The organism is Halapricum hydrolyticum, from assembly GCF_025517535.1.
Taxonomy (GTDB): domain Archaea; phylum Halobacteriota; class Halobacteria; order Halobacteriales; family Haloarculaceae; genus Halapricum; species Halapricum hydrolyticum.
In genome coordinates this window covers 56098-159260 of sequence record NZ_JAOPKC010000005.1, presented here as the reverse complement: position 1 = coordinate 159260, position 103163 = coordinate 56098, and the positions used below count along the sequence as shown (strand labels likewise).

General features: G+C 64.8%; 93 protein-coding genes. 35 read left to right on the top strand and 58 right to left on the bottom strand.

What is annotated here, in order from left to right; translation table 11 throughout:
- The first annotated feature begins 430 nt into the window (after nt 1-430).
- A complete protein-coding gene (locus tag OB916_RS07340) occupies nt 431-721 on the top strand; it encodes a hypothetical protein (RefSeq protein WP_315908646.1) in 291 nt (96 codons plus the stop codon).
- 21 nt (nt 722-742) lie between these two features.
- Here OB916_RS07340 and OB916_RS07335 read toward each other — a convergent pair whose 3' ends face one another.
- Entirely contained in the window at nt 743-1615 is an 873-nt protein-coding gene (locus OB916_RS07335; protein ID WP_315908645.1) for an NAD(+)/NADH kinase, read from the bottom strand.
- Nucleotides 1616-1734: 119 nt separating this feature from the next.
- Between OB916_RS07335 and OB916_RS07330 the strand changes: the two genes are divergently transcribed.
- Both OB916_RS07330 and OB916_RS07325 read left to right on the top strand, forming a co-directional pair.
- Nucleotides 1735-2811 carry a KaiC domain-containing protein gene (locus OB916_RS07330; protein ID WP_315908644.1) on the top strand — a complete coding sequence of 359 codons (1077 nt, stop codon included), beginning with the start codon at nt 1735-1737 and terminating at the stop codon, nt 2809-2811.
- A gap of 37 nt (nt 2812-2848) precedes the next feature.
- On the top strand, nt 2849-4882 hold the full coding sequence (locus OB916_RS07325; RefSeq protein WP_315908643.1) for a helix-hairpin-helix domain-containing protein: 2034 nt from the start codon (nt 2849-2851) through the stop codon (nt 4880-4882).
- Nucleotides 4883-4925: 43 nt separating this feature from the next.
- Here the strand turns inward: OB916_RS07325 and OB916_RS07320 are convergent, their stop codons facing one another.
- The gene (locus OB916_RS07320; RefSeq protein ID WP_315908642.1) at nt 4926-5990 is read right to left on the bottom strand and encodes a 2,3-butanediol dehydrogenase; all 1065 of its coding nucleotides are present in this window, start codon (nt 5988-5990) and stop codon (nt 4926-4928) included.
- Nucleotides 5991-6331: 341 nt separating this feature from the next.
- Entirely contained in the window at nt 6332-8551 is a 2220-nt protein-coding gene (locus OB916_RS07315; protein ID WP_390884051.1) for an ATP-dependent DNA helicase, read from the bottom strand.
- Nucleotides 8552-8674: 123 nt separating this feature from the next.
- Here OB916_RS07315 and OB916_RS07310 point away from each other — a divergent pair, with 123 nt between their 5' ends.
- On the top strand, nt 8675-9583 hold the full coding sequence (locus OB916_RS07310) for a hypothetical protein (protein ID WP_315908641.1): 909 nt from the start codon (nt 8675-8677) through the stop codon (nt 9581-9583).
- On the opposite strand, the gene OB916_RS07305 is transcribed toward OB916_RS07310, so the two are convergent.
- Complete coding sequence (locus OB916_RS07305; protein ID WP_315908640.1) at nt 9584-14833, bottom strand: LAGLIDADG family homing endonuclease; 5250 nt, start codon at nt 14831-14833, stop codon at nt 9584-9586.
- Between the two features lie 292 nt (nt 14834-15125).
- Between OB916_RS07305 and OB916_RS07300 the strand changes: the two genes are divergently transcribed.
- On the top strand, nt 15126-16112 hold the full coding sequence (locus OB916_RS07300; RefSeq protein WP_315908639.1) for a Gfo/Idh/MocA family protein: 987 nt from the start codon (nt 15126-15128) through the stop codon (nt 16110-16112).
- A 444-nt stretch (nt 16113-16556) separates the two neighbouring features.
- On the opposite strand, the gene OB916_RS07295 is transcribed toward OB916_RS07300, so the two are convergent.
- The 6 genes from OB916_RS07295 to OB916_RS07270 all read right to left on the bottom strand — a co-directional run bounded on the left by OB916_RS07295 (nt 16557) and on the right by OB916_RS07270 (nt 23617).
- A complete protein-coding gene (locus OB916_RS07295; protein ID WP_315908638.1) occupies nt 16557-16979 on the bottom strand; it encodes a hypothetical protein in 423 nt (140 codons plus the stop codon).
- A gap of 127 nt (nt 16980-17106) precedes the next feature.
- The gene (locus OB916_RS07290; RefSeq protein WP_315908637.1) at nt 17107-18027 is read right to left on the bottom strand and encodes a carbohydrate ABC transporter permease; all 921 of its coding nucleotides are present in this window, start codon (nt 18025-18027) and stop codon (nt 17107-17109) included.
- Between the two features lies 1 nt (nt 18028).
- Complete coding sequence (locus OB916_RS07285) at nt 18029-18988, bottom strand: carbohydrate ABC transporter permease (RefSeq protein WP_315908636.1); 960 nt, start codon at nt 18986-18988, stop codon at nt 18029-18031.
- Nucleotides 18989-19026: 38 nt separating this feature from the next.
- Entirely contained in the window at nt 19027-20286 is a 1260-nt protein-coding gene (locus tag OB916_RS07280) for an ABC transporter substrate-binding protein (RefSeq protein WP_315908635.1), read from the bottom strand.
- A gap of 239 nt (nt 20287-20525) precedes the next feature.
- The gene (locus OB916_RS07275; protein WP_315908634.1) at nt 20526-21686 is read right to left on the bottom strand and encodes an ABC transporter ATP-binding protein; all 1161 of its coding nucleotides are present in this window, start codon (nt 21684-21686) and stop codon (nt 20526-20528) included.
- Nucleotides 21687-21739: 53 nt separating this feature from the next.
- Complete coding sequence (locus OB916_RS07270; RefSeq protein ID WP_315908633.1) at nt 21740-23617, bottom strand: HAMP domain-containing protein; 1878 nt, start codon at nt 23615-23617, stop codon at nt 21740-21742.
- Between the two features lie 754 nt (nt 23618-24371).
- Between OB916_RS07270 and OB916_RS07265 the strand changes: the two genes are divergently transcribed.
- Nucleotides 24372-25124 carry an IclR family transcriptional regulator gene (locus OB916_RS07265; protein ID WP_315908632.1) on the top strand — a complete coding sequence of 251 codons (753 nt, stop codon included), beginning with the start codon at nt 24372-24374 and terminating at the stop codon, nt 25122-25124.
- Between the two features lie 115 nt (nt 25125-25239).
- Here the strand turns inward: OB916_RS07265 and OB916_RS07260 are convergent, their stop codons facing one another.
- The 6 genes from OB916_RS07260 to OB916_RS07235 all read right to left on the bottom strand — a co-directional run bounded on the left by OB916_RS07260 (nt 25240) and on the right by OB916_RS07235 (nt 32095).
- Nucleotides 25240-26430, bottom strand: a complete 1191-nt coding sequence (locus tag OB916_RS07260) for an RNA-guided endonuclease InsQ/TnpB family protein (RefSeq protein WP_315908631.1) — start codon at nt 26428-26430, stop codon at nt 25240-25242.
- A 594-nt stretch (nt 26431-27024) separates the two neighbouring features.
- The gene (hemB, locus tag OB916_RS07255; protein ID WP_315908630.1) at nt 27025-28005 is read right to left on the bottom strand and encodes a porphobilinogen synthase; all 981 of its coding nucleotides are present in this window, start codon (nt 28003-28005) and stop codon (nt 27025-27027) included.
- Between the two features lie 96 nt (nt 28006-28101).
- Nucleotides 28102-29550 (bottom strand): NAD(P)(+) transhydrogenase (Re/Si-specific) subunit beta, encoded by a 1449-nt coding sequence (locus OB916_RS07250; protein WP_315908629.1) that lies wholly within the window; start codon nt 29548-29550, stop codon nt 28102-28104.
- 1 nt (nt 29551) lies between these two features.
- Nucleotides 29552-29833: an NAD(P) transhydrogenase subunit alpha gene (locus OB916_RS07245; RefSeq protein ID WP_315908628.1), complete on the bottom strand. Its 282-nt coding sequence runs from the start codon at nt 29831-29833 to the stop codon at nt 29552-29554.
- The gene (locus tag OB916_RS07240) at nt 29830-31161 is read right to left on the bottom strand and encodes an NAD(P) transhydrogenase subunit alpha (RefSeq protein WP_315908627.1); all 1332 of its coding nucleotides are present in this window, start codon (nt 31159-31161) and stop codon (nt 29830-29832) included. The genes OB916_RS07245 and OB916_RS07240 overlap by 4 nt, the downstream gene beginning before the upstream one ends.
- A gap of 94 nt (nt 31162-31255) precedes the next feature.
- Nucleotides 31256-32095 carry a TrmB family transcriptional regulator gene (locus OB916_RS07235; RefSeq protein ID WP_315908626.1) on the bottom strand — a complete coding sequence of 280 codons (840 nt, stop codon included), beginning with the start codon at nt 32093-32095 and terminating at the stop codon, nt 31256-31258.
- A 331-nt stretch (nt 32096-32426) separates the two neighbouring features.
- Here OB916_RS07235 and serA point away from each other — a divergent pair, with 331 nt between their 5' ends.
- Complete coding sequence (gene serA, locus OB916_RS07230; RefSeq protein ID WP_315908625.1) at nt 32427-33995, top strand: phosphoglycerate dehydrogenase; 1569 nt, start codon at nt 32427-32429, stop codon at nt 33993-33995.
- A gap of 30 nt (nt 33996-34025) precedes the next feature.
- Here the strand turns inward: serA and OB916_RS07225 are convergent, their stop codons facing one another.
- From OB916_RS07225 to ahaH, 11 genes are all read right to left on the bottom strand, one after another.
- The gene (locus OB916_RS07225) at nt 34026-35048 is read right to left on the bottom strand and encodes a Brp/Blh family beta-carotene 15,15'-dioxygenase (RefSeq protein WP_315908624.1); all 1023 of its coding nucleotides are present in this window, start codon (nt 35046-35048) and stop codon (nt 34026-34028) included.
- Between the two features lie 29 nt (nt 35049-35077).
- The gene (locus OB916_RS07220; protein ID WP_315908623.1) at nt 35078-35809 is read right to left on the bottom strand and encodes a lycopene cyclase domain-containing protein; all 732 of its coding nucleotides are present in this window, start codon (nt 35807-35809) and stop codon (nt 35078-35080) included.
- 59 nt (nt 35810-35868) lie between these two features.
- On the bottom strand, nt 35869-36642 hold the full coding sequence (locus tag OB916_RS07215) for a bacteriorhodopsin (RefSeq protein ID WP_315908622.1): 774 nt from the start codon (nt 36640-36642) through the stop codon (nt 35869-35871).
- 257 nt (nt 36643-36899) lie between these two features.
- Nucleotides 36900-38306: a V-type ATP synthase subunit B gene (locus tag OB916_RS07210; RefSeq protein WP_315908621.1), complete on the bottom strand. Its 1407-nt coding sequence runs from the start codon at nt 38304-38306 to the stop codon at nt 36900-36902.
- A gap of 2 nt (nt 38307-38308) precedes the next feature.
- Nucleotides 38309-40066 carry an ATP synthase subunit A gene (locus OB916_RS07205; protein ID WP_315908620.1) on the bottom strand — a complete coding sequence of 586 codons (1758 nt, stop codon included), beginning with the start codon at nt 40064-40066 and terminating at the stop codon, nt 38309-38311.
- Nucleotides 40063-40398, bottom strand: coding sequence for a V-type ATP synthase subunit F (locus OB916_RS07200; RefSeq protein ID WP_315908619.1), 336 nt, complete (start codon nt 40396-40398; stop codon nt 40063-40065). Before OB916_RS07200 ends, OB916_RS07205 begins: the two co-directional genes overlap by 4 nt.
- Entirely contained in the window at nt 40395-41471 is a 1077-nt protein-coding gene (locus OB916_RS07195) for a V-type ATP synthase subunit C (RefSeq protein ID WP_315908618.1), read from the bottom strand. Before OB916_RS07195 ends, OB916_RS07200 begins: the two co-directional genes overlap by 4 nt.
- Entirely contained in the window at nt 41468-42052 is a 585-nt protein-coding gene (locus OB916_RS07190) for a V-type ATP synthase subunit E (protein ID WP_315908617.1), read from the bottom strand. The genes OB916_RS07195 and OB916_RS07190 overlap by 4 nt, the downstream gene beginning before the upstream one ends.
- A gap of 22 nt (nt 42053-42074) precedes the next feature.
- Entirely contained in the window at nt 42075-42347 is a 273-nt protein-coding gene (locus OB916_RS07185; RefSeq protein WP_390884053.1) for a hypothetical protein, read from the bottom strand.
- 189 nt (nt 42348-42536) lie between these two features.
- A complete protein-coding gene (locus tag OB916_RS07180) occupies nt 42537-44765 on the bottom strand; it encodes a V-type ATPase 116kDa subunit family protein (protein WP_315908615.1) in 2229 nt (742 codons plus the stop codon).
- Nucleotides 44752-45084 carry an ATP synthase archaeal subunit H gene (gene ahaH, locus OB916_RS07175; protein ID WP_315908614.1) on the bottom strand — a complete coding sequence of 111 codons (333 nt, stop codon included), beginning with the start codon at nt 45082-45084 and terminating at the stop codon, nt 44752-44754. Before ahaH ends, OB916_RS07180 begins: the two co-directional genes overlap by 14 nt.
- Nucleotides 45085-45184: 100 nt before the next feature.
- On the opposite strand from ahaH, the gene OB916_RS07170 reads away from it, so the two are divergent.
- A complete protein-coding gene (locus tag OB916_RS07170; RefSeq protein ID WP_315908613.1) occupies nt 45185-45808 on the top strand; it encodes a methyltransferase domain-containing protein in 624 nt (207 codons plus the stop codon).
- 227 nt (nt 45809-46035) lie between these two features.
- On the opposite strand, the gene OB916_RS07165 is transcribed toward OB916_RS07170, so the two are convergent.
- From OB916_RS07165 to OB916_RS07155, 3 genes are all read right to left on the bottom strand, one after another.
- The gene (locus OB916_RS07165; protein ID WP_315908612.1) at nt 46036-46218 is read right to left on the bottom strand and encodes a hypothetical protein; all 183 of its coding nucleotides are present in this window, start codon (nt 46216-46218) and stop codon (nt 46036-46038) included.
- Nucleotides 46219-46380: 162 nt separating this feature from the next.
- On the bottom strand, nt 46381-46842 hold the full coding sequence (locus OB916_RS07160; RefSeq protein WP_315908611.1) for a type IV pilin: 462 nt from the start codon (nt 46840-46842) through the stop codon (nt 46381-46383).
- A 72-nt stretch (nt 46843-46914) separates the two neighbouring features.
- Nucleotides 46915-48177 carry a DUF7096 domain-containing protein gene (locus OB916_RS07155; protein ID WP_315908610.1) on the bottom strand — a complete coding sequence of 421 codons (1263 nt, stop codon included), beginning with the start codon at nt 48175-48177 and terminating at the stop codon, nt 46915-46917.
- 230 nt (nt 48178-48407) lie between these two features.
- Between OB916_RS07155 and OB916_RS07150 the strand changes: the two genes are divergently transcribed.
- From OB916_RS07150 to OB916_RS07140, 3 genes are all read left to right on the top strand, one after another.
- Nucleotides 48408-49697, top strand: coding sequence for a DUF7345 domain-containing protein (locus tag OB916_RS07150; protein WP_315908609.1), 1290 nt, complete (start codon nt 48408-48410; stop codon nt 49695-49697).
- 90 nt (nt 49698-49787) lie between these two features.
- Nucleotides 49788-50567, top strand: coding sequence for an electron transfer flavoprotein subunit beta/FixA family protein (locus OB916_RS07145; RefSeq protein WP_315908608.1), 780 nt, complete (start codon nt 49788-49790; stop codon nt 50565-50567).
- Nucleotides 50564-51514 carry an electron transfer flavoprotein subunit alpha/FixB family protein gene (locus tag OB916_RS07140; protein WP_315908607.1) on the top strand — a complete coding sequence of 317 codons (951 nt, stop codon included), beginning with the start codon at nt 50564-50566 and terminating at the stop codon, nt 51512-51514. The genes OB916_RS07145 and OB916_RS07140 overlap by 4 nt, the downstream gene beginning before the upstream one ends.
- Before the next feature lie 8 nt (nt 51515-51522).
- Here the strand turns inward: OB916_RS07140 and OB916_RS07135 are convergent, their stop codons facing one another.
- Nucleotides 51523-52836 carry an MFS transporter gene (locus tag OB916_RS07135; protein ID WP_315908606.1) on the bottom strand — a complete coding sequence of 438 codons (1314 nt, stop codon included), beginning with the start codon at nt 52834-52836 and terminating at the stop codon, nt 51523-51525.
- Between the two features lie 95 nt (nt 52837-52931).
- Here OB916_RS07135 and OB916_RS07130 point away from each other — a divergent pair, with 95 nt between their 5' ends.
- Both OB916_RS07130 and OB916_RS07125 read left to right on the top strand, forming a co-directional pair.
- Complete coding sequence (locus tag OB916_RS07130; RefSeq protein WP_315908605.1) at nt 52932-53636, top strand: type I 3-dehydroquinate dehydratase; 705 nt, start codon at nt 52932-52934, stop codon at nt 53634-53636.
- 14 nt (nt 53637-53650) lie between these two features.
- On the top strand, nt 53651-54178 hold the full coding sequence (locus tag OB916_RS07125; RefSeq protein WP_315908604.1) for a zinc ribbon domain-containing protein: 528 nt from the start codon (nt 53651-53653) through the stop codon (nt 54176-54178).
- Here OB916_RS07125 and OB916_RS07120 read toward each other — a convergent pair.
- From OB916_RS07120 to OB916_RS07110, 3 genes are all read right to left on the bottom strand, one after another.
- Complete coding sequence (locus tag OB916_RS07120; RefSeq protein WP_390884052.1) at nt 54175-55410, bottom strand: cation:proton antiporter; 1236 nt, start codon at nt 55408-55410, stop codon at nt 54175-54177. The genes OB916_RS07125 and OB916_RS07120 overlap by 4 nt on opposite strands.
- Nucleotides 55411-55499: 89 nt before the next feature.
- The gene (locus OB916_RS07115; RefSeq protein ID WP_315908602.1) at nt 55500-55985 is read right to left on the bottom strand and encodes a cation:proton antiporter regulatory subunit; all 486 of its coding nucleotides are present in this window, start codon (nt 55983-55985) and stop codon (nt 55500-55502) included.
- A 60-nt stretch (nt 55986-56045) separates the two neighbouring features.
- Nucleotides 56046-57221 (bottom strand): 3-dehydroquinate synthase II, encoded by a 1176-nt coding sequence (locus tag OB916_RS07110; RefSeq protein ID WP_315908601.1) that lies wholly within the window; start codon nt 57219-57221, stop codon nt 56046-56048.
- A gap of 118 nt (nt 57222-57339) precedes the next feature.
- On the opposite strand from OB916_RS07110, the gene OB916_RS07105 reads away from it, so the two are divergent.
- Nucleotides 57340-58014 carry an HAD family hydrolase gene (locus OB916_RS07105; RefSeq protein WP_315908600.1) on the top strand — a complete coding sequence of 225 codons (675 nt, stop codon included), beginning with the start codon at nt 57340-57342 and terminating at the stop codon, nt 58012-58014.
- Here the strand turns inward: OB916_RS07105 and OB916_RS07100 are convergent.
- From OB916_RS07100 to OB916_RS07085, 4 genes are all read right to left on the bottom strand, one after another.
- A complete protein-coding gene (locus OB916_RS07100; RefSeq protein WP_315908599.1) occupies nt 58011-58805 on the bottom strand; it encodes a 2-amino-3,7-dideoxy-D-threo-hept-6-ulosonate synthase in 795 nt (264 codons plus the stop codon). The two genes, OB916_RS07105 and OB916_RS07100, sit on opposite strands and share 4 nt — an antisense overlap.
- Before the next feature lie 199 nt (nt 58806-59004).
- On the bottom strand, nt 59005-59151 hold the full coding sequence (locus OB916_RS07095) for a hypothetical protein (RefSeq protein WP_315908598.1): 147 nt from the start codon (nt 59149-59151) through the stop codon (nt 59005-59007).
- Between the two features lie 83 nt (nt 59152-59234).
- The gene (locus OB916_RS07090) at nt 59235-59924 is read right to left on the bottom strand and encodes a helix-turn-helix domain-containing protein (RefSeq protein WP_315908597.1); all 690 of its coding nucleotides are present in this window, start codon (nt 59922-59924) and stop codon (nt 59235-59237) included.
- A 138-nt stretch (nt 59925-60062) separates the two neighbouring features.
- Nucleotides 60063-61898 carry a sensor histidine kinase gene (locus OB916_RS07085; protein ID WP_315908596.1) on the bottom strand — a complete coding sequence of 612 codons (1836 nt, stop codon included), beginning with the start codon at nt 61896-61898 and terminating at the stop codon, nt 60063-60065.
- 149 nt (nt 61899-62047) lie between these two features.
- Here OB916_RS07085 and OB916_RS07080 point away from each other — a divergent pair, with 149 nt between their 5' ends.
- From OB916_RS07080 to OB916_RS07065, 4 genes are read left to right on the top strand one after another with little or no spacing between them, the layout of a single operon-like run.
- Nucleotides 62048-63352: a UbiD family decarboxylase gene (locus tag OB916_RS07080; RefSeq protein ID WP_315908595.1), complete on the top strand. Its 1305-nt coding sequence runs from the start codon at nt 62048-62050 to the stop codon at nt 63350-63352.
- Between the two features lie 20 nt (nt 63353-63372).
- Nucleotides 63373-64554, top strand: coding sequence for an aconitase X catalytic domain-containing protein (locus OB916_RS07075; RefSeq protein WP_315908594.1), 1182 nt, complete (start codon nt 63373-63375; stop codon nt 64552-64554).
- Nucleotides 64551-64955: a DUF126 domain-containing protein gene (locus OB916_RS07070; RefSeq protein ID WP_315908593.1), complete on the top strand. Its 405-nt coding sequence runs from the start codon at nt 64551-64553 to the stop codon at nt 64953-64955. Before OB916_RS07075 ends, OB916_RS07070 begins: the two co-directional genes overlap by 4 nt.
- A 5-nt stretch (nt 64956-64960) precedes the next feature.
- Complete coding sequence (locus tag OB916_RS07065; RefSeq protein WP_315908592.1) at nt 64961-65527, top strand: UbiX family flavin prenyltransferase; 567 nt, start codon at nt 64961-64963, stop codon at nt 65525-65527.
- A gap of 18 nt (nt 65528-65545) precedes the next feature.
- Here the strand turns inward: OB916_RS07065 and OB916_RS07060 are convergent, their stop codons facing one another.
- Nucleotides 65546-66475 (bottom strand): alpha/beta hydrolase, encoded by a 930-nt coding sequence (locus tag OB916_RS07060; RefSeq protein WP_315908591.1) that lies wholly within the window; start codon nt 66473-66475, stop codon nt 65546-65548.
- 105 nt (nt 66476-66580) lie between these two features.
- Between OB916_RS07060 and leuS the strand changes: the two genes are divergently transcribed.
- Nucleotides 66581-69544: a leucine--tRNA ligase gene (leuS, locus tag OB916_RS07055; protein WP_315908590.1), complete on the top strand. Its 2964-nt coding sequence runs from the start codon at nt 66581-66583 to the stop codon at nt 69542-69544.
- 82 nt (nt 69545-69626) lie between these two features.
- Nucleotides 69627-69854 (top strand): DUF7535 family protein, encoded by a 228-nt coding sequence (locus tag OB916_RS07050; RefSeq protein WP_315908589.1) that lies wholly within the window; start codon nt 69627-69629, stop codon nt 69852-69854.
- On the opposite strand, the gene OB916_RS07045 is transcribed toward OB916_RS07050, so the two are convergent.
- From OB916_RS07045 to OB916_RS07025, 5 genes are all read right to left on the bottom strand, one after another.
- Nucleotides 69851-70846, bottom strand: a complete 996-nt coding sequence (locus OB916_RS07045) for an ornithine cyclodeaminase family protein (RefSeq protein WP_315908588.1) — start codon at nt 70844-70846, stop codon at nt 69851-69853. The two genes, OB916_RS07050 and OB916_RS07045, sit on opposite strands and share 4 nt — an antisense overlap.
- 47 nt (nt 70847-70893) lie before the next feature.
- A complete protein-coding gene (locus OB916_RS07040) occupies nt 70894-71994 on the bottom strand; it encodes an NADH:flavin oxidoreductase/NADH oxidase (protein WP_315908587.1) in 1101 nt (366 codons plus the stop codon).
- 62 nt (nt 71995-72056) lie between these two features.
- Nucleotides 72057-72953 carry a bisanhydrobacterioruberin hydratase gene (cruF, locus tag OB916_RS07035; RefSeq protein ID WP_315908586.1) on the bottom strand — a complete coding sequence of 299 codons (897 nt, stop codon included), beginning with the start codon at nt 72951-72953 and terminating at the stop codon, nt 72057-72059.
- The gene (locus tag OB916_RS07030; RefSeq protein ID WP_315908585.1) at nt 72946-73830 is read right to left on the bottom strand and encodes a prenyltransferase; all 885 of its coding nucleotides are present in this window, start codon (nt 73828-73830) and stop codon (nt 72946-72948) included. The genes cruF and OB916_RS07030 overlap by 8 nt, the downstream gene beginning before the upstream one ends.
- 17 nt (nt 73831-73847) lie before the next feature.
- On the bottom strand, nt 73848-75410 hold the full coding sequence (locus OB916_RS07025; RefSeq protein ID WP_315908584.1) for a phytoene desaturase family protein: 1563 nt from the start codon (nt 75408-75410) through the stop codon (nt 73848-73850).
- 249 nt (nt 75411-75659) lie between these two features.
- Between OB916_RS07025 and OB916_RS07020 the strand changes: the two genes are divergently transcribed.
- Complete coding sequence (locus OB916_RS07020) at nt 75660-76520, top strand: ZIP family metal transporter (RefSeq protein ID WP_315908583.1); 861 nt, start codon at nt 75660-75662, stop codon at nt 76518-76520.
- 21 nt (nt 76521-76541) lie between these two features.
- Here the strand turns inward: OB916_RS07020 and OB916_RS07015 are convergent, their stop codons facing one another.
- On the bottom strand, nt 76542-77225 hold the full coding sequence (locus OB916_RS07015; RefSeq protein ID WP_315908582.1) for a hypothetical protein: 684 nt from the start codon (nt 77223-77225) through the stop codon (nt 76542-76544).
- 118 nt (nt 77226-77343) lie between these two features.
- On the opposite strand from OB916_RS07015, the gene OB916_RS07010 reads away from it, so the two are divergent.
- From OB916_RS07010 to OB916_RS07000, 3 genes are all read left to right on the top strand, one after another.
- Nucleotides 77344-79518, top strand: a complete 2175-nt coding sequence (locus OB916_RS07010; protein ID WP_315908581.1) for an alpha-amylase family glycosyl hydrolase — start codon at nt 77344-77346, stop codon at nt 79516-79518.
- A gap of 88 nt (nt 79519-79606) precedes the next feature.
- On the top strand, nt 79607-79822 hold the full coding sequence (locus OB916_RS07005; protein WP_315908580.1) for a DUF7120 family protein: 216 nt from the start codon (nt 79607-79609) through the stop codon (nt 79820-79822).
- 113 nt (nt 79823-79935) lie between these two features.
- A complete protein-coding gene (locus tag OB916_RS07000; protein WP_315908579.1) occupies nt 79936-80214 on the top strand; it encodes a UPF0058 family protein in 279 nt (92 codons plus the stop codon).
- Here the strand turns inward: OB916_RS07000 and OB916_RS06995 are convergent.
- Nucleotides 80211-80981: an enoyl-CoA hydratase/isomerase family protein gene (locus tag OB916_RS06995; protein WP_315908578.1), complete on the bottom strand. Its 771-nt coding sequence runs from the start codon at nt 80979-80981 to the stop codon at nt 80211-80213. The genes OB916_RS07000 and OB916_RS06995 overlap by 4 nt on opposite strands.
- A 158-nt stretch (nt 80982-81139) precedes the next feature.
- On the opposite strand from OB916_RS06995, the gene OB916_RS06990 reads away from it, so the two are divergent.
- The 4 genes from OB916_RS06990 (at nt 81140) to OB916_RS06975 (ending at nt 83734) form a co-directional block, all read left to right on the top strand.
- Complete coding sequence (locus OB916_RS06990) at nt 81140-82546, top strand: cryptochrome/photolyase family protein (protein ID WP_315908577.1); 1407 nt, start codon at nt 81140-81142, stop codon at nt 82544-82546.
- Nucleotides 82547-82706: 160 nt separating this feature from the next.
- On the top strand, nt 82707-82832 hold the full coding sequence (locus OB916_RS06985; RefSeq protein ID WP_315908576.1) for a hypothetical protein: 126 nt from the start codon (nt 82707-82709) through the stop codon (nt 82830-82832).
- Nucleotides 82833-83522 carry a hypothetical protein gene (locus OB916_RS06980; protein WP_315908575.1) on the top strand — a complete coding sequence of 230 codons (690 nt, stop codon included), beginning with the start codon at nt 82833-82835 and terminating at the stop codon, nt 83520-83522. It abuts the gene before it with no gap.
- Nucleotides 83519-83734: a hypothetical protein gene (locus tag OB916_RS06975; protein WP_315908574.1), complete on the top strand. Its 216-nt coding sequence runs from the start codon at nt 83519-83521 to the stop codon at nt 83732-83734. The genes OB916_RS06980 and OB916_RS06975 overlap by 4 nt, the downstream gene beginning before the upstream one ends.
- Nucleotides 83735-83982: 248 nt before the next feature.
- Here OB916_RS06975 and OB916_RS06970 read toward each other — a convergent pair whose 3' ends face one another.
- The 8 genes from OB916_RS06970 to OB916_RS06935 form a co-directional block, all read right to left on the bottom strand.
- A complete protein-coding gene (locus OB916_RS06970; RefSeq protein WP_315908573.1) occupies nt 83983-84438 on the bottom strand; it encodes a DUF7313 family protein in 456 nt (151 codons plus the stop codon).
- A 26-nt stretch (nt 84439-84464) separates the two neighbouring features.
- Nucleotides 84465-85238 (bottom strand): NAD(+)/NADH kinase, encoded by a 774-nt coding sequence (locus OB916_RS06965; protein ID WP_315908572.1) that lies wholly within the window; start codon nt 85236-85238, stop codon nt 84465-84467.
- Between the two features lie 84 nt (nt 85239-85322).
- The gene (gene menE / locus OB916_RS06960) at nt 85323-86819 is read right to left on the bottom strand and encodes an o-succinylbenzoate--CoA ligase (protein WP_315908571.1); all 1497 of its coding nucleotides are present in this window, start codon (nt 86817-86819) and stop codon (nt 85323-85325) included.
- A complete protein-coding gene (locus OB916_RS06955; RefSeq protein WP_315908570.1) occupies nt 86812-87870 on the bottom strand; it encodes a mandelate racemase/muconate lactonizing enzyme family protein in 1059 nt (352 codons plus the stop codon). Before OB916_RS06955 ends, menE begins: the two co-directional genes overlap by 8 nt.
- On the bottom strand, nt 87867-88808 hold the full coding sequence (locus OB916_RS06950) for a 1,4-dihydroxy-2-naphthoate polyprenyltransferase (protein WP_315908569.1): 942 nt from the start codon (nt 88806-88808) through the stop codon (nt 87867-87869). Before OB916_RS06950 ends, OB916_RS06955 begins: the two co-directional genes overlap by 4 nt.
- 123 nt (nt 88809-88931) lie before the next feature.
- A complete protein-coding gene (locus tag OB916_RS06945) occupies nt 88932-89513 on the bottom strand; it encodes a VIT1/CCC1 transporter family protein (RefSeq protein ID WP_315908568.1) in 582 nt (193 codons plus the stop codon).
- A 3-nt stretch (nt 89514-89516) separates the two neighbouring features.
- The gene (locus OB916_RS06940; protein WP_315908567.1) at nt 89517-89804 is read right to left on the bottom strand and encodes a DUF211 domain-containing protein; all 288 of its coding nucleotides are present in this window, start codon (nt 89802-89804) and stop codon (nt 89517-89519) included.
- 242 nt (nt 89805-90046) lie between these two features.
- Nucleotides 90047-90997: a 1,4-dihydroxy-2-naphthoyl-CoA synthase gene (locus OB916_RS06935; protein WP_315908566.1), complete on the bottom strand. Its 951-nt coding sequence runs from the start codon at nt 90995-90997 to the stop codon at nt 90047-90049.
- Nucleotides 90998-91090: 93 nt separating this feature from the next.
- Here OB916_RS06935 and OB916_RS06930 point away from each other — a divergent pair, with 93 nt between their 5' ends.
- Entirely contained in the window at nt 91091-92083 is a 993-nt protein-coding gene (locus tag OB916_RS06930) for a DnaJ domain-containing protein (RefSeq protein WP_315908565.1), read from the top strand.
- 6 nt (nt 92084-92089) lie between these two features.
- Here OB916_RS06930 and menD read toward each other — a convergent pair whose 3' ends face one another.
- Both menD and OB916_RS06920 read right to left on the bottom strand, forming a co-directional pair.
- Nucleotides 92090-93868: a 2-succinyl-5-enolpyruvyl-6-hydroxy-3-cyclohexene-1-carboxylic-acid synthase gene (gene menD, locus OB916_RS06925; RefSeq protein WP_315908564.1), complete on the bottom strand. Its 1779-nt coding sequence runs from the start codon at nt 93866-93868 to the stop codon at nt 92090-92092.
- 25 nt (nt 93869-93893) lie between these two features.
- A complete protein-coding gene (locus OB916_RS06920) occupies nt 93894-95216 on the bottom strand; it encodes an isochorismate synthase (RefSeq protein WP_315908563.1) in 1323 nt (440 codons plus the stop codon).
- A gap of 105 nt (nt 95217-95321) precedes the next feature.
- Here OB916_RS06920 and OB916_RS06915 point away from each other — a divergent pair, with 105 nt between their 5' ends.
- Nucleotides 95322-96536 (top strand): potassium channel family protein, encoded by a 1215-nt coding sequence (locus OB916_RS06915; protein WP_315908562.1) that lies wholly within the window; start codon nt 95322-95324, stop codon nt 96534-96536.
- A gap of 16 nt (nt 96537-96552) precedes the next feature.
- On the opposite strand, the gene OB916_RS06910 is transcribed toward OB916_RS06915, so the two are convergent.
- Nucleotides 96553-96810, bottom strand: coding sequence for a DUF7536 family protein (locus OB916_RS06910; RefSeq protein ID WP_315908561.1), 258 nt, complete (start codon nt 96808-96810; stop codon nt 96553-96555).
- A gap of 153 nt (nt 96811-96963) precedes the next feature.
- Here OB916_RS06910 and OB916_RS06905 point away from each other — a divergent pair, with 153 nt between their 5' ends.
- From OB916_RS06905 to OB916_RS06890, 4 genes are all read left to right on the top strand, one after another.
- Nucleotides 96964-97920 (top strand): succinylglutamate desuccinylase/aspartoacylase family protein, encoded by a 957-nt coding sequence (locus OB916_RS06905; protein ID WP_315908560.1) that lies wholly within the window; start codon nt 96964-96966, stop codon nt 97918-97920.
- An 87-nt stretch (nt 97921-98007) separates the two neighbouring features.
- Complete coding sequence (arcS, locus tag OB916_RS06900; protein ID WP_315908559.1) at nt 98008-99756, top strand: archaeosine synthase subunit alpha; 1749 nt, start codon at nt 98008-98010, stop codon at nt 99754-99756.
- A gap of 9 nt (nt 99757-99765) precedes the next feature.
- Nucleotides 99766-100143: a VanZ family protein gene (locus tag OB916_RS06895; protein ID WP_315908558.1), complete on the top strand. Its 378-nt coding sequence runs from the start codon at nt 99766-99768 to the stop codon at nt 100141-100143.
- Nucleotides 100144-100195: 52 nt separating this feature from the next.
- Nucleotides 100196-101293 (top strand): archaeosine biosynthesis radical SAM protein RaSEA, encoded by a 1098-nt coding sequence (locus tag OB916_RS06890; RefSeq protein ID WP_315908557.1) that lies wholly within the window; start codon nt 100196-100198, stop codon nt 101291-101293.
- A 43-nt stretch (nt 101294-101336) separates the two neighbouring features.
- Here OB916_RS06890 and OB916_RS06885 read toward each other — a convergent pair whose 3' ends face one another.
- Nucleotides 101337-101822, bottom strand: a complete 486-nt coding sequence (locus OB916_RS06885; protein WP_315908556.1) for an Lrp/AsnC family transcriptional regulator — start codon at nt 101820-101822, stop codon at nt 101337-101339.
- Nucleotides 101823-102010: 188 nt separating this feature from the next.
- Here OB916_RS06885 and OB916_RS06880 point away from each other — a divergent pair, with 188 nt between their 5' ends.
- Nucleotides 102011-102943 carry a DMT family transporter gene (locus OB916_RS06880; protein WP_315908555.1) on the top strand — a complete coding sequence of 311 codons (933 nt, stop codon included), beginning with the start codon at nt 102011-102013 and terminating at the stop codon, nt 102941-102943.
- Nucleotides 102944-103163 lie beyond the last annotated feature (220 nt).

Below are 103163 nucleotides of genomic sequence, written 5' to 3'. Positions count from 1 at the left end.
TTGTCGAACACGCGCGTGCACGACAGAAAGTCCGTAATCGGCATCATCTGTCCTTGCTACCGCCTACGTCACGCTCCTACTTCAACGTGCAAAGCTGAGTACAGAAGTAGTCGACAGATCACCGACCACATTGCTCCGATATCCCCGATTTTCACACCTATAACCGCAATAGTGGAATTTGTACGCAGTGCGTTGAGTTATATCAGTCACAGATAGACACCCATGACCATACCTACCAGATACGTTTTGTATAGTGGAGGTCCAGGACCCTATACATATATCTAAAACTATATTATGTAGAACCCCTCGGTTTTTGTATTATTTAATCCAGTCGAGTTGGAGGTGAGCAGGCGCCATCCTGTCTGACATACTGCGATAGTCTCCGGTAGCGGAAGGTTAAATACCGAAACGCGGCCACTGGAAGCCAGGAATGGCAACGCCAGTACCGCTCCAGGCGATCGACAGCTTTCTGCTGAAATATAACGTCGGAGACGCGCTCCTGCTGGTTTTCGGCCTCGCACTCGTTGCCGCGCTGGTCGTCCGCTCGCGGAAGGTGCTGGCGCTACAGTCGGGATTGTTCGGCATCATCTTCGTTGCGACACCGGCGTCAGTGCTCGTCGCAGCCGAAAACAGCCTGCTGAGCGAACCCCTCGCGTACAAATCATTCGGGCTCGTGCTCGTGTTCGCCGCCCCGCTGCTTTACATGACCGCCCGGAAGTGACAATACCTACGTTCTACCGATTCACTCGAGTTTGCCGAGCGCTGCGAAGAAGTCAAGCGGTGGACCAGCGACGCGGACGCTCTCGTCGGCGAGTCCGAGCGTGACCCGTGATGGGGTTTCGATGTCTTCCGAGACGCGCCCGTCGGTGACGACGGTCGCGCCGTCGTCGCCTTCGACGTGGATCGTGATCTCGCTGTCTTCCTCGACGACGAGCGGCGGCATCTCGAGTTCCGCGGCCATCTCGGTGACGACCAGGGCGTCGACGTTCGGATGGACGAGCGGCCCGGCTTCGCTGAGATTGTACGCGGTGCTTCCGGTCGGTGTCGCAACGAGGACGCCGTCTGCGTGACCGCTGGTGTAGAGCGAGCCATCGATGCGGACAGTGACGCCGATCCCATTGCCGTGGCCGCGCTGTGGCCCCTGGATGACGACCTCGTTGAGCGATGGCGGGAGCGTCCAGTCCTCGCCGCTGGCCTGCACGCGGGATATCTCTCTGGTCGGCGTCTCTCCGTCCTCGCGGAGATCGTCGACGACGTCGTGGATCGTTTCGATGGCGTCATCGGGCGCGATCGCGTTCAGAAAGCCCACTTCGCCGAGGTTGACGCCCATGATCGGCGTGTCGCCGACGCCGCGGGCCGCATAGAGGAACGTCCCATCGCCCCCGATACTCACGACCAGATCGCACGTGTCGAGTTCTTCGATCGCGATTGCGTCGGGTTCGAACCGCTCGTTACCACTCGGTCCGTAGCCGCGGCCCCGCTGTTCGGAGAGTGCCTCCGCCGTCACCGAGTCGACCAGCACCGCCACGTCGTCGTCGAGGAAGCTACGACCGATAGCTTCGACAAGCGATTGTGCACGTGGATTCCCTTTCTGACCGACGATCCCGAGTTGCATACCAGCGGAAGTTGACAGCCCCGACCAATAAAGCCACGCGAACCGCGCCCGTCGCACGGATAACTTTAATTCGGCGAGGCATAATAGAGGGGTATGGCCAACGGCCGTGGTGTCCGTGGATGAGCGACGACGACTGGTTCGAGAGCGCGTTCGATGACGAGGAAGATACCGCCGAAGGTGCGTTCGAGAGCGAAGAAGAGACCACCGGAAGTGCGTTCGAGAGCGAAGAAGATGCTGCGTTCGATGATGAGAGCGCCGACACGGACGCCCAAGGCCGTGCAGGCGCGACCGCGGCCAGCAGCGCGGACGCATTCGCCGATAGCGACACGGACGGGACGGGGGATCGAGAACCGTTCGAAAGCGACAGCGACCCGTTCGTGTCCGAGGAATCCGATCCGGACGGGTCGCTGTTCGACGACGATTTCGCGAGTGCGATGCGCAGCGCCGGTCCAGGGGACGAAAGCGGCACCGAGGACTTCGAAAACGAAGAATTCGAGTCGGAGCTACCCCGAATCGACCTGGGGATTTCAGGTCTCGACGACATGATCCAGGGCGGTGTCCCGGAACGGCACCTGATGGTCACGATCGGGGCTCCCGGAACCGGGAAAACGACGTTCGGACTGCAGTTTCTCTATCACGGACTCCAGCAGGGGGACAACGCCGTGTTCATCACGCTCGAGCAGAGCCGGCAGGCGATTCTCGATACCGCAAACGAGCGGGGTTGGGAGTTCGATCGCTACGAACGCGAGGACGACCTGGCGATCGTCGACCTCGATCCGGTCGAAATGGCAAACAGCCTGGACAACATCCGCGGAGAACTCCCGCAACTGATCCGGGAGTTCGACGCCGAGCGACTCGTGTTAGACTCGGTGTCGCTACTGGAGATGATGTACGACGACCAGGCCAAGCGTCGGACGGAAGTGTTCGATTTCACTCGCTCGCTCAAGCAGGCCGGCGTCACGACGATGCTCACCAGCGAGGCCAGTGAGGACAACCCCTACGCCTCCCGGCACGGGATCATCGAGTATCTGACTGACGCCGTGTTCGTCCTCCAGTACGTGCGGGGAGACACACAGGAGACGCGCCTGGCGGTCGAGATCCAGAAGATCCGCAACGCCAACCACTCCCGTGCGACCAAACCCTACAATATCACGCTTGATGGTATCGACGTCTACCAGCAAGCCAGTATTTTCTAGAAACTTGTTTGGCGGGGGAGTGCGTACGGCGGCGACAATGGAACTGGAGTCGGTTCCCGGCGTTGGCGCCAAGACAGCCGAGGCGCTCGCGAGTCTCGAGGACGCCGAACGAGCACTGGCGGAGGGCGACGTGACGACGCTCGCCCGCGCACCGGGAATCAGCGAGAGCCGGGCAGCCAGGATCGCCCGCGCCGCGATACGGACACGACACGACGATCACGGCGACTTCCTCGCGACCGACCGCACGCACGAAATCTACCGCGAGACGCTCGGACTCCTGCAAGAACGGACCGTCACGGACGACGCCGCGGCTCGCCTGCGGACGCTCTATCCCAGTGCCGCCACGAGTCGCATCCGGGAAGTCCGGGCGTTCACCCGTGAGGCGCTGTCACGGGAGCCCGATCCAGCCGTCCTCGAAGCACTCGAAGGCGTCAAACCGCTCGAGACGCCAGACGACGTCCGCGTTCGCGACCGGTGTCTCGTGACCGGCGACGCCGAGCGCTACGCCGAAGCCCGCGACGCGATCCCGGAAGTCAGCATCGAAGTCGTCGACGACGCCCGCCAGCTCGCCGAACTCGCCCGTAGTTACGCGACGGTTATCGTCCTCGCCGAGGCGTTCGCCGGCGTCGACGTCGAGGGTGACGTCCGGGTGCAGCCGGACGCACTCGATCAGCCCGCGGAGGTCGTCCCGGAACGGACACTGTCGTTTTTCGCCACGAACCGCGAGCCGCTGCAGGCCGCGATCGCTGTCCACCGGGCCGCGGATCTGGAGTCGCCCTGTGACCTGGACGCGCTCGAATCGGCGCTTGCGATGCTCGACAAGGACGGGACGCCCCGCGGTGACGACGAACTCGACCGGCTCGCGACCGCCGTCGACGACCTCGACGCGGCCGTTGCGACTGCCGAGTCAGTCGCGAACGATCACCTGCGGGAAGCGATCGAAGAACGCGACGTGACCATCGAGGGCACGGACCTGCTCTCGCTGGTCGAACGCGGCGCGGGCGTCGATTCGCTGCTTTCGCGGGAGTTGGCCGACGAGTACGACGCGGCAGTCGCAGCCGCTCGCGACCACCTGGTCGACGCCCTGGGGCTGGAAGACACCGAAGCCATCGCCCGACGGGCGTTCCCCGACGAGCCGACCTATCCGGTCGAGCACACCGAATCGGTCGTCGCTCGTCTGCGCGAGGAGCTGACGACCGCCCGCGACCGGCGTGCGACCCGCCTCAAGCGGGACCTCGCGGGCGACCTGGCTGACCTCAGGCCGGCCGCCCGCGATCTGGTCAACGCTGCGCTCGAACTCGACGTGGAACTCGCCGTCGCCCGGTTCGCAGAGGACTTCGATTGCACCCTGCCCGTGATCGACTCGCTGGGAGCGCCCGAGAACGGGTCCCCTCCGCCGGAGCCAGACGCCATGGTCGGAGGGGGTATCGCGATCGAGGGCGGCCGATCGCCGCTTCTGGACGTGCCATTCGAGGGGGTCGAGCCGGTCGACTATTACGTCTCCGGGGTTGCCCTGCTCTCGGGTGTCAACAGCGGCGGCAAGACCTCGACGCTCGACCTCATCGCGCTGGTCGTCGTGCTAGCCCACATGGGACTGCCCGTGCCGGCCGACGCCGCGCGCGTCCAGCGGATCGACGAACTCCACTACTATGCAAAGACTCAAGGGACACTGGATGCCGGTGCCTTCGAGTCGACGCTGCGGGAATTCGGCGACCTGGTGACCGGCGTCGCCGAGGATCGCGAGACGCTCGTCCTCGTCGACGAACTGGAGAGCATCACCGAACCCGGCGCGAGCGCGAACATCATGGCCGGGATCCTCGAAGCGCTTTCGGCGCGGGGCGCGACTGCCGTGTTCGTCTCCCACCTGGCTGGCGAGATCCGGGACGTCGCGAGCATCGACATCGCCGTCGACGGGATCGAAGCGGTCGGGCTGGAAGACGGCGAGCTTATCGTCGACCGTTCGCCGGTGAAGGGCACACTCGCCCGATCGACCCCCGAGTTGATCGTCGAGAAGCTGGCCGCGGACGGCGACGGCTTTTACGAACGGTTGCTGGAGAAGTTCGAGCAGTGAATGCCGTAGAGAAACGGGCCGACCGTCGACGGACGGCGACTGACTATGGCTTCACGAGGATCTTCACTTGGTCGCTGTCGGGATCGATGAGACGCTCGAAGCCCTCATCGGTGATGTCGTCGAGCTCGATCCGGTCAGTGATGAGCGGATCGGGGTCGAACCGGCCGTCCTCGAGCATGTCGATGACCATGCCGAACTCCTCGGCCGAGCGGGGCCCGCCCTGATAGGCGATCGAGCCGACGATCGAGCGCTCGGGGATGACAAGGTCGTTCGGCTGGGTCTCGACGCCCTCCTCGAAGATGCTGACTTCCGCGACGCGCCCGCCGGGGCGCGTGCTGTTTATCGCCTGGTTGTACGTCGCCTCGACGCCGGCGACGTCAAAGGCGATGTCCACGCCTTCGCCGGTCTCGGCGCGGATCGCTTCGAGAGCGTCTTCCTCGGTCGGGTCGATCAGCACGTCCGCGCCGCACGCCTCGGCACGCTCGCGTCGCCGGTCGCGCGGCTCCGAGACGATGATCGGCCCGGCACCGGCGGCTCGCAGAGCCTGAATCTGGCAGAGCCCGATCGGGCCGCTCCCGAACACAGCGACAGAGTCGCCAGGCGAGACGTCGGCGACGCGTGCAGCGTGCAGCGCGACCGCCAGCGGTTCGACGAGTGCGCCGTGTTCGACCGGCATGTCCCCGAGCGGAACGGCCTGCTCGGCGTCGACGACGACGTTCTCGGCGAACCCGCCGTTCGAGGCAAGCCCGGTGAACCCGAGCGACTCACAGCGGTGATACTCGCCGGCCTCACAGCGAGGGCACTCTCCACAGTAGATGATCGGGTTAACTGCGACGGCGTCTCCCTCCGAGAGGTCGGTGACCTCCGATCCGACCTCCGAGATCGTGCCGCTGAACTCGTGGCCCATCGTGAGCGGTGCCTGTGCGCCCGAGACGGGGTGCGGTGCGTCACCAGGAACGAAGATCGGTCCGGCGGTGTACTCGTGGAGATCCGACCCACAGATCCCGCAGGCTTCGACGTCGATCCGAACTTCCTCCGGACCGACTGCGTCCGGTTCGACGTCTTCGACGCGGATGTCCTCCTGACCGTAATATCTGGCTGCGTCCATGCACACTGAGATCGAACTCGCACCGGTATAACCGGACGAGTGTTTCCCAGGACGCGAATCTCCCGCAGGTATTTTAAGGTAGTTCGGGCCGATATAGGAAATAGTCTGATTTATCGCCAGGAATCTGTTGTCGTCCTCGCTGTTCGCGGGTCGCTCCGCTCCCCGCTCGCCTATGTCGAGGTTCTTTGCTTCGCTCAGAACCTCGCTGTTCGCGGGCCGCTCCGCTCCCCGCTCGCCTATGTCGAGGTTCTTTGCTTCGCTCAGAACCTCGCTGTTCGCGGGTCGCTCCGCTCCCCGCTCGCTTATGTCGAGGCTCTTCGCTCCGCTCAGAGCCTCGCTACTCACGGCTTTGGCGGATCCCCATCGTAGGCGTCCAGGTCGTTGTAGAAGTTCAACAGCCCGAACTTCAGCTTCTCGGGGTCGACGTCGATCATCTCCGCGCGCTCTTCGGGCGGAAAGGTCCCGCGAACGGCGTACTCGCGCATCTCGATCTCTGCGTCGCGGGTGTAGCGCCTGTCGACGAGGATCCGCGCCCCGAAATCGGTCGGCGATCGCACGACCCGCCCCAGCGCCTGGCGGGTCTTCCGAACGGTCGGGATCTCGACGGCGTACCGCCAGCCCGCGCCCTCGTCGGCGTCGGGCCCCTCGCCGCCGAAGGCCACCTGGTAGGCGTCCTGAACAGCGTCCATCCGGTCGTCCAGGTGCGGATACGGTACGCCGACGACCACGACCGTCCGGGCGTCGTCGCCGTCGTAGCTGACGCCCTCGGTGAGCGTCCCCCACAGCGAGGAAAAAAGCACGCCGTTCTCGCCATCGGTGAACTCCTCGCGCAACTCGTTGGCCGGCGTGGCCGGTTCGTCGAGATACCGCTTCGCGTCGGTGTCGACCCGGTGGTAGTACCGTTCGGCCTCGGCGTAACTCGGGAAGAAGGCAAGCGTGTTCCCCGGCGTGAAGCGGATCACGTCCTCCAGGACCTGTGTGACAGCGTCCTGCGTAGCCGGGTCGTCGCGCTCGCTGGCGAACAGCGCAGGCGCTTGCACGGCGTAGGTCCGGCGACGCTCCTCGGGGAACTGCGCGCCGTAGGCCATCGTCTCCGGGTCGGTCAGTCCGAGCACGTCCTCGGTCACCTCGAAGGGTCGCAGCGTCGCACTCATCAGTACCGCCGCGTGCAGATCACCGAACAGCGACCGAGTGACGCGCTCGGGGATACACGTGTACAACTCGGCGCGACCGTAGATCTCCCCGGCGGAACCGTCACCGAGACCGTCCTGTCCGTCGTCAGCCTTCTTACGAACGCTTATAACTGGATACATCCCCTGGCTGTCGCTGTCGTCGAACCACGCTTCGAGGAACGTCGCCGCCTGCAGAGTCTGACACTCCTTTCGAACGGTGGTCTCGCCGTCCTTGTAGGCCTCCTCATAGCGCTGGTCGAGTTCCTGTCCGAGTTCAAGTGCCCGTTCCAGTTCTTCCCGGTAGCCGGGACCGGTATACGCCCGGAGGAACGACAGCGTCAGATCGTCCTTGCGGTCCTCGTTGGCGATCGGCAGATCTGTCCACTGGTCGTCGACTTCCGCTTCCCGAACCGTACCGGGACCCATCGTCTCCCCGTAGGTCGTTTCGAGGGCGTCTCGATAGGTCCTGATGACGTTCCGAGCGGCCTCGACGCGCGGGTCGTCGGTCTCTTCGAGTTCGTCGAGCGCCTGCCCGAGCGTGTTCTCGGTGAGTGTCCGGCGGGCGTGCTCGCGCGCGGCGTCCTCGACGTTGTGTGCCTCGTCGAAGACCGCGATGACGTCCTCGGGGTCGCGACCCAGCCACCGGAAGAACTGCTCGCGGATCATCGGATCCAGCAGGTGGTGGTAGTTCGCTACTACCAGATCGACCCCGTCCATGCCCTCCTTGAGGAGTTCGTACCCGCACAGTCCCTGCCGGTCGGCGTACGCGTAGATGTCGTCGGGCGTGCGGACATCGTCGTACAGCCAGGCGTAGAACTCGTCAGTGTCGGCGGTCAGGTTCCGGTAATAGTGCTCGCAGGTCGCCTGATCCTCGAACTCGGAGAGGTCGTCCTCGATCGCATCGAGATCGTTCATGACGGCCGAACGTGCCTCGGCAGCCTCGCTCTCGCCGGCCTGGCTGGCGTCCAGCAGTTCCCGCTGACGCCGTTCTAGCTCGGCCCGTTCCCGTTCGAGTTCGACCTGCTCGCGGGTCGTGTCCCGCAGGGCCTGACACTCCTCGTAGCCGACGTCGATGTGACACATCGAGGCCTTGCCGCGGAAGACGAGCGCCCGGAGGTCTTCCGTCTGTGCGATGGCACTGGCCTCTTCAATGAACTGCCGTGTCTGCTGGTGAACGTTCGTCGTGATGACGACGGTCTTGTCCGTCTCACGGCCGTACTCCAGTGCCGGCGTCAGCGACGCCAGTGTCTTGCCCGTCCCGCAGGCCCCCTCGAAGAGCACGTCTCGACCGTCCCCGAGCGCGTCGTAAATCCGCCCCATCGCTTCCCGCTGGTGGTCGTAGGGCTGCTCGTAGGGGAAAAACCGGAGGTACGACGGCTCTGTTGCCACACCGGTAGGTTCGCAACTCGCAGGCAAAAACGTTCGCCCACCGGGGCGAAAGTGATCGTCAACGGGAGCGATCACGTTCGACACGGGTTAGTTTGATGTCGATGGGAGCAGATCCTCCCGACAATGCAACGACGAACGTCCGTCGGCGGCGCGGTTGCACTCACGGGGTCGGTGCTCGTGCTCGTCCAGCTCGTCCAGGGAATCCAGCAGCTAGAGGGATTCGAGGGACAGACGAGCGCCGTCGTCTTCGCCGTCGAGACGGTACCGTTCCTGCTCGTCGCTGGCGCACTGGTCTACATCGGCTACTGGTTGACCGGGCAGTCGAAATACGAACAGGACCTCTCCCGGATCGTCGTCTGGGGCGTCGGGAGCACGCTGCTGTTCGCGTCGGTCTCGGCGCTCATCATCTTCAGCCAGCAGGCCAAGCCAGGGGTGGATATCCTTGAGGCGCCCGTCATCGCGATCAATCACGTTACCGTCGGCGCCGTTGTCGGCGCCCTCGTCGGGTTGTACGACGCGCAGGGACAGGCACACCAGCGCGCACTCGCTGCCGAGCGCGACCGCACCGAGCAGTTCGCGAAGAAAGCAATGGACATTAACACCTATGGCCGTGAACTCACCCGTAGCGACTCCGTCGACGCCGTGAGCGCGCTGTGTATCCAGGCGCTCCAAGGGTTTCTCGGGCTGACCGGGACGGCGTTCCTCATCGTCGGCGACGACGACTATCAGATCGTGGATAGTACGGTCGTCGACGTTCCCGACCGAGCGCTTGTCGAACTGGCCCGGCGGTCGCGCGACCAGGAGCCGACCACCGTCGTGGGCCACGAGTCGCTTCCGGTGCCGCTCGACGAGCGAGCGGACAGCGCAATCACCCTGCGGATCACCGACCTCGACGGCGCTTCGGCCGTGTTGCTGGCGCTGACTGACGATCCCGACGGTTTCAACGACGAGGACGTCCAGCTACTGGAGCTGTTGCTCGCGCACGCCGCAACGGCCCTCAATCACGTCTCGACGGCCGATTTCGACCGCTGATCACGTCGTCCGGAGGTTCCCGTGTGTCGGCTCGTAGATCTCGCCTTGCTGTTTGAGCTTCTCGATCTCGTGTTCGGCCTTCGACTCGTCGATCCCGACTTCCTCGGCGCGTTCGACCACGACGTCGACGGGCGCACCATCGTCGTACTCGTTCTGGATGTCCGCGATGATCCCCCTGATGTTCTGGATCCGGTCGCGCTGGCTCTTCGATGTCCCCGTCTCGACCACGTCAGCGTCGAGTTCGCCGGTCTCGGGATCGACGCCGATGTCCTGTAGCGACGACCGGACGATCTCGATGACTCGCTCGGCGTCGCGTTGCTCGACAGTGTCCGAGAGACGAACTCGGGCAGAGGATTCCGCCAGCCGGATGAGCGCCTCGATCTTCCGGGCGGTGACGGGGACTGCGGCGTCCTCGTCCTGGCCCTTCGAGCGCAGGTCGACGTAGAACGACTCGATCTCGTCTTTGGCCTCCTCGGTCATCGTCGGGAAACAGTTGCGCTTGGCGTAGGCGATGTACTTCCGCAAGAGCTCGGGATCGATCGTCGGATCGACCTCTTCGGTGACGGTCTCGACTTCCTCCTGTGAGAAGTCCGGCGTCGCGTTCTCCTGACGGTGAGTATGCAACTCACCCGCGTAGTTGGTCGTCAGGATGTGCTGGGCCAGCTTTCGATCCTTCTCCTCGTCGGGCTTGTCCGTGACCGTGAAGATCAGATCGAACCGCGAAATGAGGGCGGGCTCCAGGTCGATCTGCTCGCCGATCGGCTCGTACTGGTCGAACCGCCCGTACTTGGGGTTTGCCGCCCCGAGCAACGAACAGCGACTTTTCAGTGTAGCGTTAATTCCAGCCTTCGAGACGCTGATCGAGTTGTGCAGGACAACCCCCTGACTGACGAACGTGTTCGTCGGTTCGACAGTCACGTCGTAGACCCAATCAGTCGCATACTTGCCGTCATTGGGCACTGTCTCGATGTCCGTGACCTCGTAATACCGAAGCTCACACTTCTCTTCGAGGCTGTCGATACGGTGCTGGGATTCCTGGAGAGCGTCTTCGATCGCTCTCTCGGCACGGATCGCAAGTTCGTCACGACGCTGCTGATCGTAGCCGCCGTCTTCGGCGTAGTGGATCGCACTCGTCGTCTCGCCATCCAGACGGTCGGCGAGTTGTCGGCCCGACCAACCCACAGCAGTCCTGAGTTCTCCGAGCGTCTCGGCGTCTGCGATCGCTTCGCTCACTGTCACGACTCGCTCCCGCAACGTCGCGAGTTCTTCCTCGACGGTCTCGATCTGGACACCATACGCTTCGTCCAGATTCGGCCGATATCGGCCGGTCAATGACAGTCCCAGCAGTTTCCGAAGCGATCGTAGCTCCTCGGCCGCAGTCGGCGGCAACACGTCGTGGTGGCGTGCCGTCTCCTCGCTCCGCTCGGCGAACGCGACGGCCTCCTCGTAGCGGTCGTCCGCTGGTTCGACGACGCGTTCAACGAACCGCGCGGTCGAGTCACCCATCACGTAGACCTTCCAGGCGTCCTCCGCGCTGTCGTGATGGATGCGAGAGCCGACACCGATCTTCGAAAGCGCGTCGGCATAATCCTCGGCGAGTCCCTCAGACGCGGTCGAGAACGACATCGCCTCGCTCTCGACCCCACCGTCCCCCGCGAACGCACCGACGAGGAATCGCCGGATCGCTTCCTCTGACGCCCCGAGGACAGCCGACGGGATCCGCTTGTCACGTGCTGTGTGCATCACTTCGGGGAAGTTGCGTTCGAACCAGCGGTAGAGTTTCGTCGAGATCCACCGCTTGGTCACGGTTCCCGCCTCGTTCGTCGTATCGGTGCTCTCCATCCCGAACACGCCGTCCATGAGCCTGCCCATCCGGGCGAGGAGGCGCTCGTCCTGATTCGAGAAGCCGATCTCGTGGGCCGACCCGGCATAACTGTGACCCTCAGCCGTCAGCAAGCCCAGAATCTCGGCCAGATCGAGAGACAATTCCTCGGGCAGCGAGACGTCTTTCTCCGTGCCGACGTGCGCTTCGTCGTCAAGTTCGACTGTCGTGCTGCTGTTGGGGAGCTTCCGTGGTGCGGGGACGTACGCCCCTTCCTCGATGTCCTCGGCTGCCACCGTCCGAATATCGCCGCCGACGTCGGCGAACATCGGGTGTTCGGGCGTCACGATCACGTCACGGCCGTTCGAGAAGGTGACCCGAACGAATTCTTCGGGTGCCTCGTGGCGGCTCACGCGATCGATCGAGGTCTTGCGAACGTCGTTGTCGTCCAGATCGACCGTGTGGACGCCGGCGTCATCGGCCGGGAGTATCTCGCAGTCGACGCCGTCGACGACGTCCCCGGGGTTGTCGTCCATCCGCTCGTCGACGAATTCCCCGATCTCGACCCGTCGGCCGTCAGCGAGCAGTATCTCCGAATTCGGGTGGTAGGATTGTTGCTCGAGTGCTTCGTGCATTGCCGATCGATCGTCCGCGGCCATCTTGTCGAGTTCGTCGACTGCCGCGATCCCTTGATCGGCGAGAACGAGCGCACCAGCCTCTAACGTCCACTGCTGGCCGTCTCCGAAGTCGTCTCTAACAGCCGCAGCGGTGAGCCCTGCAGCACTGCTACCTTTGCCCGACGTATAGACAGATCTCGGGGCGATATTTTGGATATATGATAGCATCTGAGAGTTGTGAGAAATGATCCCGTTCGAGATGTAGCTGTGCGTTCCCTCGACTTCGAGATCGTATACCCAGTCGTCGTTGGGTTCGAGGCGCTCGATTGACTCGATTTTGTCCCACGAAATATCCGACTGAACAAGCGTCCGGAGGCGAAGTACGTCGTCAGTCACCGCCAGAGCGTCGTCAATTCGTCTGATTACTGTCTCTTTTGCGCTCTCGACGCGTCCGCCGTCCGGCACAACCCCGTTGCGTTCGTAATAGCTCACAGCAGTCTGCTCTACGTCCATCGAATCAGCCAGTTGCTGTTGTGACAGTCCCAGCTCTGTTCTCACGTCTGCGATGTCAGACCAGTCACCACGCTGGACCTTCCGTTTGGTATCCTGAAGCCACAGTATCCGGTCTTCGAAGGCAGCGAGAACCGTGGATAGGCTCTTCCGACTGGGGTTTCGGTCACCTCGCTCGTAGTGCTGGTACGTGGTCCTTGGTATTCCGCAATCGGACTGTGTGAGTTCTAGCGTCTCTCGTATCTGACGGAGTTCACCTCCGATACCTGGCACGACACCCGTATTCGTATTCTCGGTCGTGTCCCCGAATATCAACGAAGCGGTGGCCTTACGCTCGGTCACGAACCCAATCTGTTGAATGTAGGTCTCGAAATCGGTTCCGCTTATCCGGAGACGGTAGCTACCGTTCTGTCGTGGTTGGATTTGGGTTTCGATACCGAAACACAGCAGCAACGTCTGGATCCCATCAAGCAATTCGCGGCTCATCGAGGCAACGACAATCTCCCGCTCCTTGGGTGACACAGTCCCCTCACTATCGACGTATGCGCGCAGGAACGAACGCTTGTTCGGGATCGATGCACGCAGCAGACAATCCGGGACACGCTGCTCTGCCGACCGTTTCAAGATCGCCGGTTCGATTTCGCGGAGGAAGCTGACGAGTTCCGTGGACGAGCAACTGACGATATCGGCATTCTCACGAGTATGGTGCGTGCGTACCGAGTACCCCAATCCGAGCGATTCGAAACAATCACTGACGTCATCTATGATCTCTTCGTCCGCGTTTGTGACAGTCACGGACCTGCCTGATTCGTCATCCACTACGTATCCCTCGGCGATGATGTAACCGAGCAGCCGAGAGAAACGTTCGGTCAATTCGGTCGGTGTCTCGAGTTTGTTCGCGTTGGGCCTCTCCACAGTCCGGTGAGTGGCTTCGAGCGTATCATCCCACTCCCCGTCCAAGCGACCAGGCACAGCGACGAAGTCACCTGCTGTCAGTTGTTCGGCTCGACGAGTGTCAAGACCGAGATCGGACTGCACGAACAGTGGATGCGATGGTGTTACTGTAACCGTGCGACCGCTCTGGGTATGGACCTCGTAGAGTGTCTCAGGCACCTCTCGTTTCCAAACTTTCGTTACGGTACCTGTGGTTATCTTCCCATCGTCACCCACCGTCTGAATCTGGAAATCTGTGGGCTGGTAGACTCCATCCTCGATTTCTACCGGGTCATCGAGGTGGGACTCGACTATATCTCCCAACTGCTGTGATGTACCGTCTGGAAGTGTTACTTTTGTGTCATATTTCTGGCACTTTCCCGTACCGGGGTCGCCGATCAGAAGCATATGCAGGTCTCCACGGATCCGAGAGCCGTCCGGGAGGTCCTTCGAGACGCCCGAGAACAGCTGGAGGATCATCGAGAGTTTCTCCTGTTCGTAGCCGTAGATCGAGGGGGCGATCGCGCCGACCATCTGCTCGTAGATGTCGGGTTCGTTCGAGAGTTCGACGATCTCCTTTTTGTCCTCGTCGGTGATGTCCATCTCCTCGAACTGCTCGTCCTCGATCTCGACGGTCATCCCGTCCATGTACGTATCGAACATGGGGGTCTTCTCGTTGCCGCTCTCGCGCTGATCGAGCTTGAGGACGCCGGTCACGCGGACGTGATCGCCCGCCGTGACGTTGCCGGTGATGTCGTCTTCGATGTTGACGTCGATCGACTGAGGCGTCTCGCCGCCACGCAGCCCCTCGGGTGATTCCTGGATCCGGAGTTTCTGGGCGTCGATGAACTCCGACTGATCGAAGTTGATCCGGAACGGACCCTGGCGTTCACAGCCCTGGCACTCGTGGGGCTCCTGGAAGTCGCCGGTCGTCTGCGGGATCCGCGTCAGCGTCCCGCAACGCTGACACTCGAAGGCCGCGTCGGTCACCTTGGGACGGACTTCCGTGGCCTTGCGGACGATCCCCTGGACGCTGATGAGCTGGCCGCGGTGGTCCGCGCGAATGTCCCGGATACCCGTCGTCTCCGGGAGATTCGTGACCCGGACGTGTGCCTGTCCCAGCTTGACGTCGACGGGGAGGTCATAGAGCCGTAGCGCTTCCTCGGCGTATTCCTGCAGCTGTTCGGGCTGGTTGCGGACGTCCTCTGCCAGATCCGGGTCGAACCGGTAGAGGTCCTGCCAGTCGACGAACAGCGACTTCTGCTCGGAGGGATACTTCTGTGCGAGTTCGCCGATCTCGTTACGGTAGTAGTTCCGGTAGAACTCCTCGAAGCGATCGATGAGTTCGGTGTTGTCCGCGGTGGCCATTCGGTCGAACCAGGGTTGGGCGTACTCACTCAAGAAGGTTGGCAAACCGCGGCGGAAGTGTGAGGGCGACAGATCGAACCACGGGAGAGCGGCTGGTCCGGATCAAGAAACGAGGGGGTGGGTGCGGTCTTTTTCCCACGGGAAGACGGTCCTGCTCGCTCGTTGCACTCGCTGTGCGGGCTGCGACTTCCCTGCTCTCGCTCGCTTCGCTCGCGAGAACCCTGTTTTTGCGCGAGCGACCACCGGGAGCGGGCAGTCCAACACTTATCACGGGCCCGGTCGAACTCCAGGTATGCGTTTTGGTGTTCTCAGTACGGCGAAGATCGCGCGCGAAGACGTGATCCCCGCAATCCAGAAGAGCGACCACGAAGTGCTCGCGATCGCGTCCCGGGACGGTGACCGGGCGGCAGGCGTCGCGGCGGAACTCGACATCCCGCGGAGCTACGGGAGTTACGAGCAGTTGCTGGCCGACGACGACCTCGACGCCGTCTACAATCCCTTGCCGAACGCCCTCCACGCGAAGTGGACCCGTAAGGCAGCCGACGCGGGGTTGCACGTCCTCTGTGAGAAGCCGCTCGCCGAAGACGCCGAGGAAGCGGCCGCACTACACGAGTACTGTGACGAACGCGGCGTGACGCTGATGGAGGCGTTCATGTACCGGTTCCATCCACGGACGGAGCGAGCCGCCGACATCGTGCGCGAAGAGTTGGAGAGCGTTCACGCCGTCGACGCGTCGTTCAAATTCGCACTCAGAGGGCGGCCGGACGACATCCGCCTCGACCCGGACCTGGCGGGCGGCAGCGTCATGGACGTCGGTTGCTACGCGATCAGTGCAGCCCGCCTGTTCCTTGGCGAACCCGACCGCGTGTACGCGCGAACGCGAGATAGCCGTGACAGCGGCGTCGACACCGACATGGCAGCTATTCTGGAGTACGACGACGGATCGACCGCCCGGGTTGCCTCGGGATTCGACACGCCGGCGGTCCAGACCTACCGCGTCGAAGCCGAGAACGGCTGGCTCGAAGTCGAGACCGCCTTCGACATCGCGCCCGGCGAGCAAGGAGAGATCGAGTACGAAATCGACGGCCGACACGCGATCGAGCGGTTCGATCCGGTCGATCAGTACACGCTCGAAGTAGAACACTTCGCCGAGAGCGTCGCCTCCGGGACTGTACCCCGCATCGACGCGGCCGAGACGGTGGCCAACATGGCCGTCATCGACGCCGTCTTCGAGAGCGCGGCGGACGGCTCTCGCGTGGACGTCGATCGACCATACTAATTCCGATATATATTCGTACCTGAGCGGAAAGTTATGTTTTCTGTAGTCCTGTCAACTGCGATCAGTCCCCTGATATCAGGTCACCAGGCGACGGTACGGGAAGACCACCACCGCACCGACGACGTGGGATTTGACTAACACGTAAAGAACGATGTTGTTCGGCGACGTTGATCCCGATGATTGGGAGAATACGGCAGTGGTGGCCGTGTACAAGCGGTACAAGTCGACTGCCCAGGGCTTGACCCGGTGAGTTCACAGACGAGACGCCACGCCTGATACTGCCGGCCACACGTACGGACGGATATCCGGCGTGCAGAAATGATGGTCCGAATATGATTCGACTTCGAATGTGCTGTCTTTCGCCAAAGTAAAAAAATATCCTTTATGCATACTAATAGTTCATGTCTCACCTGTCATTCGCGCCTGCTGCAGGTGAGTAGCCCCTCACAGCGAGAGGTCGAACCGATCGACGAGGTACGCAGTCACGCGGTCAGCGCCACCGTAGAAAGCGAGATACACGGAGAGGACGAAGACGGCGACGACGACGATCGTATCTAGAAGCGTCGTAACGATCCCGTGCCATCCAATCAGCAGACCGAGAAGCGTGTTGAGAACGACTGTCCCGACGAAAAACGGCATGAAATAGACGAGTATCACGACTAGCGGCTGGCGGTCCGCCCATCGGTCGTACGTTCGCCTGACGATGCCGTACAGTGCCAGCGCGAACACGGCAAGTAACACGGCAGTCAGTCGTACCTCCTGCTCGATAGATGCGACCGTGATCGTCGCACCGGCTGTAAACGACGTCAGAATGGCGAGACTGATCGCCCAGAGTGCTGCCCGACCACGATCGTACCACTCGCTCATGCGTCGCGAATAGACAGGGCGACGTCAAAACGTTGCCGCTCGATTGCGGTGCCTCCGGTCGTACCGACGGCTGTGGAGCGTCGAAAGCGAGAAAAACAGCGAGAGGCCCGAACGGCTCTGGAACCGATCACCCGGCCGAGAGCCCTTCGGCGAATTGCTCGGCGAACAGTACGTAGATGATGATCGTCGGTAGCGCAGCCAGGAAGGCCGCAGCCATCCGCAGCGGGAAATTGGTACCGCTGAGGTCTGCGCCGATCCCTGAGAGGATCAGCGTGATCGTCGCCGCCTGGTCGGCAGAGCTACCGATCAGCGTCAGTGAGAACAGAAACTCGTTCCAGATCTGCGTGAACTGGTAGATGAGCACGACGCCGATCATCGGCGTCGAGAGCGGCAGCACGATCCGGGTGTAGATCCGGGTCACGCTGGCACCGTCGACCTTCGCGGCCTCGATGAGCTCTTTCGAGATAGTCTTGTAGTAGCTACGGAACAGCAGGAAACAGATCGGAATGCCGTAAGCGACGTGGGTGATCGCCAGTTCGGCTAGCGTCCCCCAGCGCTGGTTTGCGGGGATCACGGTTACGTTTCCGATGGCCAGTCCTTTGGCCAGCGGGAAGATATTCGTCCAGAAGTTATCAAGCGGCACCAGGATCGCCTGGTACGGGATGAAGATCCCGAAGACGAACAGCAACACAACTAGCATCTGACGCCGCCAGTCGACGAGCGTCAGCCCGTACGCAGCCGTACTCGCGAGGAGGACGTTAACCAACGTCGCTGGGACCGCCATCGCGAAACTGTTGACGAACCCGCGGCCAAGGTTATCGAGCGCCCTGGACCAGCTATCGAGGGTGAACAGCTCCGGACCCGGCGGTAAGAGCGGTTGAGTTGCTTGTCCGGGTGGTTTAAACGACGTGACCAGTCCCGTCCAGATGGGCGAGACGAAGAAGGCCACGAAGAGCATGATCACGAGGTACAACCCCAGCCGACGGTAGTTGAACTCCGGTAGTAAGCTAGCGATGCCGTCTCGGTCCGAGGTGGTTGTTTGACTCATTTTACAGTGCCCCCTCTCTGTACTGGTAGTAGAGGTACGGTGCGATCACCAACAGCGACATCGCGAGCAGGATCGTCGCGATCGACGCCGAGTACGCCCATTTCTGGAGCTGGAACGCCTCTCGCACCATCAGTGTCGCGAGAACGTCGGTCCCTTTTGGGGGCCGATAGGTCCCGAACATGGCATACAGGAACGTGAATATCTTCAGCGCGAAGATCATCAGTACGACGGCGGCACTGACCGACGAGGACTTCAGTTGCGGAATAATCACTCGCCAGTACGTCTTGAAGATGCTGGCGCCGTCGACTCTGGCCGCTTCGAACTGATCGTTAGAGATCGACTGCAATCCCGCCAAGAAGACGACCATCGTGTAGCCGCTGAACTGCCAGATCAGGGCGAAGATGACTGCACCGAGGACCAGTGACGGATTGCCGATCCAGTTGTATGGGCCCAATCCGAACAGGCCTATGACCGTATTAACCAACCCATCGTTGTAATTGTACATCCACAGCCAGAACTGGGCCGTGACGACGAACGACAGCGCCATCGGCAGGAGATAGATCGTCTGGACCTTGCTCTTCTCGCGGATGTCACGATCTAACAGGACCGCGAGGAACAACCCCAGAACCAGCGATACCGACGTAAACGCGACCAGCAGTACGAACGTGTTGCGAGCCGTCAGGTGGACTGCTGAATCCGACAGCGCCTGCCGGTACATCTCGAGATCAAGGTTTCCGTAGTCCGGGCGCTCGAGAAAGCCTTGGTAATCCGTCAGCGATATCAAGATATTCCAGATGATGCCGCCGTAGACGGCGAGACCCATCAATAGTAGTGGGATGCCCCAGTACGGGGCAGAACGAACGAAGTCACTCTTCCAGAAGCGACGCAGACGAGCGCGCCGGTCTTCGACGGCGTGCTCACCAGTACCTGCACCAGCTACCGCATCCTGTGAACTTTCCATGGGTGAAATGAATGCTGTTCTGCTATCAGGTTAGCCCACTATCCCTGCATGGCTGCCGCGTCGAGGAGAGCCGACGCAGCCGCTTCGACGTCGTACGGGCCCATGAAGTTGTTGCCAATGGCGGACATGGCAGCGTCCATCGGCTCCGGCGCCAGGGCGAGCCCGTGTGCGATCGTCGGCGGGAACTGATCCACGCTGTTGAAGTCGTCCGCCGTCATCTCGAGGAACGGCGTCAGCCGGCTCGTGTCGACGTCGGTTCGAAGCGGGATCGCCCCCTTGCGGTTGCCGAACTCGACCTGGGCGTCCTTCGTGCCGAGGAACTCCGCCCACGTCTTCTGTTTGACCGGCGTGTCGGTGTCACGTGCGAAGGTGAACCCGTCGATGTGGAGCATGTACATGTCTTCCGTGCCGGGATAGGCCATCCAGTCCCAGTCCTCCTGGTACTCGACGCCGCTATCCTCGGCGCGGTACATGCCGTACGCCCAGTTACCCTGCTGGATACAGCCTGCGTTGCCCTTCATCATCTCACTGTTGCCCTCAGTGAAGCTGATGGTCGAGGCGTCGTCGTTGATGTAGTTCTGCAGCATCTCCTTGGTGAGTTCCAGCGCCTCGACCAGGTGATCCTCGTCGCCGTTGCCCTCGATGAAATCCGTGTACGCGTCGTAGCCGCCGTCCATACCGAGGAAGTTCTGGAAGACGAGTTGCAACGTCGGCCACGTCGACGACATCGCGTGTGTCATCGGGTCCGCGTCGGTCTCGGTCTGGATCGTGTCGAACGCATCGATCAGCGCGCTCGGACTGTCGACTGAACTCGGATCGACACCTGCCTCTTCGAAGACGTGAACGTTATAGAACAGGTTGTTCATCCGGTGGGAGACCAGCGGAATGGCCCGATACTCATCGTTGAGCCGACAGAGTTCCGCAGCCATCTCGTTCATCGTGTCGGTGTAGTCGTTGTCCTCCCAGACGTCGGTGATGTTGCGCAGGAGGCCACCGTACTGTGTCAGGTTTTCACCCGGCCACGCCTGCCAGGCAGCAGGTGGATCCCGGTTGGCGAGTCGGCGGGCGACCACCGAGTCGAGGTTGACGTTCCCCGTACCACCGATCGGACGGAAGTCCGTCTGGAGATCGGGGTATTCGTCTTTGAACATCGACGTCAGCTTGTTGATGGCGTCGGCACCGTCTCCACCCGTCCAGGCATGGAGGACTTCGAGCGGGACGTCGTTCGGCGTCCCGTCTCCATTGCCGTTGCCGTTTCCGTCGTCGTTAGCGCTGCTACAGCCAGCTAGTCCAGCCACGACGAGTCCCGCAGACGTTCCCAAAACTTTACGACGCGTGATCGGACCATGACGTGCACTACTGTCTGGTGCCATACGTCTTGGTGTTCTACGTTCTCCTATATAGTAATTGTGGTGATCTTTAATAAACGTCTGAAGTCAGACCGGCGACTACCGCGGGGAAAGAACAGTGTGATGCGGCACGGTCGCCCGAAGGTATTCGACGAGCCGGGTCGCCGAATTCCTTACAGCCGGTGGTATCAGGCCGGCTCAGCGCCTCGAAGCGGCTGGTCGCTTTCGACGTCCTGGAGACTGCGGCTGTGCAACGCGTCCCCGGTTTTCGCGTCGAAAACGTGGATCGCACTTTCAGGGAGTTCGATCCCAACAGACGTGCCTTCTTCCACCGAGCGCATACCGCCGATCGTCGCGGTCAGCTCCGATTCGGTCCGGTCCTGCCCTTCGAACGCGAGGTGGACGGTGTTCTCGTTCCCCTGGGGTTCGACGACGCCGACGAGCGCCGGGAACTCGTGCTCTCCGGTCGGACTGTCGACGATGTCGATGTCCTCCGGTCTGATACCGAGAATCAACTCGGAGTGACCCTCTAGATCGGCACGCACGTCCTCGCTGAGCGAATACTCGAAGTGCTCGCCGACGAGCGTTCCGTCTTCCAGCGTGACCGGGAGAAAGTTCATCGACGGTTCGCCGATGAAGCCGGCGACGAACTGGTTGTTCGGTCGGTGATAACACTCCAGCGGAGTCCCAACCTGCTGGAGTTCCCCGTCGTTGAGGACCGCAATGCGGTCGGACATCGTCATCGCCTCAGTCTGATCGTGGGTCACGTAGATTGTCGTCGTCCCGAGGCTCTCCTGGAGTTGCTGGAGTTCGGTCCGCATATCTGCCCGGAGCTTGGCGTCGAGATTGGCCAGGGGCTCGTCGAGCAGGAACGCCTCGGGTTCGCGAACGATCGCCCGTCCCAGCGCGACGCGCTGTTGCTGGCCGCCCGATAGTTCGCCCGGTTGCCGGTCGAGCAGGTTGTCGATGCCGAGCAGCTCGGCGGCGTCCTCGACGCGTTCGCGTATCTCGGCGTCGGAGAGCTCAGTCGACTCTTCGAGGCCGAACGACATGTTGCCACGCACCGTCATGTGGGGGTAGAGCGCGTAAGACTGGAACACCATCGCGATGTCGCGCTCCTGTGGGGTGAGATTCGTAATCGGTCGGTCGCCCAGGTGGATCGTCCCCTCCGTCGGCGTTTCGAGCCCCGCTACCATCCGGAGCGTCGTCGATTTCCCGCAGCCGGACGGGCCGACGAGTACCAGAAACTCGCCGTCTCTGATATCGAGGTTCAGGTCGTCGACCGCGACGATATCACCACTCTCGTCCTGGAACACCTTGGTCACTCCGTCGAGCGTGACATTTGCCATGCTCGATTGTGCGGTATTCTGGTACAAATAGTTTACCCAAAAGATCGGAGAGGTCAGTCGACGGTCGGTTCCTCGGCGTACAGATCGGCGTCAGTACCGGTATCGAACTCCTCAAGGGTATCTCGGAGGGGGCGGGCGTACTGTGTCAGATCACGAGCGCGGTCGGAAATCTCCGTGAGTTCGGCGGCCTGCTCCTCGGCGGCACCGGCGACGATACCCGATTCGGCGAGCGTCTCCTCACTGAGCGTCGCGATTTCGCTGATGCGGGCTGCGATTTCGTCCAGACGCTCACCATGTGCTCGGACGTCATCGTCGCCATGTTCAGCGAGGGTTTCGAAGGCTGCAGCGAGGTCGTCGATCTCGCGGGAGATCTCCTGCAGCTGTTCCTTCTGTTCGTCGGCGTCGTCAGCGATCCGCTGGACGGAATCGGCGACGTGACCGCTTGCGACCCGAACGCTATCCGAACTCGTCTGGAGGAGTTCCCCGGTGTCCTCCACTTCGACCGCGAATCGCTTGAGTTGACCGGTCGCGCGCTCTAGTTCTGCAAGCATATCGTTGAACGAGGTCGCGATCTGATCCATCGAGTCGCTCTCGCCGTCGGGCTCCAGACGCTGGGTCAGGTCGCCGTCCGCACAGCGACGCATGATCCGTGAGTACTCTTCGGCCTTCTGCTGGAGATACTCGTTCATTCGCATCGCTTCGGCGCGGGAGACCTCAGCTTCCTTGCGTGCACGCTCGGCTTCTTTGATTTGCTGCTGGAGCGAGCGACGCATGTTCTCGAACCCGTCGTACAACTCACCGATTGCGTCGATCCGGGTCGTCGTCTCGGTCGTCTCGAGGTCGCCCTCGCGCATCCTGTGGGCCCACTGCCGGAGCCGATTGATGTCGCGAGTCGTGTTGTATCCGATGGCCGTTCCAAACAGACCGACCAACAAAATCCCGCCAAACGTCGCGAGTTTCCCCCAGCGCGAAATAGCCAGCATGAAACCGAAGACGTTCGAGCGCGGTTCGTGAACGAGCACGGTCCAGTTCAGATCCACGTTCGAGACCTCGACAGGTGCATAGCCCACGGTATACTCTTCGTCCAGGATCGTCTCGTGTGGCGCCATGTCGGGGACGACGCCGGCTTTCTGGTCAGTCTCTTTCAGTTCGGATGCGAGACGGACGGGGCGCATCGCGGTTCCGTTCCCGTATTGATCGCGACCGGGAATTCGGTCGCCGTCGTTAGTCGCCTGAATGGTCCCCTCGTCGTCGACGACCATCGTGACTCGACCTTCGGTATCGGTGTCCAACGACATCGCGAGATCCGTGACGGAGTACTCCATCACGAGATATCGGTCCGGATGCCCAGTCACGGGACTCACGAACGCGACGACGGGCGTGTCGCCGATCCGGTGAACGCTCGTGACGTGGACATCCATCACGTCGATAGAGTCGAACGGTGTCTCCCCGACCCAGGCCCGTCGCGTCTGGTTGAGCTGCCTGTCGGCGATGAGCTGTGGGCTCGCGACGACCCGAGCGCCCGAATCTGACACGTTCAATAGATAGATAGCATTCACGCCGTATACGTTCCCGTCTGTCGTCGCCAGCTCACTCCGGATGTCGAATCGGGCGCCCGGCTCGGTATTGCTAAGCGCATCGTTCTTCGAGGCAAGCGTGACCGAGATCGAGTTGCGCTCGATCCAGGTTTCCAGGGTGTTTGCCTGTTGCGACGCCAGATTCTGGTACTCTTCTTCGACGTTCTGTTCTACCTGCTGTGAGACCACACCGGTCGCTGTTGCCCCCATGATCCCGATGGCAACGCCCATGATCGCCACTACAAGTGCGAATTTTAGGGTGTACCGGCGACGAACCACATCGGGGACGATCCGGCTCAATACCGACGGTTCGCCGGACTCGGTCTGATTTTTCCCGGTGTCTGGACCGCTCATTGTTCTATTCGTACATTGATAGTGGAGGTACGTGTTGGTATATGTTCTGGCTGAGAACGAATCCAGCAGGTGAGCCGCGTGGGACAGCGCTGATCGGCCAATCGTTCACTATTAGAGAACGGACGGCGAGACGATCCAGTCAGTCAGCAGCGGTATCGCGTCCCAAACCGCCGATTGCTCGCTCTGACTGCAGCCGACAGTAGCTCTCCCTCTGTTTGTCCTCAAATCGTTCACTATCCGTGAACAAAAGGACGAGTTGATGCAGTACAGCCCACAGAGACTCTCTACGGAGTCAGTCGCGAATCGGCGAACGGCTCCTTCGTCGCGGCCGGTATAAATCAATTCGCATCGGCGCCCTACTGCGAGCGGTCATACTATGGCCATGATCCCGAGAGTATAGAAGGGGCGAAACACCGAGGGAGTCGCCGAAAAGCGGTACGTGATCGACTGGGGCGTCTCGGCCGGGATCGATACCCGTTTGGCAGGTTTTCACTGCTCACGCCGTTCACTTCTCGAAAACGAGACGTACGGCACAGAGCTCGTCGCAGAGGGGACACCCACAGTTCTGTATCGCCGGCCTACAGACGGCGTTCACTAGGCCCAATCACTGTCGACGACTGATCCGCCATGACAAAAATACGATTGTAAGCTACGTATCGTAGACCGGCGATAGCCTCTGACATGCTGCCGGGTCGAGCACATCTGTTCACACAGAGCGAACGATATTTGTGCCAGCGGTGCGTTCACCCAGTTCATGGCCCGGTCAGACGGCAAGGAGATCAAGGCAACCCGGACGAGTTTCGCGGTTCTCGAAGCGGTCGCCGAGCTGGACGGAGCCGGCATCAGCGAACTCGCACGGCACCTCGATCGTTCGAAGGGTGGGATCTACAAGCACGTCCACACGCTCGCGGACCTCGGTTATCTGGTCGAACGCGACGGCGCGTACCGACTCAGTCTCGGCCTGTGGTCGCTCGGTGCGACCGTGCCGAAGCGAGCGGTACCGGATCGCGTCGAATCGATCGTCGACAATCTGGCTGCGTCGGTCGGTCACGTCGCGACACTCGTACTGTACGAGAGCGGGCGGACGATCGCCACTTATATACGACGTCCGACGAGTACCGCGAGCCAACCGTTTCGAGAAGGCGAATCGCTACCACTGCACGCGACGGCGAGCGGGAAGGCGGTCCTCGCATTCCTGCCGGACGAGGAGCGAAACGCTGTCTTCGAAGGTGAACTCGATACGTATACCGATGCGACACTCACGGACCCGGAGACGGTCAAGAGCACACTCGAAACGATCCGCCAACAGCGACTCGCTCGCGACGACGGCGAGTATCGGACTGACATTGAGTGCCTCGCCGCGCCGATCCTCGACGACTCTGGATATCCTCGGGGCGCTGTGGGCGTCAGCCGAAGTCGCGAGGAATCGGGCGATGACGAGCTCGATACCGACGCCAGCCTCCTCGTCAGCGCGTCGAAGTCGATCGAAAACGCGCTGACGGAATAGCGCACGAATCACAGAGTGTTGTCACAGATACACAGTCAACTGCCCTGCGCACGGTGGCGCGGGGCTTGTCAGTGAACTCGGCCTCTGACCCAAGTGGGTGGACTGGTGTATCCAGTCAACTCAGCGTCCTCGCTCCTGACTTCAGAGCGTATTGACTGACGCTCCTCCGACCGGACGGCTGATGGCCCCGCCGGAGATACAATTCCGCGACGTTCTTTGCGGCGTTATAATCCGCGTGATTCGACTTCCCACACGACACGCACTCGAACTGCCCGGCGTGCCGGTTGTCCTCGTGCGTGAACCCACAGTGGTTGCACCGCTTGCTCGTGTTCCGTGGACTCGTCGTGTCCACGAACAAGCCCTCGAACTCCGCTTTGTACTCCACGTAGTCCTTCAACTTGCGGAACGCCCACTCTGAATGCCACGCTGCGTCGGGCAAGTCCTCCCGAATCCCGTCTAACTCTTCGAACACGATGCCGTCGCAATCGTGGTCAAGGGCTTCCTCCACGATACCGTTCGCCACGCTGTGGAGGACGTGCTTCACGTACCGTTCCTCGCTCCCCGAGAGGGATTCGATGGTTCGGTGTGCGGATTGCGTGCCCGTCTGCTGAAGATTACCCCGTGTTTTCTCGAATTCGCGGCGGTGGTGGTTGAGTTCCGCAGCGTCGAAGAACCGCGCCGTACTCGTCACCGCAATCTGGTTGACGCCGAGGTCAACACCGAGAACCGTTCCGTTCTCAGTCACTGCCTCAGTCTCGTCTTCCTTCGGCGTGCGGTAGCCGAGGTGAATGTACCAGTCACCGTCTCTGTAGTGGAGTGTGCTTTCCGTGTACTCCCACTCGTCGCTGTCAAGATACTCGTGCTGGTAGCCGTCCTCGCCCTCTGGGAGACACAGGTCGGCGTGGACGCGACTGTGGTCTCCGAGCGTGGTGAGCGAGATCTTCTCTTGGTCGGGGAAGACGGTAAGAGTGCGTCGGTCGTACGCCATCGTCCGACTCGTGAACTGTGGGTGGCTGGCTTTCTTCCCGTTCTTGCGACGTTCGATGCAGGATTTGATTGCACCGGAGACCTCGTGGCAGGCGAGCGTGGCGTGCTGGTCCCCTAGCTTGGTGTCCTGCTTGATTCTATCTTTGGCGAGTTCGCGTACGTCTGACTTGGTGTGGCACTCGTTCCACGCGAGGCCACTAGCGAGATTGCATCCGTCGAGCCACTCTTCGATGGTATCGTGGAGGAGTTGCCCGTCCTCGCTGCTGCGGAGGGTGAGGCGGGTGATGAGCGTTCGACGGTGGTACTCGTCCGACGCCACACGTTCAATGAAGTGTTCTACACTAATGAAATCCGGGCCGGGTGTCGGCTTCAACTCCGCCCACGGTGTTGACGCAAATAGAAGATTTGCGAAAGCCGAAAACCGGAGGTTTTCGGAAGGGCGGGGAATCCGCCTTGGCTATCGTTTGAAACGTCGCTCTCGACCACATCGATGAGCGGGCGGCATAGTAAAGAAACTCATCCATAGTTCCTACCATTTTGAATGTATTTTGGCACCTAGTCATACTACACGCTATCATATATTCGATATAGGTTATTTTTATGTCATTACAAATGATTCAAATTTTAGTGGTATTAAACTCCCATACCCTCAGAAATAGTCCTGAATACCCACATAAACTAAAATATTATCTGTTCACGTGTACACTGTATAAATCCACCTACGTCACTGACAGCCAGTAATACACGATCCATCGTGTACAAGAACCCTCTGCGACATATTATACTCTATTAGACTAAAACAATAAAGAAACTATATTACGGTTTATGACTCACCCGGTTTTATCCAGGACACGTCAAAGCAGGCGAGTGCCCAACCTGCCACAGCCGGTCGCCGAGAGTGTGTTGGCCGCACTCACAGCCGGTCAGCTATGTCCTCGGCGAAATACGTCAGGATGAGATCCGCCCCGGCACGCTTGATCGAAAGTAGCGACTCGTAGGCCGTCTCCTCGAGATCGAGCCATCCCTTCTCGGCGGCGGCGTGGAGCATGGCGTACTCGCCGGAGACGTTGTAGGCCGCGACGGGATGATCGAAACGTTCGCGCACGTCGCGCACGATATCCAGGTACGGCAGCGCGGGTTTGACCATCAATACGTCCGCGCCCTGCTCGACGTCCAGTTCGACTTCGCGGATGGCCTCCCGGCTGTTAGCGGGGTCCATCTGGTAGTGGCGTCGATCCCCGAACGCGGGTGCGCCGTCGGCCGCATCCCGGAAGGGGCCGTAGAAGGCCGACTCGTACTTCGCGGCGTAGCTCATGATCGGCACGTCCGCGTGCCCTTCCTCGTCCAGCGCCTCGCGGATCGCGCCGACCATCCCGTCAGTCATCGAAGAGGGCGCGACCATGTCCGCCCCGGCCTCGGCGTGAGAGACCGCCGTCTTCGCGAGCAGTTCGAGCGTCGGGTCGTTCTCGACGGTGAGCGTCGGCTCGTCGTGGGCGTGCGGTTCGATCACGCCACAGTGACCGTGCTCGGTGTACTCACACAGGCAGACGTCGGTGATGACGTAGGCGTCGGTCTCTGTGGTAATCTGCCGGACGGCCTCCTGGACGACGCCCTCGGCGGCCCAGGCGCGCGATCCCTCTGCGTCTTTCGATTCGGGGATTCCGAACACGATGACCGCCTCGACCCCGGTCTCCCGGATCTCAGCGACGCGATCAACCGCCTCGTCGATCGGGACGCGCTCGTGGCCGGGCATCGACCCGATCGGGATTCGCTCGTCAGTCGTCGCGTCGACGAACACCGGCGCGATCAGGTCGCTGGCGGAGAGATCGGTTTCGCTGACCAGTCCCCGAATTCCGTCGCGTCGAAGGCGACGCGGACGTGCTGTGAGGTCCATGCCGTCTCTTCGGGCCGCACGTAGAAAACGTTGGCATCGCCGTACGGTCGCGAGTCCGCGGGCCGAAGCCAATCGGCGCTCCCGAAGCGGCTGTCCCTACGAGGTCGCTTCTTTGTACTCGTTGACCAGCGCCTGCATCGACTCCTTGGCGTCGCCAAAGAGCATGGACGTGTTGTCGCGGGCGAAAAGCGGGTTCGCGATCCCGGCGAAGCCGGGGCTGAGACTGCGCTTGTTGACGACGACGTGACGAGCCTCCTCAACGTTGAGGACCGGCATCCCCGAGATCGGGCTCCCGTCGTCCTCTTTTGCCCGCGGGTTGACGACGTCGTTGGCACCGGTGACGATCACCAGGTCCGTCTGAGAGAAGGTCGGGTTGACCTCTTCGAGTTCGCGCATCTTGTCGTAGGGGACGTCCGCCTCGGCGAGCAACGCGTTCATGTGTCCTGGCATCCGTCCCGCGACCGGGTGGATCCCGAACTCGACGTCAACGTCGTTGTCTTCCAGCAGTTCCACGAGTTCTGCGACGGCGTGCTGGGCCTGGGCGACGGCCATGCCGTATCCGGGGACGATGACGACCCGGTCGGCCGTCTCCATGAGCATGACGACTTCCTCGGGCGAGGTCTCGGTGATGTTGCCCTCGTAGAGGTCTTCCATCTCCTCGCCGCTGTCGTCGCCGCCGAGGCCGCCGAAGAAGACGTTCGCCAGCGAGCGGTTCATCGACTCACACATGATGATGGTCAGGATCATCCCCGCCGCGCCGACGAGCGTCCCGGCGATGATCAACACGGTGTTGTCCAGGACGAACCCGGTCGTGGCGGCCGCCAGTCCCGAGTACGAGTTCAAAAGCGAGATGACGACCGGCATGTCCGCACCGCCGATCGGAACCACGAGGAACACGCCCAACAGCAGGGCCGCCGCGACGATCACCCAGTAGACGGGCATCCACTCGGCGGTAGGGATGCCGCCGAACAGCGACGGCTGGGCGACGAGGACGACTCCAGCAGCGACGGCGGCCACGAGGAACGTAGCCTTGATCACGTGCCCGGTAGTGGTACTGACCGGCGATTCACCGACGATCCCGTGAAGCTTCCCGGCGGCGACGAAGCTCCCGGAGAAAGTCACGGAGCCGATGAGCGCAGCGATAGCCGCTGTCGCCGTCAGGCCGACGCCGAGGTCGCCGCCGCTGGCGAACGTGTCGATCAGTTCCGCGCCAGCGACGACCGCCGACGCGCCGCCACCGAACCCGTTGAACAGCCCGACCAGCTGCGGCATCTCCGTGGTCTCGACCGCGACTGCGAGATACGCCCCAATCGCACCACCGATCAGCAGCCCGGCCGCGAGGACGGCCGGCGAGAGGATCTCGAACCACAGGACCGTGACGACCACAGCGAGGAACATCCCGCCGGAGGAGATCAGGTTCCCACGCGTCGCCGTCCGCGGGTGAGTCATATCGCGCAGGCCCTGGATGAACATGATCCCGGCAACGAGGTACACGAACTGTAGCACCTGTTCGTCCAGTTGCTGGGCGAGGATTCCATCAGCCATCTCAGCGACCCCCCTGACTGAACTCGCTCAACATGAAATGACTCACGAGATACCCGCCGACGACGTTGATCGTCGCCATCACGACCGCGACGAATCCGAGCGCGGTCGCCAGCGTCGTCGACCCGGAGCCGGCGACCACGACCGAACCGAGCAAGGTGATCCCGGAGATCGCGTTCGCACCGGACATCAGCGGCGTGTGCAGGTTCGTCGGGATCTTCGTGATGATCTCGTAGCCGACGAACGCCGAGAGCACGAACAGCGTCAGGTTCCCGACGAAGCTCATGCCTCGCTCACCTCCTCGGCGTCAGTCCCGTCGCCTGAGGCCGCTTCGTCCTCGTCAGCGCCGCTGGCGTCCTCCTCGTTGGCGTCTGCCGTCTCGTCGGAGTCCCCTTCGTCAAGGTCGTCTTCATGCGGATTCCGGACCGTGCCGTCGTGGACGAGCAGCGTCGAGTTGACGATCTCGTCGCCGAAGTCGAACGCCAGTTCGCCCTCGTCGAGGAGGTTCTCCAGGAAGTTGGCGACGTTGTTGGCGTACTGTCCGCTCGCGGTGTGACTGATCTGGGAGGGCAAGTTCGTCGGCCCGTAGATCGTCACGCCGTCGTGTTCGATCGTCTCGCCCGCGACGGTCGGTTCGCAGTTGCCACCGGTCGGGGCCGACAGATCGACGACGACCGAGCCGTCGTCCATGGCTTCGATCATCTCCGTCGAGACCAGTTCCGGCGCGGGTCCCCCCGGGATCGCGGCCGTCGTGATGAGGACGTCCGACTCGGGGACGACCTCCTGCATCTGCTCGCGCTGGGCGGCGTAGAACTCCTCGTCCATCTCGCGGGCGTATCCCTCCTCGTCGCCCGACTCCTCGGTCTCGAGGTCGAGTTCGACGAACTTCGCGCCGAGGCTCTCGACGTCGCGTCTGGCCTCCAGGCGGATGTCGTAGGCCTTGACGGACGCGCCCAGGCGTTCGGCCGTCGCGATGGCCTTGAGTCCGGCGACGCCCGCCCCGATGACGAACACGTCCGCGGGACGGATCGTCCCCGCTGCGGTCATCTCCATCGGGAACATCTTCGGGAGGTCCGCTGCGGCCAGCAGACAGGCCTTGTAGCCGGCCAGGCTGGCCTGCGAGGACAGTGCGTCCATGCTCTGGGCGCGGCTGATCCTGGGAATTAGCTCCAGGGCGAACGCGCTCACGCCGCGGTCGGCAAGCGCCGCGAGCTGTTCGTCGGTAATCTCGTACGGGCCGAGCATCCCGATCACGACTTGCCCCTCGCGATACTGCTCGATGTGGGGGTCGTCGACGGCACCCAGCGCCTGCACCTGCAGTATCACCGTCGCTTCCTCGAAGACCGTCTCACGGTCGGCGACGACCGTGCACCCAACCGATTCGTACTCGCCGTCGGCCCAGCCGGCACCCTCGCCGGCACCGGACTCGACGTACACCTCGTGTCCGTCTTCGACCAACTCGGCCGCGACTGGCGGGACGAGCGCGACGCGGTCTTCCTCACCGACCTCGTTCGGTACGCCGACGATCACGACGACACCTCCCACGACGGGCGCGACGGACGTGCGTTCGTCTGCCCGTGCCCGGCGTGCAGCGTGTTGTGTGCCATTGTCCATTTCCTCTCCGAGGGTGAGGGTTACTTTTCTTACGGTATCGGACAATCACCGTCCGAAATTTGAATTCAATAATTTCACCCAGACGCGAGTAGTATCAATACGCGTCGGTACTGTCGTGCTCCCAGATCAGCTCGAACAGTCGCTCGATACCGGCGACGAAACTGCCGTTATCCGTGACGGCCGCCTGTCGCATCGACAGCGGAACGTCTTTCTCCTCGACCAGCAAGATCGCCTTTCCGGACTCGTAGTCCATGCTCGGATCGGCGACCGTCCCGCGCAGCGGGAGCTTCTCGTTGCTGAACCGCACCTCGACCCCCGGGCGGCTATCGGTCAGTTCCTGATAAATGGTGGCTTGTACCTCGCGGTTGTCCGGCGACAGGTGCGCCGGATCGAGCATCAGTACCCGGATCTCGACCCCACGGTTCAGGGCGTCCTCCAGCGCTGGCCTGATCGACTCCAGATACGCGAAGCTCTTCGTGAGAACGTGCACTTCCCGTTCGGCGTCGTGATAGAGCTGGCGCGTCTCCGTCTCGCTGGGTTCGCCGACGTCGACGACGTGAAACAGGTCCTCGGTCGGTGTGATGTCCCCGCTGGCGCGCTCGAACAGCGGGCCGAACGTCGAGACGAACTCCTCGCGGACGTCTTCGATCTCCGCGCGGAACGATTCGAAGTCCTGGCGTTCGTTCTCGACCGCGCGATCGAGGATCTCCTCGGGATGTTTGGCCTGATACTCCTTGGGCCGGCCAGGGATCACCTCGACGAACCCTCGATCGGCGAGTTCGTCGAGCACCTCGTAGATCCGGGCTCGCGGAATCCCCGTCGCCTCCGCGAGATTCGGCGCCGTCGAACGTCCGAGTGTCAGCAGTTCTCGCAGGGCCGTCGTCTCGTACTCCCGCAAGTCCAGGTGCGCGAGCAGGTCCTCGGCATCGCTCATCGTCTGCCGATGTATCTGCGAGCGAGTTAAGCGTGTGCTTCGAGTCCCGCAACACTTATAATGGCAGACGTAAATGATGTTACTAAGATCGTGAGTAACATGGACGAACCCGAGCCGCACCCCGACGATCACCTGGATGGACTCGAAGACGGCGCCGGTTGTACCGAGATCTGGGAGAAGTTGAGCGAGCAGCGCGAGTCGGCCGCCGACTAGATCTTTCGATTCCGCTCGTCGTGTCACCCTCCAGAGCCGGGAGTCCATCACTGTTGTACACGGCCAGTTCCCCGCGCGTTTCGGTACAGATAAACCGGTGGGTGGGTACCTACCGAGTATGAAGGTACTGGTCACGGATCCGATCTCCGACGCTGGCCTCGCTCGGTTGCGCGATGCCGGTTACGAGGTGGTGACCGACTACGACGTCGATACGGAGGGCGTTATCGAGCAGATAGAGGACGTCAACGGCCTGCTGGTTCGCGGGACAGAGATCACCCGCGAGGTGTTCGAGGCCGCACCGAACCTGCAGATTGTCTCGCGGGCCGGCATCGGCGTCGACAACATCGACATTCCGGCGGCGACCGACCACGGTGTCATCGTCGCCAACGCCCCGCGCGGCAACGTCCGTGCGGCCGCGGAGCTGACCATCGGGCTGGCGTTTACCGTCGCCAGCCAGGTCCCGCAAGCCCACCAGCGTCTCATCGAGGGCGAGTGGGCCAAAGACGACATCACCCGGAGCGAACTCGGCGGGATGACCGTCGGGATCGTCGGCCTGGGTCGACTCGGCCAGGAAGTCGGCTGGCGGTTCGACAACCTCGGACTCGACGTCGTCGCCTACGACCCGTACCTGGGCGAGGACCGCGCCGACCAGATGGACGTCGAGTTGCTCGAACTGGACGAACTGCTGGAGACCGTCGACCTCCTCTCGGTGCAGGCTCGCCTGACGGAGGAGACGCGCGGTCTCATCGGCGAGGCGGAGATCGAGCGATTCGAGGGCGACTTCGTCATCCACACGTCCCGCGGCGGGATCATCGACGAGCCCGCGCTCGCGGAGGCCGTCGAGTCCGGCCGGATCAAAGGCGCGGGCGTCGACGTTTACAGCGAGGAGCCGCCGGCCGATGACCACCCGTTCATGGACGTCGAGAACATCATCACGACGCCACACCTCGGTGCGAAAACGCGCAACGCCCAGGTCAACGTCGCCGTGACCGCTGCCGACCAGGTCGTCAACGCGCTGAACGGGGAACTGGTCAAAAACGCGATCAACGTCCCCTCCGTCGAAGCGACAGCCTACCCCCGCATCCGCAACTACGTCGAGGTCGCCGAGACGGCGAGTCTGGTCGCCATGCGCCTGTTCGACGGCCGGATCGAGGAGATCGAGATCACCTATGCCGGTGACATCGCCGACGAGGACCTCGACCTGGTGACTGCTGCCGTGTTCAAACCCTACGGCTGGCAGGACCAGGTCGTCAACGCCCCTGCACGCATCGCAGAACGGCGCGGCATCGACGTCACCGAGAGTCGCCGTCGCGAGACCAAAGACTTCCGGAACCTGCTTTCGGTCACCGTCGGCAACGGCGAGGAATCGTTGACGGTTTCCGGGACGCTCTACGCGGGCGAAGACCCCCGTCTCGTCGAGATCGACGGCTACCGCGTCGACGCCGAACCGTACGGCTACATGCTGCTGTCGCGAAACCGCGACGAGCCGGGCGTCATCGGCGCTATCGGTCGGATCCTCGGCGACCACGACGTCAACATCGCGAGCATGTCCAACGCCCGCGAGAGCATCGACGGAGAGGCGCTGACCGTCTACAACCTCGACGATCCCGTCGGCGACGAGGTCGTCGACGAACTGCTCGACGACGACCGGATCATCGACGTCACGCTGATCGACCTCGAACAGTAGTCGTTCCGGCAGTACCGTCGAACTGTTCTTTCAGCTTACGCCCTGTATCCGGTCGAGCGCCGTGACGACCCCGGCGTGGGGGAGCGTCAGCACGGCCAGCAACACCAGGTAGACGCCGCCGACGCCGGCGAGCGATCCCGGTTCGTTCGGTACGACCACGGCGAGTGCACCGAACAGCACGAGCGCGCCGGCAGTCATCGGGAGCGCGTCCCGACCGACGCGGGCCAGGAGCCGATCGGTCGCGCCACGAGCCAGTGCCGTCGTCGCGACGTCGTCGACGGTGATCAGGCGTGCCAGGTGCCGAAGCGAGTGCCAGACGACGAAGTAGATCCCGACCGCCAGGACCGGCGGGACAGTCAGGAAAAACACCCACAGCAGCGCCGTTTCGAGGGCATCGACCTGCCAGCCACGTCGGTCGTCGACCGCGCGGTAGCCCAGCGCCAGGGTCGCGAGCGTCAGCAGGGCAAACCCGAGGCCCAGCGCCAGACGCGTCGTCGGCTCGAAGAGCAACCCGAGCCACCCCGCGCCCCCGGCAGGATCGAACAATCCGACCACGGTCCGCGCGACCGACTCGTAGGCGTCGGGAAAGCCGATCAGCGGGACCATCATTGGGAGCCCGCCGCGGACGAGCAGGGTCAGCCAGCCGATCAGGCGATCGTCGAGGTGCGACGCGTCGGCGATCACTGCGAGGTGCGCCCGGTCGCCCTGACCCCAGTGAAACCACGTCAGCAGGACGAACCCGACGAACGACGCCGTCGGCGCGAGTAGCCACGCCAGTCCGTAGGCGCCAGCGACCGCGAGATACGCCACCGAGAAGACGGCGACCCCGCGCAACGTCACTGCCCGGTCGCGCGCACGAGGTAGCGTGAGGTGATCGAGCGCGCCGTGGGGCAATCCGAGGACGAGCACCGTCGACAGAAGGACGGCGTACTGTATCGGACGCGGAACACGGATTCCCAGGACGTGTATGGCGGCGACGGCCGCGAGGACGATCCAGACGGGTCGAAACGTCGCTGCGGCCAGTCGCCCCCGGGCGTCGTCAGTCGGCGCCACTGCTCGATCACCCCGCCGGGCGTCGTCGATCAGCGCCACCGCTCGATCACCCACGGGTAGAGCACGAGCCCCTGGACGACGAACAGCGTCGTCACCACGAAGAACGCCCCCTCCTCGATCGGGAGCCCACCGACGGTCAGACCGGTCGTGTACCGCTCCGAGAGGCTCCAGATCCCGTAGTGGATCGCGACTCGATCGGTGGCCGCGAAGTACAGCGCGGGTGCGAGCGTTCCGATCGCCGTCAGACGCCAGCGTGCAACCAGATACCGCCAGCCGACCGCCCACTGCAGCGCCAGCACGGGTGCTGCCCACGAGAGGATCGCGCCCATGTAAAACGTCGCCGGCCAAGTCAGCATCGCGAGTCCGGCGACGCCGATGCCCGCGGCCGCCACGACGCCGAGCAGGCGGTCCCGCAGCGTCATAGTGATGCGCTTTCTCGGCCACTCGAACGACTCCGAGACGAGCGCCAGCCACAGCGTCGCGACGATCGGCTGGAGCAGGACGAACAGGTACTCCTCGATCGGAGCGAGCCAGAGTCGCCCGGCGACGACGCCCTCGCCGTACCACCAGACCCCGCGATGGATCAGGTAATTGTCCCAGGGTGTGGTGTATGCGAGTGCGAGCGCGAGAATGGCGACGACCGGGACCGTCCGGACGACCGATCGCGCTGATCGCTCTCGGTTCGCGGTCACCGACGCTAACACGAACAGTGGCGGGGCGACGAATACAGCGTGAAATCCGACGTACGTGAGTGTTACCATTGGGTGGTGACCGGCGTCGATACGAACGGGGCGATGAAACGCCCGTCGACTCTATACGACTATGCGGCCGACGCTGTCGACGTGCCAGCGTCGTCGAGGACGCTGTGACTGCGCAGGAGCACGATCCCGAACCCGACCTTCGCTGTCAGGTCGAGTACCATGAACCCGGCGGTCTCGATGGGGAGTCCGACGACTGCGAGGCCCTCGGTCCCGATCAACCACCAGACCGGGTAGACGAACCACAGGCCGACGATCATGTACCGTAGGGTGTTGAACGTGCTCTTCGTGTTGCCCGACAGTTGGGCTGCCTTCTCCGAGAGGCCCCGGAACAGGTAGAAGATCAGCACCAGGAAGAAGCCGGTGCTGACGCCCCACCAGATCAGGCGGTGTGCCTCGACGCTCAGGCCGAGGGAGTCGATCGGGTTGACGGTCAGCGTCGCGACCAGCCCGGTCAGGATCATCATGACGTCCAGCCCGACCAGCGTCGCGATCGTGTTACGGTCCGCTCCCGCGAGCAACGCCAGGTCGTACAGCAACAGTGGCGTCGTCAGGATCCAGTCCGTGTATCGCGGCCAGTAGATCAACAACTCTTCTTTCCCGTCGAGGATCGCGGCGTCTTGCGGGAGGTATTCGGCGAGATCGATCACGCCGAACCCGGTCGCCATCGCCAGGTAATTGGCGAACGCGATCGCCGCGATGAACGTCGTTACGATGTAAAACTTCTGTCGCCGACTGTCTTTGACATTGTATCCCCGGGCGATGAAGTACAGCATCCCCAGGAGCATGCCTGCTGTGCCGAGCCAAAGCCATGTGACTTCGCTGCCTTGTGCCATGGTACACGAGATACTATAGGCTGGTCCGGATTATCGATACGACACAATAGTTTGGGAACCGTCACCGGCTTGCCGGTACGTGTCCGCGACGCTGGCAGACCGACGACTGTCCGGCCCCGCGACCGATCGACCGTTTCGCGACGCGACGCTCACGAAGGACACAATGTGTTGGGTGTGGTATTCGTTCGCAGATATCGGACCTACACAGTCGGCAGGCGGAGAGAAACGTCGGAAAAAGCGCGTTCAGTGCGGGACGATCAGGCTTCGACTTCGACCGACTCGTCCTCGCGGTAGTGCTCCTCGATGAGATCCTCGTCGATGCGGTTGAGTTCCTCTTTCGGGAGCATGCTGAGCAGATCCCAGCCGATCTCCAGGGTCTCTTCGATGTCGCGGTCAGTCGTGAAGCCCTGCTGGACGAACTCCGCTTCGAAGCGATCGGCGAAGTCGAGGTACTTGTTGTCACGTTCCGAGAGGGCCTCGCGACCGACGATGTTCACGAGGTCGCGCAGATCCTCACCTTCTGCGTAGGCAGCATACAGCTGGTCGGAGACGTCGGCGTGATCGGCCCGGGTCAGTCCCTCACCGATCCCGTCGTCCATCAGCCGCGAGAGGCTGGGCAACACGTTGATCGGCGGCTTGATACCCTGGCTGTTGAGGTCCGGATCGATGATGATCTGGCCCTCGGTAATGTAGCCGGTCAGGTCCGGGATCGGGTGAGTGATGTCGTCGCTCGGCATCGTCAGGATCGGGATCTGGGTGATCGACCCATCCTGACCCTTGATCCGGCCGGCCCGCTCGTACAGTTGCGCGAGGTCAGTGTACATGTACCCGGGGTAGCCACGCCGACCGGGAACTTCCTCGCGGGCAGCCCCGATCTCGCGCAGCGCCTCACAGTAGTTGGTCATGTCCGTCAGGATCGTCAGGACGTGATACCCCTTCTCGAAGGCCAGATACTCCGCGGTCGTCAGCGCCAGCCGCGGGGTAAGCGTCCGCTCGGTCGCGGGGTCGTCCGCGAGGTTCATGAAGACGACGCTGCGTTCGAGCGCGCCCGTGCGCTCGAAGTCGTCCATGAACTCGTTGGCCTCTTCGGCGGTGATCCCCATCGCGCCGAAGATCACCGCGAACTCCGACTCGCCGCCCTCTTTCTCTTCTTCGGGGACGGTCGCCTGACGGGCGATCTGCAGCGCCAGGTCGTTGTGAGGCTGTCCCGAACTGGAGAAAATCGGTAGCTTCTGGCCGCGGACGAGCGTGTTCATCCCGTCGATGGCCGAGACGCCCGTCTGGATGAACTCCGCGGGGTACTCCCGGGAGTAGGGATTGATCGCCTCGCCGACGATATCTTCGCGCTTGTCCGGTTCGATCTCCGGGCCGCCGTCGATGGGCTGGCCCGACCCGTCCAGGACGCGACCGAGCAAGTCCTCGGTCAGCTTCATCTTCATCGTCTCGCCGAGGAATCGAACGGACGACTTCCGGTCGATACCGCCCGTCCCTTCGAAGACCTGAATGGCGACGTGGTCGCTGGTCGTCTCCAGCACTTGTCCGCGACGGATCTGGCCGTCCGGCGTCTCGATCTCGACGATCTCGTTGTACCCGACCGGCTCGTCGACTTCGGCGAACACCAGCGGTCCGCTGATCTCCGTGATCGTCTTGTATTCTTTCTGCATGGTTAGTACATCTCCCGGAGTTCGCTCGCGATGTCTTCCTCGAGTTCGTCGACGAACTCGTTGTAGTCTTCCTGCACGCCGATACGGTTCAACCGTGGGAGCGACTCGATGTCGGTAATCTCTTCGACTGGTACGCCCGCATCGAGCGCGTCGAAGGCCTCGTCGTTGAACGTCTTGATCGCCCCGAGGATGCGGTAGGTCTTCTCCGGCGAGCAATAGGTGTCCACGTCGTGGAACGCGTTCTGCTGGAGCCACGCCTCACGCAGGTACCGGGCGACCTCAAGCGTGAGCTGCTGGTCCTCCGGCAGCGCGTCCTTGCCGACCAGCTGGACGATCTCCTGGAGTTCTGCTTCCTCGTCGAGCGTATCGATCGCCCACTGGCGCTGCTCGGACCAGTCCGACTCGACGTTCTCCTCGAACCACGGATCGAGCTGGTCGCGATACAGCGAGTAGGATTCGGTCCAGTTGATCGCCGGGAAGTGCCGCCGTTCCGCGAGGTCGGCGTCCAGTGCCCAGAACGTCTTGACGATCCGTAGCGTGTTCTGGGTGACTGGCTCCGAGAAGTCCCCACCGGGCGGCGAAACCGCCCCGATGACCGACACCGATCCCTCGGTGCCGTTGACGTTCTCGAAGTAGCCGGCACGCTCGTAGAACTCCGCCAGTCGCGCGGCGAGATAGGCGGGATACCCCTCTTCGCCGGGCATCTCCTCCAGTCGCGAGGAGATTTCGCGCATGGCCTCGGCCCACCGCGAGGTCGAGTCGGCCATCAGCGCGACGTTGTATCCCATGTCGCGGAAGTACTCGGCGATGGTGATCCCGGTGTACACCGACGATTCGCGGGCCGCGACAGGCATGTTCGACGTGTTGGCGATCAGCGTCGTCCGGTCCATCAGCGGGTTACCCGTCGTCGGGTCTTCCAGGTCCGGGAAGTCCTCGATGACTTCGGTCATCTCGTTACCACGCTCGCCACAGCCGACGTAGACGACGATGTCCGCGTCGGCCCACTTGGCGAGCTGGTGTTGGGTCACCGTCTTCCCGGAACCGAACGGCCCCGGAATCGCGGCCGTCCCGCCTTTCGCGATGGGAAACAGCCCGTCGAGGATCCGCTGGCCCGACACCAGCGGTTCGGTCGGCGTCTGCTTTTCGCTGGCCGGACGCTGCTGGCGGACCGGCCACTCCTGGTGCATCGTGATCTCTTCGCCGTTGTCCAGTTCGACGACCGTCTCGTCGACGGTGAAGTTCCCGGACTCGGCTTCGACGACCTCGCCGCCCTCGTAATCGGGCGGAACCATCACCTTGTGATCGATCGTCCGCGTCTCGGGGACGGTTCCCACGATGTCGCCAGGCTCGACAGTGTCGCCTTCCGCGACTTCGGGAGTGAACTCCCAGAGTTCGTCCAGGTCGATCCCCGGGGCGTCGACCCCGCGGTCGAGGAACGCGCTGTTCATCTTCTCTTCGAGGACCTGTAGCGGGCGCTGGACACCGTCGTAGATCGAATCCAGCATCCCGGGACCGAGATCAACCGTCAACGGCTGCCCGGTCGTTTCGACAGGTTCGCCCGACGACACGCCGGAGGTCTCCTCGTACACCTGGATCGTCGTCACGTCGCCTTCGATCTCGATCACTTCGCCCATCAGCCCTTCCGAACCGACGTACACCACGTCGTTCATCCGGGCGTCGAGGTCCGCCGTGACGACGGGGCCCGATACGCTCTCGATGACGCCGTCTTCACGGACGTCGGATGTCTGTCCTTGACTCATAGTTGCTGTTCGTCTTCCTCCATCAGGTCGATACCGATCGCTCGTTTGATCTGTTCGCGCAGGTTCCCGCTGTCGGTGCCGCCGCCGAGCGTCACCAACACTGGATCGACGCTCTGCTGGACCGCCTCACGGACGCCCCGAGAGAGATACTCCAGATCGTCGTCGTGCATCACGAGAATACCGACGTCGTCGCTTTCGAGCTGCTCCTTGACGGTCTCGTCTAATTCCGCACTCATCTCGTCTTCAGGGACGCTGACCGCCTTGCGAACACCTGCCAGGCGGAACCCGGTCGTGAAGTCCGGCGAGCCGACGACGGCGATTTCCTTGCTCATAACATCACCAGCTCCGTTTCGATCTCTTCGGGCGCGAGGTCGGCTTCCCGGCCCCGCGCGATCGCCCGGATATTGTCGACCTCTCGCTCCTTGGCGAGAATGTACGACAGGACCGAACATACCGACGGCGGGTAGCGGTTCGCGAGCCGGTCGGCGAACGCCAGCAGCGCGGCGTCGAGCACGTTCTCGAAGCGAACGATGTCGTCGCTTTCTTCGAGTTCGGTCAGTGCCTCGGCGAGGTCGTCGCCGTAGATGCTCTCGCGGATGTGCTCGACGAGCTGATCGCGATTACCGACGAGCTGGCGCAGCTCCTCGGCGTCGAAGAGCCGGCCGCCATCGATGAAGTACGCGGCAGGATCCATATCCGCCCCGCTGCGAGCCAGCCGAAGGGCGTTGCGGACGTTGCTGAAATCGATCTCTGCGGTGATGAACTCGATATACAGCTCCGTCGCCCTGTCTGCCTGTACGCGGGACGGCAGCCCCTCGTCGATGTCTTCGAAGAACACCCGGTCGACCGCGTTTTCCAGCGGCACGAGCAGGTTCGTCTCCTCGTAATCGTCGTACGCCTCGCGCAGGGCGTCCGCAAAGATCGTCTGCTCCAGGGTCTCGATTGCCGCTTCGACGGAGTCAGCCACCGCCAGCTGTTCGAGCAGGTCGTCGTCGAATTCGCCCGCCCGGATGTAGTCCGACCGGATCGCGTCAGCACCGGCCTCGGAGTAGATCCCGCGCAGCGCCGTCTTGACGTTCCAGGCGTCGAACTTCCGGAGGTACCGGGCGATGTAGTCGTACGCTTCCCCGGTCGCCCACCGCAGCAGGTCGTTGAAGTGTTTCGCGAGGTTGCGGTTGAGCGCGTACTCGATGAGGTCGACGCCCGAGTAGCGAGCACCGAGAGCGTTCATCTCCCGTCCGTACTCCGTCTCTTCCATGAAACGGGCGATCTCACCGGTTCCCATCCGGACGAGTTTGCGGTAGTCGTCCTCGTCGAACAACGATGCACGCCGGGCGCTGACCCGCGCAGTCACGTATTCGTAGTTGCTCGCTTCACCGGCCGGACCGCCGTACTGTGCGCTCATTGCTCCTCGAACAGTTCGTCACTGATTTCGCGAAGCGATTCCTGCCAGACGTCCTCGAGGACCGAATCGAACGTGTTGTCGATCCGAACCCTGGACGCGTCGCTCTCGACGACGACGCCGCCGAGACAGTCGGTCTCGCCGCCGTACTCGAAGCTGTCGTACTCCTCGAGGATCGACGTCAGCAGCGCCTCGTCGTCGCTACGACCGTACACTTCGGCCGTCTCGACATCCTCGAACTCCGTGATGGCCGCTTCGATCAGCTCCCGCGTCAACTCCTCGCGAGTCTCCTCGTCGAGATTGACGAGCGCGTCTTCGACGCGCTCGCGAACCTCCTCGAGGGTCTGGCGACGGGCGGCCAGCTGTTTTTGTTTCGCCTCCAGGTTCCCACTCGAGAGACGCTGCTCGCGCTCCTGTTCTATCTGCCGCTCGATCTCGCTCTCTTTTTGCCTGCGGATCTCCTCGGCCTCCTGCTCGGCCTCCTCGACGATCCTTTCGGCCCGCTGCTCGGCGTCGGAGCGAATCTCCTCCGCACGTGCGCGAGCCTGCTCTTTGATGTCTTCTGTGACGCTGTCGAGACTCATAAATGGTCAGAGGATACCGGTGTTACAGCGTGAGGAACACGACGACCAGCGCGAGAATGACGAGCGTCTCGGGAATGACCGTGAGGATCAGCCCACGACCGAACATATCGTCGTCCTCGGCGACTGCCCCCACGGCCGCGGCACCGATGCCCCGCTCCGCGTATCCCGCGCCAAATGCGGCCAGCCCGACTGCCAGTGCCGCCATCCCGAGCTGGAAGTCACCCTCCGGGATCGCCGGTGCGGCCGCTACGTTTTCTTGCAGTACGACGAACAGTGGTGCGAGTGTTTCCGGAATCATGTGTGTATATCGCTGTTCGCGTGTTTCCGAACGGTTGTTAGTCCCCCCACCGAACCTATAAAGCTTCCCAAAGCGTCCGAATATACTGGATTATCGCGATCGAACTCACCCACGGCTGGCGTGCCGTGTGGGAAAACGCGCCGCAGTAGTCCGGTCGATCGCCGTCGAAACGGCTTGCCGGCAGCGTCACTCTTCGACGGTGTAGTTTCGATCGTGTCCGAACGGGTTGTAGACTGCCCCGCCGCCCTCGTAGAACTTGCCGAAGAACTCGACGTACTCGAGACGGATCGACTGCAAGCCCGCGCTGGTGACACCCAGCAACAGGACCAGCAGGTGGCCGAGCAGGAGGATGACGATCCCGGCGAGGACTCCGAGGACGAGTGCGGCTGCACCGTCAGCGTTGACCAGGCCGGAGAAGATGATCCACTCGGTCTCCTCGGGCATTCCCTGGAAGAAGATGAAGTGGAACGCGCCGTCGTGTTTGTAGGCTCCAAACACCAGCAGGTTCACTGCCAGGGCCATGCCGGCTTTCGCCAGCAGGACCGCCGCCAGCCGAGTGTAGGAGATGACGTGGCCGAACACCTGCGTGATGCTCTCGATGATCACGATCCCGCCCTCGGCGACGACGCCGAGCACGAACCCGACCGCGAGCATCCCGAGCCCGACGAACCCGACGGTTTCGGAGAAGCCGGCGAAGCCGAGCTTGAACGCGGCCTCGCTGCCCGTGTTGAATACCTCGAACATGAAGTCGGGTTTCGGCCCGCTGATGTGCGTGCTGAACACCCACAGCCAGATCCCGACGGTCATCAGGATCCAGGGGCCGCTCTCGAGGAACGCCTCCCGGACGCCGTGGTGGAGATTATTGAAGAGATCGAACACGCGCCCCACGACGAGATGGAGCACGCCCACGATGATACTGATCAGGAGCCAGGCTTTGGCGAACCGGATGTACTCCGGCTGCAGCCCCTTGTGGATCGGCGGATGGCCGTTCCAGACGAACTCGCCGAGCTGGTGAAGCCCGAATATCTCCCCGTAGAGGATGCCGAACAGTGCGGTGAACCCGCCGGCCCACAGCGCGATGCCGCCGAGGCTGGCGATCACGTCGCTGTCGAAGCTCGTCATCAGCCAGTACCCAAGACCCATGTAGAGGAGGCCGTACCCGAGGTCTCCGATCATGAATCCGAAGAACGTCGGGAACGTCAGAAAGAGGATCACCGTCGGATCGAGTTCCGTGTACTTCGGCCGGTTGATCACTTCGACCAGAGCCTCGAACGGTTTGATCCCCTCAGGATTGTCCTGGACGGTCGGCGGACTGTCTTTTCCGAGCGGGACGTACCCGCCGTCAGCGGCCGTCCGCTCGGACTCCTCCTCGGCGCGTTCTCTTGCGACCGGGCCGTCCGTCCGATCCGGCTCGCGGCTGCCCGACGGCTCCGGAGGACCGTCGCCTGATTCGTCCTCGACGTCTTCGCTGTGCACGGGATGTCCGTTTTCGTCGTAGTCGGCCTGTTCGAGCTCTTCGACTTCGACGGTCCCGTCGGCAGCCGTTTCGACTGCGTCTCTGAGCGTGTCGACCTCGGCTGTCGGCAACCACCCTTCGGCGACGAACGCGTTGTCGGTCGTCGCGAAGGACAGCGGCGCTTCCCGTTTCTGGACGGCGATCGTTAGCTTCTCCTCGGCGGCCAGCAGGAAACCACCGACCTTCAGCTTGAGATCCTCAAGTTCGTCCTCGACGGTACTGAGTTTCGATTCGAGCTGTTGCTTGCGGTGTCGGCGATCCTTGAGATACTCCGCTGGATCGCCAGTCGCGTCCGGTATCGGGACCTCGCTGAACGTCGCGCTAACGAGCGCGTCCTCGAGGGCACCGGGGTCGTCGACATGTGCGAACACGGCGATCGCCTCGCCCTCGGCCGTGACGTCGAAGGTCTCGATCTCGCTTTCTTCCAGTGCCGCCGTCACAGTTTCGGGATCGCCTTCGCCGACGGCGACTTCGAGGCTGTCGTAGCCACCGAGCAGATCGAGGTCGATGCCGAGCTGGACGAAGAACTCGAGTTGCTCGATGTCCTCTCTGATCGACCGGAGTTCGCTCCGGGCCTCCTCGTGTCGGTCGTCCAGCGCGTTGACTTCCTGGCGGACGTCCTCGAGTTCGTCTTCGAGGTCCTCGTCGGTAACGACGTGGGTCGGACCCTCGTAGTCGTCCTCGATTCCCAGCGTGCTCTTGAGAGCCCGGACGGTCACGAGCTTCTCGGAGTACTCGTCCGCGCCTTCGAGCGGATTGCCGGGTTCGAAGCCTTCGATCTCGTTGGTGTAATCGCTGAGGTGCAGCAGATCGAGATCGTGGACGGCCTCGATCACGTCATCCATGACGCGTTTGGATCCCGTCACCGAGACCCGGCTCATCCGCTCAGGCCTGAGCATGTACCTCCTCCTCGAACAGCGACACGACGTGGTCGACGACCTCGTCGAGCCGCTGTTCGGCGCGCTCTTCGAGGCGCTCGCTCTCTTCTTCGCCTTCCTCGACGATCCGATCGCGCTCGGCCTCGATCTCCGCACGGGCCTCGGCCAGGCGCTGCTCGGCCATCTCTTCGGCCTCCTGTCTAGCCTCCTTGCGGATCTCTTCGGCGCGCTCGCGCGCCTGCTCGATCCGTTGCTCGCGCTCGGCCTCGGCGTTGGCGACGATCTCGTCCGCCTCTTCCTCGGCTGCTTTGATGTCCCTGAGAACCTGTTCCCGTGGCATTGTCTAGTCGTATGGTCGTTGTAAGACCGCCTATTTGGTAGTTGCGAAGTCCGCAGTCAAATCCGGGGGATTATGACGACCTGGTCCTAACAGATGCTCGATGGGCGTCCTCGAACACAAGGGTCGGGCACGGCTCTTCTACAAGTACCTCTCGCAGGTCTACGACCGCATCAACCCCTTCATCTGGAACGAGGAGATGCGCGACGAGGCCATCGGCTGGCTCGAACTGGACGGTGACGAGCGCGTACTGGACGTCGGCTGTGGCACCGGTTTCGCCACGGAGGGGCTGCTCCAGCACGTCGAGACCGTCTACGGGCTCGATCAGAGTCCCCACCAGCTGGAGAAAGCCTACGCGAAGTTCGGCCGCAGCGGTCCCGTCCGGTTCACCCGCGGCGATGCCGAGCGCCTGCCCTACCGGGACGACGCCTTCGACGTCGTCTGGTCGTCCGGTTCGATCGAGTACTGGCCCAACCCGGTCGACGCGCTCGAGGAATGTCGACGTGTCGTCAAACCCGGTGGGAAGGTTCTGATCGTCGGCCCCGACTACCCCACCAACACCGTCTTCCAGAAGCTCGCCGACGCGATCATGCTGTTCTACGACGAGGAAGAGGCCGACCGTATGTTCCGGGAAGCTGGCTTCGAGGAGTTCGAACACCACATTCAGCAGGCTCGACCGGGAAGCCCACGCGCGATTACGACTGTTGCGGATGTCCCCGAAGAGTAGCCTGCTGCAGCGAGCATACGCCGAGCGGAGAGAGGCGTTTCACCGCGACGACTGCAAGGAGTCGCGGCCTTTTTCGCCCACGTTTTTGCCGTGAGCGGTCGCCGACGGCGACCCGAACGGGAAAAAGGTGGTCGTCGAAATCCTTTTCAGGCTGCTGAATGATTATTCAATCAGCACCTGAGTGGGCAATGGTACTCGGACGTGCTGACAGTCGAGCGCTGGTCGGGTTACTCGCCGAGGCGGTCGACTCCGACGTCACCACTGCCGACCGCGTCACCGAGGTGCTGTGTCGGTCCGTTCCGGGGCAGTTTCCGGCTCGCCTGCTCGCCGTACTGACCGCGCAGGGGCTGCAGTCCCCTGACGAGCGGATCCGAAACGGGGTCGCCGCGCTCGAGTGTTCGGCCCTCCACCAGTACCTGCACGCGATCCCCGTGGCGGAGCGCGACCTCGTTCTCCGATGTCGTCGGCGTGCGCGACCAACGCCGTCGCGGCGACCCTCGACGCTGCCGCAAGCTCTCGCGTGCAGCAGGTACGCGCGTTCTCGCGGCTCGAACCGCCGAGCGCAGTATCAGTCAGGACGCGCTCGTTTCCAGACGCGCGGTCACGCCGCGGTCGGTCGCGACCGTCACGGCGACCGTCGAGCCGGGATCGATCAGCGGCGCGTTGGTGCTGGCGAGTTCTAGCGTCGCGGTCTCGCCGGCCGTCCACGTCTCCCCGGCGGCCGGATTGAACGGGCCGGTCGGACCACTGACGAACCCACGTGCGGCGAAAAACGGCACTGGCGGCTGGTGGGTGAGCGGCTGCCCGTCGATCTCGATTCGGACGGTCAGCGCCTCCGTCGAGAGCGTCGCTCCGCCTTCGTGAGTGACGGCGATCCGGTCGGCTCCGGCGTCGGCGCTGACCGAGAGTCGCGCCTGTGGCGTCGACTCGGCAGGCTCGGATCCGAGGACGACTGCCCCCGCCAGCCCGGCCAGGGCGACGGTCACGACCACGAGCAGCGCGACACCGACGACCGGCGTGAGCGCGCGTGTCACGCCCTCCGGTGGGCCGGTATCGTACTTGAATGTGGGGACGTATTCCTCGCGGGTCGTCGCGGCTGCGGACAGCTACCGGGAGCCTTCGCCGGGAGGAACCTCGATGGTGAACGTGGCATTGTTCGCAGTCGTGACCCGAACCGACGTCGTGCCCCGGGTGTCGAGCGTCCACAGGCGACCGTCCGGGCCGGTCGTCCCGACGGACGTGCCGTCGATCGAGACCGAGGCGTTGGCACCCCCGCCTGTCGTTCGTCTGACGATCGATACTTCGAGCGGACCGGTGTCGTGGGTCGCGTTGACTGTCAGTTCGAACTCACCGGAGCCGTTCGTATACGTTCTGGGGGGTGTCACAGTCGTGAGATCACGTATCTGCTGTTCTTTGAACACGTCAGTCGTCGACGCGTCGAGATACAGGCTCAGTTCGCCCTGCACGTGCGACACGTCGACGCTGAAAATCGACGCGTTCCGGAGCGTCTCGACCCGCGGAGGTTGTTTCTGTGACGACGGCGCCATCGCCCACGGGTACAGCACTTCAGCCCGATTGAGCGCGTCGAGGAACGTCCGAAGTTGCGGCGTCCCGTCAGGATCGAGCGCACGGGTGTCGAACCCTTCCCGGACGTATCGATCGTTGACGATGGTCGTGACGACGACACTCTCGGACCCGGTTTCGACGTAGACGAGTCGCGACGGACCGCTACCGGCGATCGCGGGCCTGAACTCGACTTCGCGAATCAATCCCCTGCTGGTGAGGACGTCCGCCTCGTAGTTGCGCAGTTGCGTTTCGTACTCGGGCGGGAGCGTGTAATCGAGCGTCGTCTCGTCGAGGGTAATAACCGACCCGGCGGTGTCCTGGACCTCCTCGGCGGTCGCGTCGACCCGGGTCAGCACCACGATGAACTCGTTCGGTCCGAGATCCCCGGCGTTGTATCGATCGATCGCGCGCTCCTGACGCTGGCGGAGCGTCGCCGTGTGGTCGTCTAACGTTTCAGTGAGTTCGCGGACCGCAGCGGTCCGCTCGGCCTCCGTGTCGGCTCTTTCAAAGCGCGTCCGGAACGATTCGAACGCGTGCTCGAGTGCGAGCCGGTCGCCGTCGATCCGGGTCGCGGCAGTCACGTCGACGGACGCCCGATAGAGACCCGTCCGCTGGAGGTCTTCGTCGGGCACCTGCAGGTAGTTCGTCGTTCCGTTCGCCTGCCCCAGAGACGCCTGCAAGGTCCGGGAATCTCCCGTGTCCGCCGCGGGCCCACTGGCGGAACCAGCGAGGCCGGCGGTGACACCGGCCAGAAGAAGCACGACGGCGAGGAGGGCTGTGCGGCCAGCAACGGGCGATGACATCTGTCTGTCGGGGCGTACGGAGGGTGTGGGCAAAAAGCCATCTACTAGCGGAGGGGTTTCGAACGGATTTCGGGAGCTGACCGGACATCGTCACAAACGGACAGCCAGCAGGGAGAGGCCCGCTCAGGAAATCAGGTATTCGCGACCTATACCGCCGGATGAACGACGCTACCCCGTAGTTTCCTGATAGAAAGGGTTTTCCGCCAGCGGGAAGCATCCCCCAGTACACAATGCCCGCGTGGTCCCGCGCTACCTTCGCCGTCGCGCTGGCTGGCGTCCTCCTCGTGGCCGGCGTGGCACCCCTGCATGCCCTCTCGACCGGGACACTGCCGGATCAGCCGTCCACAGTCGGGTCTCACTCCCACACTGTCGACGCCCGGGCATCCGTCCTCCCGGACTCGTCGTTCGAGATCGAGACGACGTATCGAATCGACGTCCAGTCTGACGGCGACGCACGGTGGACGATCAACCGGACCTTCCGCTTCGAGAACGACTCGCATCGGGAAGGGTTCGAGGCGGTCGCGGAACGGTTCATCGAGGGAGAGTACTCCGGACAGACGGTCGCCGCGTTCGAGGGAGCGAGCGAGCTCGTCGCCGAGACGACCGGCCGTCAGATGGATATCTCCGACGTGAGTCGCGATACGCGGACCGGTACTGACGGCGGCGCGCTGCTGCTGTCGTTCACGTGGACGAACTTCAGTCACGAGGAGAGCGGTCGGATCCACGTCGACGACGCCTTTCAGACGGAGCCACGCTGGTTTCCCGGCCTCTCCGAACAGGAGACGCTGATCATCACGCGCCCGCCGAGCTATCAGTTCTACAGTGCCAGCACGAACGTCCAGAACCGACAGCTCCGCTGGGAGGGTCCACACACGTTCGGCCCGAATCGTCCGTACGCCGTCTTCGATCCCATCTCGACGGCCCCACCGACGACCGAACCGGGGAACGCGACGACGCCCCTGGCCGAGCGGACGGACGGGCTGGTCGGGCTGCTCGTCGGCGTCATCGCACTGCTCAGTATCCTTGTGGTGCTCGGGTACGCGGCTCGCGTCGGGAAGTTACCCGGACAGCAGCCGACAGCCGGTTCCAGCTCGAGTGCGTCGGCAGCAGCCGGAACGTCACGAACTGACGCCACAGCTCCGACAGACGAGAGTGAAATCGGCGATCGAGCATCGGCGGTCGAAGGCGAGCGAGAAGCGACGAGCGAAGGCAGCGAAGAGACGGCCGAAAGCGGTCGTGAAGCGATGGTCGCAGGCGAGCAAGCGGCGACCGAAGGCGAGGAGACCGACGAACAGGACGAGATCGACGAGGAACTGTTGAGCGACGAAGAGCGCGTCGAGCGGTTGCTGACCGAAAACGGTGGACGGATGAAACAGGCACGCATCGTCGAGGAGACAGGCTGGTCGAGCGCAAAAGTCTCACAGCTGCTCTCCTCGATGGCCGAAGAGGGTCTGGTCGAAAAACTCCGTATCGGCCGTGAAAACCTCATCTCGTTCCCAGACGAAGAGCCCGATCAATAGCTCGTAGCCGCCGTCAGAGTCACCAGCAGCTCCGGCACCCGGGCGCACTGTCGGAAACGTTTACCCTCTTCCAGCCGTCACCCACGCCCGATGAAGATCCTCGTCACGATTACGGAGACGGAGTCGGTCGATACCGTATTCGAGATCGACGGGCTCGAGATCGACAGTCGATACCTCTCGACGGACCTCAACGAGTGGGACGCCTACGCGCTCGAAGAAGCCGTTCAGATTGCCGAAGACGGGGGCGGGGAAGTCGTCACGGCCACGATCGGTCCCGAGGGTGTCGAGGGGACGGTCAGGCAGGCACTGGCGAAAGGCGCGGATCGCGCGATCCGAGTCTGGGACGAGGAACTGGCGGCGCTGGACATCCTCGATCCCCTGACGAAAGCGACCGTTCTCGGGGCAGTCGTCGACGCGGAGCAGCCGGATCTCGTGTTCACGGGCGTCCAGTCCGGAGACGACGTCTTCGGTGCGACGCCGGTCGCGCTCGCGTCGACGCTCGGGTGGGCGTGGGGCACCGTCGTCAACGATCTCCAGATCGATGAGGTCGCACACGTCCATCGCGAACTGGAGGGGAATCTCGAAGAACTGACTGACGTCGAGCGGCCGGCCGTGCTGTCGATTCAGACCGGGATCAACCAGCCACGGCATGCCAGCCTGCGCGACATCACGCGGGCCCAGCAGGCTGAGATCGATACCCGGTCGCTCGCCGATCTGGATCTCGATGTAGACGCGATTGCGTCGCCGATCGAACAGACCGACCTCTACGAGCCGGAAAGCGAAGGGGAGGCGACGATCTACGAGGGCAGCCCCGAAGAGACGGCCACCGAACTCGCAGCCGTCATCGAGGAGACGGGGGTGATACGATGACGGTGCTGGCGATCGCCGAACACCGCCGCGGGGAGTTGCGTGAGGTGAGTCTGGAACTGCTCGCGGCAAGTCGCAAACTCGCCGACGCCACCGATGGGGGACTGCACGTCGGCGTCGTTAGCGGCGACATCGAGCGTTACACCGAACGGCTGAACCGCGAGGACGTCGACGTCGTGCACACAGTCGCCTACGGCGAGGAGTTCAACCACGACGTCTACACGCAGGCCGTCACCCAGCTCGTCGAGGCGGTGGAACCAACGGTGGTGCTCGCCCCGAACACGGTCAACGGACTGGATTACCTCCCGGCAGTCGCCGAACGGCTCGACATCCCGATCGTGACCGACGCGACTGAGCTCTCCTACGACGAGCACCTGACGGTCACGCGCGAACTGTACGGAGGGAAAGTCGAAACGACACTCGACATCGACACACAACAGGCAGCCGTGACGATCCGCCCCGGATCGTGGCCGCGAGCCGGCGGGACCGGCGACGCCGAAATATCGGCCTTCGACGCCAGGATCGACGAGTCAGCCGTCCGCTCGACGGTGACCGGATTCCAGGAGATCGGCGGCGAGGTCGACATCGCCGAGGCCGACGTGCTGGTCGCTGTCGGTCGCGGCATCGAGTCCGAAGACAACCTCGAGATCGTCCGCGACCTCGCCGATGCGCTGGACGCGACGCTCGCGGCCTCGCGGCCGGTCATCGACAACGGGTGGCTACCCGCCGATCGGCAGGTCGGCCAGAGCGGCAAGACTGTCTCCCCGGAGCTGTACATCGCCGTCGGGATCTCCGGGACGGTCCAGCACGTCTCTGGCGTGCGCGCGGAGACGTTCATCGCGATCAATGACGATCCGAACGCACCGATCTTCGAGGTCGCCGATTACGGCGTCGTCGACGATCTTTTCGAGGTCGTCCCGGCGCTGACCGAACAGCTCACGCGATCGTAGCCAGTCGATCAGGGCCGGGAGGGGCTCTCTTCTGAGAGCGAGTGACCCGAGACGATCCGCAGCGAGATCACCAGCGCCGCGCCGAGCAGCACGAGCGCGCCAGCGAGCGCGAAGGCGGCGAGATAGCCGATCGTCGCGACCCAGCCGCCGAGGATCCCGCCGACGCCGCCCGCGGCGGCCCCGAGGGCGGCGTGGATACCGAGTACCTCGCCCCGAATTCCCGGCGGTGCGAGGCGCGTCACGATCGCCGTCCCGACGACGGCCATGACGCCCCAGGTAGCGCCGACGATCAAAAGCCAGAGGCCAACGAAGCCGAATCGGAGCGAGACGGCACCGATACCGGCCGCCAGTGCGACGACCGGCAACGAGATCCCCCGAACGGCGAGCGCACCCGCCTGGAGCCGGCGGAGGTCGTATCGAGACGCGAGCCGGCCGGCGGGTCCGTACAGCGCTGCCGAACCGAGACTCGCGAGCAAGTAGAGCGCGAAGACGGTGCCAGAGCCGATTCCGGCGTCCGTGAGCGCGAGGGGAAGCGGTGCCCAGAACGCCGCCGAGCCCGACAGAAACAGACAGACGGCCACGAGGTAGGTCACCAGGGCGGGGTTGGCCCGCCCGCGGAGTTGTCCCGGGCGGAGCGCGCGCGTCGACCAGTAGATGCGATTCGGCGAAAAGACGACGGTCGTCCCCCGGATACTCCGGGAGGACGTGGCGAGTATACGACTGATCCGTCGGAGCCGGCGCGGGTTCGTGACGTGCTCGTCCGGCTTCGGAAGCGCCCAGGCTGTCCCCGCAGCACTGAACACACCGCAGGCAGCGAACGCCCAGAACAGCGTTCGAGTGGCCGTCCCGGCGCCGACGAACCGACCGACTGCAAGCGGCCAGACGGCCCCGATCAGTAGCCCGCCAGCCCACCCGTACCCCTGGAACGTGTTGAGTCGGCCGATACGCTCGGCCCAGGTAGATTCCGGCGCGGCGTCGACGACGATCATCGTCACGACTGGTGCGACTGCCGCGATGACCAGCCAGAGCACGGCGTTTGCGGCGATGACAACCGTGACCGCAGAGACAAACGGGATCACGGCGAGACACGCGGCCACGGTCGCCAGCGTCCCGATCACGAGCGGTCGACGGAACGAAACGTGATCGGCGAGTCGGCCAAAAACGATCGCACCGGGCGCGCCCGCGACCGCGGCGGCAGACGCCAGCAGGCCGAGCTGGAACGCCGACGCGCCGAGTTGGACGGCATACAGCGGCACCAGAAGCGAGGCACCGCCGAAGGCGACGGATCCGAGTCCCCACGGATACAGCCAGCGGTCGGTCATCGACTGACGCCGGTTCGTCGGCCGTCGGCATAGTTCCCCGGGTCGGAGCGTCCTCGGGACGCGGGACTTTTGGCGATCGTTCTCCAAGCGACCCCATGGACTTCGATTCGTTCGTGCTGGCGGCCTCGACGGCGGATCTCGCCGACGAGTCCGACGCACGCGAGCACGCCGACTGCCTCGAGTTCCGGATGGATCTGGCCGACGCTCCGCTCGACGCGCTGGCGAGCTACGACGGCGATCTCCCGATCCTGGCGACCAACCGGGCCGCCTGGGAGGGCGGCGAAGCGTCCGACGACCGGAATCGACTGGACGCGCTCGCAGCGGCTGTCGAACACGACGCCGTCGAGGCGGTCGACGTCGAACTCGAAACGATGCGCTCGGGGGACGGCCAGCGCGTGGTCGAGCACGCCCGCGAGCACGGTGCGGACGTGGTGGTGTCGAGCCACGACTTCGAGGACACGCCAGGCATGACCGACCTCCAGGAGACGCTTCGTGAGGCCTGTGGATACGGCGACGTCGGCAAGCTCGCCGTGACCGCACAGGCGCGTGCCGACGTACTCGACTTGCTGGTCGCGACGCGGGCCGCGACGGCCGAGGGGGACCGCGTCGCGACGATGGCGATGGGCGAGCCGGGACGGCATTCCCGGGCGGTCGCGCCGCTGTACGGCTCGCGGATCGGCTACGCGCCGGTCGATCCGGCCGAGGCGACCGCGCCGGGGCAGTACGACCTGGCGACGCTCCGGGGGCTGGTCGAGACGCTCGCCGGCGAAGGAAACAGTGTTAACACTCCTGGGCGTTGAACTACAGTGTATCCGTGGCACGATCACGAAAGCGGCCCTGGCTCGCGGCCGTCCTCTCGCTTCTGTATCCGGGGATCGGGCATCTGTATCTCCGGGAGTGGTTTCGCGCCCTGCTGTGGCTCGCGCTCGTCTTCGCGGCGTCATACGTGTTCGTCCCGGCGGACGCGACCCCGGAGACGCTGAGCGTCTCGGCGATCATAGAGGCGAGTCAGGCGGTGCCGACCTACGGGATGGTCGCGATGCTGGCGCTGACCGTCCTCTGTATGGGCGATGCGTACGTGCTGGCCCGACGACTGAACGCGAGACAGTCGCGCCGACAGCGGGCGACGGTCTCGACCGGCGACAGACAGGGAACGAGACTCCCGGAGGGCCTCGACCTGCCGGACGAATTGCAGATGGCGGGGCAGTCAGACGGCGACCAGGCGACCGAACCGGCCGAGGTGGCCGCACCGCGCCGCTGTCCGTCCTGTGGCCGCGACGTCGACGACCCGGAACTGGACTTCTGTCCGTGGTGTGCCGAACCGTTCGATCGAGAGGGTTAGGCCGTCTCGTCGGTCGCTGCGTCGGCCACGCTGAACCGCTTCTGGACTGCTGATTCGAAGGGACCGGAGTACTGCATGAGCGTCGTCCCGACGACGGCCATGACCAGCACGTATCCCACGGCGAACGCGCTGATCTGGTCGGCGACGGAGTCCGGAATCGTCCCGGCAGTGCCGCCGGCCACTGCGAGCGTAGCGATGATGAGCGAGAACTCCCCGCGCGTAGTCATCGCGAGGGCAGTCCGGGCGGAGCGACGCGGCCCAAGGTCGAACGCGCGCCCGCCCAGATAGCCACTGAGGAGTTTCGTAGGCGTCGTCGCCAGGACGGCGACCGCGATCAGACCCACAGCTCCGGCGACGGCCAGGGGATCGGTCACCAGCCCGATCCAGAAGAAAAACACCGCGGCGAAGACGTCACGGAGCGGTTCGAGCAGGTTCTCCACCTGCGAGACGTGGCCGGTCGCGGAGACGGCCATCCCGACGAAAAACGCCGCGACCGCCTCGCTGACGCCCACTGCGAGTGCCGTCCCCGCGACCAGGACGACCAGCCCGACGGCACGGAGCACTACGAACTCGTGGGTGTCGGTCGCGAACAGTCGCTCGAACGCCGGCGTCCCGAACTGGACGACGAGCACCAGCACGAGGAGAAACGCGATCGCGATCGCGATCGACTGTGCGGCCTGTCCCGGGCTGCCGCCGCCGAGCACGAGCGCGGCAGCGACGGCCAGGTAGACCGCGATCAGCAGGTCCTCGTAGACGAGCGTCCCGAGGACCGGTTCGGCCTCGTCGTTGGCGATCCAGCCCAGATCGATCAGCGACTTCGTGATGATCGCGGAGGATGAGATGTAGACGATCCCTGCGACGAGAAACGCCGGCAGGGCCGACCCGAAAAAGAGCCACCCCAGTGCGAACCCGGCGGGGAAGTTGATCAGGAAGTCGATGGTTCCGGCGGAGCCGATCTGATTGCGGCGGGCCAGCAGGCGATCGAGGTTGAACTCCAGTCCCAGGAAAAACAGCAGGAAGACAATCCCCAGCTCCGCGCCGAGTTCGACGAACTCCGACTCGGCGACGTAGAGACTCTCGAACCGGATGTCGAGCCCGGCGACTGCGCCCGGCAACTCGACTCGACCGACGACGAACTCACTCGCGACCATCCCAATCACAATGTAGAAGGGGATAACCGACTGGCCGATCCGATCGGCCACCCAGCCGGCGGCCGCGATCGAGGCGAACATCAGGCCGACTTCCAGCAGGTTAGCCACGGGAGATCACTCCTGGCTGGACGGTGGCCTAGCGATCGCGTCTGATGGAACTCCGCTCGCGTTCATTCTTCACCGGCCAGCAGCTGTTCGAAGGCGTCACATTCCTCGTTCGTGCCGGTGACGACGAGCGTGTCGCCCTCTTGGAGTTCGGTGTCCGGACCGGGGCTGTCGACCGTCTGTCCGCTACGCTCGATCGCGACGACGTTCACGCCCGTCTTGCGGCCGATGTGCGCCCCTGCGATCGTCTCGCCCGCCAGCGGCGAGCCGGGCTGGACCTCGTACCACTCCAGCAAGATCCCGCCGGGCAGGGTCGTCTGTCGCTTCTCGGCCTCGACCGGCTGGAAGTACGCCCCCTCGAGGATCGTCCCGACCGTACGTGCGAGGGCGTCAGACAGCTCGAACAGTTTCTCCGAATCCGTCTCCGCGTCCGGGCGCTTGAAGACCTCTCGCCTGCCGGTGTTGTGCGTGATGATGACGAGCTCTTCCCCGTCGAGTTCGACGACGTGCTTCTTGCCAACGCCGGGGAGGTCGCTCTCTTCGACGGTCATGGTCATACCCGAAGGCGAGACGGGATAAAAAGATCCGGTCGGCTTGTCGTCGAATCCGGCTTATTTCTCGATGATCGATTCCTCGACGGCCTCGCCGAAGTGACGAGCCGTGTCCTCGTAGTAGAGCGCGATCTCGTCGCCGACCTCGAGATCGGTCACGGCCTTGCGGCCCTCGCGGGTGCGGACCTTGATCGTCTCGGCGTTCTGCAGCAGCGTCTCGATCCGGTCGGTTTCGCCGTCCTCGCGCTGTAGCTCGGCCTGGATCCGGAACATCGGGCGTTTCTCGATTTTCGCTCGTCCCACGATCGCCTCGCGAGTGCGGCCCTCGCTGTCGACGATCTGGACCTCGTCGCCACTTTTCAGCTCCGAGAGGTACTTCGTGCCGCCGTCAGGCGTCCGGACGTAGGCGTGGACCGCGCCGGCGTTGACTCTGAAGGGTCGCGAGGCGACGTAGGGCGACTCGGCGGTCTCGGCATGAACGAAGAACAGGCCGCGAGCCATCGAGCCGATGAGCATCCCCTCGTCGTGGTCCATCAGGTTCGCAGTGTCGATGCAGACCCGGTCCGCGGAGCCGGTCTGCTCGACCGCCGTCACCTCGGCGTACTGCAACTCCAGGGACTCGCGGCCGGCCTCGTCCCGGACCTCGACGGTCTTGCGGATCTCGTCTGGGTCGTCGGTGTCCAGCAGGACGCCGTCCGCGCCGAGTTCGAGTGTCTCGTATGCCGTGCGGGCGTCTTCTGCGGTCTGGACGCCCGCGATGAGGTCGGTCTCCTCGCCGACGCGGGCGATGAGGTTCTCCAGGGGGATGATCTGCCAGTCCTCGGCGACGACGATTGTGTAGTCGGCCTCCGCGGCGACTGCTTCGGCGAAGGCCTCGTAACCCTCGTCGAAGATGCGGACGTACCCGCCGTCCGCGCCGTCCTCCGTCCGGAGTGCCGACAGATCCGCCGAACCAGAGAAGTCCGAAGGCAGGTCGACCGTGCCGTCGCCCTCGCCGTCCTTGCCGACGATCGTCGCGTCGGGGTCGGGTTCGTCGCCTTCGGCTTCCATCACGTGGACGTCGCCGTTTGCGAACGCCGCGACGTTGACCGCGCCGAGTTCGCGGACGCGGTCGACGTCGTGGCTGTCCACCAGCACCCAGTCGACGCCGGCTTCGAGACCGGCAGTGATCCGTCGCTTGCGCGCCTCCCAGTCGCCGACTTCGCTGTCGGCCTTGAGCCAGACGGTCCGTGTCATATCCCGACACTCGCGGGCGGGGCGCTTGATACTGGCGGTTGCTTTCGTGTGTGGCCCGCCCGCGTTCGATAGCCCGGACCCGGACGTTCTTGTACCGTGGGCCGCCTACGATGGGTCGATGACCCCTGACGCCGTCCTGTTCGACCTCGACAGCACGCTCTGTCGCTCAACACGGGACGACCGGCAGCTACACGCCGAGGCTTTCGCCCGGGCGGGCGTCGAGCCGTTCTGCACGCCCGAGGACGTGCGGGAAGTGGCGTCGACGATCACCGACGCCGACACCGACCACGAGTTCTTCCGGCAGGTCTTCGAGCGCGCCGCAGCGCGCGCCGGCGCGGAGCCGGTCGACGCCGAGGCGCTCGCGGGGGCGACCGTCGAGCTGCGCGATCCAACGGCCGTCGAGTGGCGACCGGGGGCGAAAGTCGCGCTGGAACGCGCCCGCGAGCGAGCGCAGGTCGGCCTCGTCACGAACGGGACACAAAAGACCCAGCGGGCGAAACTCGACACGCTCGGGATCGCCGACGCGTTCGAGACGATCGTCTACGCGCCCGATCAGACCGATCCCAAACCCAGTCCCGCACCGTTCGAGACGGCGCTCGCCGAACTCGACGTGTCAGCCGACAGTACGCTATACGTAGGCAACGACTACCGGGCCGACGTGATCGGCGCGAAGCGCGCCGGGCTGGCCGCCTGCTGGGTCCCCAGCGAGACGGATCTGGACGCGCCGGAAGACCCAGCACACGCGCCCGACTATCGGTTCGATTCGACAGAAGAACTCACAACCGTATTCTAGGCCTCGACAGCAAGCCCAGCCCGTTCCAGTGCCTCCTCAGCCGAGGCGTCGTCGTGGATCACGGCAGAGACGGCAGTGGTGATCGCTTCGGAGTCATCGTGCTGGAAGATCGACCGGCCCATCGAGACGCCCGCTGCGCCGGCGTCGACCGCTCCCCGAACCATCTCCAGCGTTTCCTCGTCGGTTCCCTTCGACCCGCCGGCGATGACGACCGGCTTCGAGGTGGCCTCGACGACGTGCTGGAAACTCTCGGCGTCGCCGCTGTAGGCGGTCTTGATCACGTCCGCACCCAGCTCTTCGGCGAGCCTGACGGCGTGGCCGAGTGCCTCGGAGTCGGACTCGTCGATCCCGGGGCCGCGGGCGTAGGCCATCGCCAGCACCGGCATGCCGTAGCGGTCGGCCTCGGTCGTGAGTTCACCCAGCTGGGTGATCTGGTCGGGTTCGTGCTCGGAGCCGACGTTGATGTGAAAAGAGACGGCGTCGCCACCGGCGCGGATGGCGTCCTCGACCGTGGCGGTGACGCGCTTGTCCTCCTCGTCGGGACCGATCGTCGTCGAGCCGTTGAGGTGGACGATGTAGCCCGCGCCGTTCTTGTGCGGATGGACCCGCGAGGCGATTCCCTTGTGCGTGAGTACCGCGTCCGCGCCGCCGGCGGTGATCCCGTCGATCGTCGATTCGATGTCGACGAGCCCCTTGACGGGGCCCATCGTGATGCCGTGATCCATGGGGACGATGAGGTGACGCCCCCCTGTTCCGATACGCTCCAGTCGTGCGGCTTTCCCGGCGTCCATTGGTATGTGAGTCTGTAGCAAGTCACGGTTAAAAGGGTTGCGAGGCGCCGCCCGCGTAGCCGACAATCGGGGTGAGATACCGACACCTCACAGCGGTTCCGCGCGGAATCCGTGCCGCTCCGGCGGTGGGTCACTGACGCCGCAGGCCGCGATACGTCGACGCGAGCAGCGGAGGCGCGTCCGGCCGAGGCTGGAGCGACTACCGATCGAGCGGGGAGAACGATATCGAGTCGAGATCGGCCCCGGTATACACGAGCCGTCGCCCGTCGATCTCCATCGTTACCCGGATCTCGGCTCTGCCGTCGACACCGGCAGCGTCTTCTGACGCAGTTTTGTGGCCTTCCATGACATTAAGTGGTAACATCCACCGGGAGAAGACAGTTGCCTCGAAATAATTCGGAGTTTATAAGGGGTGTAGCGGCAGGCAGGTTACTCGGTGGCGTTGTCGGGAACGGACGCCCCAACGAGGACTGTCTCGACGACGTGATCGAGCGCGTTTCGGAGCCGGGTCGACATCGTCGATTCCGCGACGCCGAACTGCGCGGCGAGTTCCGAGAGGTCGGCCTCGCGTGGAACCTCGAAATAGCCCGCGTCGTAGGCGACCTGCAGGACCTCGAACTCGTCGGGTTCGACCGGGACCGGGAACTCGCCGATCGGCTCACGGGCCTCGAACAGGCGGTACAGCCGGCAATCGATGTCCTGCGAGTCACAGAAGTCCATGAAATCCCGGACCGAGGCGCGGTCGGTGGTCCGGATCTGAACGCGCCAGCCGTTCGCAGTCGAGCGCAGCGTCAACAGTTCGTCCCCGAAGCTGGCGACGTGGTTGGTCATGACCGGTACCTCCGAGGCGATCGTGAGCCGGTAGGTGCGTCGCTCGTCGTAGGTGACGAATACCTCGGCGTCCTCGACGGTCGGGTCTTCCTCGACCGTGCGCTCGAAGGCCTCGAAGTCGGCTGCGGAGACCGTCACGTCGAACCACGTCGTCTCCTCGTGAGATACGGGTGGCTGTTCCGCGTGGACAGCCACGTCCAGGTCGGACGCCAGCGTCGGCCCGAGGACGACCCGTGGCGAGGTCACATCCAGTTCCACGATGATCGACTGATCGTCCACAGCCAGCATTGATCAGGCACAAGTATCGGTCTTTCGTCTATCGTCGAAACGCCTCACGAATATGTGCGCTCAAGGCGATATTTCCGAATCGCGCCGTGGGACACAGACTGTCGGCTGTGACATTTTGAAAGTCAGACAGCCGGGTCATCAGCGGTCGACGATCTCGACGCCGGTGAACTCGAATCGCGCGCCGCCCGCGTCGCTCTCGGTGACGCGAACGTCCCAGCCGTGTGCGTCCGCGATGCTGTCCACGATAGCGAGCCCGAAGCCCGTCCCGTCCGTCCGGGACGTTTCGCCGGGATCGAACACTTCTTCCCGTCGCTCGGGATCGATCCCGGGCCCGTCGTCGGCGACGTAGAACCCTTCTTCGAGGGCCCCGATGGTAATCGTCACGTCCGTTTCCGCGTGTTCCACGGCGTCGTCGGACTGCGTCCGACTGCCCGAGGGACTTCGCCTCTCGCTGTCCTGACGAGCCTGCGAGTCGGGCCTCATTGGGTCGTTCTCGACGGAGCCCCGGAGAGCCTGCGAGTCGGGCCTCATTGGGCCGTTCTCGACGGGGTCTTCGGGAACTTGCGACTGGGAGCTCGTCGTGCCGTGCTCGACGGCGTTGCGAAAGAGGTTCTCGAAGAGCTGTTCAAGCAATCGGCCCCTGTCGGCGCGGATCGTGATCCGGTCAGCGACCCGAAGCGTCGCGTCGGCGGTTTCGACGGTCTCCCAGGCGTCTTCCGTGGCCGACTCGAGTGCGACTGGTTCTGTTTCGATGGCCGCCTGATGGCGAGCCAGCGCGAGTACGTCGTCGATGATCGCCTCCATCCGCTCGTGGGCGTCGGCGATTTCGTCGAGATACTCCTCGTCGGCCACTCGCATGCGCTCGACGTATCCGTTGGCGACGTTCAGTGGGTTCCGCAGGTCGTGCGCGACGATCTCGGCGAACTCGTCTAGGCGCTCGTTCTGGCGTCGCAGCTCGCGCTGTCGGCGTCGGCGCTCGGTCACGTCCTGAATGATGAATACTCGCCCGATCGACCGACCGAGCCGATCCGACAGTGGCGACACGTCGACGCGATAGACACGGGATTCGTCGTCGGTCCCCAGTTCGATCGTCGCTTCGTTCGCTGTCGCGTCGACGTCGAAGACTTCGAAGCGCTCGCCGAGCGCGGCGTCGGCCGGCATACCGACCACTGTATCCTCGGGGCCGAGGCCGAGTATCTCGCGTGCGTAGGCGTTAATGTCGGTGATCCGATCACCCCCCTCGAGAACGACGATACCGACGTCGATCCGATCCATCACGGTCGCCCGCGCGGTCGGCACGACCTCCAGGAGTCTGAACCCGAAGATCGCGACGAACAGAGCGAGCGCCCCGACGCCGGTTCCGACGACCTGAAGCGTCGCCCGCTCGGTCAGGATCGTCCCGGCGTTGCCGGCCCACGTGACGAGCAGCGCGGCGCTTATCAGCACCGACTGTCGTCGGTGCAGCGACCGGGACCGCACCGTCCGTATCACCAGCAGCACCGACGCGACCACGAACAGCCCGTACATGTACGAGACGTGGAGACCGAACAGCGGCCCCGGAACCGCCCGAAAGTGCGAGAAGTATGCGGGTGCGCGCTCGAACGACGACCAGTACAGGCCGTGCAATTCGTTGGTCAACACGACCGGCGCCATCACGATCGGTTCGACGAACAGCAGGCCGACGGTGCGTCGCGTCGCGAGGTGTTCGTATCCCGCGAACTCGAACGTGAAGACCAGAAACCAGACGACTGCGCTTGCCGAGGCGAGAAAGCTGCACGTCTCGGCGACCAGAGACGGATAGTACGTCGTCGTCATCGCCGTCGTCAGCAGGGCGAGCACCCACGCCGCGATAGAAAACAGGAACAGTGCTATCGACCTCGCGCCCGGTTTCGGCCGCTGTCGCCACGCCGTTCGCCCGGTGACGGCCGTAACGACCGCGAGCACGAGCGTGGCAACTTCGGTCAGCGGTGCCATCGCCTGGGCGTTCCGGGCCGACCATAATAAATGTGATACGCCCGCCAGCAGGGCACACGAACGTGACACGGTCACCAGCTGGTCACACGAACGCCAGGTCCCCGTCGCGAGTCACGAACGTTTAAGGAGATATTTACCGAATCCGGAGTATGGGCCTCAGAAGCTTTCTCGACGATGTCGGCGACCGGAACGTACTGACGGAGCCGGTCGAGACGCGATTCGAACTCCCGGCGCTGGCCGTCCAGGACGAGAGTCAGCCGGTCGTCTTCGAGTCGGTCGCGGACTATCCCGACGTGCGTGCAGTCTCGAACCTGGTCTCCTCACGCGAGTTGATCGGCGAGGCGCTGGACGTCGAACCGTCGGAGATTATCGACGCCGTCAGCACCGCGATGGACGACCCGCTGCCACTGGATCGGACGGCGCCCGCGGCCTTCGAGCACGTCGCGGACGACCCCGACGTCGCCGAGCACGTCCCGATCCCGATCTACTACGACGAGCACGAACGACAGTACTTCGCCTCGACGGTCGTGATCGCGAAAGACCCCGAGACGGGCGTGCACAACCTTTCGTTCCACCGGATGATGTTCGACGAGGGCAACCGACTGGTCATGCGGCTGGTCGAGCGACACCTCCACGACATCTACACGCGCACCGACGGCGGGCTCGACGTGGCGATCGTAATGGGCGTCAACCCCGCTGTCGAGATCGCCGCTGCGACCTCGTTCTCGCCGGACATGAGCGAACTCGAACTCGCCAATCGCCTGCTCGGGGGCGAACTGACGACCACGGAGTTCCACGGGCTGACCGTCCCCAGCGAGGCCGAGCTGGTCATGCAGGCGACGATCACCGACGAGCGCGCCGAGGAAGGCCCCTTCGTCGATCTCTCCCGGACGTGGGATCGGACCCGACAACAGCCGGTCGTCGAGGTGAACGAACTCCACGCCCGACCCGATCCCCTGGCGCGGGTGATCGTCCCCGGGCGCAAGGAACACGCCCACCTCATGGGCATCCCACAGGAGCCACGGATCTACCGGATCGTCGAGAACACCGTCCCCACAGTCGAAAACGTGGTGTTGACGCCGGGCGGGTGTTCGTGGCTGCACGGCGTCGTCCAGATCGACAAGCGGACCGAGGGCGACCCCAAGAACGCCGGGATGGCCGCGCTGGCGGCCCACCCCTCGATGAAGAAGGTCACCGTCGTCGACAGTGACGTCGACCCGGCCGATCCCGACGCCGTGGAGTGGGCGACTGCCACGCGGATGCAACCCGATCGGGACATCGAGACGATCGAGAACGCCAAGGGATCGTCGCTGGATCCCTCCCAGGACTACGAGACAGGGACGCTGACCAAGTGGATCGTCGACGCGACGATCCCCGGCGATCGCGAGCGCTCCGAGTTCGATGAAGTGACCGTCCCCGGCGCGGACGAACTCGATCTCTCGGACTACCAGTAAGTCACGACACACTACTACCCATGCACCTGACAAAAGAGGAAGAACGACTGCTCGAATCGGACACGCCAGCCGTGCGCAAGGCGATGGAACTGCTGGTCGAACTCGGCGACATCTACGGGGCCGAGGAGATGGTCGAGATCGAATCCGCTCAGGCATCCGGGATCTCCTACAAGTCCATCGGCGATCCCGGCGTCGAGTTTCTGGAGGGGTTCGCCGAGGAAGGCGCGGAGGTCTCGGTGACGGCCTTCGCGAATCCGGCAGGGATGGACTTTGAGAAGTACGAAGAGATGGGCGTCAGCGAGGAGTTCGCCGAGAAACAGCGGCGGATCAGGGACGCCCTCCAGGAGATGGGCGTCACTCTATCCTTCACGTGTACGCCGTATCTCGCGGGCAACCTGCCCCATCGCGGCCAGCACGTCGCGTGGGCCGAGTCGTCGGCAGTCTCATTTGTCAACAGCGTCGTCGGCGCGAAGACCAACCGCGAGGGCGGTCCCTCGGCGCTGTCGGCCGCGATCACCGGTCGGACGCCCAAACACGGCCTCCACCTGGAGGAGAACCGCCAGCCCACCCACCGGATCGACGTCGACGTCGAACTCGACGACCAGTCGGACTTCGCCGCGCTGGGCTCGTGGGCCGGGCGGATCGTCGAGGACGGCAAGCCCTACTTCACCGGGATCGACGCGGCGACCACCGACGAACTGAAAGCGCTCGGCGCGGCGATGGCCGCCTCGGGGGCCGTCGCGCTGCACTTCGTCGAAGGGGTCACGACCGACATGGAGCCGCCGGAACACGTCGACAGCGCCACGTTCGGTGCGGGCGAGCGCAAGGCGGAGTACGCCGAGTTGAACGACGGCGAAGACCCCGAACTGGTCGTCATCGGCTGTCCGCACTGCTCGCCGGAGGAGATCGCGGACGTCGCCGAGGCCGTCGAGGGCGAGACGCTCGAAAGTGACCTGTGGGTCTGCACGAGCGGGGCGGTCAAGACCTGGGCCGACCGCAACGGCCACACCGAGACCATCGAGGCGGCCGGCGGGCAAGTGCTCGCCGACACCTGCAACGTCGTCTCGCCAATCGAGGAGATGGGCTACGAGACCAGCGCGACCGACTCCGCGAAGGCCGCCAACTACCTGCCCGGGTTCGGCGACCAGCAGGTGGTCTTCGACGACAAGCTCTCGCTCGTCGAGGAGGTGATCGAGCGATGAGCGAGTCCGATACGACAGTCGTTCAGGGCAACGCCATCACCGAGGGGATGGCCACGGGAGAGGTCCTGCGGTCGACGGAGCCGATCAGCTTCTACGGTGCGGTCGAGCCGGACACCGGCGAGTTCATCGAGGAGGGTCACCAGCTGGAAGGCGAGAACGTCGCCGGAAAGGTGCTGGTCTTCCCCCGTGGAAAGGGCTCGACGGTCGGGTCGTACGTCCTCTACGGCCTGGCCCAGAACGGCGTCGCGCCCGCGGCGATCATCAACGAAGAGACCGAGACTATCGTCGCGACGGGTGCCATCCTCGGAGAGATCCCCTGTGTCGACGACGTACCGATCGACGCACTCGAAGACGGCGAACGCGTCACGGTCGACGCCGGTGCCGGCGTCGTGCGACGGTGATCGCGATGGAGCGAGTTGTCGTCGGGATCACCGGCGCGTCGGGGATCCCCATCGCCGTCCGGACCGTCGAGGCGCTGGCCGAGCACTGCGAAGTCGTGACGGTCGTGACCGACGCCGCCAAGTCGGTGATGGCCCACGAACGCGGCGACCGCGAGGCGACGATGAAGCATCTGGAGGAGCTATCGGCGGCCGTCTACGGCGAGGACGCCGTCCATGCACCGATCGCGTCAGGTTCAGTCCGGACCGACGGGATGGTGATCGTCCCCGCGTCGATGAACACCGTCGCGGCGGTCGCGACTGGCCGCTCTGACACGCTGGTCTCGCGGGCCGCGGACGTGACGCTCAAAGAACGCCGGAAGCTCGTCGTCGTCCCGCGGGAGACGCCGCTGAGCGAACTCCACCTGGAGAACCTGCTGAAGCTCGCCCGGATGGGCGTCGACGTCGTCCCACCGGTCCTGGGGTTCTACTTCGACCCCGAGGATCCGGGGGACTTCGTCGATCACGTCGTCGGCAAGATCCTCGAACGGTTCGACATCGAGCACGATCAGTACGACGCCTGGGAACCCGAGTAGAAAAGCGGATCGTCGATCTCACGCTCCGAGGGCGTCCCGGAGATCCGCGGCGACGTCGGCAATCGCTTCGGTCGCGCGGTCGATCGCGTCGGTGCTCGCGACGAACCCGTGGATCATGTCCTCGTACTCGACGTGGCGGACGTCGACGCCGTCCTCCTGAAGGCGTTCGGCGTAGGCGACGCCCCCGTCCCGGAGCGGATCGAACCCCGCAGTGAGGACCGTCGCCGGCGCGACGCCGGAGAGGTCACAGGCGGCGATCGGGTCGGCGTAGGGGTTGTGCCGGTGGAGTTCACTCCCGTAATAGCACTCGTTGAACCACTCCAGATCGTCCTCCGAGAGGACCAGTCCGTCGTACTCGCGGACCGACTCCTGATCGCGGTCGACGCCCACGCCCGGATAGATCAGCGCCTGGTATGCTTTCTCTGGTTCACCGCGATCGCGGGCCGCCAGCGCGGCGACCGCAGCCAGGTTCCCGCCGGCGCTGTCGCCAGCCACCGCCAGCTTGCCGGTTCCACCGAGTGCCCGCGTGTGTTCGGCGGCCCATTCTGTTGCCGCGATGGCGTCCTCGGCGGCCGCAGGGAACGGATGCTCCGGTGCGAGCCGGTAGTCGACCGACACGACGACGCACCCACTCTCGCGGGTCAGGTACCGACAGAGCGCGTCGTGGCTCTCCAGGCCCCCGCTGACGAACCCGCCGCCGTGGAAAAATACGACCGTCGGAAACGGCGTCTCTCCCCCGGGGCGGTAGACCCGGATCGGGATCTCGCCGCCCGGCCCGGGGATCGTCCGGTCGACGACCTGCGCGACCGGCGGAGGATCGCGCCGCCAGGCCTCCAGACGAGAGAACACTCGAAGGAGGCGAGCGCTCCGGGTCGGGACCAGTTGCTGGACGCGCTGCTGGCGTTCGACCGCGGCCGCGGCCTGCGGGTGCAATTCATCGGTGTCCATGACGGCAGATGGAGGGTGACGACACAAAAACACACCCCACGACTTGAACGCCGACAGGAGCCACGGATGGGAGTCCTTTTAGGGAATCAGCCGGAAACGGGGGATATGACTGCTCCGCCACGTGAAACCGAGTACGAGCCGGGTGAGCTGGAACGCAAGTGGCGCACCCGCTGGGACGAACAGGGGCGCTACGAGGCCGATCCGGACGACGGCGAGGATCCGACCTTCATCACCGTCCCCTATCCCTACCCCAGCGGCGGGATGCACATCGGCCACGTCCGGACGTTCACCGTCCCCGACGTGTACGCCCGCTATCGCCGCCTGCAGGGCGACAACGTGCTGTTCCCGCTCGGCTGGCACGTCACCGGCACCCCCATCGTCGGGGCCGTCGAGCGTCTCAAAGAGGGCGAAGAGGAGCAGCTGTCGGTGCTGCAGGACACGTACAACGTCCCCAAAGACGAGCTCCAGCAGCTCGAGACGCCGATGGGCTACGCCCGGTATTTCATCGAGAACCACTACAAGCAGGGCTTCGAGCAGCTGGGACTGTCGATCGACTGGCGACGGGAGTTCACGACCAACGACGAGCGCTACTCGAAGTTCATCACCTGGCAATACGAGACCCTCCGGGAACGGGGCCTGCTGGAGAAGGGTCTGAACCCGGTCAACTACTGCACCAACGAACAGCAGCCAGTCACCACGCACGACCTGCTGGAGGGGGAAGACGCCGAGTATCAGGAATTCACGCTGGTCAAGTTCGGTGCCGAGATCGACAGCGAGGACGTCGTCGCGCCGATGGCGACGCTCCGACCCGAGACGGTCCGGGGGGTTACCAACGCCTACGTCAACCCCAACGCCGAGTACGTGCTCGCCCGGGTGGACGAGGAGACGTGGTTCGTCTCGAAGGCCGCGGCCGAGAAGTTCGACCTGCAGGCTCGCGAGGTCGAGGTACTCGAGGAGATCGACGCCGCCGACGTCATCGGCCAGACGGTCGCAAACCCCGTCACCGGCGACGAGGTCCTGATCCTGCCCGCGGACTTCGTCGACGCCGACAACGCGACCGGCGTCGTGATGTCCGTGCCGGCCCACTCCCCGGACGACTACGTCGCGCTCCAGGAAGCGAAGGCAGACGACGAGCGCATGCGCGAGTACGGGATCGACCCCGAAGACGTCGCGGCGATCGAGCCGGTCCCCATCCTGGAGATCGAGGGCTACGGCGAGATCCCCGCCCGCGACGCCGTCCAGGCGGCAGGGATCGAATCGAGCGACGACCCGCAGCTGGAGGAAGTGACGGCCGACCTCTATCAGGACGAGTTCCACAGCGGGCGGTTGCTGGACTCCTACGGCGAGTTCGCGGGCGAGGTCATCGAAGACGTCCGCGATCGGTTCCGCGATCACTACCGGGCGGAGGGGCTGTTCGACACGATGCACGAGTTCACCGAGGAGGTCGTCTGCCGGTGTGGCGGCGACGTCGAGGTCGCCCAGAAGGAGACGTGGTTCCTCCGGTACAGCGACGAGGAGTGGTCACGGAAGGCCCACGAAGCCGTCGACCAGCTGGAGGCGATCCCGGAGAACACGGCCGACCAGTACGACCACACCATCGACTGGCTCGAAGAGTGGCCCTGCATCCGCAATTACGGGCTGGGCACGCGCCTGCCGTGGGACGACGAGTTCGTCATCGAGCCCCTCTCGGACTCGACGATCTACATGTCCTACTACACGATCGCCCACCGGCTCGAGGACGTCCCGGCGGAGGAGATGGACCGGGACTTCTTCGACACGCTGTTTTACGGCCCCGACGGCGAGGACGCCCCGGAGGGCGTCGAGGTCGAGATCGACGAGCCCAGCGAGACAGCACTGGAACTGCGCGAGGAGTGGGACTACTGGTACCCCGTGGACTTCCGGTGTTCGGGCAACGACCTCATCCAGAACCACCTGACGTTCTACCTGTTCCATCACGCCGAACTGTTCGAGCGCGAGAACTGGCCCCAGGGGATCACCGTCATGGGGATGGGCCTGCTCGAAGGCAAGAAGATGTCCTCCTCGAAGGGCCACGTCGTGCTGCCGGGAGAGGCCATCAGCGAGTACGGGGCCGACACCGTTCGGTTCTTCCTGTTGAACTCCTCGGAGCCGTGGCAGGACTTCGACTGGCGGGCCGACCAGGTCGCGACGACGCGCGATCAGCTCGAGCGGTTCTGGTCGCGGGCACAGGACGTCATTCGGGACGCGCGGAGCGCATCCGAACAGTCGAGCGGCGACGAGCCCCGGGGCGAGAACACGGTGCCCGAGGGCGCGCGTGACGAACTAAAGCACATCGACCGGTGGCTGCTCTCGAAGCTGCAGGCGACGATCCGGGACGTGACCGCCTCGATGGAGCGCTTCGAGACCCGCAGTGCGTCCCAGGCCGCCTTCTACCAGTTCGACGAGCACCTGAAGTGGTACCGCCGCCGGACGGGCACCGACCGGCCGGGCGCGAAGTGGACGCTACAGGAAGTCTTGCGGACGCGCCTGCGACTGCTCGCACCGTTCGCGCCGTTCCTGACAAACGAACTCCACGAGCAACTCGAGGGCGAGGCCGTCGAGGACGCCGCCTGGCCCGAGCCCGACCCCGAGTTCGAGTCTGTCAGGACGGAACTCCAAGAGCAACTGGTCGCGGACGTGACCGACGACATCGCCGACATCGTCGACGTGACCGACACCGATCCCGAGACGATCCGGCTGTACGTCGCCGCCGACTGGAAGCGGACGGTCTTCGAGGAGGTCGTCGAGACCGGGCCCGACGTCGGCGCAGTCATGGGCAACGTCATGCAGCACGAGTCGCTGCGCGAGAAGGGTGACGCCGTCAACGACCTCGTCCAGGACCTGGTGAGCGTCGTCCGCGAACGCGACGACGAAACCCTGCAGGCCATGCTCGATATCGACGAGCGGTCGGTCTACGAGGCCGCCCAGTCGTTCCTCGCCCGCGAGTTCGACGCCGAGATCGAGCTCTATGCCGAGGACGGCGACCCCCACGACCCTGCCGGGAAGGCCAGTCAGGCCGAGCCGTTCCGACCGGCAGTCCACCTCGAGTAGGTGCGTCGATCGCCGGAGCAGTCCTTATTTTCCCAGGTGACCGAGAGCAGCCCTTATTTTCTCAGGTGACCAATAGGTACGCATGAGCGAAGACGAATCAGAGCCGAGCGAAGACAAATCAGAGCCGAGCGAAGACTCCGCTGTCGTCGAGGTGCTGCGAACGGTGACACCCGGCTACAGCAGCCACGGAGACGTCGAAATGGACGTCATCGGCTGGTCGATATTCCTCGGGCTCGTGATCTTGCTGATGCCGTTCCTGCCCCTGCTGATCGTCGTCTGGCTGATCTCGAAGGGTCTCGAGAAACTCTAGATCTCGGTCCCGACCAGATCGAACGGGGTCCCGGCGTCGGCTTCTTCGGCGTGTTCGTAGGCGACGTGCGCGGCGGCGACGTCCTGGATCGCCAGCCCGGTCGAATCGAAGATCGTCACGCCCTCCGGACCGTCCGGGTCGTCCCGGCCCGGGATGCGGCCGGCGACGATCTCGCCCAGTTCGGCGTAGATGTCCGCGTCGTCGAGAAGTCCCTCGCTCCAGGGGACGTTGATCTCTCCGGAGTGGGTGCACTGTTCGTAGTCGTCGATGACGATCGTCGCCGCCTCGAGCACGTCGTCGGCGATCTCGTGTTTCCCGGCGGCGTCGGCCCCGATCGCGTTGACGTGCGTCTCCGGGCCGACCGACTCGACGATCGGCTCTTCGACCGGCGTGGTCGTCGAGACGACGTCACAGCGCGTGGCTTCCTCGATCGTGCCGCCGCGGACGTCGAACCGGTCCGCGAAGGCCGCGACGAACTCCTCGACGGCTTCCGGGTCGGCGTCGGCGACGACCACTTCTTCGATGTCCCGGACGGTCGCGATGGCTTCCAGCTGGGTGTGGGCCTGCGTGCCAGCGCCGACCAGCCCCAGCGACGCGGCGTCCTCGCGGGCGAGTTCCCGGGTCGCGACGGCGGCCGCAGCGCCGGTCCGCAGACGGGTGATCGTCGTCCCGTCCATCAGCGCCAGCGGGAAGGCAGTCTCCGGGTCGGAGTAGACGATCGTTCCCATGACTGTCGGCAGGCCGAACTGCAGTTCGTTGTCGGGGTGAACGTTGACCCACTTGACCGCGGCGGCGTCCCACTCGCCGGCGTCGAGATAAGCGGGCATCGACCGGAAGTCACCGTTGTACTGCGGGAGGTCGATGTAGGACTTGGCCGGCATCTGGGCGTCTCCGCGGGCGTCAGCGGCGAACGCGTCCGCGACGGCCTCGACGACCTCCGCGACCCCGGTGTGCTCGGTGACGACCTCAGCGGGAAGCAAGCGCGTCTGCATACAGGCCGGTCGCCGGTTGGCCACTTAATCGTTGGCCGCGGACGGAATCAGAACCCGAACGCGCGCCGGTACTGCGGCGGTCCCTCGATCTCGTCAGTCGCCTCCAGCGCCTGGGCGGCACGGAGCGCGAAATAGGGATCCCGGAGGTGTTCGCGGCCGACGATCGCCACGTCCGCGCGTCCGTTGGCGACGACCGCCTCGGCCTGTTCGGGCGTGGTGATGCCGCCGACGGCACCGACCGCAATCGCCCGGTCGGTCTCCTCGCGGATGCGCTCGGCGTAGCGGACCTGGTAGTTCGGCCCGGTCTGTTCGGGGCTCGAATCGGGGTGGATCCCGCCGCCGCTGACGTCGATCAGATCGACGCCCAGTGCCGCGAGTCTGTCGGCAAGGCGGACCGAGTCCTCGACGGTCCAGGACTCCCGGTCGGGCAGCCAGTCGGTCGCCGAGATTCGGACGAAGACCGGTTTGTCCTCGGGCCAGACCGACCGGACGGCCTCGGTCACCTCCCGGAGGAACCGGGTCCGGCCCTCGAAACCGCCGCCGTAGGCGTCCCCGCGGGTGTTCGTGACCGGCGAGAGGAACTCGTGGATGAGATAGCCGTGGGCGGCGTGGATCTCCGCGACCTCGAAGCCGGCCGCGAGTGCCCGTTCTGCGGCCGCTCGGAACGATTCGACGACGGATTCGATCTCCTCGGGCGCGAGTCGTTCGGTCGACGGGGCCTCGTCCTCGTAGGGCCACGGCTCGTCGGTCGGGCCGACGACCGTCCAGCCACCCTCGTCGAGGGCGACCGGGCCGTGGCCCTCCCAGGGTCGGGACGTCGAGGCCTTGCGGCCGGCGTGAGCGAGCTGGATGCCCGGAATCGATCCCTGCTCGCGAACGAACTCGGTGATCGGTTCGAGCGCGTCGGCGTGCTCGTCGCTCCAGATCCCCAGGTCCTCGGGGGAGATCCGTCCCCGGGGTTCGACTGCGGTCGCCTCGGTCATCACGAGTCCGGCTCCGCCGACGGCTCGCGAGCCGAGATGCGTGCGGTGCCACTCCGTCGCCAGCCCGTCACGCTGCTCGCAGGAGTACTGACACATCGGCGAGACCATCACGCGATTGGGAATCGACGTCTCGCGGAGTTCGAGCGGGGCAAACAGGCGTGTCATCGTCCGCGGTTGGATCGGGCACGACAAACCCATGTCGGTATCGGTCCACCTGCGAGCAACGACTAGTCGCTTTTCGGTGGCGCGACCCAGCCCGCTCCGGGGATCGTATCGCGGACGTCGAAGTCGAAGCGGTCGGTCACGAGCAGACTGACGCCGAACAGACCCGCGAATCCGGCCGGGATCCAGTTGCCGAAGGCGACGTTGATCGTCCCCCAGAGGATGACGAAGCTCACCAGATCGTCGAGCATGAACGGACACGAGCGCAGGCGGGCGAACAGCGCCTCGGTGTCGAACGCGACGTCGAACAGGACGACCGAGACGGTCGCCGAGAGCACCCAGCCGGCGTAGTTCGACCACGGGACGCCGTAATAAGCGCCGCCGCCCTCGTACATCCAGAAGCCCAGCCCGACGGCCGCCGGGTCCAGGACGAGATCCATCAGTAGCACCGTCGCGATCACCGCGAGCAAGCGGACCGACGTCGATCGAGCCTTCTCGCCGAGCAACAGCAGATCGAGCAGATAGCTGTTGAGCACCAGCGGGAAGAAAAACACGGGGAGACCGATCGGGACCAGTCCCAAAAGCATCGGCCCGAGGTCGATCCCGTACTCAAAGGCCCCGTAGGGCCAGCCCGTCGAGACGCCGAGCATCTCGATCCCGAAGGCGTAGGCCGTGACGGCCGCCAGCGCGAACGCGGCCCGCCGATCGACCAGCGGCGCGAGGCCGGCGACCAGCGGCAGCCGCATAACGATCACGCCCAGCAGGATGAACCACGGGTTGAACGACATGAACGAGACCGGATCGGGATACCACCCCATCGCCGAGGCGTACAGCGATATCGCGCCGACAGCGGGGAAGACCACCGCGATCGTAAAGCGGTTCTCCGAGACCAGGCGGTCGAGCCAGTCCTCGATGCCGGCCCGGTCCCGTCGCTCCAGGGGCGGGAACGGCGATTCAGGCATGCAGCATCACCCACAGCGCCGCCATGGTCAGCACTGCGCCGACGACCGTATTGATCGCCGGGAACCACCAGTAGGCCCGATCGACCGCCACTTCAGAGCGGGTGATCGCGATCGCGATCAGCGGGTAGACGCCCAGCACGCCACCGAGGAACGGGTGGACGACGCCGAACGCGACCGCTGCACCGAGCCAGACGAGCGCACAGTAGGCGTAGGTCCACTCTTTCCCAAGTAGTGTCGCCGTCGTTCGGATTCCCGCCTCGCGGTCGGGTTCGATGTCGGGAATCGCGCTGAAGGTGTGCATCGCCATCGTCCACAGCCAGCCGCCGACCATCGCCGCGAGCGGCGGGTACTGGCCCGCGACCGCGGCGTAGGCAGCGATCCCCGGGAGCGCGTACAGGCCGTTCGAGAGTGAGTCCAGAAGCGGCGTCGTCTTGAACCGCAGCGGGGGCGCGCTGTACTCGATCGCGAGCAGATAGAACAGCCCGATCGGAGCGATCGCCTCGGCGTTCAGGAACAGCACCAGCAACACGCCGAGGCCGCCGGCCGCGAACACCGCCAGGATCACCAGCGGATCGCCCCGATAGCGTACTTCCTTCTCGTCTTTCTTGGGATTGGCCTCGTCGATATCGGCGTCGAAGACGTCGTTGATCCCGTACAGGAAGACGTTCGCGGGCACGAGGAAGTACGCGAACAGCGCGACGGCGAGCGGTGAGAACAGCGCTCGGGGCGTGCTGGCGGCGTAGGCAACCCCGACGATCACCGGTCCGGCCAGATACAGCCAGAATCGGGGTCGCGAAAGCCAGAACAGATATCCCAGCGACGACTCCTCGGAGGGGAGGACGCCGCCGAACCGATCGCCGAGACTGGTGTCGGGCATGGGTCGACTCGCTTCAGTCACCGGTCTTCGGCCAGTGCCTGTGCAGCGTGTTCGCCGCTGATAAGCGTCATCGGGACGCCGATTCCGGGCGTGGTGAACGAGCCGGTGAAGTACAGCCCGTCGACCGCCGACGAGCGATTGTTCGGCCGCAAGAGCGCGGTCTGGCGGAGCGTGTGCGCCAGTCCCAGGGCCGTTCCCTCGGTGGCGTTGTACCGGTCGACGAAATCGTCGACGGCGAAGGTCTCCTCGACGACGATGCGATTGCGCAGATCGACGCCGGTGTTCGCCGCGACGTCCTCGAGGATCTCCTCACGGTAGCGCTCACGCAAGGCCTCGGTGTCGCGCAGCCCGGGTGCAAGCGGAACGAGCACGAACAGGTTGCTGTGTCCCTCGGGCGCGACGGCGTCGTCGGTCTTCGAGGGGACACAGAGGTAATACGCGGGGTCGTCGGGCCAGGCCGGGCGGTCGAAGATCTGCTCGAAGTGCGGATCCCAGTCCTCCGGCAGGACGAGGGTGTGATGGGCCAGTTCCTCGACGTCACCCTCGACGCCCAGGTACATGAGGAACGCAGAGGGGGCATAGGTGCGGCCTTCCCAGTAGTCAGCGTCGTACTGGCGCTCGTGTTCGGGCATCAGCTCCTGTTCGGCGTGGCGGTAGTCGGCGTTGACGACGACCCGATCGGGTCGGTAGATGTCACCGTCGACCGTCTCGACGTGGAAAGCGTCCTTTCGGCGCGTGATCTCGTCGACTTCGCTGTCGGTTTCGAAGGTGACGCCGAGTTCCTCGGCCAGTTCGGCGATGGCGTCGACGACGACACCAACCCCGCCAGGTCCGTCGCCGTCCTTCGGGACGGGATAGTAGACGCCGAGGTTGAAGTCGACGTGGCTCATCATGTTGTACAGCGCCGGCGTGTTCTCCGGGGAGCCGCCGAGGAAGACCAGCGTGTACTGCATGATCTGCTGGAGCTTGGGGTTCTGGAAGTAGTCCTCGACGTGTCCCTGCATCGAGCCCAGCAACTGGAACCCGATCGGGGCCGCGCGCATCACGTCCAGGTCGATCCAGTCTCTGAGCCGCGAGCGGTCCTCGTAGACGAACTGTTCCATCGCGGTCCGGTAGTGGGTCTCGCTGGTCGCGAGATACTCCTCGAAAGCCTCGCCAGCACCCGGCTCGATCGACTCGAACAGCTCGCGGTTTTCCGCCCGGTCAGGGCTGATATCGATGACCCGGTGATCCTGTGAGTCGCTCGATCCCCTGCTCGGGGCGTCGGGGAGACTGCTCGCCTCGCCGTCTTTGTAGAAGATCCGATAGTGTGGATCGAGCCGTTCGAGTTCGTAGAACTCCTCGGGTTCGCGATCGAAATGCTCGAAGAACCGCTCGAAGACGTCCGGCATGAGGTACCACGACGGGCCCATGTCGAAGACGAACCCCTCGCGTTCCAGCCGACTCGCCCGTCCACCCAGCTGTTCGTTCTTTTCCAGCACGGTGACGTCCGCGCCGGCGTCAGCGAGATAACACGCCGAGGAGAGTCCACCGATCCCGCCACCGACGACCACGACCTGCAGATCCGAAAGCGATTGCATCATTTGATATACCGTTTCCAACCGGCATAAATCACGTGCCAAACTGCTGGGGACGATCCTACGCGCCGTCCGGCGAATCGTAGACTCACGGCGTCGTCAGCGAACTCTTCGAGCGCGAGCGACGGCTCGCAGCGACCCGTGGGCCCGACGGGGTGATCACCGTGGCACGCTCAGCGCATCGAAGCTCTTATCTTCACGACTGGCGGACACTAACACAGACGGTTAACAACTATCCGGGCTGAATTACTAATGGGACGAACATCGACGGTTCAGGGAGTCGAGCTGACCGACGGCGAGACGATTCTGGGTCTCGGTTCGGTCGTAGCGTTTCTCGGGGTCTCGGTGCTGGCGGTCGTCACCGAGCGGTGGAAGCTGCTCGCGATCGCCTGGATCGCCTTCGGCGCGATGGCCGGCGGCGCACTGCTCGGGGCGCGCATGGGGGACCGCGACCCCACGCGACTGGTGTGGGGGTACGGCCTGGCGAGCGGCGCGATGATCACCAGTGCCGCCGTTTTTCTGGTCCCGCAAGCCATCAGCCAGCACGCGCAGGTAGGGGGGTTCGGCATCGCCGCCGGCGTCCTCATCGGGTACAACGCTCACACGGTTGGTCACCGGCTGACCCACCTGGAACTCCCGATGGACACGACCGCGACGGAGTTAGCCGCCCACGCACTCTCGGCCGGGCTCATTATTGGCGTCATCTACGGTGCGATGCCCGAGCTCGGTCTCTTGCTCGGGGTTGCGATCGTCTCCCACAAGGGCCCCGCCGGGTACGCGGCCGCCCGCCGCTCGACGCTCGCTGGCGACTCCGCGCTACCGATCTTGCTGCCGGCGGCAGGCGTCGGTCTGACCGCGATCCCCGTCGCGACGATCGCGTTCCCGGACTCCGCGGTCTTCAACGCCGCCGTCTTCGGGTTCGCGTCGGGCGTGTTCCTGCACGTGGCGATGGACTTTCTGCCTACCTGCGAGGTCGGCGGCGAGATCGACCAGCTGTCCGAACACGACGAGCACGCACACGCGGTCCTCGACCGGATGCGAACACACGCGCTCGCGAGCACGACCCTCGGCGGACTGGCCGTGCTCGTCGCGTGGCTCACGGTCGCGGCATAACGCGAGCCGTCCCTGATGTGCCTACTGTGCCGGCGAGCAGGTCGTCGTGAGAACGTACGTCTCGCCCGCGACGGTGCAGGCCGTCTGGACGTACTCGGTTCGGGCGGCCTGTTCGGGATCGCAGTCGACGCCCGTGCCGCGTTCGGACGCGTCCGCACAGTCTTCGATCGTCCCGTCGGGCAAGACGAGCCGAGTGCTGTCCCGGACCGCGTAGGAACGGTCCCACGACGGGATCGCGTGGACCGTCACGGGTTCGCCCGCGGCTGTCACCCGGGCGACGATCCGACCGACGACGCCGTCCTTAGAGACGTTCGGGACGAGCGTGATCGCCTCGTCGAGATCGGCCTCGGTGAAGGTCTTCAGACAGACCGCCGGATCGAGCGTGAGGGCGTCCATCGCGAGATCGACGCCGTCCGCGGCCAGCACGTCGAACAGCGCCGGGTCGACCGTCTCCCTGAAGGCCTCCCGTACGTCAGCGAGGTCGTCGTATCCCTCCCGCAACGTCGCCCGAACGTCCTCGGCGTCGACCTCCCTGATCACGTCCGAGACCGACCCGGCGATCGCGTCGCTACCCAGGAGGTCCCGCCGTGACGTCTCACCCCGGCGCAACCCCTGGGCGGCAGTCATCGTCTCCACGCACCCCCCACCGTCGACGATCTCGTCGAGCGTGTTCCGGTACTCCTCGTATTCCGCCTCGTCGGTCATATCTGGTCCTGTGGGGAGCCAGCGATATCAACGCTCCCGTTGGAGACGCGGCCCGGCGCGGAAAGTATGATGAACAAATATCCTAATCCTTATGAGCGCAGGGCCATCTGCCCAAGGTATGGCCCCACATACCGACAAGTCGAACCAGTTGACGCGCCGCCGGATACTCGCTGCCGCGGGGGTAGCCGGTATCGGAGCCATCACCGGGTGTAACGCTGACGGCGACGGAACGGAGACGCCGACGGGGACAGACACCACGACGGCGGGGAAGACGGAAACGCCCACGCCGTCGGAGCCGTCCAGTGAACTGCTCCAGCCGTCGGACGTGCCGCGGATCGAACCCGGAGACTCGCACCATCCTGGTCCGCCGCGGTTCACAAGCGTCGGGGCCGAGCCGCTGGGCGAACTCCTGCACGGGCCCGGAACGGACACGAACCTCTCGCCACTCGACGTCGAGCTGTCCGGCGTCGACGGCGACCTCGCGCCGTTCGATCCGGATCGGGACGCCGACTACGCATGGTCGATCGCCGAGGCCCCAGCGGCCTCCGAGGCGGACCTCGGCGATACGTCAGTCGTTCACTTCGAGCCGGACGTGCCGGGCGAGTACCGCCTGGAGATGGACGGCCCGGACGAGACCTGCGAGTTGACCGTCAGGGCGTTCCCCAAGGAAGACGAAGACGACCCTCAGCCGCGGGTCACGCTCAGTGCCGAGTTGAACGAGGACGGCGATCAATTCATCGTCGAGGCCGACGCCCGACCCAGTCCCGACAGCGACAACGCCGTCGAGGATCTGGACGTGGAGTTCTACGTCGACGACCGCGATCGGGACGCACTGGACGATCCCGGACTCCTCGTCCCGTCGTCGGTCTCGGGGACGTCTCACACCGCGACCGTTCCCGTCGAAGCGGTTACTGAGACCGTCAGAATCCACGCCGTCGCGGTCGACGATCGCCACAGCGTCGCCGATTTCGTCCGCCTGGAGCCGGACGGCTCGACGGCACACCCCAACGATCCCCCGGAGTGGATCGAAGACGCGACGATCTACGAGATCTTCGTCCGCCGGTTCGACGACGAGGTGACCTTCGAGACGATCGAGAGTCGGCTCGACTATCTCGAGGAGCTGGGCGTCGACGCGCTCTGGCTGACGCCGGTCCTGGACGCCCACAGCCACCGCGACGAGACCCAGCCGGGCGGCCCGCACGGCTACGACGTCATCGACTACTACGAGACGGCCGACGACCTGGGCAGCACCGAGGACTTCGAGGCGCTGGTCGAGGCCGCCCACGAGCGAGACATCAGGGTCATCTTCGACCTCGTCATCAACCACACGGCCCGCGAACACCCGTACTTCCAGGCCGCAAAGCACGACCGAAACGTCGCCGAGGACGATCAGGAGTTCTTCCGCGGGCTCTACGAGTGGGCGTACGGCGACACGGCCCTGACCTACGCGTACTGGCAGGGGATCCCGGTCGTCGATTACGACTCGCTGGCGCTGCGGTCGTGGCTGCTCGACGTCGTCGACCACTGGCAGGGGATCGTCGACGGCTTCCGGTGTGACGTCGCCTGGGGCGTCCCGCGGAGCTTCTGGATGAACGTCCGCGACCGCGTCAAGGCCCGCGACGAGGACTTTCTCCTGCTCGACGAGACGGTCCCCTGGCACAGCGACCTCGCGGAGAACCAGTTCGACGCCCACTTCGATTACGGGTTCAACGAGACGCTTCGCGCGATCGGCCGGGGCGAGGCAGACGCCACGGCCGTCAACGACGTGCTCGACGATCGGGCGACGGAGGGCTACCCCGGCCACACGGCCTTCCTCAACTACGTCGAAAACCACGACATGGAACGGTATCTCTCGATCGGCGACCGCGACTCGCAGATGGCTGCCGGCGCGGCGACGTTCACCCTGCCCGGCGCGCCGATGCTCTACTACGGCCAGGAGACCGGCGTCGCCGACCAGCGCGGGACGATGAACTGGGACGATGTCGACGAGGAACTCACGGCCTACTACGAGAACCTGATCGCGGCCCGCGACTCGCTGTCCGAACTGGCAAGCGACGCTCCGACGACGCCGATCGAACTCGACGACCAGCCGGACGGGGTCGTCGCCTACGCCCGCGGGAGCGAGGACGGGCAGGTACTGGTCGTGCTCAACTTCGGGGGGGACGCCGCGACCGTCTCGCTACCGGCCGGCGTCGAAACGACCGATCTGCTGACCGACATCGACGTCTCCGACGGCGACGGCGTCAGCGTCGAGCACGCGGTCGTCCTCCGTGCTGACAGAGCCGAACTGTGAGACTGTACGGCCCCGCAGCGACCACTGGACTGGAGGCTGCAACCCCGTCAGACTTAAATGCCCCTCTGGCGAAGCGGGGAACAGTCCGATGGCGAAAGTAGAGATCAACGTACCGGAGCACCTGGAGATGCAGATCGCCCAGCTCGTCGAGAAAGGCGAGTTCCTCAACCGCGAGGAAGCGATCGAAGATCTGCTCTCGACAGGATTGAAAGCCTACAAGACGAGCGGGCCGATCGACGAGGAGGAAGAGCCGGGACTGGAAGACGACGGGATGATGGGTCACGACGACGAGTACGTGTTCTGACTCGGAACTGGCGGTCGACGTTCGACCGGACGCGGCGATTCTCGCGGAACGTACGTCTGGTAGTCTCTGGCGGGCAATCCTTAAGCCGCCGTCTGTCCAACTAAGACACACGAATGCACAAAGACGAGCTCTTAGAACTCCACGAGCACATGGTTACCATCATGGAGTACTTCCGCGAACAGGACCACGTCGAAGAGGGGCTGTTCGACCCCTACGAGGAGCTCGACGTCACGCCCGCGGACGTCCACAAGTCCAAGAGCGAACACAAACACGCCGTGTTCGTCCTGGGCAACGCCCTGGCCACGGCGATGAGCGACGACGAGTTCTCCGACGCCGGTCGCATCGGCAAGCGGATGAAGGAACTGGCCGAGGACGCCGAATCGAAGATCTAGAACTGCGGTTCTCGTTCGGCCACGAACGCGGAGACTCCCTCCTCGAAATCGTCAGTGTCGGCCAGTCGCGACGCCGTCTCGAGTTCCCTATCCAGTGTCTGCTGTAGATCGGCGTGCTTCGCCCGGAGGAGGTCCTTGGCCGCGATCAGTGCCTCTCGGGGGCCAGTCGACAGCGTCGCCAGGAGCGAGACGAGTTCGTCTTCGAAGGTGTCGACGGCATAGACGTCGGTAAACAGCCCCAGCTCGGCCGCTCGCCCGGCCGCGACCAATTCGCCGGTGTACAGCAGCTGCAGGGCGGTGTCGCGGTCGACGACCTGTGGAAGGAGATAGGTGACCCCTGCGGTAGCTGCGAGCCCGAATCGCCGGAATCCGAAGCCGATCGATCCCTCGGTGCTCGCGATCCGGAGGTCACAGGCAAGCGCGAGCGCCGCCCCGGCACCGAAGGTCGGTCCGTCGACGGCAGCGACGGTCGGCAGCGGACAATCGTAAACGGCAGCCACGGCGTCGCCGACCGCTTCGAGACGTTCGCGCCACGCCGACGCATCGAGGTTTCCCCGGACACGCCCGACGTGTGCGCCGACGTCTCCGCTCGCACAGAACGTGTCGCCCTCGCCGCGGAGGAGAACGCAGTGAGCGTCGGTATCCTCCAGGCCCGCGATTGCGTCGGCGAGTTGCGTCGCGGTCGCTGCCGTGAGCGCATTGCGCCCGTCGGGGTCCGCAAGCGAGCAGATCACGACCCGATCGGAGCGCTCGATGGAAACGGTCATGGCTCGATGGTCGGCACAGCCACTCAAAAGAGTTGGCAGCAAACGGCGACGCGGCGCCCCACAGAGTACCCGGAGCGACCGGCGTCCGGCCAGGCGCCCCGACCGACGCCCCACCAATTTGGCGGTAGTTTCAGAACGGAGCGCCACGACGGGACGGTATGCGCATCCACTGGCATCGCCGCGACCTCCGGGTGGCCGACAACCTGCCACTGGTCGAGGCCGACGCGGACGGTCCGGTCGTCCCGGTGTTCGTCTTCGACAGGGACGTCCTCGGTCAGGCCGGACCGCCGCGAGTCGCGTTCATGCTCGACGCGCTCGAATCGCTTCGCGAGGCCTATCGATCGCGGGGGAGCGACCTGCTGATCCGCGAGGGTGACCCGCACGAGATGTTGCCGGAACTCGCCGAACAGTTCGACGCCGACGCCGTCACCTGGGGGCGCGACTATTCCGGTCTCGCCCGCGAGCGCGATACCGACGTTCGACAGGCGCTGGACGCGGCCGGCGTCGCCCGCGAGGCCGTCCACGACGCGGTCTGTCACGAGCCCGGCGCGATCCGCACGAACGACGGCGACCCCTACTCGGTGTTCACTTACTTCGGCCGCAAGTGGCACGATCGGGAGAAGCACCCGGCTGTCGATCCGCCCGATCGGGAACGACTGGCCGACGTCTCCGACGGCGAACCGATCCCGACGCTCGAAGAGTTAGGCTTCGAGGAGCCGGAGGCGGAGATTCCGCCGGCAAGCACCGCCGCGGCTCGGGAACGGCTCGAACGCTTCTGCGAGGAGGACATCTATCGCTACGGGGAGCGGCGGGACTATCCCGCCGACGACGGCACCTCGCGACTCTCGGCACACCTGAAGTTCGGGACGATCGGAATCCGGGAGGTGTACGAGGCGACCGAGGCGGCCAAACGCGGCGTCGACGGGGACCGACGCGAATCGGTCGAAGAGTTCCAGGACCAGCTAGCCTGGCGGGAGTTCTACACGCAGGTGCTATATTTCAATCCCGGGGTCGTCACCGAGAACTACAAGGACTACGAGCGGGAGATCGCCTGGCGCGAGGACGAGGCGGCCGTCCAGGCCTGGAAGGACGGCCGGACGGGCTATCCGATCGTCGACGCGGGCATGCGCCAGCTACGCGAGGAGGCGTACATGCACAACCGCGTGCGGATGATCGTCGCCTCCTTTTTGACCAAGGATCTGCTGGTGGACTGGCGCGTGGGCTACGAGTGGTTCCGCCGGAAGCTCGTCGATCACGACACCGCCAACGACAACGGCGGCTGGCAGTGGGCGGCCTCGACGGGAACTGACGCCCAGCCGTACTTCCGGATCTTCAACCCGATGACCCAGGGCGAGCGCTACGATCCCGACGCCGAGTACGTCAAGCGGTACGTGCCCGAGCTACGCGGGGTCGACCCGGAGATCATCCACGGCTGGCACGAGGCGTCGCTCACCCAGCGACGGAACGCGGCCCCCGAATACCCGGATCCGATCGTCGATCACAGCGAGCGTCGGGAGGCGGCGATCGAGATGTTCGAGACGGCTCGCGGGGCAGCAAGCGAGTGAACCGCCTCGGGGTCAAGTGGTTCGAGACACGAAGCGTCTCGTCATCTGCTTACGGGCCGCGTCCGCTCGTAGGTTCGCTGGAGGGCGTACGAGATACAGAGTATGTGCAATATTGTTTCCAGGACAACATTTACAGCCAGGAGTCGGTATATTCGATGCTATGAGACTGTACTTCCGGAACGCGATGAAAAACATGGTGAAGACCTATCAGTTTATTTTCTTGCGGGTCGCCATCGGATTGGCGCTGGCGTTCGGGTTGATCCTCTCGCTGGTCGCGTCGACGTGATTGTTCCTGACGTTCGAACTGACTGTTGCCAAACCTGCAATTGTCGTTCTCTTTGTTTTCCTGTCGCTCTTCAGTTATATTCTGGGACCGTACCTGCTCTACCTCGTCGAGGCCGGACACGTCGCCGTGTTGACGCACGTGATTCTAGAAGACGAGATACCGACGAACCAGATTCGGTTCGGGCTAACAGAGGTCAGGACGAACTTTGCCAGCGTCACCGGGCTGTTCGTCCTCGACCTCGCGATCCGACGAGTGCTCAGACAGCTCAACGCGATCATCAACAGAATCGTCAGCAGCCTCACTGAAAGCCTCTCCAGCGGCGGACGACAGCAGGAGGCCGGCGTCATCCAGGGTGTCGTCGGAATCGTCCAGCTCGCACTGAACATCACGATCAGCTACGTCGACAAGGCAATCTTGGCGAACATCTACCGTAGCGACGCCGAGAATAACTGGAAACCGGCGAAGGACGGCGTACTCCTGTACGCGATGACGTGGAAGCCAGTTCTCGCGTCTGCCCTCATTATATCGACCGTCTTCTATGGACCACTCATCGTCGTGGGGTACTTTAGTGAAGAGATTCTCGACGCGTTAGGGGGAGAGGAGGCCGTGATAGCCCAGATCGAACGTTCCTGCTTGGCCTTTCGGACGTCGGACTCCTGTCTCCCCTCGTCGTCGTGCTCGGCTTATTGACTGTCTTCCACTACGGACTCGTCAAACCGAGGCTGACGACGCTGATCGTCACTATCTTCCTGAACGAAACGGCAGGCGAACGACCGAACGAAGAGTGGGAGCAACGCCTCCGGGACCACTCGCCCGAGTATCGCGCGTTCGAACGCAGGGCCGAGAGCAGTGAGGACGTCCCCGAGAAGACGGGAACGTGGCGGGATCTGTTCCTCCCGTAGCCCCTGCTCGCTTCTCATAGGGATTAGCGTAGCCGATCGGAGGAACTCTCACTCCGATCGGGGAACCGGATCATCGTTCCCGGGCGAAATCTATGGATTTCTACGCTAATCCCTATCAGTGGGTGATTCGGTCAGCCCGGCACGTGCATCGAACGACTGCGGAACACGCACCCCGTCAAGTGCGGTATGCGTCCGTCACGATGTACAGAGAGGGGCGAACAAAGGCACGCGCACCCGGCAACGACTGATCACACGATCGCCGACCAGACCGGAGCGACGAACTGGAAGAGGCTGAGATAACCGACGTACAGCAGCGCGAGCACGGAGGCACCGATCGCGCCCTTCGGCGCGTCGAGTTCGACGCCGCGGCGGAGTTCGGCGTTGCGGGCCTCGAACTCGAAGAAGTCAGTGATGAACAGCCCGAGGATCAGCGTCGAGGCGACGATCCCGCCGTGCTGGTTGAGCGTCGTGTAATAAAAGGCGGCGAGTACCAGTGCGACGTTCGAGGCGACGTGCAGGGGATGGCGCGACAGGCGCTCCGTGTCGTCGCCGGCCTCACTGACGTGTTTCCGATGTGCGAGCAGCCGCGTGACGACGTTGACGAGTAGCAGGCCGAGCAAGAGGTACTCGACGGTCCCCGCCCCGCCGAGAAGGGAGTCGACGGCGCCGAGCGGCCCGGGGAGTTGATAAGCTGGCGCTGGCATATACCCACCTGCGAGCCAGGCGCATATTAAGATGTTTCTACCGGCGAACCTTCCCGGGGAGAGCCGTCAACCGGCTGGAAGCAGGACTGACTCTCCGGAACGCGATAGGTCCGGAGCGCGTCGACGACGTCGATCGTGATCGGCGTCAGCGGCGGCACGCGCCCGGCGTCGCGATCGTCGACCAGCAGCGTGACGCCGGCTTCCTCGCGGGCGACCTGCGCCAGGAGAACCGTGCCGTGGTCGGGGACCGGCACGACCCACTGATCGAGCGATGTGGCGAAGGCGGCCACGGGGACGACCGCGGCCGCCCGCGTCTCCGGCGCGAACACGGGAGCATCGAGCCGTCGGGCGTACCCGCTGGTCCCCGCGGCAGTGGCGAGCACGAACCCGTCGGCGCGAAACTGTGCGATCCGGTCGGAGGGAGTTTCGAGTTCGAACTCGGAGATGTGGGCCGCCTCTTCGGTGACGAGCATGACATCGAACAACGCCCGTCCGCGGAGCTTTCCGTCGGTCTCGACCCCGAGGATCGGCAGTTCGAACTCGCTCGCACGGCCGTTCCGGACGCTGTCGAGAGCAGCGTCGATCCGCTCGCGCGGCACCGATCGAACGCCTGTCCCGGCCTCAACCGGCAAGATCGGGGTCGAACACCCCTTTCGGGCGAGTTCTAGCAGCGCGGACTCACCGACCGCGACGACGACGTCCGCGGCATCGCAGTCGGCGACTGTCGCCGCGTCCGCCAGCGCCTCGGCCGACTCGCCAGTCACGTGGACGCGAACGGCGCCTGCCAGGTCGTCACTCATATGTCGGGGGTAGGTGAGGGTGGCAAAAAAGCCACCGCACCGGGACAGGATCGCCGCCCGCGGACACACGCACAGGAGCCGCGCTCACCGCTCACGGGAGAGGAGCGCAGCGACGGCGCCCCGATCGACTGTCCCGGAGGCAGTCCGGGGCAACTCGTCGGTGACTGCGATCGTCTTCGGCACCTCGAAAACGGCCAGGCGGTCCCGGCAGTGGGCCTCGACCGCCTCGGGATCGACCCCACCGACGACCAGCGCGGCGACGCGCTCGCCCCACTCAGGGTCGGGGAGCCCGACGACCGCGGCGTCCTCGACGTTCGGGTGCTTGCGGATGGCTGCCGCCACCGTCTCGGGGTCGACGTTCTCTCCCCCGGAGACGATCCGATCGTCGCTCCGTCCCTCGATCCAGATCCGTCCGTCAGCGTCTCGGTAGCCCAAATCGCCCGTGTGCAGTCCAGCCTCATCGAACGCTTCGGCGGTCCGGTCCTCCTCGAGATATCCGGGCGTCACCGTCGGTCCCGAGACGACGACCTCGCCGACCTCGTCCGGCTCGGCAGGCTTGCCATCGACGATTATTCGGACAGTCGTGTTGACGAGCGGCTGTCCGACTGTCCCGGGGTTCGCAGTCGCCTGTGCCGGCGTGGCGGTGGCGACCTGGGAAGCCGTCTCGGTCGTGCCGTAGGTCGGGGAGACGGGGACGTCTCTATCGGTTGCACGGACGATCAGCGATTCGTCGGCCGGTGCGCCCCCGAGCAGTACCGCATCGAGGGCGGCCGGCGGCTCCCACCCCGCATCGAGCATGCGATCCAGCATCGTCGGCACGAGCGAGACGCCAGTGATCGCCTCCTCGTCGATGACTGCGCCCGTCGCCTCGGCGTCGAACTCGCGCTGGACGACCAGCGTGGTGCCGTACAGGGCGGTCCGAACGATCGGCGCGAGCCCGCCCATGTGATACATCGGGAGACAGCACAACCATCGGTCGTCGGGCGCGACGCCGAGCCGGTAGGCCGAGGCCTCCGCGCTGGCGAGCAGGTTCCGACGCGTCAGCCTGACGCCTTTCGGTTCGCCCGTCGTCCCCGAGGTGAACATGATCACTGCGAGGGCATCCGGCTCTCGACTGATGGGGACGAAGCCGTCGGGGTCCGCGCTCGGGAGTCGGTCGACGTCGACGTTCTCGTCGGTGGACGCACCCGGATCGATCGAGACGGTCGTCTCGACCCCGAGTTCCCGTGCTGTCTCGGCGGTCTCGGCTCCGCAGATCAGCACGTCCACGTCCGCGTGTTCGGCCTGCGACGACAGCGCGTCGGTGGGCTTCTCGACGTTCAGCGGGACGAGCACGCCGCCGAGGCGGGCGACAGCGTGGACGAGCCGGACGAACGCGGGCCGAGTGGGGAGCAAGAGTCCGACACGAGTTCCCAGCGAGACGCCGATCGGCTCCAGGCCGGCCGCGAGTTCGTCCACCTCGGCATCGAGTTCGCGAACGGTCCACTCGCGGCCGGTGTCGGCGTCGATCAGCACCGTCCGGTCGGGCGTCGTCTTCGCCCGGTGGGTCAGCAGATCGTAGCGGGGCCAGCGGTCAGTCATAGTCCACCTCCACCCCGAGACCCGACGATTGCGGGACGGCGATTCGCCCGTCGGCAACCGGACACGAGTCGGGAGCGAGATCCTCGGCCAGCCGGTCGGCAGTCGCCAGCCCGCAAGCACGAACCGCTGGAATCGCGGCGGCGACGTGGACCGCAGCGGTCCGGGCGATCACGGCGTCGACGGTTGTCGTCACCACCGGCTCGACCCCGTGGTCGCGGGCGCGCATCGCCAGCGCGTGAGCGTTGTCCGGCCCGCCGACGACCATCGGTTTGAGGATCAGGACGTCCGCAGCGTCGGCGTCGAGGATCGTCTGGGGTACGTACTCGGACAGACTCTCGTCCAGTGCGATGTCGACGCCGCGACCGCGCAGCTCGCGGTGGCCAGCGACGTCGTCGGCGGCGAGGGGCTGTTCGACGTACGAGACGCCTGCGCTCGCGAACTCCTCGACGGCCTCGCGTGCCGTCTCGCGGTCGTAAGCGGCGTTGGCGTCCACACGGAGCTCGACGTCCTCGCTCACGACCTCGCGGACAGCCCGAAGTCGCCGGCCGTCCGCGGCAACCGATCGCGCGCCGACCTTGCACTTCAGCGCCTCGAACCCCGATTCGATCGCTTCCTCGGCTGCCTCGACTGTCGCCGCGACCGGCGCGTCGCCGATCGTCGCGTTCACCGGAACGGACGAGACCGACCCCACGTCGGCGTCGAACCACTGATACAGTGAGACGCCGTCAGCACGGGCGTCGGCGTCGAGCAGTGCCGTCGCGAAGCCGTGGCGTGCGGCGGGCGTCTCGGCGGCATCGAGTTCGAGTAACGCTGGCCCGTGGCCCGAGCCGTCGCGTTCGCTGGCGTCTTCGTCGGCGACCGCGGCCGCGCGATCGAGGGCCTCGCGACATGCCTCGATCGACTCCGTCCAGCCCGGCAGCGGCGTCGCCTCGCCGACGCCTCGCTCGCCACGGTGGCGATAGGCGACGGTGAATCCCTCGCGAGCGTCGATCGTTCCCGCTGCCGTCGCGAGCGGGTCGGCCAGTTCGAGCGCGAACGGGTCGATCTTCATAGTGCCAGCCCCGCGGCGAACAGCAGTGCGTGTGCGATCATCGTCTGACCGGTGCGTTCCAGCGCCGGATTGAGCGCCTCGCCGCTCCGCTCTGTCAGGACCGTTTTCGTGACGCGGGCCGCGAGGGGTAGCGACAAAAGCGGCGCCAGCGCCGCCAATCCGTACTCGGGGTCGAGCGCGAAGACCACCGGGACGGTGTAGCCCATTCCCATCAACAGGAGGTACTCAGCGCGTGCGCCGCGATAGCCCAGGATGACCGCCAGCGTCCGCTTGCCGGTTTCGCGGTCGGTCTCGATGTCGCGGATGTTGTTGACGACGAGCACGCACGTCGAGAGCGCGGCCGCCGGCAGGCTCGCGACGACGGCGTCGACGGGGACGCTCCCGGCGGGCAACCCCAGCGGGAACAGCCCCACTCCGGCCATGTTCGCGACGGCCTGGACGTAGTAGGTTCCGGTGACGGCGATGACGCCGAAGTAGACGAACACGAACAGATCGCCCAGCCCGCGGTAGCCGTAGGGGTAGGGGCCGCCGGTGTAGAGCACCCCGGCGACGATCGAGGAGAGACCGACGACGAGGATCGGCACGCCACCGATCGCGACCAGGTAGACGCCGACGAACACGGCCAGTCCGTAGGTCGCGATCATCGCCTGCTTGACGCGCTCGGGTTCGATCAGCCCGCCCGCGGTAACGCGGGTGAACCCCTCGCGGTCCTCCGTGTCCGCCCCCTTGACGGCGTCGTAGTAGTCGTTGGCGAAGTTGGTCCCGATCTGGATCAACAGCGCGCCGACCAGCGCCGAAAGCGCGGGCAGGAGCGCGAAGACGCCGGCGTGAATCGCCAGCCCGACGCCCACGACGACCGGCGCGGTGCCGGCGGGCAGCGTCTGTGGCCGGGCGGCCATCAGCCAGGCCTTCCGCCGGGAGACGTCTGCAGTACTCATTGGCGGAGTTTGGGACGGTACCGTCAAAGCCGCTGTGGATCTCGTACCGTTGTCTCGACAGGATTCACCCCCTCAGCTATCGACAGAAGTTGCGGGAGAAACCCCACCCACCAGGGGCGAGGCTCAACCGGGAAGGACGATATTGATGCCACCAACGACGAGACCGACGAGGCCGGTCCGCAAGCCCGCAATCACCCAGTTTTGATCCGAGATGTTCCCCATGTACGCCCCGAAGACGAACAACAAGCCGACACCGATCAGTACACCGAGGACGGTCGCCCAGAGCAACGAGAGCACCGCGCCGACGAAGAAATACGGGACAATCGGTAACAGCATACCGAGGGTCGGACCGAGCCCGCTCATCACGGCATTCACTTTCCGGGCGTCGCTCTTCCGTTCGTGGAGTTCCGTCCCTTCGAGCCCGATGAGCAGTCGATCCTCGACACGCTGTAGCTCGGCGAGTTTCTCGGCGCGCTCGATCTCCCAGACGCTCCAGACGCCGGAAGCAGCCAGTCCGACGGTTCCGCCGGCGACGACCCGGATGATCTCCATGCCAGTCTGGTTTCCGCCGAGGAACGACCCCACGATGATGCCGATGCTAGTCAGCGTCCCGTCGAACCCGTTCGAGATGAAATACCGGCGGGAGATCGACCGGACCTCCTCGTCCCTGAGAAGTTCTCGGAGAAACGCAAGTCTCGATGTCACGATTCAGTCCTGGTGGGTCGGACTTTCCTCGACCAGTCGGTCCCCACAGACGACCTCGTCGACGGAGTGGATCGTCCCGCCGAGGGCCTCTACCTCCGTCGCAACAGCCTCGTCGTCGATCGACTCTCCCTCGATGGTGATCTTGAGGTTCTGGACGTCCTTGTCCGATTCGAGAAGCGAAACGTTCGCCCCGTCGACACCCTCAATGTCGGCGAGTCTCCGGGCAAACTGGACAGTTTCGACCTCGTTTGGCTTCAGGAGGTCGAGAACCAGCCGTCTGAGTGCACTCATACATTCTGACCGTTCGGACACGGTTCGCTTAGGTATTTGGTGTCTTTCCGCACAGCTGGGCAGGTGCCGGTTGCCGCGGAAGCGTGCGCGACGCAGGGGCGAACGCGGAACTCGAACGAAATGAGAGTCTCGGACACGCGAACGGAGGAACGAAATGAGAGTTCGAATACGCAAACGGGGAACGAAGTGACCAGCGAGCGTCGCGGTGCTCGCGAGGACACCCGACGCAGCAAACAGTGGTTTCAGTAGTGCCAGGGAAAGTCCTCGAATTCGGGCTCCCGGCCCTCGTTGAAGGCGTCCCGGCCTTCCTCGGCCTCGTCGGTCATGTACGCCAGCCGGGTCGCCTCGCCGGCGAAGACCTGCTGGCCGACCATCCCGTCGTCGGTGAGGTTGAACCCGTACTTCAACATCCGCATCGCCGTCGGGGACTTGCCGGTCATCGTCTCGGCCCACTCCAGGGCGGTCTCTTCCAGTCGCTCGTGGGGTACCACTTCGTTGACCATGCCCATGTCGGCGGCCTCTTCGGCGGAGTAGGTCTTCCCGAGGAAGAACACCTCCCGGGCCTTCTTCTGGCCGATCTGCTTGGCGAGATACGCCGACCCGAAGCCGGAGTCGAACGAGGCCACGTCGGGGTCGGTCTGGAGGAACTTCGCGTGTTCGGCGCTCGCCAGCGTCATGTCACAGACGACGTGCAGCGAGTGGCCGCCGCCGACTGCCCAGCCCGGTACGACTGCCACCACGGGCTTAGGGATGTGGCGGATCTGGCGCTGCACCTCCAGGATGTGCAGGCGACCGACGTTCTCGGGCGCGTCGGGGTTGTCCGGACCGTCGCTCGCTCGCGGGTCGGTCCCCTTCCCGCTCGTCGCCGAGTCGCGTGGCGACTCGCTGTATTCATACCCGGAATCGCCACGGATCGACTGATCGCCGCCCGCACAGAACGCCCAACCGCCGTCTTTCGGGGAGGGGCCGTTGCCGGTCAGCAGAACGCAGCCGACGTCAGTCTGGCGCTTGGCGTGGTCGAGCGCGGTCGAGAGCTCGTCGACGGTTTCGGGTCGAAAGGCGTTGCGGACCGCCGGTCGGTCGAAGGCGATCCGGACCGCGCCGACCTCGCGGGCGCGGTGGTAGGTAATGTCCGAGAAGTCGAACCGGTCGATCGGGTCCCAGCGGTCGGGATCGAATATCTCCGAGACCATGGCCGTGCTGGGTCCGGGAGCGCAAAAAAGGTGCTCGCTCCGTCGGGAGATTTTTGCACCGAGAGCGGATAGATCCGAGGAGGCCGGTCCCCAATGGCAGAGACGTTCTACGACGTGCTCGGGGTGGACACAGACGCCGACGAGTCGGCTATCGACGACGCCTTTCGCGAGCGGATCAAAGCGGTCCATCCGGACGTCAGCGACGATCCCGAGGCCGAAGAGCGCTCTCGCAAGCTGATCGAGGCCAAGGAGGTGCTCACCGACGAGGCGGAACGCGCCCGCTACGATCGACTCGGGCACGATCAGTACGTCCGCCGGGCCGACACCGACGCGAGCTGGACAGCCGACACGACCACGCGATCGCCGTCCGAGGCGGCCACAGAATGGACGGAGACGGACAGTGACGCGAGCGGTGCGGCCGAGTCCACCTGGTCCGGACGGGGCGAGTGGCGACACAGACGACGGCGCAGCCACGGGAGTCGGCGGGCACGGGGTCGGCGAGGTGCCGGCGACGTCGGAGCCGATGACGGCGGCCGGACCCAGTCGACCGGTGGCGATCAGACACAGTCGGCCGGCGACGCCGCCGATCGGACGGCCGAACGGAGCGACGGCCCGACGGCGAGTACCGCCACCTCGTCGGGCGAGACGCAGACCTCGGCCGGAGTCGGCACGTCGGGCAACGTCGGCGGGTCGGTCGGCTGGGCGACGGGCGGTAGCTACGCGGTTCGCAACGAGCCGAGTCGAACCGGTATCAGTCGGGGCCGGCTGTTCCCGCCGACCCAGTCGGTCGTGCTACTCGTCGCTGCGTTCTTTTCGTATCCCGGATTGATCTTCAGTAGCGTCTTTCCCGGGTTCTCGCCGATCGTCAACGTCATCGTCGCGGCGTGCACGCTCGCGCTGATCGTCTATCTCGCGTCGATGCCCGAAGTCGGGATCTACGTCTTCGGCGGCTGGACGGTGCTGGGGACGTTCGTCGTCCTCGCGAGCACGATCGATCCGCTGTCGCCCCTCGGCCTGCTCGTCCTCGGGGTGACGTGGCTCCCGCTCGGCCTGACGGTCCTGACCTACTGGGCACTTCGGTGGTAGGGGAGCTCAGCGGACCGCCGAGCACACTCGCTCGTGAAGCCGCTCGCGCGTACGGTGACTCGCGTCGGCGTCGAATCGAATCTCGATGATCTGCGTGCCGTCGCTTTCGATAGAGTCGGAGTAGGCCGCCTCGAAGTCCGCGAGGTCCTCGACGATCGCGTACTCCAGTCCGTAGAGGTCGCCGACGGGCTCGAAGTCGATCCCGTGTGGTGTCTTGAAGTACTCCGTGAACGGCGGGTCGAACTCCTCAATGGAGAGCATGTGAAAGATCCCGCCGCCGTCGTTGTTCAGCAGAACGATCGTGGCGTCGACGCCACAGCGCTCGACCGCGAGCAGCCCGTTCATGTCGTGATAGAACGCCAGGTCACCGATCACGAGCACGAGCGGGTCGTCGGTGGCGCTGCCGGCGCCGAGTGCCGTGCTCGTGACCCCGTCGATCCCGCTCGCACCGCGGTTGCCGAGCACCGTCAGATCGGCCGAGCGGGGACGGGCGAACCGGTCGAGATCCCGGACGGGCATACTGTTTGAGACCACGACTGTCGCCGGATCGGGTGCCTCACTGGCGACCGTCGAGAGGACGGCCCCCTCGAAGTGCTCGGTCCCGACGGCGTCCCCGACGTGCTCCCAGTGAACGCGTTCGGCACGGCGGAACCGCTCGCGCCAGTCAGCGTCGACAGGGCTGTCAGCCCGCTCGGTCAGTCGATCGGCCACCCGGCTGGCGAGTCGGTCAGCCAACCAGGTCGGATCGGCCGTGACGAGGTCCGTCGCGGTGAACTCGGCTTCGCGCCAGCCGCCGGCGGGGTCGATCACGAACTGCCGGTCGGCGCGGTCCCGCAGGTAGTGTCGCAGGATCTTCGACGTCGGCGAGGCGCCGAATCGAACGACGACGTCCGGCGCGGGCCAGGCGTCGGCCGCGTCGAGATAGGAGTCGTAGCCGCCACAGACGAGGGTACCGGGCGAGTCGTGACCAAAGCGATGCCCCGACAGCGGATCGGCCAGCACGGGGAAGCCGGTCGCCTCGGCCAGCGCCGAAAGCGTCTCGCGCGACGGCGTCGGCCTGTTCGTCGGGCCGGTCACGAGCAGTCCCCGATCGGCACCGGCGAGCGTGTCGGCGAGCGACTCGACCGCGTCCTGTGCGAGCGTCGGCCGCCCCCGGGTCGTCCGGACGAACGGCCCCGCGCGCCCCTCGACACCGAGGGGAGCCCGCTCGTTCAGGCCGTCGGGCACGTCGCCAGGTGTCTCGGTCGGTTCGAGCGGCTTGGCGACGGGAACGTTCAGGTGGACGGGGCCGGGCGGCGTGCCGGTCGCCCGTTCGACGGCCCGGTCGGCGGCCACCCGGAGCGAGCGTAGCGCTCGCCCCTCCGGTTTCGGTTCCGGAAGCGTCCGATACCACCGGACTGAATCGCCGTAGAGCTGCTCCTGGTCGATCGTCTGGTTCGCGCCGCTGTCCTGCAGTTCGGGCGGTCGATCGGCCGTCAGCACGACCAGCGGCACCCGGGACTGGTGGGCCTCGATCACGGCGGGATGAAAGTTCGCCGCGGCCGTCCCGGAGGTACAGACCAGCGCCGTCGGCTCGCCCAGTCGCCGGGAGCGGCCCAGCGCGAAGAAGGCCGCCGACCGTTCGTCCAGATGCGAGAAGGTCTCGATCCCGTCGTGGGCGGCGAACGCTGCCGTCAGCGGCGTCGAGCGACTGCCGGGCGCCAGACAAACGCCGGTGACGCCGGCAGCGATCAGTTCCTCGACGAGCGTCTCGCCCCACAGCGTCGCGCGGTTCGGTGCAGTCATAGATCTCAGGACAAGTGTGTCGCGCTCACTCCAGTTCGTCGAGCATCGGCCGGTACTTCAGTTGGACTTCGTCCCACTCGCGGTCGGGATCGCTGTCCGCGACGATCCCCGCGCCGGCGAACAGCGTCGCCGTCCGCTCGCGAGCCAGCGCCGAGCGGATCGCGACGGCGAACGTGCCGTCGCCGGCGGCGTCGATCCAGCCGACGGGCGCGGCGTACCACCCGCGGTCGAACGCCTCCGTCGATTTGATCGTCTTCAGAGCGACGTCCGGCGGGAGTCCGCCGACAGCGGGCGTCGGATGCAGCGCCTCGACGAGTTCGAGGACGTGCCGGTCGGCGTCAAGTGCGGCCCGGATCGGCGTTTCGAGGTGCTGGACGGTCGCGAGTTTGCGGATTGATCGCTCGCCGGTCGTGACGCGCGCGGCGACCGGATCGAGCTGCTCCCGGATCGCCTCGACGACCAGGTCGTGTTCGTGATTGTCCTTCTCGCTGTCGAGCAGTTCATCGGCCAGCCACTCGTCCTCGGCACGGGTCTCACCGCGACCGGTCGATCCCGCGAGCGCGCCCGTCCGGACGGTCCGGTCGGTCAGCGAGACCAGTGTCTCCGGCGTCGCACCGAAGAAGGTTCCCGCCCCGTCACCGGGCGCGAACGCGAACCGGTAGCAGTCGGGATAAGTCTCGTCGAGGCGGGACAGCGCATCCGGGACCGATACCGGCCCGGCGAGATCGACAGACAGCGACTGTGCGAGCACGACCTTCCGGAGGCGTCCGGCACGGATGTCCGCCAGCGCGGCCGTGATCTGCTCGCGCCAGTCGGGTCGGGAGGGCGTCCGGTGTTCGTCGACGATTCCCGGCGGCCCCGACCGCTCGGCGTCGGTTGCGCCGGTCAGACGGTCCTGCCAGGCCTCGAGGCGTTCGGCCGCGAGATCGGGGGTGTCAGCGGTCACTGTCAGCCAGCGCGCCCCGTCGCGAGCCGTCACTTGCACGCGGGGCAACACGAACCAGGCGTCGGGGAACCCATCCCAGTCCGTCCCGGTCCCGGTTCCATCGTGGAAGGCGAAGCCGCCGAACAGCCGCGGCCGTGCCGGACGCGGGCCGTCCCCCTGCAGGCTCTCGAAGAGGGCCGTCGCGGTCTCGCGAACTGTTTCGAAACGATCCGGGCCGTCGGCACTGATCGAGGCAGTCGCTCCCGCGGCCACGATCGACTCCTCGGGACCGCGCCAGACGACGGTCGGCGCGTCCGCGACGCGCTGGAGGGCGTCCGGAGAGAGACTGTCGAGTCGCCGACTGCGTGCCACGATAGCGAGTTCCGACGCCGCCCCGACGTCGTCCCCGCGCAGCGTTTCCATCGGCCCGTCGTTAGGGCTGCGTCGTTTTAAGGGCTGGTACTTCGGGGAGTACTGAGCGGCCCAGTGGGCCAACGCTTTTTCCGGCGGCCCGCGAAACCCTCGCGTATGGACGAGGATAGGGTCGCCTACGAACCGGTCAGCGTCAAGGACGTGCTGGCCGAGATGAAAGACACCGCCGAGTTGTTGATCGACCTCTCCTATTCGGCGGTCCTGCTGGGGAGTGATGACATCGCAGAGGAGGTGCTCGACCTCGAATCCCAGATGGAGGTGCTCCACCTCCAGGCGCGGATGGGCCTCCTGATGGCTGCGCGCAACCCCGAGGACGCCGAATCGCTCGCGCCCGTGCTCGGCGTGGTCGGTGCCGCCGAGAAGGTGAGCGACGCCGCCGGGGACATCGCGAAAGTCGTACTGGAGGACATCGGCCTCCCGGAAGCGATGCGGGCCGCGCTGCCGGAGGCCGTCGAGTCCGTCGAGCGAGCGCCAGTCATCGCTGAGTCGGCGTACGTCGGTCGGACGCTGGGCGACATTACGCTGGAAACCGAGACCGGCGTTCGCGTGATCGCGATCCGCCGGGACGGCGAGTGGCTGCTGAATCCCGGTCCCGAAACGACGTTTCTGGCCGAGGACGTCGCACTCCTCCGTGGTCCGCGCAAGGGACTCACGGAGGTCTACGAGACGCTGACCGGCGAAGCGTACGTCCAGCCCGAACCTCCGGAACAGGCCACCTCGGATCTGGAACGGGCTGTCGACTCGATCGTGCTGATGAAAAACATGAGCGAACTCGCGGTCGACCTGGCCTACGGGTCGGTCCTGTTCGACAGCAAACCCGTTGCCGAAGAGGTGCTAGAACTGGAAGCCGAGGTCGACGCGCTCCAGTCTCGTTTCGAGGCCTGGGTCCTCCGGGCGGCCGGTCGGGCCGACGACCCGGTCGATCTCCGGGGGCTCGTCCAGCTCGCCCGCGCGACGGAAGTCATCTCCGACGCTGCCCTGGAGATCAGCGAGGGCGTCCTCCGCGGGATCGGTACCCACCCCGTCGTCGCGGCTGCCGTCGAGGAGAGCGACGAAGTGATCGTCCGTTTCACGGTCGACCCCGAAAGCGAGCTCGTGGGGCGAACTCTCGGCGACGCGGCGGTCAAGACCGAGACGGGGATGCGCGTCATCGCGGTCCGTCACACCGGCCGGGAGAGCCGTCGAACGGGGCGTGAGGGTGGCGACTGGGTAATTTCTCCGGGGGCGACGACCGAGATCGAACCCGGTGACGTGCTCCTCGCGAAAGGGACCCGGACCGGGGCCGGTCGACTCTCCGATCTCGTGAGCTAACGCCGCCGGCATCGAGCTACAGCTCTTTCGTGAGCCTGCGCGCCTGGAAGGCAACGAACACCATCGTCAGCAGCCCGCCCAGCGACAGCGCGAGCGACGCGCCCAGCCCGAGGTACCAGATCGCCGACTCGCCGCCCCCGGGCAGAACGACGAACAGGACATAGACCAGAATCGTCAGGGCGATCGCGATGGCGAATCCGCGGACAGCGTGCTTGCGGACCTCGAGCGCCTCCAGAAAGCGCGCGCGGCCGGACTCGGGACGATCGCCTGACACGGTCGCCCGTTCGGTCGCGGTCGGCAAAACCGCACTGGTTTCCGGACCTCGCCGGACAGACGATCGAGACGCCGGACACACCGCCGGATCGGCAATCGGCTTTCGCGACCGGGATCGAACCGAATAAGACCGTCCATCTGCCCCTATGTAATAATGACGAGTCTCGGCACGGCGAGTGCGGCCCCAGGCGAGATAGACACGGGGCGACTGTGGGTCGGCGAGACGCGTGACGGGACCGACATCGGGCTGCCGGTCGCAGTCGTCAACGGCGCCGAGTCGGGGAAGACCCTCTACGTGCAGGCCGCCAGCGACGGCGACGAACTCAACGGCGTCGGCGTCCTGAGGCGGTGGCTCCCACAACTCGATCCCGAGGCCATCTCGGGGACGATCCTCGTCACCGGGATCGTCAACTACCACGCCTTCCAGGTCGCCGAACACCGCAACCCGATCGACGATACCAAGATGAACCGGGTGTACCCCGGCGACGCCGAGGGCACCTCCAGCGAGCGGATCGCCGCGGCGACCTTCGAGGCCGCCACCCGCGCCGATCTGGTGGTCGACCTGCACCAGGGCTCGACCAGCCGCATGATCAACGAAGTTCGAGTGCGGTGTGGGCGGCGCCACCGTCGTCACCAGTCGTGTCTGGAACTCGCGAAGGCGTTCGATTGCGGGTACGTTCTCGACCAGAAAGGACCGGAAGGGCAACTCGCCCGTGCCGCGCCGGACGAGGGGATCCCGACGATCGACCCGGAACTCGGCGGCTGTGTCGGCTGGGACGAACGGAGCATCGAGTACGGTCTCCGGGGCCTGTGGAACGTCCTGCAGTACTACGACTTCCTGGAGGAAGACGTGACCCTGTCGACCCAGACCCGCGCCGGCGGTTTCGACCAGTACGGCGCGCCGGCCGGCGGGCTCGTGGATCTCAAGGTCGAACTCGGAGACCGCGTCGAGCGCGGGGAGACGCTCTTCGAGATTACGGACGTGTTCGGACAGGTCAAAGACGAGATCACCGCCGACTCCGAGGGGATCTTCTGGCGGACGCGCCGACTGCCGCAGGTCGCGACCGGCGAGTACGTCTGCTCGGTCGGGACGAACGTCGACTCCTACTGATCTCGGCACCGCGCAATCGGCGCCAGCCGACTGACGACGCCGACAGGGACCGACAGTCTCATTCACGCGCCGCCACCCAGTGCAGATATGACCGAGTACTTCGAGGTTCACCACCGCGACGGGGCCGCGCGGGTGGGTGAGCTGCGACTGTCCGATCCGGTCCGGACGCCGGCGATCGCCGACGACGTCACGGCCGACGCCGGAAGCGAGTGGCCTGAAGGTCGGGAACTCCCCGGGGGCAGCGAGGACGAGGTGACGATCCTTCCCCACCGCGGGTTCCCCAGTGGGACCCCTGAGGAAGTCCAGGAAGCGTTCGCCCCCGACTACCCCGAGGTCGAGTACCCCAGCGGCGTCGTCGTCTCGCGGGAGACGGCCGCCGACTTCGGTGCGGACGTCTACGTCCTCTCGGGCGCGCAGGGGATCGTCGACCACGCCGAAGCGTTCGTCGAGACGATCGTCGACGTCCGCGAGTCGATCCCCGCCGACAGCGCGCTCTACCTTCCGGGTGTCGCCACTCCAGCCAACGTCGCGACCCTGGTCTACGCAGGCGCCGATCTCGTCGATACCGATCGTGCCGTGATCAAAGGCACGCAGGGAAAGTACCTCACCAGCGACGGCGAGGTCTTTCTCGAGGATCTCGAAGAGTTGCCCTGTTCGTGCCCGGCCTGTCAGCAACCCGCCGACAGCGCCGACCGCGAGGACTGTATCGAGCACAACGTCAACGCCCTCCGGACGGAACTGGCCCGCGTCCGCGAGCGGATCCGGTCGGGCCGGCTCCGGGACTACATCGAAGGCCAGGCCCGCCACGACCAGTGGCTGACCGCCACCTTCCGGCGACTCGATCAACAGTACGCGTACCTCGAACAGCGGACGCCGCTGGTCCGGGGGGCCGAGATCACCGCCGCCAGCGACGACACGCTGCGGCGAGTCGAGATCCAGCGCTTCGCCGAACGGGTCACGACCCGGTATCGCAATCGATTCGACGCCCCGCTGGTGCTGGTTCCCTGTTCGGCACGCAAGCCCTACAGCGAATCGCGGAGTCACGGCCGGTTCCACGACGCCATCCAGTTCCGTGGCCACACCGTCTCGATGACCTCGCCGATCGGGGTCGTCCCCCAGGAACTGGAGTTGACCTATCCCGCCCAGCACTACGATTCGGTCGTGACCGGCCGCTGGAGCGCGACCGAGATCGAGTTCGTCGCCGACGTGCTGGCGGCCTACCTCGAGCGCAACGAGTACCCGCGGTACATCGCACACCTGCCCGAGGACTACCTGCCGATCGTCGAACGGGTCGAGGACCGGCTGGGGATCGACTTCGAGTACACCGTCGCCGAACACCCGACAGACACGGAGTCGCTCGCGAACCTCTCGAGCACTCTCGCGGGCGAGCCCAAGTACCGCAAGCGCGAGCGCCAGCACAACACCCTGAAAGCCATCGCCGACTACCAGTTCGGCGAGGGTGCGGGCGACGAACTCTTCGACGACCTGCGGATCGAGAGTCGCTATCCCAAGCTGCGCGCCCACGACGCCGACGGCGAGCAGCTGGCAGCGCTGGTACCGAACTACGGGACGCTGTCGCTAACCCTCGCGGGCGCGAAACGCTGGCTCGACAGCGATGTCCCGACGAAACGCGCCGAGATCGACGCCTTCGTCCCGCGAGGGAGCGTCCTCGCGCCGGGGATCGTGGACGCCGACGATGACATCCGGCCCGGTGACGAGGTGGTCTTCGAGGGACCGAAAGCCATCTCGATCGGCCGCGCGGAGATGTCCGGCCCGGAGATGGTCGGAAGCACTCGCGGGATCGCGAGCGAAGTACGGCACACCGAAGAGAAGTGATCGGTCTCCGTGAGCTCCAGTCGCTCTCGACGACTCGCACTCGTCGCCCTCGTGATTCTCGTCTCGGCGATCGTCCCGACCGGTGGCGCCGTCGCCCGGACCGGTCCGTTCGGCCTGGGGCTGGACCTGTGGCTCCACGCGCTGGCGTACGCCGTACTGGAAGCGACGGTTCTCGCGGCGATCGTCGGCTCGCCGGACGCCTCGCTGCCGACCGGTGCGCTGTCGATCCCCGCGACGCTTCCGGTCGTGACGGCCTACGGCCTCGTGATCGAGGGGGTCCAGTTGCTGGTGCCGTACCGACACGCGAGCGTCGCGGACGCGCTGGCCAACGCCGTCGGCGCGGGGGTCATGCTCGTCGGCTGGTTTCTGTACGTCCACCTGCGGTGAGCGTCGCGACCGAACGCAGGGGATTTACGACCGCACCGGCTACGTCACGGCGATGAGCAAGCCGAGCCCCGAGGTCTACGAGCAGGGCAAGGGGATGGACGCCCACAATCAGGTGATGCGGGAGATCCGCGGGCGCAACGACAAGAGCTACGACCCGACCGAGCCGACGCGGGTCTGGCTCGACGAGGACAACACGCCCGACGGAGTCTACCAGAGCCTGACGATCATCCTCAACACCGGCGGCTGCCGGTGGGCCCGCGCCGGCGGCTGTACGATGTGTGGCTACGTCGCCGAGTCGGTCGAAGGTGGGACCGTCGCCCACGATGACCTGATGACGCAGGTCCAGGCCTGTCTCGACCACGAGAAAGAGAACGCGGACGAGGAGTCCGGCCTGATCAAGATCTACACCTCCGGATCGTTCCTCGACGAGCGCGAGGTTCCTGCCGAGACCCGCCGGGCCATCGCCGAGACCTTCAGTGATCGCGAGCGGATCGTCGTCGAGAGCCTGCCCGACTTCGTCGACCGGGAGAAGATCGCCGACTTCACTGACCAGGACCTGGCGACCGACGTTGCCGTCGGCCTGGAAACCGCCACCGATCGCGTCCGCCACGATTGCGTGAACAAGTACTTCGACTTCGCAGACTTCGAGGACGCCTGCGCGGAGGCCCGCACCGCCGACGCCGAGGCCGACGGCGTCGACGTGGGCGTCAAGGCCTACCTCCTGATGAAGCCGCCGTTCCTCAGCGAGTCGGAAGCCATCGAGGACATGAAATCCTCGATCCGGCGCTGCGCGGGCGTCGAGGGTTGCCATACCGTCTCGATGAACCCCACGAACGTCCAGAAGTACACCGAGGTCGAGCAACTCTACTTCGGTGACGGCTACCGACCGCCGTGGCTCTGGAGCGTCGCCGAGGTGCTCGAAGCCACCGCCGAGGAGGACGTTATCGTCGTCTCCGATCCGGTCGGGCACGGCTCCGACCGCGGCGCGCACAACTGCGGGGGGTGTGACGACCGCGTCCAGAAGGCGATCAAGGACTTCAATCTCCGGCAGGATCCCAGCGTCTTCGGGCAGGTCTCCTGTGCGTGTGAGCTGACCTGGGAGACCGTCGTCGAACGCGAGACGGGCTATAATCTCCCGCTCGCGCGGTGACTGACTTTTCTCGTTGTGGCCGCCTCTGCTCCCGTCACGCACGTCACTCCTCGACGAGCGTCTCGACCAGCGTCTCCAGATCGTAGCTCTCGATACCACGGGTGAAGTCCCGATCAGTCGAGATCACGTACGTCGAATTGGTGCGATCGACCTCCTCGATCATCTCGAAATCCCGGATGAGTCGCTCGACTGCGTCGCTGCCGGGAAGTCTCGCGATGGCGATGAAGTCCGTCTCGCCCATCGTCGAGAAAATCTGAGTCACGCCCTCTACCTCGCGCAGCTTTTCGAGGACATCCTCGTGGTCGTCGCTGTAATCCGACAGCACCTCGACGAGGACGGTAACGTCCAGCCCCAGCTCCGAGAGGTCGAAATCGTAGAGGTCGTTCTCGATGATCCCCTCTTCCCGGAGATTCCCGAGCCGGTAGTGGATCGTCGACACCGGAATCCCCGTCTCCTCGTGTAGCTCGTCCGGACTGCCCGTCCCCAGATCTGCGATCGCCTTGAGAATGCGGATGTCGCGCTCGTCCATCGCCCGAGCGTTCGACGTACTCCCCCATCAACGTCGGGGTCGATTGAGATTCGGACTTGTTCCGAATTTCAGAGATATTTTGTAGATTTACCCAATATTGTATATTCTATACGGATGGGGCACCTCTCAGAGATAATCTATTGGAGGAAGATTTAACTAACGATGGTAGAAACAGTTGAACAGGATCTATGATATCGCAGAGGAGTTGGATCCCTGTCCCAACGACGGGGTTGTTGTTCGTATTGCTTTCGCTACTCTGGGGCGGATCGTTCGTGGCCATCGACATCGGATTGCGGGACCTCCCGCCGGTGTTGTTCGCGGCGATGCGCTACGACGTCGCGGGCGCGCTGGTCCTCGGATTCGCGGCGATGACGACCGATCGGTGGCGGCCGCGCTCGCGTCGGGAGTGGACGCTGGTCGCGTTTCTCGGGCTGTTCATGTTCGGCGCGTATAACGCCCTGATCTACATCGGGATCGACCACGTCTCCGGGGCCGTCGCATCCATCGTCATCAGCCTCGGGCCGATCCTGACGGCCGGGTTCGCGACCACCCTCGGCATCGAGGAGCCGCCGAGCCGGATCGGCGCGCTCGGCTTCCTCGCCGCGATCGCGGGCGTAGTGCTCGTCGCCGATCCCAGCCCCAACGCCTTGCTGGATACGAACACGGTCGGCGTGGGGATCGTCCTGCTCGGATCGGTGAGCTTCGCCTTCGGGACCGTCGCCTCCCGGCCGATCGACGTCGATCTCCCGCTGTCGACCGTCCAGGCCTGGGCCATGCTCGTCGGGGCCGCCTTCCTGCACCTCGCGAGCCCGCTTCGCGGCGAGACGCTCTCGGCCGCGTCGGTGACGCCCTCGACGGTCGCCGCGCTCGTCTACCTGGGCGTGATCTCCGGGGCCGTCGCGTACGCGCTGTACTTCCGGCTGCTCGATCAGCTCGGTCCCACGGAGATCAATCTCGTCGGCTACGCCGAGCCCGTCGTGGCGAACGGCCTCTCCTGGCTCGTGCTCGGCCAGACGATCGCGCTTTCGACGCTCGGCGGGTTCGCCGCGATCTTCACCGGCTTTGCCCTCCTCAAACGAGAGGCACTGCTCGAGGCAGTCCCAGACCTGCGTTGGCGCTGACCGGCAGCGTCGTCGCGTCCCGTACTTTCACTTTCACCCCGGTAGGCAGGGGTTCATACGACGAGAGCAACTAGACGGAGATACGGGGCCCGGACCACTGTCACACGCTCCATGGCCCCGCCCCCCTTTGTACACCGGAACCTGTCCACGGAGAGTCGATACCAGGCCAATATCGCGCGATCCGTAGCACTCAAAGTCTCGCGGGTACTGCATCAGTCTG

Excerpts from the sequence above, each read along its gene's own strand:
- OB916_RS06920 (WP_315908563.1), bottom strand. The coding sequence starts at position 95,216 with ATGGAAACGCTGCGCGGGGACGACGTCGGGGCGGCGTCGGAACTCGCT.
- OB916_RS07170 (WP_315908613.1), top strand. The coding sequence starts at position 45,185 with ATGGGCGTCCTCGAACACAAGGGTCGGGCACGGCTCTTCTACAAGTAC.
- OB916_RS06965 (WP_315908572.1), bottom strand. The coding sequence starts at position 85,238 with ATGAGTGACGACCTGGCAGGCGCCGTTCGCGTCCACGTGACTGGCGAG.
- OB916_RS07095 (WP_315908598.1), bottom strand. The coding sequence starts at position 59,151 with ATGGAAGGCCACAAAACTGCGTCAGAAGACGCTGCCGGTGTCGACGGC.
- OB916_RS07335 (WP_315908645.1), bottom strand. The coding sequence starts at position 1,615 with ATGCAACTCGGGATCGTCGGTCAGAAAGGGAATCCACGTGCACAATCG.
- OB916_RS07080 (WP_315908595.1), top strand. The coding sequence starts at position 62,048 with ATGGGCCTCAGAAGCTTTCTCGACGATGTCGGCGACCGGAACGTACTG.
- OB916_RS07120 (WP_390884052.1), bottom strand. The coding sequence starts at position 55,410 with ATGTTCGCCTCGATCGCGGCCGCCGGCTGGGTGGCCGATCGGATCGGC.
- OB916_RS06880 (WP_315908555.1), top strand. The coding sequence starts at position 102,011 with ATGATATCGCAGAGGAGTTGGATCCCTGTCCCAACGACGGGGTTGTTG.
- OB916_RS07115 (WP_315908602.1), bottom strand. The coding sequence starts at position 55,985 with ATGACCGTCGAAGAGAGCGACCTCCCCGGCGTTGGCAAGAAGCACGTC.
- OB916_RS07150 (WP_315908609.1), top strand. The coding sequence starts at position 48,408 with ATGCCCGCGTGGTCCCGCGCTACCTTCGCCGTCGCGCTGGCTGGCGTC.
- OB916_RS07325 (WP_315908643.1), top strand. The coding sequence starts at position 2,849 with ATGGAACTGGAGTCGGTTCCCGGCGTTGGCGCCAAGACAGCCGAGGCG.
- OB916_RS07025 (WP_315908584.1), bottom strand. The coding sequence starts at position 75,410 with ATGCAATCGCTTTCGGATCTGCAGGTCGTGGTCGTCGGTGGCGGGATC.
- OB916_RS06915 (WP_315908562.1), top strand. The coding sequence starts at position 95,322 with ATGGACGAGGATAGGGTCGCCTACGAACCGGTCAGCGTCAAGGACGTG.
- OB916_RS07275 (WP_315908634.1), bottom strand. The coding sequence starts at position 21,686 with ATGGCAAATGTCACGCTCGACGGAGTGACCAAGGTGTTCCAGGACGAG.
- OB916_RS07235 (WP_315908626.1), bottom strand. The coding sequence starts at position 32,095 with ATGAGCGATGCCGAGGACCTGCTCGCGCACCTGGACTTGCGGGAGTAC.
- OB916_RS07290 (WP_315908637.1), bottom strand. The coding sequence starts at position 18,027 with ATGAGTCAAACAACCACCTCGGACCGAGACGGCATCGCTAGCTTACTA.
- OB916_RS07040 (WP_315908587.1), bottom strand. The coding sequence starts at position 71,994 with ATGACACGCCTGTTTGCCCCGCTCGAACTCCGCGAGACGTCGATTCCC.
- OB916_RS07010 (WP_315908581.1), top strand. The coding sequence starts at position 77,344 with ATGGCCCCACATACCGACAAGTCGAACCAGTTGACGCGCCGCCGGATA.
- OB916_RS07000 (WP_315908579.1), top strand. The coding sequence starts at position 79,936 with ATGCACAAAGACGAGCTCTTAGAACTCCACGAGCACATGGTTACCATC.
- OB916_RS07220 (WP_315908623.1), bottom strand. The coding sequence starts at position 35,809 with ATGGTAACACTCACGTACGTCGGATTTCACGCTGTATTCGTCGCCCCG.
- OB916_RS07190 (WP_315908617.1), bottom strand. The coding sequence starts at position 42,052 with ATGAGTCTCGACAGCGTCACAGAAGACATCAAAGAGCAGGCTCGCGCA.
- OB916_RS06935 (WP_315908566.1), bottom strand. The coding sequence starts at position 90,997 with ATGGTCTCGGAGATATTCGATCCCGACCGCTGGGACCCGATCGACCGG.
- OB916_RS07305 (WP_315908640.1), bottom strand. The coding sequence starts at position 14,833 with ATGGCCACCGCGGACAACACCGAACTCATCGATCGCTTCGAGGAGTTC.
- menE (WP_315908571.1), bottom strand. The coding sequence starts at position 86,819 with ATGACTGACCGCTGGCCCCGCTACGATCTGCTGACCCACCGGGCGAAG.
- OB916_RS07180 (WP_315908615.1), bottom strand. The coding sequence starts at position 44,765 with ATGCTCAGGCCTGAGCGGATGAGCCGGGTCTCGGTGACGGGATCCAAA.
- OB916_RS07015 (WP_315908582.1), bottom strand. The coding sequence starts at position 77,225 with ATGACCGACGAGGCGGAATACGAGGAGTACCGGAACACGCTCGACGAG.
- OB916_RS07005 (WP_315908580.1), top strand. The coding sequence starts at position 79,607 with ATGGCGAAAGTAGAGATCAACGTACCGGAGCACCTGGAGATGCAGATC.
- OB916_RS07270 (WP_315908633.1), bottom strand. The coding sequence starts at position 23,617 with ATGAGCGGTCCAGACACCGGGAAAAATCAGACCGAGTCCGGCGAACCG.
- OB916_RS07070 (WP_315908593.1), top strand. The coding sequence starts at position 64,551 with ATGAGCGAGTCCGATACGACAGTCGTTCAGGGCAACGCCATCACCGAG.
- OB916_RS06995 (WP_315908578.1), bottom strand. The coding sequence starts at position 80,981 with ATGACCGTTTCCATCGAGCGCTCCGATCGGGTCGTGATCTGCTCGCTT.
- OB916_RS07045 (WP_315908588.1), bottom strand. The coding sequence starts at position 70,846 with ATGCAGACGCGCTTGCTTCCCGCTGAGGTCGTCACCGAGCACACCGGG.
- OB916_RS07090 (WP_315908597.1), bottom strand. The coding sequence starts at position 59,924 with ATGCTGGCTGTGGACGATCAGTCGATCATCGTGGAACTGGATGTGACC.
- OB916_RS07245 (WP_315908628.1), bottom strand. The coding sequence starts at position 29,833 with ATGAGCTTCGTCGGGAACCTGACGCTGTTCGTGCTCTCGGCGTTCGTC.
- OB916_RS07155 (WP_315908610.1), bottom strand. The coding sequence starts at position 48,177 with ATGTCATCGCCCGTTGCTGGCCGCACAGCCCTCCTCGCCGTCGTGCTT.
- OB916_RS07105 (WP_315908600.1), top strand. The coding sequence starts at position 57,340 with ATGACCCCTGACGCCGTCCTGTTCGACCTCGACAGCACGCTCTGTCGC.
- OB916_RS07100 (WP_315908599.1), bottom strand. The coding sequence starts at position 58,805 with ATGGACGCCGGGAAAGCCGCACGACTGGAGCGTATCGGAACAGGGGGG.
- OB916_RS06905 (WP_315908560.1), top strand. The coding sequence starts at position 96,964 with ATGACGAGTCTCGGCACGGCGAGTGCGGCCCCAGGCGAGATAGACACG.
- OB916_RS07320 (WP_315908642.1), bottom strand. The coding sequence starts at position 5,990 with ATGGACGCAGCCAGATATTACGGTCAGGAGGACATCCGCGTCGAAGAC.
- OB916_RS07340 (WP_315908646.1), top strand. The coding sequence starts at position 431 with ATGGCAACGCCAGTACCGCTCCAGGCGATCGACAGCTTTCTGCTGAAA.
- OB916_RS07295 (WP_315908638.1), bottom strand. The coding sequence starts at position 16,979 with ATGAGCGAGTGGTACGATCGTGGTCGGGCAGCACTCTGGGCGATCAGT.
- OB916_RS07330 (WP_315908644.1), top strand. The coding sequence starts at position 1,735 with ATGAGCGACGACGACTGGTTCGAGAGCGCGTTCGATGACGAGGAAGAT.
- serA (WP_315908625.1), top strand. The coding sequence starts at position 32,427 with ATGAAGGTACTGGTCACGGATCCGATCTCCGACGCTGGCCTCGCTCGG.
- OB916_RS07310 (WP_315908641.1), top strand. The coding sequence starts at position 8,675 with ATGCAACGACGAACGTCCGTCGGCGGCGCGGTTGCACTCACGGGGTCG.
- OB916_RS07060 (WP_315908591.1), bottom strand. The coding sequence starts at position 66,475 with ATGGACACCGATGAATTGCACCCGCAGGCCGCGGCCGCGGTCGAACGC.
- OB916_RS07085 (WP_315908596.1), bottom strand. The coding sequence starts at position 61,898 with ATGGCACCGCTGACCGAAGTTGCCACGCTCGTGCTCGCGGTCGTTACG.
- OB916_RS06950 (WP_315908569.1), bottom strand. The coding sequence starts at position 88,808 with ATGAGTACTGCAGACGTCTCCCGGCGGAAGGCCTGGCTGATGGCCGCC.
- OB916_RS07030 (WP_315908585.1), bottom strand. The coding sequence starts at position 73,830 with ATGCCCGACACCAGTCTCGGCGATCGGTTCGGCGGCGTCCTCCCCTCC.
- arcS (WP_315908559.1), top strand. The coding sequence starts at position 98,008 with ATGACCGAGTACTTCGAGGTTCACCACCGCGACGGGGCCGCGCGGGTG.
- OB916_RS06970 (WP_315908573.1), bottom strand. The coding sequence starts at position 84,438 with ATGCCAGCGCCAGCTTATCAACTCCCCGGGCCGCTCGGCGCCGTCGAC.
- OB916_RS07210 (WP_315908621.1), bottom strand. The coding sequence starts at position 38,306 with ATGCAGAAAGAATACAAGACGATCACGGAGATCAGCGGACCGCTGGTG.
- OB916_RS07200 (WP_315908619.1), bottom strand. The coding sequence starts at position 40,398 with ATGAGCAAGGAAATCGCCGTCGTCGGCTCGCCGGACTTCACGACCGGG.
- hemB (WP_315908630.1), bottom strand. The coding sequence starts at position 28,005 with ATGGACCTCACAGCACGTCCGCGTCGCCTTCGACGCGACGGAATTCGG.
- OB916_RS07075 (WP_315908594.1), top strand. The coding sequence starts at position 63,373 with ATGCACCTGACAAAAGAGGAAGAACGACTGCTCGAATCGGACACGCCA.
- leuS (WP_315908590.1), top strand. The coding sequence starts at position 66,581 with ATGACTGCTCCGCCACGTGAAACCGAGTACGAGCCGGGTGAGCTGGAA.
- OB916_RS07205 (WP_315908620.1), bottom strand. The coding sequence starts at position 40,066 with ATGAGTCAAGGACAGACATCCGACGTCCGTGAAGACGGCGTCATCGAG.
- OB916_RS06930 (WP_315908565.1), top strand. The coding sequence starts at position 91,091 with ATGGCAGAGACGTTCTACGACGTGCTCGGGGTGGACACAGACGCCGAC.
- OB916_RS07065 (WP_315908592.1), top strand. The coding sequence starts at position 64,961 with ATGGAGCGAGTTGTCGTCGGGATCACCGGCGCGTCGGGGATCCCCATC.
- OB916_RS07250 (WP_315908629.1), bottom strand. The coding sequence starts at position 29,550 with ATGGCTGATGGAATCCTCGCCCAGCAACTGGACGAACAGGTGCTACAG.
- OB916_RS07050 (WP_315908589.1), top strand. The coding sequence starts at position 69,627 with ATGAGCGAAGACGAATCAGAGCCGAGCGAAGACAAATCAGAGCCGAGC.
- OB916_RS06940 (WP_315908567.1), bottom strand. The coding sequence starts at position 89,804 with ATGAGTGCACTCAGACGGCTGGTTCTCGACCTCCTGAAGCCAAACGAG.
- OB916_RS07265 (WP_315908632.1), top strand. The coding sequence starts at position 24,372 with ATGGCCCGGTCAGACGGCAAGGAGATCAAGGCAACCCGGACGAGTTTC.
- OB916_RS06990 (WP_315908577.1), top strand. The coding sequence starts at position 81,140 with ATGCGCATCCACTGGCATCGCCGCGACCTCCGGGTGGCCGACAACCTG.
- OB916_RS06890 (WP_315908557.1), top strand. The coding sequence starts at position 100,196 with ATGAGCAAGCCGAGCCCCGAGGTCTACGAGCAGGGCAAGGGGATGGAC.
- OB916_RS07300 (WP_315908639.1), top strand. The coding sequence starts at position 15,126 with ATGCGTTTTGGTGTTCTCAGTACGGCGAAGATCGCGCGCGAAGACGTG.
- OB916_RS07240 (WP_315908627.1), bottom strand. The coding sequence starts at position 31,161 with ATGGACAATGGCACACAACACGCTGCACGCCGGGCACGGGCAGACGAA.
- OB916_RS07110 (WP_315908601.1), bottom strand. The coding sequence starts at position 57,221 with ATGACACGGACCGTCTGGCTCAAGGCCGACAGCGAAGTCGGCGACTGG.
- ahaH (WP_315908614.1), bottom strand. The coding sequence starts at position 45,084 with ATGCCACGGGAACAGGTTCTCAGGGACATCAAAGCAGCCGAGGAAGAG.
- OB916_RS07135 (WP_315908606.1), bottom strand. The coding sequence starts at position 52,836 with ATGACCGACCGCTGGCTGTATCCGTGGGGACTCGGATCCGTCGCCTTC.
- OB916_RS07140 (WP_315908607.1), top strand. The coding sequence starts at position 50,564 with ATGACGGTGCTGGCGATCGCCGAACACCGCCGCGGGGAGTTGCGTGAG.
- OB916_RS06985 (WP_315908576.1), top strand. The coding sequence starts at position 82,707 with ATGAGACTGTACTTCCGGAACGCGATGAAAAACATGGTGAAGACCTAT.
- OB916_RS07145 (WP_315908608.1), top strand. The coding sequence starts at position 49,788 with ATGAAGATCCTCGTCACGATTACGGAGACGGAGTCGGTCGATACCGTA.
- OB916_RS06955 (WP_315908570.1), bottom strand. The coding sequence starts at position 87,870 with ATGAAGATCGACCCGTTCGCGCTCGAACTGGCCGACCCGCTCGCGACG.
- OB916_RS06885 (WP_315908556.1), bottom strand. The coding sequence starts at position 101,822 with ATGGACGAGCGCGACATCCGCATTCTCAAGGCGATCGCAGATCTGGGG.
- OB916_RS07215 (WP_315908622.1), bottom strand. The coding sequence starts at position 36,642 with ATGGCACAAGGCAGCGAAGTCACATGGCTTTGGCTCGGCACAGCAGGC.
- OB916_RS07195 (WP_315908618.1), bottom strand. The coding sequence starts at position 41,471 with ATGAGCGCACAGTACGGCGGTCCGGCCGGTGAAGCGAGCAACTACGAA.
- menD (WP_315908564.1), bottom strand. The coding sequence starts at position 93,868 with ATGACTGCACCGAACCGCGCGACGCTGTGGGGCGAGACGCTCGTCGAG.
- OB916_RS07130 (WP_315908605.1), top strand. The coding sequence starts at position 52,932 with ATGGACTTCGATTCGTTCGTGCTGGCGGCCTCGACGGCGGATCTCGCC.
- OB916_RS07285 (WP_315908636.1), bottom strand. The coding sequence starts at position 18,988 with ATGGAAAGTTCACAGGATGCGGTAGCTGGTGCAGGTACTGGTGAGCAC.
- cruF (WP_315908586.1), bottom strand. The coding sequence starts at position 72,953 with ATGCCTGAATCGCCGTTCCCGCCCCTGGAGCGACGGGACCGGGCCGGC.
- OB916_RS07020 (WP_315908583.1), top strand. The coding sequence starts at position 75,660 with ATGGGACGAACATCGACGGTTCAGGGAGTCGAGCTGACCGACGGCGAG.